Source organism: Campylobacter sp. BCW_6460, from assembly GCF_001762705.1.
In the GTDB taxonomy this organism is placed as follows: domain Bacteria; phylum Campylobacterota; class Campylobacteria; order Campylobacterales; family Campylobacteraceae; genus Campylobacter_D; species Campylobacter_D jejuni.
On sequence record NZ_MJXI01000033.1, the window covers coordinates 57672 to 160784 of the forward strand.

Genomic DNA, 103113 nt, shown 5'->3' on the forward strand with positions numbered 1-103113 from the left:
CCTTGTGTTAAAGCCATTGTTTCAGGTCTATCGTGAGGCTCTATATAGCCTAAAATAACATCAACTCCATTATCCCTTAAAGTTCTAGCTTCACTTAACATAGCATAAGTTTTTCCAGAACCTGCAGCATAACCTAAGAAGATTTTTAATTTTGCAAGTTTGTTTTTTTCTTCTTCCTTGGCTTTAACCTCAAGTTTTTTAAGAATTTGTTCAGGACTTTGTCTTTGCATGTTTATTCTTTTTTCATGGCTTTAGCAATAGCTATATTAACGGCTAAAACATTAACTTTTTCTTCCCCAAAAATCCCTAAAAATTTAGACTCGGTATTTTCTTGAATGATTTTTTCTAATTCTTCTTTGGTGATTTTTGAAGATTGACTTATCCTAGGAATTTGCACTAGGGCTGCTTGAAGACTGATATGAGGATCAAGACCTGATCCTGAAGCGCTTAATAAATCCAAAGGAATTTGTTCTTTTGTAATTTGCGGATTTTCATCTAAAAATTTTTGCAAATCTTTTTGCACACGCTCTTTTAAAGCAGGATTTGACATAGCATAATTAAATCCACCTGAACTTACACTGCTTTCATTTGCATCACTTGTATTGTAATTTAATACAGATGCTCTTGAATGTAGAAAATAAGGCTTATTAAAATCTTGACCCAAAAGCTTTGAACCTACCGCTTTACTTATATCCAAAGTTGGACGACCTTCTTTATCCACTAAACTTCCACTTGATTGATAAGGAAAAATAAATTTTGCAACTGTATTTAAAGCAAAAGGATAAATAAGAGTACACAATATTAGCATTACCACAAAAAAACTAAGCAAAGTTCTAAGCATATCACACTCCTAAAATTCTAAGTATCCAAGCTGTAGGAATATCAATTATTTTTATCCCTATAAAAGGTGCGATCATACCGCCTAAACCATAAATACTCAAATTTCTTAAAAGCAAATGCTCGCTTTTCATAGGCTTAAATTTAACTCCACGCATAGCAATAGGTATGAGCAAAGGTATAATAATAGCATTAAAAATAAGTGCTGATAAAATAGCACTTTGCGGGGTAGCCAAATGCATAATATTTAAAATTTGCATTTGAGGTAAAACCACACTAAACATAGCAGGTAAAATAGCAAAATACTTAGCAATATCATTTGCCATGCTAAAAGTTGTAAGACTACCCCTAGTAATAAGCAAACCTTTTCCTATTTCAACTACTTCTAAAATTTTAGTAGGATTAGAATCAAGATCTATCATATTGGCTGCTTCTTTGGCTGCTTGAGTTCCTGAGTTCATAGCTATACCTACATCAGCTTGTGCAAGAGCTGGAGCATCATTGGTTCCATCTCCTGTCATGGCTACTATCTTACCTTGGGCTTGTTCTTTTTTAATGGCTTCTATTTTATCTTCAGGCTTGCATTCTGCTATAAATCCATCAAGCCCTGCTTCTTTAGCTATAGTAGCTGCTGTTAAAGGATTATCTCCAGTACACATTAAAGTTTTTATGCCCATTTTTCTAAGCTCATCAAAACGCTCTTTAAGTCCTGGTTTTACTGTATCCTTTAGATAAATCACTCCTAAAATTTTTTCATTTTTACACACTACCAAAGGAGTGCCACCAAGATTTGAAATTTCCATTACCTTAGTTTCTAAATCGCTAGGAATTTTTCCATTCATTTCGCTTATATAAGCTCTTATAGCATCAAAAGCACCTTTGCGAATTTTTGTATTATCTTGCAAATCCACACCGCTCATTCTATTTTGAGCGCTAAATTCGATAAATTCTTTAATATCATTACCTTCTAATTCATAACCCATTTTTTGAGCCAATGCAACTATACTTTTACCTTCTGGAGTTTCATCTTTTAAAGAGGATAAAACACAAGCTTTAATCATTTCTTCTTTACTTATACCTTGGACTTCATAAAATTCATTTGCCAAACGGTTTCCAAAAGTAATCGTTCCTGTTTTATCCAAAATCATAGTATCAACATCACCACAACTTTCAACAGCCTTGCCTGAAAGTGCGATCACATTAAAACGCGTTACCCTGTCCATACCTGCTATTCCTATAGCTGATAAAAGCCCCCCTATAGTTGTAGGAATAAGACATACAAGCAATGCTACTAACCACGAAATAGGCAAACTCACGCCTAAAAATTGCATAAAAGGATATAAACTTACAACCACTACTAAAAAACTCAAACTAAGAACAATTAAAAGAGTATTAAGAGCAATTTCATTTGGAGTTTTTTGACGCGCAGCACCTTCTACAAGATTGATCATTTTATCTAAAAAACTTTCCCCAGATCCAACTAAAATTTTAATCTTTAAAAAATCAGTTAAAACCGTAGTCCCACCTGTAACAGAAGAAAAATCACCGCCCGCTTCACGCATAACAGGAGCACTTTCACCTGTAATAGCTGATTCATCAACACTTGCAGCACCTTCTATAATTTCTCCATCATTAGGTATAAGTTCACCTGCTTTAACTAAAACTATATCACCTATTTTTAACTCGCTAGAATTAAGCATTTCTTCACTGCCATCACTTTTTATGCGTCTAGCTTTAGAATCCTTTTTACTTTGTCTTAAGGTAGCTGCTTGGGCTTTACCCCTTCCTTCTGCAATACTTTCTGCAAAATTTGCAAAAAGCAAGGTTACAAATAAAATAAAAGTGATTAAGATGTTATAAATTCTTTCATCAGAATTTCCATTAAACAAAGTAGGAAAAATACTTAAAATCAAAGTAAGAATCAATCCAACTTCCACCATAAACATAACAGGATTTTTTATCATAAAGCGTGGATCAAATTTTAAAAATGCTCCTTTTATGGCATTATTTAAAATTTCTTTTGTAATGAGTTTATTTTGTTTTTTAGACATTGACTCTCCTTAATGCCATAAAGATAAATATTCTGCAACGCTTGATAAAGTAAGCACTGGAAAAAAAGTAAGTGCAGCAAAAATATATATAATACAAACAAGCACAAACATAAAAGTTAAATTATCCGTTTTTAAAGAATTTGCAGTATTTTCTTGTGTATTTTTAGCCAAAAGCGATCCAGCTATAGCAAGCTGAGCTATTAAAACCAAATAACGCCCACAAAACATAGCAAAAGCTGTACTTAAATTCCAAAATAAATTATCATCTTTTAAACCTTCAAGTCCTGAACCATTATTTGCTGCCGAAGAACTAAATTCATACAAAATTTGAGCCAAGCCATGAAAGCTAGGATTGCTTATACTATCTTTTGCAAAAACAACAGCTAATGCACTTAAAACAAGGATTAATAAAGGATGGATAAGAATTACCAAAGCTATAAGCTTCATTTGTGCGCTTTCTATTTTTTTACCCAAGAATTCTGGAGTTCTGCCTATCATTAATGCACAAATAAACACGGTTAAAAGCACATAAATAATCATATTCATAAGCCCTACTCCTTCGCCACCAAAAGCTACATTTAACATCATATTTAACAAAGTAGCACTGATGCTTAAAGGATTTAAACTATCGTGCATATTATTGACGCTTCCTGTAGTAAAAGCAGTAGTTACAGCACTAAATAAACTCGAACCATCTGTGCCAAATCTTATTTCTTTACCTTCTAAATTTCCCAAATTTGCATTTAAACCCAAAGAATCCAAATTTGGATTTGACATTTTTTCGCTAAAATAAATTAAAAGCAAAGAAATGATAAAAATAATCCCCATTGCACCAAAAATAACTCCCCCTTCTTTTCCCATAAGAGCAAAACCTTGTCTTTCTTTTCTATGATAAACCATCAATCCAAAAGCTACAACACAGGCGCTAGGAATAAGCATCATGGATAAAATTTGTAAAAAATTTGTAAGTGAAGTAGGATTTTCAAAAGGCATACTTGAATTAGCACCAAAAAAACCACCCCCATTTGTCCCTAAATGTTTTATAGACTCAAGAGCTGCAACAGGACCTGTGGCAATACTTTGAAATTTATTTTCTAAAGTAAGCACGCTAAAATTTGCGTGATAGTTTTGCACCACGCCTTCAGAGATAAAAATTACAGCCAAAATAAAACTTAAAGGCAACATCAAACGCGTAATAATACGCGTAAAATCTTCATAAAAATTTCCCATTTGCATACCACATAAAGCACGACAAAAAGCCATACAAGCAGAATATCCACTTGCACTTGAAACAAACATAGCAAGTAAAATGCCTGTATTTTGGGAAAGCAAACTTAAAGCACTCTCTCCACTATAATGCTGAAGGTTTGTATTTGTAATAAAACTAATTACAGTATTTAAATTCAAATCCCCTTTCATAGAATTTATCGAATTGGGATTTAAAAAAAGTTTATCTTGTAAATAAAAAATCACGAAAGAAAAAATAGCCACTAAGGCATTAAAAGCAATTAAATGCAAAGAATATTTTTGCCAAGTCATATTTTTTCTATCAATCGCACAAATTTTATAAATTAAGTTATCAATTGGATTAAAAATAAAATCAAAAATAGTTTTTTTACAGCTTGCAATTTTATAAAGATAATTTCCAAAAATTAAAGCCAATATAAAAGCTATAATCAGTGTTATTAAAATTTCTAGCATATTTTTCCTTTAAAATTTTTCAGGATATAATAGAGCATAAAATAAATAAAGAGCAAGTATTAAGCTTAAAACTAGTAAAAATATCATCCGCGTGTCCTAGTTTGAATTTCACAAAAACGGATAAAAAACCATAAACTACCAAAAGCTAAAAGCAGAAGCAAAGCAAAGATAACATCCATAGGATAGCCCTTTCTCATTGATTCAAAATAGGATTTATTCTATCCTTGTTAAGCTTATATTTTGATTAATACTAATTTTATGATTTATTTATAATTTTTATCTATATTAAATAAAAAGACAAATGAAAAATTTAGCAGGAAAAATCCTGCTAAAAATTGTTAAAGATAACCCGCTGCCATAGCAATAAAATATCCTGCTATACAAGAAGTGATTACACCTATAAGACCTGGTAAAATAAAACTATGATTGATAACAAATTTACCGATGTGAGTAGTACCTGATCTGTCAAATTGTATAGTAGCTAAATCGCTTGGATAAGTTGGTAAAATATAATATCCATAACAAGCAGCCGCAAAGGCAACAATTACACCAGGTTCAACACCAATTCCTAAAGCCAAAGGAACAAAAGCCGAAATAGCTGCTGCTTGAGAGTTTACAAATTTTGAAATTAAAAGAAGCATTACAGCATAAGTCCAAGGATGCTCTTTTACTATATCTCCAAGCGCTGCTTTCATCATAGGAGTGTGAACTGCAAACATAGTATCAGCCATCCAAGAAATTCCAAAAACCGCAACAAGCGCTATCATGCCTGATTTAAAAATTTCATTAGAGCCGATTTTCTTTGCATCTGTTTTAGTAAAGATGATAATCAAAGAACCTGCTAAAAGCATAAACATCTGAATAACTGAAACCATGGATAAAACATCCATTTTAGGGTTACCTAAAGCATCTACTTGAGGAATGCCATTTTTTACAACTTGTCCCCAGTTTGGACGCAAAAAATCAAATACACCCAATAAAGCTACTAAAGCAATAGCTCCTAAGAAAATCCACATTGCAACCCAATTGCTTTTTGGAAGTTTAACACCTAAAAGTGTTTTAGAATCCCCATAAACATATTTTTTAAATTCAGGATCTTTAAGTTTTTCTTGAAATACTTCATCTTTACCCAAATCTTTTCCTCTAAGCCAAGAAAAAATTCCTATACACAATACACCAAATAATGTACTAGGTATAGTAATTTGAAGAAGATTGATATAACCATCAAAACCTGCTAATTTATGATTAGCATTTAAAAGCAAAGCAGTCAAACTCACAACAGCCACAGATACAGGAGATGCAATAATACCCATTTGTGATGATATAGAAGCTGCTGCCATTGGACGCTCAGGGCGAATACCATTTTTAATCGCTATATCATAAATAATAGGCATAATAGTATAAACCACATGTCCTGTTCCACAAAGTATAGTCAAAAAGCAGGTTACAAAAGGTGCTAGTATTGTTAAAAACTTAGGATTGCGTCTTAAAATTCTTTCTGCTATTTGAAGCATAACATCTAAACCACCACTCGCTTGCAAAGTTGCACTCGCAACCACCACCGCTAAAATTGTAAGCATAACATCTATGGCTGGTTTTCCAGGCTTTATATGAAAAGCAAATACAAGCATTAAAATACCTATACCACCAAGTAAACCAAGCGCTATACCGCCTTTTTTTGCACCATAAAAAAGACAAATTAAAACGATAATGATTTGGATTGCAAATTGCCCTCCCTCACTAAGGCTTGTTAAAAAGTCCATTTTAACTCCTTTGAAAATTGATATTTAAAAACAGTTATTATTGTATCACATTTTTAAATTAAAGAATAATATTTATAAAAATAAAAATAACAATTTTTTAAATTATTTAAATTAAATTTAAATATAAAACACAAGCGTAATGGGTTTGATAGATTGATAGAATTTTATCCTTCAAGTTCATATATTTTTTTTCTATCTGTAGAGCTTGCTATATTAAGATGTTTGCGATATTTTGTAATAGTTCTTCGTCCGATATCGACCTTAAATTCTTCTTTGATTAATTCTAAAATTTTACTATCGCTTAAAGGTTTATTGCGATCTTCATTCTTTACTAAATTTGCCACAAATTCTTTAACACCTACATTTGAAGTCTCTCCCTCTTCATCAAGAGCAAAAGCAAAAAAATCACGCAAGGGAATAAGTCCTCTTTCACAACTTAAATATTTATTTGCCACAGCTCTTGATATAGTCGAAGCATTACGTTCTAAATCAAGTGCTAAATCCTTAAAAGTCATAGGTTTTATCTCTTTTCCCATGAAAAAATCATATTGATATTCTACTATCATAAGCCCTATTTTATAAAGAGTAGCTTTTCTCATCGCTAAAGCATCAACTAAATTTTTTGCTTCTTTAATGTAATGATTTAAAAAATCATGCTCTAAACCATCAGTTTGGATTGAAATTTCAGGATAATAATCATCATTGATTTTTACTTTAATTTCACCATTTTCTTTATAAACAAAAATATCAGGAACAATTATACGAGAATCTTCAAAATATTCCAAAAAAGGAGGAGTGCTAAAGCGCTTAAGTACAGCCAATGCTTCTTTATATAAAGGCTCTTTGGTATAGTTTTGTATATTTTCAAAATCCATAATCAACATTCTACAAAACTCATCAATATCTTCATCTAACTCCATATTTTCAAGAGCAAATAAAAATGCTTCTTTATAATCTTTAGCTCCTACTCCTACAGGATCTAAAAATTTAAATCTTGCTCTTACTCGCTCAATTTCTTCTAAGGAATACTCTTTTAAAAATTCTTCATCGTATTCAAAATATCCTTCCTCATTTAAGCATTCTATAATTTTTTTTGCAAGCTCTTGAGATTTGTTTGTAGGAAACAAAGGAGGAAGAATCTGTTCATTTAAAAGCTCATAAACACTTTTTTTGGCAAGTCCTTTACTATCCACAAAAGCCGAATTTACATTATGTTTATAAAATGAATCAAAATAATTCTTACCCTTATCATGAGTTTGTATCGAATCTTGAACATTTAAGAAAGGATTATCCTCAGCAAATTTATCTAAATTTTCTTTTAAATCCTCTATGTTTGCTTGTAAAATCGGCAACCAAGAGCGTAAAGTTTGAGAAATTTTAGTCTTGGGTGCTTGGGTGATTTTTTGCTTTAACATCAATCAAGGAGTTTAAACTCCGCTCCTAAATAATACTTTTTCACGTCTTTATTGGTTGCAATTTCATCAGCATTCCCACTAGCAAGCAAAGAGCCCGATCTTATAACATAAGCTCTATCACAAATAGCCAAAGTCTCACGCACATTATGATCGGTAATTAAAACCCCAATCCCTAATCTTTTAAGCTCTTTAATTAAAGTTTGAATTTCAGCCACTGCTATAGGATCAACACCTGCAAAAGGCTCATCAAGAAGCAAAAACTTAGGTTCGCACATCAAGCTTCTAGCGATCTCACAACGCCTTCTTTCACCTCCACTTAAACTTAAACCTTTCCTTAAACGAATAGGTTCTATACTTAAAAGTTCAAGCATTTGCTCAACTTTATCATGTAAAATTTTTTTATCTTTATAAAAAATCTGAGCCGCTAAAAGCAGGTTATCTTCTACACTTAAATCCTTAAAAATACTACTTTCTTGAGGTAGATAACCTATCCCTGATCTAGCTCTTTTGTTTAAAGGATCTTTTGTTACATCCAAACCGTCTAAAAGAACTTTTCCACTACTTGGAGAAATAAGTCCACATATCATATAAAAAGTTGTTGTTTTTCCTGCGCCATTTGGCCCTAAAAGTCCTACAACTTCTCCGCTATTAACCTCTAAAGAAATTCCATGTATAATCTTAGTTTTTTTAATAATTTTTTCCAAATTTACAATTTCTAATTTACTCATAAATTTCATACTTTCTTTTGTCATCTTTAATGCTAATTTTAATCTGAATAGTAGAAATTCCAAATTTCATTAAAGTTTTTTTCAAATTTTCACCGCCCCATTCAACCAAATGTAAACCTTTTTCAAAAAAATTTTCAAATAAACCATTCGCTAAAAGTCCTTCTAAACCTTCTTGATAAATATCATAATGATAAATGCAAATATCATGATTTTCATATTTTTGCATAGTGGAAAAAGTTGGAGAATCTACCCTTGCATCAAGACCAAGAAATTTAACCCAAGCTTGCACCAAGCTTGTTTTTCCGCTAGCCAAATCTCCTTGAAGCAAAACAACACCTTCTTTAGGCATTATTTGAAGCATCGTTTTGATCTCATCTTTTGCTAAAATAAATTCTTTCATAATTTTACCACATATTCATTTTGTGCGTTTTTAGGAATACTTTTCGTACTAGGTAGAGCTAGCACTTTATATTTTTGAGTGTATTCAGTAAAATGTAAAGTGATGATATCACCCACCTTAACCTCTTTACTCGCTTTAACAATAACACCATTAATCCCTACTACACCACTTTTACACATATCTTCAGAAATAGCTCTTCTTTTCGTGATATTAACTACATTTAAAAATTTATCTACTCTCATAAAAGCAATTTTAGCAAAAAAAATCAATTTTTGGAACAAAATTTGCTTGCGCCTTTGCTTTATTTTTTAAGAAAATAGCAAGTAAAAACTTTTCTTTAATGAAATTTGGATACAATTTTATAATTTTCAAATCTATTTTAACAAAGGATATCTTATGAAAAATGAAGTAAAAAAAGTAGTTTTAGCGTATTCTGGAGGGCTTGATACGAGCATTATTTTAAAATGGCTTCAAGATGAGTATAATTGCGAAGTTGTAACTTTTACAGCAGATATTGGTCAAGGCGAAGAACTTGAACCTGCAAGAAAAAAAGCCCTTTCTTTAGGCATAAAAGAAGAAAATATTTTCATTAAAGATTTAAGAGATGAATTTGTTAAAGATTATGCATTTCCTATGTTTAGAGCCAATGCGATTTATGAAGGAGAATATCTTTTAGGAACAAGTATAGCAAGACCACTTATAGCAAAAACTCAAGCACAAATTGCCCTGCAAACAGGTGCTGATGCGGTAAGTCATGGTGCCACAGGCAAAGGAAATGATCAAGTGCGTTTTGAACTTGGTTATCTTGCTTTTAATCCCGATTTAAAAATCATCGCTCCATGGCGTGAGTGGGATTTAAACAGTCGTGAAAAACTCCTTGCTTATGCACAAAAACACGGTATTGATATTTCTAAGAAAAAAGGAAAATCTCCTTATTCTATGGACGCAAATTTACTTCATATTTCTTATGAAGGACTTGTTTTAGAAGATCCTGCACACGCACCCCAAGAAGATATGTGGAGATGGAGTAAAAGCCCAAAAGACGCTCCAAATGAAAGTGAAATTATAGAACTTGATTTCCAAAAGGGAGATTTAGTAGCGATAAATGGAGAAAAACTAAGTCCTGCAGGACTTTTAACCAAACTTAACGAACTAGGCTGCAAACACGGTATAGGACGCCTTGATATAGTAGAAAATCGCTATGTAGGAATGAAAAGTCGTGGTTGTTACGAAACTCCAGGCGGTACTATACTTTTAAAAGCACACAGAGCGCTTGAAAGCATCACTCTTGATAGAGAAGCAGCACACTTAAAAGATGAACTCATGCCAAAATACGCAAGTTTAATTTATAATGGCTATTGGTTCTCGCCTGAAAGAATGATGCTTCAAGCCTTAATCGATGAGTCTCAAATTCACGCCAATGGCAGAGTAAAACTCGAGCTTTATAAAGGCAATGTGATGGTTATAGGACGTGAAAGTGCGAACGATAGCTTGTTTAACGCAGCTTATTGTACTTTTGAAGAAGATGAAGTGTATAATCAAAAAGACGCAGCAGGCTTTATCAAGCTTAATGCTTTGCGTTTTATCATTGCAGGAAAAAATGGAAGAAAATTTTAATAAAGGAATAAAATGAAAGTATTATTAATCAAAGATGTAAAAGCACTTGGAAAAGCAGGAGAAATAAAAGAAGTAAAAGACGGCTACGGACAAAATTTCTTAATCGCTAAAGGCTTTGCTAAAGCAGCTACTAATGAAGTTTTAAGAAAATACGAAAGCGATAAGAAAAAAGAGGCTGAAAATTTACGCTTTGAAATCGCAAATTTAGAAAAACTCAAAGAAGAACTTAGCAAAATCACTCTTGAAATTTCAAAACCCGTAGGTGCAAATGGAAGTTTGTTTGGTGGTGTAACCAAAGATGAAATCGCTCATGCCCTAAAAGAACAAAGCCATATAGAAATCGATAAAAAAAGTTTAGAATGCGACACCTTAAAAAGCTTAGGAATTCACGAGGTAAGCGTAAAACTTGGACACGCAATCCATGCTAAATTTAACATAAACATAAAGGCAGAATAATGTTTCACGCAACAACGATTTTAGCTTACAAAGGTAAAAATAAATCCGTAATCGGCGGAGATGGACAAGTAAGCTTTGGAAACACGGTACTAAAAGGCAATGCTGTAAAGATTAGAAAACTTAATAATGGAAAAGTTTTAGCAGGTTTTGCAGGATCGACAGCTGATGCTTTTAATCTTTTTGATATGTTTGAAAATCTCCTTCAAAGTTCTAAAGGCGATCTTTTAAAAGCAGCGATTGACTTTTCTAAAGAATGGAGAAAAGACAAATACCTAAGAAAACTTGAAGCCATGATGCTTGTACTTGATAGAAATCACATTTTTCTACTTTCTGGTACAGGCGATGTGGTCGAACCTGAAGATGGGCAAATCGCAGCCATAGGAAGTGGTGGAAACTATGCACTTTCAGCTGCTAGAGCCTTAGCAAAACATGCAAATTTAGATGAAGAAGAACTTGTAAAATCAAGCCTTCAAATCGCAGGTGAAATTTGCATTTACACCAATACCAATATCAAAACTTATGTAATCGAGGATGAGAAATGAATCTAACTCCAAAAGAAATTGTTAAATTTTTAGATGATTATGTTATAGGACAAAAAAAAGCTAAAAAAATCATAGCTATAGCTTTAAGAAATCGCTACCGCAGAATGCAACTTAGCCCTGAATTACAAGATGATATCGTACCTAAAAATATCTTGATGATAGGTTCTACAGGTGTAGGAAAAACAGAAATCGCTAGGCGTTTAGCTAAAATGATGGGCTTTCCTTTCATCAAAATCGAAGCGAGCAAATATACTGAAGTGGGTTTTGTAGGTCGTGATGTGGAAAGCATGGTAAGAGATCTTGCCAATGCAGCTTTAAATTTGGTAAAAAATGAACAAAGAGAAAAAAACAAAGATAAAATTGATGAATTTATAGAAAATAAAATTTTAGAAAAACTTTTACCACCTTTACCAAAGGGTATCAGTGATGAAAAACAAGAAGAATATAAAAACAGTCTTGAAAAAATGAGAACTAAACTAAGAAATGGCGATCTTGATGAAAGCACCATAGAGATAGAAATTTCACAAAATATGTTCGATACCAATCCTAACCTACCTCCTGAAATGGGTGCAATGCAAGATATAGTTAAGGTTATAGGCGTTGGCAGTAAAAAAGTCAAAAAAGAAATGAAAATCAAAGACGCTAAAAATGCTTTAAAAAACGAAGCAGGAGAAAAAATCCTAGATCAAGAAAGTATCAAAAGCGAAGCCTTAAAAAGAGCGGAAAATGAAGGGATTATTTTTATTGATGAAATCGATAAAATCGCTGTTTCAAGCGGAAATTCAAACCGCCAAGATCCAAGTAAAGAAGGGGTGCAAAGAGACTTACTTCCTATAGTAGAGGGATCAAATGTACAAACAAAAATAGGTACTTTAAAAACCGATCATATTCTTTTTATCGCCGCAGGGGCTTTTCATCTTAGCAAACCAAGCGATCTTATCCCTGAACTTCAAGGACGCTTTCCTTTAAGAGTGGAATTAGATAGTCTTGATGATAAAGCTCTTTATGAAATTTTAACACGTCCTAAAAATTCACTTTTAAAACAATACTCTCAGCTTTTAAAAACTGAAAAATTAGAACTTGAATTTAATGATGAAGCCATTAAAGAAATAGCAAAAATAGCTTCAAGAGCTAATGAAGAAATGCAAGATATAGGTGCTAGACGCTTGCATACTGTGATAGAAAAATTACTTGAAGATTTAAGCTTTGAAGCTGATGAGTATGCAGGTAAAAAATTCGTAGTGGATAAAAAAATGGTAGAAGAAAAACTCGGAGATATCATAGAAAATAAAGATCTTGCAAGGTATATTTTGTGAAAAGTGGCTTTGTTAGCATCATAGGGCGTACTAATGCAGGAAAAAGTACTTTAATCAATTCCTTATTAGAAGAAAAAATCGCCCTAGTTTCTCACAAACAAAATGCCACAAGGCGTAAAATCAAAGCCATAGTGATGCATGAAAAAAATCAAATCATTTTCATCGATACCCCAGGACTTCACGAAAGCGGTGCTAGGCTTAATCAACTGCTTGTCCAAAGTGCTATTAAATCCATGAGGGATTGTGATGTGATTTTATTTGTGGCAAGTGTTTTTGATAACACAAAAGACTATGAAAATTTTCTTAGTCTAAGCCCACAAGTACCACATATCATCGCTTTAAATAAAGTAGATTTAACCGATAATGCTACGCTTTTAAAAAAACTTAGTGAATATGCAAAATTTAGCCAACATTTTAAGGCTATCATTCCTTATTCCTCCAAGAAAAAAAACTATAAAAAAGATTTATTAGATGAGATAGTAAAATACCTTGATGAACATGAGTATTTTTATGATCCTGAATTTTTAAGTGCGAGTAGCGAAAAAGAACTTTATAGAGATTTTATACTTGAAAGTATTTATGAAAATTTAAGCGATGAGCTTCCTTATAGTAGCGAAGTGCTTATCCATCGCACCAAAGATACTCCCGATCTTTTAATCCTAGAAGCCAATATCATCACCGATACAAACTCTCACAAGGGTATGCTTATAGGAAAAGAAGGAGCAACTTTAAAAAGAATAGGCAAAGATGCACGCTTTAAAATTTCAAAACTTGCACAAAAAAAGGCACTTTTAAAGCTTTTCGTAACAGTGAAAAAAAACTGGCAAAAAGATGAAGAATTTTTAAAAAAACTTTTAAATGATGAAAATTAATTCATTAAATAAAATAAATTTTATAAAATCTACAGATTTGCTTTATACTCAAAGAACGGGAATATCCAAAGAAGACGAACTTTTTAACAATTTAACCGCAGATTTTAAGCTAAGTAAACCCTTTGACTACCAAATAGCTTTTTTTAAACATAATGAAATTTATCATTGTTTTTTAGCACCTGTTTACAAATTGAAAAAAAGTCGTTTTTGCTTTCCCGAACCTTTAATTTTTCAAGCTTTGTTTGATGAAAGATTTATTAAGGAAAGTGATTATTGTGTTTTAAATTTATATGATCAAACTTTATATTTATATTTTTACCAAGAAGGAAAATTTATCAATCTTAAAAAAATCGAAAATTTCAACCCAAGTAATATGGATTTATTTTTTAAACAAAATCGATTTATAGAACTTTTAAAACACTATGAAAGCAAACTGCTACTTTATCAGGATTTGGATACAATCAAACATTACTTCTCATCTCAAATAAAATGTTTAAATCTAAATGATATTCTTGATAAAAATAGTTTATTGAAATTAAGTTCATATAGCATAAAAAATCTAGATCAAAATTGTAATTTTATCAAGCATAATAAAATAAAAATATCTATTTCTTTTAAAATTATATTAATATTTATTTTTAGCTTTAGTCTTAGTATGATAATTTTATTATTTAAAGATTTTATAGAGTACAAACAAAATAAGGAAATTCAAAATAAAAATTTTATCATACAAGAAGAAATTTCTAAACTAAAACAAGATAAGCAAAAATTATTAACAAACATACAAGATTTAAACTTTACTCTTTCTAATAAAATATCATCTACACAACAACAATTTCATATTTTATCCACCATAACAAAAGAAATCAATTTAGATAAAAATAAGGCAATCATTCTAAATCAAATCATATCATGGCTTAACTCCAATGAACTTAAAATCACAAATCTTGAATTTGAACAAACAAAAATCATTCTTTCTTTTATCGATGAAAACCACTTTAAAAGAGCATTAGAAAATCTAAATTCTGCTTTTAAAATTCTTGATAAAAATAAAGAAACATTTAATATCATATTAGAAGTCATACATGAATAAAATAGAAGTATTTTTGCAAAATTTAAATCCTAGGGAAAAATTTCTTTTTATTTCTTTTATCTGCCTTTGTGCTTTGTTTTTAGCTTTTAAAATTCACGATCACTTTTTGGAAGATATTTTTCAAAAAACATTAGTAGAACATAATTACCTTGCATTAAATGAAGCAAAAATAGAAAATTCACATCTTAAAGAAATAGAGACAAAGCTAACAAAACAGATAAAAACAGAGGAAGAAAAATTAAAATACTATAAAGAAAAATTACATTTATTTTCTTATGATAAAGATTTTTTCAATAAAAAAATCAATAATTTATCCAAAAATTTAATCATTAATGAAATAAAATTTTCCCAAGAAAACAAAAATTTTATTCACTATAATTATGTTTCTCTAAGTTTAAATGGCAACTTTAAAGACTTGCTCAATTTTATACAAAATTTAGAAAATCTTCCTATAGCTTTAAAAATTGATAAAATAAAACTATACAATACACAGGGTTTAAAATTAAAGCTTGATTTAATGTTTAAATTTATTAATTTATAATAATATTAAAATGTTATATTTTTAAATATTATTATAAAAAAATATTTAAAAATATTGTAATTTAATTATTTTTCTATTACTATTAGTTAAAATATTTTAAGCATAAAAAAGAAAGGTGTTGAGAAGTGACTAAGCAAGAAATACAAAAACTCGATACAAATTTCCTAGGTCATCCCAAGCCTTTATTCTCTCTATCAATGGTAGAACTTTGGGAAAGATTTGCTTTTTATGGCATACGATCTTTACTTGTGCTTTTCATGGCAACAACCATAAGCAAAGGTGGACTTGGAATAAGTACTGAATACGCCTCGGCAATTTATGGCATTTTTGCAGGATGCTTGTATTTAACAGCACTTCCTGGAGGCTGGATTACTGATAATTATTTAGGGCAAAAAAGGCTTTATTTTTAGGTTCTTTTATTATAGCTTTAGGACATATTAGCATAGCCTTATCTATTTTAAGCACACCTATGTTTTTCTTAGGGCTTACTTTTATCGTTATTGGTACTGGATTTTTTAAAACTAGCGCTTCTGTAACAGTTGGAATGTTATACAAACAAAATGATACAAGATGCGATACTGGCTATACGATTTTTTATATAGGAATTAACATTGGAGCATTCATTGCTCCTCTTATATGTGGTTTTGTTCAAGCAAAATGGAATTATCATTTAGGATTTGGCATAGGAGGTTTAGGTAATCTCTTTGCTTATTTTATATTTTAAAGCTATCCCTGAGCTTGAAGAATTTCATAAAAATTACACTTTAAAGCGAAACTGGGAACAACCATTTAAAAAAAGTAAAAATTTAACTCTTATACTAAGTATAAGCTTGTTAAGTATTATTGGATTTTTTCTAATTTTCATTAATCTTGCAGATATTAATCCCATAATACTATCAAAAAAACTTCTAATTGTAATTTTACTATGTTTGGACTCTCTATAATGGCTGAGATTGCCCCTGATTTAATCAAAAATCAAATCATGGGACTTTTGGTTTGTAGCAAGTGCGCTTGGAAATTTTGTTGCAGGATTTATAGGAGGAAATGTCAATATTAAAAACATCGATCAACTTTCCAGTATTTTTAGGCAATGTATGTGGATGCTTTTTGTTGTAGCGCTTTTACTTTTTATTGCCAAAAAATCAATTTATAAAATTCTTAACGAAAAAAATAAGCAATTATCTAATTAAACCTAAAATACAAAATACACCAAAGTTGAAAATTGATCTTAATATTTCTTTTTTTATATTTGTAAAAAAGTAACATTATGATATAAATCATTTAAAAATATTACAAAGTTATACATATTTTTTAATTTCTTGTCTATAATTTATAAATAAAAATACATAAAGGATATAAATTGAGTAAAAATGTAAAAAATTTAGATACTTCATTTTTTGGACATCCAAAACCACTTTTATCTCTTTCACTTACTGAGCTTTGGGAAAGATTTTCTTTTTACGGAATTCGTCCCTTGCTTTACCTTTTTATGATAGCAAGTTTTGAAAAAAGTGGAATGAACTTAAAACCTGAAGAAGCAAGTGCAATTATGGGAATTTTTGCAAGTTGTTTATATCTTGCTGCTTTGCCAGGTGGGTGGCTTGCGGATAATTACTTAGGACAAAAAAGAGCAATTTTACTAGGTGCTTTAACTATAGCATTTGGACATTTGTGCATAGCCTTTTCTTATTTTAACAATAAAATGATTTTTGTTGGTATGGTTTTTTTGGTTATAGGTACAGGACTTTTTAAAACTTGCGCTTCTGTAATGGTTGGAATGCTTTATAAAAAAAATGATACAAGGCGTGATTCTGGTTTTACTCTTTTTTATATGTGTTTTAATTTTGGTGCTTTTGTAGCTCCTTTAATTTGCGGCTTTTTACAAAAAGAATACGGATGGCACTTTGGTTTTGGTGCAGGTGGGATTGGTATGCTTTTAGCGGTAATTATTTTCTACCTAAAAACTATGCCTGATTTAAAAGAATTTGATGAAAAAGTTGGCATAGACTCTACTTGGGATAGACCAAGCAAAAAAAGCAAAAACGTATTTTACATCATCATTGCATCAGGTATTGTTTTACTTGGAGCAATATTTTTAATCCTTAGTGGTTTTATAAAATTAGATGCACAAGTTATTAATAAAAATATTATTTTAACTATCTTAGCTTGTGCTGGAATTTATTTTTTATATCTTTTCGCTTTTACTTCTTTAAAAATAGAAGAAAAAAGAAATTTAATTATTTTTATTGTTTTATTTTTAGCGGCTGCGTTATTTTGGTCAGTATATGAGCAACAATACACTTCTTTTAATTTTTTTGCAGAAAAATTAACAGATAAAACCATATTAAATTATGAAATTCCTACAATATGGTTTCAATCTCTTGGAGGTTTATTTGTTATACTTTTTGCACCTTTTAGTGCTTTTATATGGACTATATGTGCCAAAAATAATAAAGAAATTTCATCTATTATCAAATTTGCATTAGGACTTTTGGGTGCAGCTTTAGCATTTTTAATAATGGCTTTAGCTTCAAATCATGCAATTAATTTAAATGGCGATGCTAATACATTAAGAGAAAATTTAGAAAATTCATCGCAAATTATTTTAGTTTCACCTTGGTGGCTTGTCAGTAGCTTTTTGCTTATGGTTTTAGGAGAGCTTTGCCTTTCCCCTGTGGGACTTTCTATAATGACAAAAATTGCACCTAATTTAATTAAATCTCAAGTCATGGGACTTTGGTTTGTAGCAAGTGCATTAGGCAATGCTTTAGCTGGATTCATAGGTGGTAAAGCAAGTGAAGAAAATATAGCTTATTTGCCAAATTTATTTTACCAATGTATGTGGATATTACTTGGTGCTGTTATAATTTTACTTATACTCAAAAAACCTATCAATAAAATACTAAAAAATTAATATTAAGGAGAAAATATGAGTATTTACAAACAAAGAGTATTAGAACTTAGAAGATTAATGAAAGAAAATAATATTGACGCCTATCTCATCTTAAGTGCAGATCCACATTTGAGCGAATATTTACCAGAATATTACAAAAACAGAATCTTTATCAGTGGCTTTAAGGGTTCTGTTGGAACAGTTCTTATCACACAAGAAGAGGGCTTTTTGTGGGTAGATGGAAGATATTGGCTTCAAGCACAAAAGGAATTAGAAGGTAGCGGTATACTTTTACAAAAACAAGATGCTAAAAATACTTTTACCAAATGGTTGGAAAAAAATTTAAGCGAAGATCAAATTTTAGGCATCGATTTTGCACTTTTACCTTTATCTTTACAAAAAGATTTACAGATTAATTGCAAGGCAAATTTAAAACATATAGATTTGATAAGTCCACTTTGGAAAGATCGTCCCACTTTACCACAAGAAAAAATTTATGAACACGAACTAGAATACTGCTCTTACTCAAGAAAAGAAAAATTAGCATTAGTGCGTCAAAAAATGAAAAATTTAAATGCTACTTCTCATTTAATCTCCAGCCTTGATGATATAGCTTGGCTTACAAATTTAAGAGGGAATGATGTAAATTACAATCCTGTATTTTTAAGTCATTTGCTAATCTTGGAAGACAAAGCTTTGCTTTTTGTTGATCAGAAAAAAGTAAATTCAGAACTTGAAAAAAAATTAAATTTAGATGGGTTTTGGCTTAAAAATTATGATGAAATCATCATGGAGCTTGAAAAACTTGCAAATACAAATTTGCTTATTGAACCTTCAAAAATGACCGCTTTACTCATAAATTCTTTAGATAAAAGCGTAAAAATCATTCAAGAAATTAATCCAAGCACTCACTTAAAAGCAGCTAAAAATACAAAAGAAATAGCGCATATACAAGATGCTATGATAGAAGATGGAGTGGCTTTATGTAAATTTTTTGCCTGGCTTGAAGAAGCGATAGAAAATAAAGAATTAATAAGCGAATTGGACATAGATGCTAAAGCAAGCGAATTTAGAGCACAAAGCAAGTACTACATAAGTGATAGTTTTGCCACTATAGCAGGCTTTAACGAAAACGCAGCATATCCACATTATAAAGCCACAAAAGAGAGTTTTGCTTATCTTAAAAAAGATGGGCTTTTACTTATTGATTCTGGTGGACAATATAAAAACGGTACAACAGATATTACACGCGTTGTACCAATAGGAAAGGCTAATGCAGAACAAATTCATGACTATACCTTGGTTTTAAAAGCACATATTGCCATTTCTAGTGCAATTTTTCCAAAAGATATAGCTATGCCCTTACTTGATGCAATCACACGCGCACCTTTATGGAAAGAACAAATTGACTATATACACGGCACAGGACATGGCGTGGGATATTTTTTAAATGTCCATGAAGGTCCACAAGTTTTATCTTATCTATCCCCTGTGCTTGAAAAAACAAAAGCCAAAGAAGGTATGCTAACCTCCATAGAGCCAGGTATTTATAAAGTAGGTAAATGGGGTATAAGACTTGAAAATTTAGTTATTCATACCAAAGTAGAAAATCCTAAAAATAAAGATTTTGGAGAGTTTTTATACTTTAAACCTGTTACCCTTTGTCCTTTTGAAATATCTTGTATTGATACAAAAATGTTAGATGAAAAAGAAAAAGAATGGTTAAACAATTATCACAAAGAAGTATTTGAAAAACTTTCTCCTAAGCTAGGTGATTATCCAAAAGCTCTAGTTTGGCTTGAAAAAAAAACAAAAGCCATCTTTTAAGATACTTTTTTGTTAACATAGATAAATTTTCCTTGTATTAAACTTATAATTTGTTTAATACAAGGTTTTTAAACCAATTGCTAAAAAAGTTTTTTTGAAAAACTCAATTTACAACTAAAAATTATTTAAAATATCCAAGTTCAATCATTTTTTGATAAATTTTAGCTACAGTTACCCCTGAAGTAATATTTCTCCCACCATGTTCCAAAAGAACGGTAACTACATATTTTGGCTTAGAATAAGGAGCATAAGAAGTAAGCCACGCATGAGATCTAGTATAATACTCAAATTGTTTTTCATCGACCCTATTTTTATCTGTCTGTGAAAATCCCACAACCTGAGCAGTTCCTGTTTTTGCTGCAACTTTCACATCAAGATTATGCAAATAACGATAAGAGGTTCCTCCTTGCTCATTAGCAACAGCATACATTGCATCTCTTATATAAGGCAATTGACTCTTTTCAAATAAAGTAAAAATTTCTTTTTTATTTTCATCCATTTGATTTTCTATAGTTGTATTATTATTTTCTATACTTTTTAAAAAATGAGGTATAACCTCTCCACCTTTTGCGATTTGAGCTGTATATCTAGCAATTTGCATAGGTGTTGCAAGAAAATTACCTTGACCTATAGCTGTATTTAAAGTATCACCTTGAAACCAAGATTGTCTATATCTTTGCATCTTCCATTCTTTGCTTGGTAAAGTCCCTACAAATTCACTAGGTAAATCTACCCCTGTTTTCGCTCCAAAGCCAATGCGAGATAAAGTTTCACTTATTTGATCGATTCCAACTTGCAAACTGCCATTATAAAAATAAACATCACAACTATATTTTATCGCATGTTTTAAATCCACAGGTCCATGGCCTGATCGATTCCAACATCTAAAAAACCTACCTCCAAGCTCAATGCTTCCATTGCAAACATATTGAGTCGACGGGCTAATATTTTTAGAATTTAAAAAAGAAAGCCCTACTCCCATTTTTACAACAGAACCTGGAGGATAATATCCATTTATAAGTTTATTTGTAAAAGGATGATCAAGACTATTTGAAAGCTCGTCCCAATCCTTAAAAGAGATCCCTGTTACAAAAGGATTAAGATCATATTCAGGGAAACTCCCTGCAGCTAAAATAGATCCATCATTTACATTCATAATTATAGCAGCTCCAGCATTCCCTTCAAACAATGAAGTTAAATAAGACTGAAGCTCTATATCTATCGTAAGTTCTATATCATTAGACATAGCAGGAGTGTAAGAAAGCTGTTCTACTTCTTGATTTAAGGCATTAACCTTATAAACCCTAGTTCCTTTTTCTCCTTGTAAAATATCATTATAATAGCGTTCTATACCGCTTTTTCCCGTATAGTTAGAAAGTTTTGCTATTTCATTTTCTTGAACATCTTGCAAATTTGCCTTACCTACATACCCAATAATATGCGAAGCCAATTTTCCAAAAGGATATTTTCTTTTTACAACAGGATCTATTTTTATTGTTTTATTAAGATTTAACTCTGAATAATGCGGAATAATCTCATCGTAAGGTATAAAATCTACAACTTTAATAAAATCTTGATTATAGTAAGAATCATTTCTCTTATAAATTTCTGCTAATTTACTAGCATTTAAATCAGGAAATAAATTTGCAAGTTCAGATAGTTCTTTATCTAGAATTCCTTTATTTGACTTTTTAATACTTAAATAAGGTTTAATAGAAATACTAAAACCCAAATCATTAATAGCCAATAAAGTTCCATTTCTATCTGTAATTTGACCCCTAACAGGTGCTAAAAATTCAGTTTTTATGGCATTTTGTTTAGCAAGTTCTTCATAATATACATTTGATTTTATACTCAAATAATACACACGACTTAATAAAAATATAAAAAACAATAGTATAAATCCAACAACTAAACGCATTCTCATTTAAATTTTACCTTTAAAAAACACATAAGCTAAACAACATTCTATAAAAACTGAAACAATATACGCCCATCCTAAAATTTTAATTTTTTCATCTCCAATATAAGACAATATCATATCCAAAAACAAAATAATGCCGTAAGCACAAAGCACAAAAACAACAGGGATAAATTTACCAATTTTTAAATTTGTCTTAATCCAATCTGCACAAAGATAATAAAAAATAAAAAATGCCAACCAAGATGAAAAAATAAAAAAATTATAAGTTATATCAGTAAAAAATAAAAAAAATAAAGAAAAATACCATCTAAAATCAAGCTTTGAAAAAGTTCTTTCTCTCTCTTCTAGTAAGCAAAACATATAACAGAAAAAAATCCCATAAAGTAACGGAGCATATATAAAAGTCGAACCAAGAATCTGATAGATTAGAAAAAAAAATCCTAAAAAGACATAAGCTCCATTAAATTTTGCTTTATAAGCACTTAAATTTCTTCTCATTTATCAAGACCTAAAGTTTGATTGATAATAATATCTTCTAAAGAATCAAGGCCAAATTTATTCAAATTTGAAACTAAAATAGAGTCTTTAAATTCATTTTTTAACTTAGCTTTTTCACTTTGATTTAATTTATCGCATTTGGTAAAAACTTTTAAAATTTTTTGATCAGGTCGTAAAAATCTTTTCAAATAGTCATTTAAATTTACATCGATCTCTAAATGAGTATGTCTTGAGTCGATTAAATGTATAAATAACTTTATCGAGGTTCTTAATTTTAAAAATTCATCTAAGTTTTGATTCCATATTTCTTTTAAATTTTTAGAAACCTTTGCATAACCAAACCCTGGCAAATCGATAAAATTGATATTAAATTTTTCTTCATTTCTTTTGCAAGTTACTTCGAAAAAATTTATAAGCTGAGTTTTTCCAGGAGTTGCCGAACTTTTGGCTAAATTTTTTTGTTTGCACAAAGAATTGATTAAAGAACTTTTTCCGACATTGGAACGCCCTAAAAATGCTACTTCACTAAAATTTGAGCTCAATTTCTCATCAAATTTCACTAAAGAAGTGATAAATTTAGCACTAATTATCATTTGTCTTTAAGATCAAACACAAAACGAGCAGGTTTTTGATCCTTACTCTCCACTCGATAAATATTAGCTTTTCTATCGACTATTATTTTATCACCAAAAAGTTTTTGATTACTTCCAAGCTCATTTATATAAGCATGACCATTAATCTCGTAAGTATCTTTAATAACATTATAAATAAATTTATCTCCACTACCTTTATAAGTTTTACCCTTTAAAACAATCTTAAACCTAGCGTTTTGCATTGCTTCATAACGAATAGGTTTGCGATTTTTATCCGTATAAATAATCAATTTTTCAGAATTTAAAATATCATCACCCCTAATTACTTCTACATTTCCACTAAGAATACTTTCACCCTTATTTTCATCTGAGTAAAAATTTAAAGCTTTTACTTCAATTTGAGTTGCCCAAGTTACACTTACACAAGCTAACAATAAAATTATTTGTCTTGCAACCACGCATTTACTCCTTGGATATTTAAAATTTTGTTTTTTGTATCATAGTTTAAAGTATTTCCATTAATAATACTTCCATTGATCAGAGCTTTAAAATTAGTATTTGTGTGTAAAATTTTATCCTTAGGTTGGTATTCTACCTCTTGAGAAATAATTTTGACATTATTAGTACCTATATAAGTAACATTTCCTTCAAACAAAACCTTGCTCATATCTTTATTGAAAAACTCTAAACGATTCGCACTAAGATTAAAATCTAAATTTAAAGTAATAAAATCATTAAATTCATCTCTATCTGCATATCTCACCCAAGAATTTGCCTTATAATATGCCTTAATTGTACTAGCATTACTCTCATAAGCTTTCAAATTTTTAGCCTCAATATTTTTAAAATTTAAAGCATTAGTTTGCAAATTCAAAGAATACGGATCTTGCAAACTTAAAATCGTAAAAGTAATTGTAAAAAGAGCAATTAAAATTCCAAAAATTTTTATAGCCAAAGCTTATTCCATTCTTCTTCTAGATGATTTTTTTCTACTAAAATTTCTATCATCTGTGCTACAGCAGCCTTACCACCTTTTTTGCTAAGCACTATGTCTACATTTAAATTTTTATGACCATCTTTTGGCTTAAAACTAAGTCCTACACTTTCAAGCAAAGCCTTATCGTTAAAATAATCTCCAATAGCCGCACACTGAGAAAAATCTAAATTAAGTTTTTGTAAAATTTCTTTTGCACAAGCTAACTTATCCTTGATGCCTTGATATAAAATTTCTATTTTTAAATCTTTAGCTCTTTTTTCAACACAAGGACAATTTCTACCTGTAATAATAGCAATTTTTTTACCAAGCTTTAGCCAAGCCTCGATAGCCGCTCCATCTTTTACATCAAATTCTTTAATAAATTCTCCATTAGAAGTATAAATAATCTTCCCATCAGTTAAACAGCCATCTACATCCAAAAAAATCAATTCTGTCATAATTTCTACTCTCTTACAACAAATGCACCTGCAAATGCACCACTTGCAGCAAAATCCCTTGCTTCATCTTCACTTCTAAAGCCTGTTAAGAAAACGCGATTTAATCCATCCACTGAGCTTGTGCGTATAGTAGAGCTATAAGTTCTATAAGTTTTATATCTTGCTGCTATCGTTTGTGCTCCAGCTGGGTTTTTAAAGGCTCCAATTTGAACCATGAAATTTCCACCTTCATAAATTTGTCCATTATTTGCAATCTCTCCACTATTTCCATAGTTTACATTAGAATGTACAATATTATTACCCGAATTACTTGATCCAAACCCTATAACCTCAAGCCTTACTGGAGCTGTTCCTGAAGCAATCATATCAATTTGACTGGCAGCTCCTTTTGATAAATCTATAATACGATTATTCACAAAAGGACCTCTATCATTTACACGAACGGTAACTTGACGATTGTTATTTAGATTGGTTACTTTTAAGATGGTATTCATAGGTAAAGTTTTATGAGCTGCGGTTAAAGCATTTTGATTATAGGTTTCACCATTAGAAGTTTTCTTGCCGTGAAAGCCTGGCCCATACCAACTCGCAATACCATCAGCAGTTTCGCCTACTGCTACAACAGTAGGATAATAAGTTTTGCCGTTGATAGTATAAGGCTTCATCGTTCCTTTAGTCCCTGAAGAACTAGGACTACTTTTAAAATCATTTGAAGGATAATACACTTGAGCATTATCCAAGCTAGAAAAAAAACTAGTGCCTAAACAACCACTAAAAAATAAAGCCCCCAAACTAACGGCTGACAACTTTAGTGTAATTGTTTTTATTCGCATTTTTATTCTCCTTGATTGGTATAATTAATTTTTGATTAATGCTAAGATGATTTTTTGCTATTTTATTGAATTCTCGAATTTCATCAACACTTATATTATAATTTTTTGCTATTTTATATAAAGAGTCACCAGACTTAACAATATAAGTTCTTGTCATAGGTATAGTTGTATCAACCTTCGCAAGTTTTTCTGCTTTAAAATTTTTATCAAAAAATGCTACTTTATTAAGTGGTATATACATATAATACCCTTTACCAGGAGGCGTAAAATTATGTTTAAATTGTGGATTATATTTCTTAAAAGTTGCAAGATCCATATTTAAATTTTTAGCTATTTCTTTTAAAGATGCAGAAGAAGGCACATCAACTTTTGCGAATTCGTTGCTTAAAGCATAATTCATTAAAGACGCATCTTTATCTAGTAAAAAATCCCTATCATTGGCTAAAAAAGCAAGCGTTAAAATTTTTCTTATAAAATTTCTAGTTTCTAAAGAAAGATATTTCTTATCAGGGTTCAATAAAACACTTAAATCATCACTTCCTGCTTGTTTGATAGCTTGTCTTAGTTTACCATTTCCGCAATTATAAGCTAAAAGCGCTAAATACCATTTGCCAAATTCTTCTTTTAACTCTTTTAAATAATTTGTAGCGGCATAAGTTGACTTGACCGGATCACGCCTTTCATCAACATAAGCATCAATTCTTAAACCCAAATTTCTAGCTGTTGGTTGCATAAATTGCCAAACCCCTACAGCCTTGGCATTAGAAACACTATGAGTTTTCAAGCCTGATTCAACCATAGCTAGATACAAAATCTCATCAGGAACTTCCTGCTGGGCTAAAATTTTTCTTATCATAGGAGTAACTTTTGAAAAATTTTGCATACTATCTATTAAAGTTTGAGCGTGTTTTGATTTTATATCTTGTTGAGTTTGCACAAAAATCAAATCACTAATAAAACTTGGATTAATATCCAAATTTCTTAAAACATTCATTTGTCTTTCATAAAATTCAGGAGTATTAATTTGTGCAAAAAGAAAATTAAAACATATTAAAAAACACAATAAAATTTTTTTCATCAATAACCTTTAAAAAATAATTTTTCAGAATTGTTAAAACAAATTTCTAAAAGCTCTTTTCTTGATAATTTCAATACTTCACACATTTTGTTTGCTACAAATTGAGTTAACAAAGGTTCATTTCTTTTACCGCGATAAGGCTCTGGAGTAAGATATGGAGCATCAGTTTCAAGTAGCAGTCTATCTTTTGGAATTTTAGGTAAAATTTCAACTAATTTCTTAGCATTTTTAAAAGTTAAAACTCCTCCAATACCAAAATAAAATCCCTCTTCAAAAAGAGTTAGCAAATGCTCGCTTGCATTAAAGCAGTGTAAAACTCCTCCTACAAGATCCTTAGAATACCCATGTAAAATCTCATAAGTATCATGATTTGCTTCTCTTGAGTGGATGATAACAGGTTTTTTAAATTCAATAGCAAGTTCAAGCTGTGCGATAAAAATCTTTTTTTGATTTTCTTTTTCTTTTTGAATTTCTTCAGCAAGATCACTTTTAAAACGAAAATAATCAAGCCCACATTCACCTACAGCTACACACTTTTCATCGCATAAATATTGCCTTAAAATTTTCTCATCATAATTATCAATTTCATAAGGATGCACCCCTGCTGCAAAAAAAATATTTTTATATTTATGAGCAATTGTAGCCGCATAGGGCAAATCTTTTATATCAGCACCAGGTATGATGATTTTCTCTATACCATTTTTAAAAGCACGATTTAAAGTTTCATCTAAATCATCTTTAAATGCTTCACTGTCTAGATGGCAATGCGTATCAACAATCCTTAAACCATCTTGAAAATCAAGATTTAAGAACATACTTCAACTCTATCCTTGCCATTATCTTTTGCTTGAGACAATATTTTACTCGCTTTATTAACCAAAGAATCAATCTTATCTCCACTTTTTCCAAAAACCACGCCTATAGAAGCTGTAAAAAAGACTTCATCTAAATTAACCAAAACACCAGCCTTTTTTATATTTACTCGTATACGAGAAAAGATTTTAATCGCTCTTTCTTGGGATATATTTTTAAGTAAAATACAAATTTTTTCTGCACTATATCTACCTACAAGATCTCTTCCTTTAGTTTCATTAACTATTTCATTAGCACAGATTTTAATTACTTCATCACCAACTTCACGGCCGTATTCATCGTTAATCATTTGAAGATTATCTATATCTAAGAAAGCAAAAGCAAATTCCTCGTCTTTTGTCGCTATTTCATTAAAATAATCATCTATTCCATCGATTAAGGCATTATAATTTTTAACCCCAGATACAGGATCTAAAACATTATAAGTGCTTAAAAATTTTTTATCATCCATATAAGATAAACAACGATCTAAGCGACAATTAAAGCTTTCTTTGCTTAAAGGCTTGAATAAATACTCATTAACTCCATTTTTAAAAGAATTTGCTTCAAATGAATCATTATGATCCCCCAAAAGAATCACACCTAATTCATCATCGCTAAAACGCTCTCTTACTTGAGTTAAAAGCTCAAAACCACTAATTACTGGCATATTGACATCTGCTATAATAAGCTTAACATCATTATTATCATTTAAATAACTCATTGCTTCTTCACCATGAGCTGCAGCTAAAACATTAAATTGTCTTTGAGTAAGTATTTTTTTAATTTCATTACGTTCAGGTAGCTTGCTCATAGCTAAAATCACTTTAGTTTTTGCATATTGATTAAGTTTTATAATAGAACTAATAATCTCATCAATGCAAGTTTCACTTTCTTTAAAAATATAATCTAATATATCTTTATCCATAAATTTTTCTTTAGTAGCCTTATCACCACTAGCCGTAAGAACAATAGCAGGAATTTTCTTTTCTATAACATAATCCACAACTTCACCATTTGGGGCATCTGGCAAACATAAATCCACAAAAGCTAAAAAATAATTATTATTCATTAACTCCTTAGCTTCAGCAAAACCAAAAGCAATATCTACCTCATAATTTAAAGTCATTTGAATTTTTTTAGCCAAAAGTTTGCCGAGCATTTTATTATCATCAATAATTAAAATTTTCTTATTCATAGTGTGTAAAATACCTTTATATCTAAAAATTTTTTAATATATTTATTTCAAAAGAAAGGAAATCTTATAGTTATATATTCTAACATAGCAAAATAAAAAATCCGCTTAATTCTTAAACAAGGTCTTAGCAAATTCGATTGCTTCATCACTAACAAGCTCTCCACTTACCATCCTAGCAAGCTCTTTAATTCTTTCTTCTTGATCGAGCTTTTTTACCTTACTTTCTTCGCCATTTTTTTCAACTAAAAAATGATTATGTGCCTTAGAGGAAAGTTGAGGCAAATGAGAAATAGCAAAAATTTGATAAAACTTAGAAAGCTCCTCTAAAACCTTGGCTATACTCATAGCCTCTTTTCCGCTTAAATTTGCATCGATTTCATCTAAAAATAATATCCCTTTACCTGCATTTAAAATTTTACATTCTGTGGCTATAAAAGCAAGTCTTAAGCGATTTAATTCACCTGAACTTAAATTTTTTAAATGAGCTAAATTAATATCTAGCATTATCTCATCTTTGCCTAAAATTGAAATTTTTCCACTTTCTTTAAGCGTCAAACTTGCATCTTTCATATAAAGTTCTTTAAGATAATTATTTAAACATTTTTCTAATTTTTTAAGGTTTTTCTTTCTTGTTTGAGTTAAAATTTGTGCTTTTTCTTCTAATTTTTGTTTTAATTCTTGAATTTTTTTTTCAAGTTCTTTTTTTTCAAAACTTAAATTTTCATAATGTTCTAGTTCATGTTTTTTTTGTTTTAAAACTTCTAAAGCATTTTCTATGCTTTCATAACGCTTGATGAGATAGGATAAATTTTCAATGCGATCTAAAAGTGTCTCCACATCAAAATCCAAATCTTCCATTTTTTGATTTTCACAAATCACACGCAATTCATTTAAACATTCACTAAAAAAACTCGCATCAACTTCGCTTAAATTTAAAGCTTCAATAACAACTTTTTCAAGCTCAAAAATACGCTCTGCCTTACTCCAAGCTTCTTCTAATTTATCTTTTTTAGAAAGCTTCTTTTTAAGTATTAAAAGCTCTTCATACTCGCCTATTTTAGGATTAATGCTTGAAATTTTTTCAATTTGTACTCTAGCTAATTCTTTTAATTCTTCTACTTTTTTTTCTTCTTCTAAAATTGCATTAAGCTCATTAGAAATTTGACTATAAGCATTAAAATCTTTTTTAAAATCTTCCAAAAAGGAAACAAAATTTGTATTTTCTTGCATTTCCAAGGCATCTAAGAGATTTAAAAATTTTTCATTTCCAAATTCGTTATTTTCCTTTGCGCTTAAATACTTAATAAAAGTTTTACTTAAATTTTGCAAACTTTTTTTCGCTATGCTTTGATTGTTAATAAAATATTTTGTGTTTTTTTCTTTTAAAAGCTTAAAAACATTCTCCTCTTCACTTTCTATGCCAAAACTTTCTAAATCTAACTTATCATCTAGTTCTATTTCGACAATTTTAGCCTCACTTTCACTCAAAGAAAATGCGGATAAAATTCCTTTAAACAAGACCGATTTTCCAGCTCCACTTAACCCTGTAAAAACGGTAAGTCCTTTAGAAATTTCAAGCTCAGCCTTTTTAAAACCAAGATTTTCTTTCATAAAAATTCTATTTATCATCAATTTCCCCAGTGTAATTTTTCTTTTAAAATTTGAAAATAATCTCTATTTTTTGGGTGAATTAAAGCCACATTTTTATCACTTAAACCCACTTTTATACTTTTAAAATTATTTACTTTATAATTTTCTTGCCCATCAATGCAAAGTATGCAATCCTTTGCCATAATCTCTATTTCAAAACCTTTTGGCAAGACAATAGGGCGTTGTGTTAAAGAATGAGAACAAACAGGAGTTAAGATAAAAGCTTGAGCTAAAGTGTAAACTATGGGCCCATTTGCACTTAAATTATAAGCTGTTGAACCCGCAGGAGTTGCAACAATAAGCCCATCTCCAAAATATTCATTAAATTTCTTTTCTTTTCTAAAAACTTCTATATGAGCCATAGAAGCTTGATTATTTTTACTGATAACCACATCATTAAAAGCCAATTTTTCTAAAATTTTTCCTTGCTTATCTTCTAAAAAAACACTTAACAAATAAGGCTTTTCTATTCTAAATTCTCCTTGAAAAAAAGCTTGAAAAAAATTTTCAGCTTCATCAACTTTAAAATCTGTTAAAAAACCTAAATGTCCAGCATGAATTCCTAAAACTGCTTTATCGTATTCACAAGCTTTACGGCATAAAGAAATCAAAGTCCCATCTCCACCTAAAGAAATAACAAAATCAGATATTTTAAACAAATCATCCAATCCATACTTTGGCAAATCTAAAATTTCAGAACTTTCTTTAAACAATACAAGTTCAACTTTATATATAGATAAAATCGATTGAAGTTTTAAAATTTCCTTATCTAAACTCACATTGGGTCGTGTAACAAGTCCAATTTTTTTAATATTTTTATGATCTATTTTATTTTGCATAAAAAATTATATCAAATCTTAGCAAAGCAAAAGAATAAAAATACTATAATTTTGCTCATTATCTTAAAAAATCTTTTTCAAGGAATAAATTTGCGAAGTCATTATAATACAGACTTGGGAATTTCCCATGTTGGTCAAAGCGTTAAACTTTGCGGTTGGGTAAATAGCTACCGCGATCATGGTGGAGTTATTTTTATAGATTTAAGAGATAGAAGTGGTATTATCCAACTTGTTTGCGATCCAAATGATAGTAAAGAAGCTCATGAAATCGCTTCCAATGCAAGAAATGAATTTGTACTTATTACAGAAGGTACTATTCGTCCACGTGGTGAAGGACTTGTAAATCCTAAATTAAAAACAGGAGAAATCGAAGTAGTTGTTTCTAAACTTACCATAGAAAATGAAAGTGCCGTGCCTCCTTTTGCTATCGCTGATGAAAGTGTAAATGAAGAATTACGTTTAAAATATCGCTTTTTAGATTTAAGAAATCCTAAACTTTATGAAAATTTTGCCCTGCGTTCTAAAGCTTGTATAGCAGCTAGAAATTCTTTGGCAAATATGGGATTTTTAGAAGTTGAAACCCCTATTCTTACCAAAGCTACCCCTGAAGGCGCAAGAGATTATCTCGTACCTTCTCGTGTGCATCAGGGTGAATTTTACGCTCTTCCACAAAGCCCTCAGCTTTTCAAACAACTTTTAATGTGTAGCGGTTTTGATCGTTATTTTCAAATCGCAAAATGTTTTAGAGATGAAGATTTAAGAGCTGATCGCCAACCTGAATTCACACAAATTGATATTGAAATGAGTTTTTGTGAACAAAAAGATGTGATCAATGTAGCCGAAACTTTTTTAAAAGATATTTTCAAAGCTTGCGGCAAAGAAATTCAAACCCCTTTTAGACAAATGCAATACAAAGACGCTATGGAGAATTATGGCTCTGATAAGCCGGATTTAAGATTTGATCTTAAATTTATTGATGTTATTGATATTTTCGCTAAGTCAAATAATGAAATTTTTGCAAATATCGCCAAAGATACAAAGAAAAATCGCATCAAAGCCATACGCGTTCCAAAAGGCGATACTATTTTTTCAAAAAGACAAATGCAAAGATTTGAAGAATTTGTGCGTAAATTTGGCGCTCAGGGCTTAGCTTTCATACAAGTTAAAGAAGATGGACTTAAAGGTCCACTTTGCAAATTCTTTAGCGAAGAAGATTTAAATGAACTCAGCAAACGCTGTGAGCTTGGAATAGGAGATGTGGTATTTTTCGGTGCAGGAGCTAAAAAAACCGTGCTTGATTATATGGGAAGATTTAGAATTTTCTTAGCCAACGAGTTAAATCTTATAGATCCAAATGCCTTAGAATTCTTATGGGTTGTTGATTTTCCTATGTTTGAGCAAAATGATGACGGAAGTTATTCTGCGATGCACCATCCTTTTACTATGCCAAAAAATATCAATGAGACTGATTTAGAAGAAATTTCATCTATCGCTTATGATGTAGTACTAAACGGCGTTGAGCTAGGTGGAGGTAGTATAAGAATCCATAAAAACGATATTCAGCAAAAAGTATTTAAACTTTTAAATATCAATGAAGAACAACAAAAAGAAAAATTTGGCTTCTTGCTTGATGCTTTAAGTTTTGGCGCTCCACCACATGGAGGTATCGCTATAGGACTTGATAGACTCATCATGCTAGTTACAGGAGCAAACAGCATAAGAGAGGTTATAGCCTTTCCAAAAACCCAAAGAGCGCAATGCTTAATGACAGATGCACCATCACCTGCTAACAATGAAGCAATGAGAGAATTAGGAATCAAATTAAGGGAGAATATAAAATGAAAGAATTGTTTTTAATCATAGGTGCACCAGGTAGTGGAAAAACTACCGATGCTAGTTTAATCGCACAAGCAGATGCGACAAATATCACACACTATTCAACAGGTGATCTTTTAAGAGCTGAAGTAGCAAGTGGGAGTGAGCTTGGAAAAACTATAGATAGTTTTATATCCAAAGGCAATCTTGTTCCTTTAGATGTTGTTGTAAATACTATAGTTTGCGCACTAAAAGCTGCTCCAACTAAAACTATCATCATCGATGGCTATCCAAGAAGCGTAGAACAAATGATGGAATTTGACAAGGTTTTAAGTGAGCAAAATGAAATTTGTCTTAAAGGCGTCATAGAAGTAAGAGTAAGCGAAGAAGTTGCCAAAGAAAGAGTTCTAGGCAGAAATCGTGGTGCAGATGATAATGAAGAAGTGTTTTACAATAGAATGAAAGTTTATACAGAACCTTTAAATGAAATTTTAGATTTTTATCAAAAGAAAAAACTTCATTTTATTATCGATGGAGAGCGCACTATCGAACCTATCGTTGCAGATATGAAAGAACTGATTAAAAAAATTCAAAGTATATAAGGAGAAAAAATGGATTTAAGCAAAATCAAAATCGGAGATATTCCAAATAAAATCAATGCCGTAATCGAAATTCCATACGGCTCAAACATAAAATATGAAATCGATAAAGATAGTGGTGCTATCATGGTAGATCGCGTTATGGCTAGCGCGATGTTTTACCCAGCAAACTATGGTTTTATTGCCAATACTTTGGCTGATGATGGTGATCCTGTGGATATTTTAGTACTTAATGAATATCCTATCCAAGCTGGAGCTGTGATTCCTTGCCGCTTAATCGGTGTTTTAATCATGGAAGATGAAAGCGGAATGGATGAAAAACTTCTTGCGGTTCCAAATTCAAAAATAGATGCAAGATATGATAATATAAAAACTTACACAGATTTACCACAAGCAACTTTAAATAAAATCAAAAATTTCTTTGAAACTTATAAAATTTTAGAGCCAAACAAATGGGTTAAAGTACAAGATTTCAAAGATGAAAAAGCTGCAATTGAAATTTTAGAAAAAGCAATCAAAAACTACAAATAGTCCTAGCCCTTCAAAGGGCTAAACTCAAGGAAAACTCACAATGAAAAATATCGTTTTAGGTGGTGGTTGTTTTTGGTGTGTTGAAGCTGTATTTGAACGCCTAAAAGGTGTAATTGATACTGAAGTTGGATATAGCGGAGGAAATCCAAATCCTAGCTATGAAAGCGTGTGTAATGGTGATGGTAACATAGAAGTTGTCAAAATAAATTACGATGAAAAACAAATCTCTCTTCTTGAAATCTTAACGCTCTTTTTTAAAATTCATGATCCAACAAGTATAGATAAACAAGGTGGAGATATTGGTATGCAATATCGCTCAATAATCTTTTACGAAAATGAAGAAGATAAAATTTTAGCTCAAAATTTTATCGAAGAACAGCAAAAAATATTTAGCAAAAAAATAGTTACTAAAATTTCAAGATTGCAAACTTACTACAAAGCTGAAAACTATCATCAACATTATTTTATAAATAATCCCAATCAAGGATATTGTCAAGCTGTAATAGCTCCAAAACTGCAAAAAATACAATCAGACTAATTTCATCTTTTTAAGGTTAAAAAAATTTCAACTTTATTCACAGCCTTTTCACGCTGTGATTTTCTTTTCAAAGTGCTTAAAAATAGAACTTTAAGCTTTAAAATAAAGAAAAAATTATTTATTGTTTTTTAAGTTTTTTTATGAATTTGTATTTAAATGTGAATAATTTTATTAATTAACATAATTTCCTAAGTTTAGCTATAAAAAATCCATCATAGTTTAAGCTTGGTAAAATCCGTCTGCATTTTGAAATTTCAGCAAATTCTTCACTTTGCCCTGCTTTAGCCTCAACATTTTCCAAATCAATATCTAAAAGCTCTAATTTAAACTCGCTTTTTAAAGCATTCTCTATCACTTCTTCATTTTCTTCCTTGGTAAAGGTGCAAGTACTATATACAAGCTCTCCGCCTATTTTTAATGCCTTTAAAGCAGAATGTAGAAGTTTTTTTTGAGTTTTTGCAATATTTTTGATTTCTTTATAACTTTTTTCCAAATCAAAACCTATTTTAGCAAAAGTTGAACAAGGCGCATCAAGTAAGATTTTATCAAATTTTAAAGGACATAAATTGCCTATATTTTTACCATCTTTCATAAAAACTTTAGCATTCACGCCGTAATTTTTAAGATTTTTTTGCAAAATAAAAAATCTATCCCTACTCATCTCATTGCAAGCTAAATAACCTGTATTTTGCATAAAATTTGCAAGATTGATACTTTTGCCACCCGGAGCTGCACACATATCAAGAACACTTTGCCCTGCTTTGACCTCTAAATTTAAAGCACACAAATAAGAAGAATAATTTTGTATATAAAAGTACCCCTCATTAAAAACTTTCATAGAACTTAAGATAGCTTTATCTTTAGCGTCAAACAAATAACAATAAGCATTAATCTTTTTAAATTTTAAATTTTGTTTTAAAAATTCTTTTTCTAATTCTTCAATGCTAATTTTTAAAGTATTTGCAAATACACAAACATTTTTTTCTTGAGTAAAAGAAGATAAAATATTTTGCATTTCATCTTTGGTATAAAGTTTTTCTATTCTAGAGAGCAAAATAATCCTTTATCATGATAAAAGCAGCCAAAGAGTCTAATTTACCATCTTTTTTGCGTGTATTGGCTACACCGTATCCTAAAGCTTCTTTACTTGTTCCACTTTCATCCACAAAGCAAATTTCTTTATCAAATTCAAGCAAAGAAACAAAATGCTTAATGCGTCTTGTCATTTCTTCTTCACTTGACCCACCCTTAGGAATACCTACAATGAGTAAAGAAATTTCATGTATTTTAAGTAAATTTTTGATTTCATTAGCGGCTTGATTGCGATTTTTTCTTAAAACTGCGTCTAAAGGCAAAGCGATCTTTTTATCTACGCAAAGCGCTACACCTATGCGTTTTAAACCTACATCTAAAGCCAAAGCTCTCATACTAAAACCCTTATAAAAAGCCCTTCTATGGAAATTTTTCCCTCAAGTTCGTATTCATAAACTTTTTGTCCATAAATTTTTAAAGCCTCATCAACACTCACACCTTTTTTACAAAACTCTAAAAACTCATCTTGATTTGTATCTATACTTGCAAACTCGCTTACAAATTCTTTAAAATCACAGATTAACTTTGCTTTATTTTCCTTTAAAAGCAAATTAGTCCCTGTGCTTTCTCCTAGTCTTTGCGGTAAAACATATAAAGGTTTATTAAGCTCTAAAGCAAGCCTTGCACTTTGCATAGAACCACTTTTTATATCTGCTTGTGCAACCACAACAGCCTTACTTAAAGCAATAACCAAACGATTTCTTAGTAAAAAATCATAATTTTTTGGCAAATAATCATTTTCGTATTCACTTAAAGCTAAAGCATTTTCATAAATTTGTTTAATGATTTTTTCATTAGTTCTTGGGTAAATTTGTTCCAAACCATTGGCAAAAATACCTATAGTATTTGGCATAGCCGCCATACTTGCGGTGATATCCACACCCAAAGCACCGCCACTTACCACGCAAAGATGAGCATTTTTAAGCATACTCGCTAAGGAAAAAACACAATTTTTCGTATAAACACTCATACGCCTTGAACCTATAATAGCGATTTTATCTTGTTTTAATAAAGATAAATTTCCTTTATAGTGTAATTTTTTAGGAGGCTTTTTTAAATCTTGAAAAAGCTCTAAAAATTCATCAGGCAAAATTTCACTTGCCATAAATTTCACTCAAATACACAAGATCAACGCCTTTTAACAAATCCTTACTTTGCTCTAAGGCTTTAAAAGTATTTTTCCTAGGATGTCCTATGGCTATAACAAAACCTTTTTTTTGTGCAAGTTTTACTGCGCTTTGAAGTTGTTTTTTAACATAATTAACATCATCTTCATTATCCAAAAACACATCTCTTTGTATATAAGGCATACTGAGTTCTTTAGCGATTTTATTTGCCTTAGAATTTCCTATAGTTTTAGAATCTACAAAAAATATATTTTGATTTTTTAAAGCCTCGTAAAGCTTTCTCATAGCTTCTTCATTGCTTGTAAATAAACTTCCTGTGTGATTATTGATATATCTTAAATCCTTAAAATCTTTTTTAATTTGCTTGATTTTTTTAAAAATTCTTTCTTTGCTATCATTTGGATTTAAAGTATCAAGCTCGGGTTTATTGTAATTAATCGCTGCTAAAGGTAAATGCACCATATAAAAATCAAATTTTAAAGCAAGTTTTGGCGTTTCGCTATGGTTTTTATCTGGCGGAAAAAAAGAAGGATTTAACTTTAAATTTAAAGCTTTTAAACCTCTAACCTGACTTGCATTTGCCATATCATCGATAATAATAGCAAGTTTTGGTTTTTTAGAAATTTTATTTAAATGAATATCTTCATCAAAAGTTAAATTTTGATCTTGGGTTAAATTTGTATCTTTTGGAATAAAATTTTGTTCTAAACTCTGATTTTGCTCTAAACTTAAATTCTGCTCCACGCTGCTTAAATTTTGCTCATTTAAACTTGTATTTAAATCATCAATTTCTTGAATTTTTTGCTCTAAAATACTTACAGATTTATTATTATCAAACTCATTCTCTTGAAAAATACCAATTTCATAATGATCTTTGTTTAATGAAATTAAATCTTCTTGTTTATCAACAAAATAATCCAGCTTAACAGAAGAAACATCTTGGGAATTTTGATATTTTACTAAAATTCCCAAAGCTAAAGCTATACAAAGTAAAAAAAGTATAGCTATGATTAAATAACGCTGAATTTGAACTAATTTTTTCTTTGACAATGTTTAGTTCTTATCTTTATCTACTAATTTTTTAGCACTGATCCAAGGCATCATAGCACGCAAATTGCGTCCTGTTTTTTCTATCAAAGAATCATTCATATTTTTGCGTTCTGCATGCATTCTAGCAAAACCTGCACGGCGTTCTAAGATAAAATCTTTTGCAAAAACACCATTTTGTATATCTTTTAAAACACCTTTCATCGCTTTTTTAGTCTCTTCAGTAATAATCTTTGGCCCTGTAATGTAATCGCCGTATTCTGCAGTATTTGAGATAGAATAACGCATATCTGCAATACCACCTTGATAAATCAAATCCACAATGAGTTTCATTTCATGCAAACACTCAAAATAAGCCATTTCAGGTTCATAACCTGCTTCAACCAAAGTCTCAAAACCTGCTTGAATCAAAGCGCTAAGTCCACCACAAAGCACGGCTTGTTCACCAAAAAGATCTGTTTCTGTTTCGGCTTTAAAGGTTGTTTCTATAATACCTGTGCGTCCGCCCCCAATCGCACTCGCATAACTTAAGGCTAAATTTTTAGCATTTTTACTTTCATCTTGATGAATAGCTATCAAGCAAGGAGTTCCACCTCCTAAAGTAAATTCATTTCTTACTGTATGTCCTGGTGCTTTAGGTGCTATCATAATAACATCTACACCTTTTGGAACAACAATTTGACCATAGTGGATATTAAAACCGTGCGCAAAAGCTATAGCCTTACCTTCACTTAAATTTGGTTTTATTTCGACATTAAAAATATCTGCTTGAATTTCATCAGGAGCTAAAATCATAATCACATCTGCTGTCTTAGAAGCCTCACTTACACTCATTACTTCAAAACCAGCATTTTTTGCTTTAACAACACTTACACTACCTTCGCGAAGTCCGATAATTACATTTACGCCATTATCTCTTAAATTCATCGCATGAGCGTGTCCTTGAGAGCCAAAGCCTATAATTGCTACTTTTTTTGATTTGATTAAATTTAAATCACAATCTTTATCATAATATACCGTAATAGCCATATTCACTCCTTAAAAATTCAAAAATTAAAGGTATTATTATAGCAATTAAAGTATAAATTTCATATTTTTTTTATAAACTTTATGTAAGAATTTTACAAAAAATCATAAAGTATTAAAAGTGAAAGAATTTTTAAACAGTCTTAGTTATGGCATTAGCTCTCACGAAGTAAGCAATGAATTTAAACAAATTTTAAGAGAGCTTTTAGCCAATCACATCATCAAAGAACACAAAAACAAATACTATCTTAACAATGGTTTTGCCTTTGGAGTACTTGATATTTCGAGTAAAGGCACAGGTTTTTTACAATGCTTTGATGAAAGTTTCAAAAAAGATCTTTTGATAGAAAACAAAAACCTAAAAGGCGCAAACTATAAAGATATAGTCGCAGTAAAACTTCTACCTTTAAAGAAAAAACGCCCCAGTGCAAAGGTGATTTTGGTTCTAAAAAGAGCCAATGAAACCTCTTTAGTGATCACCAAAAGGTACGGCGAAGCCGTGCTTGGAATGAATATCAAAACAGGATTAAGCACTGCCTTAAAAGCTTCTCAAAAATCCTTAAAAGCACTACCTTTAGGGACAATTTTAAAAATAGAAAATGAAAATAACAATATCATAGAAGTTTTAGGACATATCGATGATGAAAGCGTAGATGAAAAAATCTCCTTAGCTCTTTTTAATAAAAATAACGAATTTAGCGACGCTTGTATCAAAGAAGCTCTAGCAAACGGTGATAGCGTTGATGCGAGTATGTATGAAAATCGCATGGATTTAAGAGCCTTGCCTTTTTGCACCATAGATCCTATACATGCAAAAGATTTTGATGATGCGATTTATTTTGACACTCAAAAACGAGAAATTTATGTAGCTATTGCTGATGTTAGCGAATATGTTTATGCTTATAGCGCTATAGATAAAGAAGCAAGAAATCGTGGATTTTCTATTTATTTTCCACATATTGCTATACCTATGTTACCGCATCCTTTAAGTGAAAATATCTGTTCTTTAAAACCTCATTTAGATCGCTTAGCGTATTGTTTTAAAATCACGCTCAATCATGAAAATAAAGTCATAAAAGAAGAACTTTTTGAAGGTATTATCAACTCAAAACGCCGTTTTAATTACGATGAAGTTGATGAAATTTTGGTACAAAAACCTGATTTAAAAGAACTTTCATGGCTTTATGAGCTTTTTGAAATCACAAAAAATTTACGCAAAATGCGTCTTAAAAATGCCTTTGAATTTCGCACCGAAGAATTAAGAATGAATTTAGATGAAAATTTAAGTCTAAAAAGCACAGTTTTTGAAAAAGACACGCCTTCGCATAATTTGATCGAAGATTGTATGCTTTTGGCCAATAAAGCGGCAGCAAAACTCATAGATATAGGTATTTTTAGAAATCACTTAAGTGCTGATACAAGAAAAATCGATAAACTTTTAAATGAATTACGCGAACTCGGAATCGATGTAAATTTTAAGCCCAATCTTCCTGAACTCATACGAGACATACAAGCTTTAGCCGATGAGTTAAATTTAAGAGCAGAAGTAGATAAACTCATCATCAAAGCACAAAAAAAAGCGGAATACTCTAGCGTAAATGCGGGACATTTTGGCTTAGGTTTTGATAAATACTCACATTTTACAAGCCCTATAAGAAGGTATTCTGATCTTATTTTGCACAGACTTTTAAAAGCCAAACAAAAAAACGATGAAAAACTTTTTAATTATCTGCTTTTAAACATAGAAAGCACTTGCGAGAGTCTTAGTACGCTTGAAAGAGAGGCGGATAAGGTTGCTTTTGATTTTATGGATAGAAAATTTGCTAGATGGGCAGCTAAAAATATAGGCAAAAAATTTAAAGCTTTAGTTGTGCAAAATGATGGAGTTTGCATAGCCAAACTAGATGATGAAATCAAAGGAGCGGATATAATCCTTTATGATACGCGTGTAAATTTACTAGAAAGTGTTGAAGTGCAAATCATGGAAGCGGATATAGTTATGGCAAAAATTTATGCTAAAATCACCCAAAGACTTATAAAGGAAGAAAATGTATAGAAAAGAGCTCCAAACCCTACTTTCTAAAGACTCAATGCCTAATTTTTTCTTTCTTTATGGAGCAGATAATTTTCAAAGTGAACTTTATGCTGAATTTATAAAAGAAAAATATAAGCCCGATGAAACTTTAAAACTTTTTTTTGAAGAATACAACTTCACTCATGCAAGTGATTTTTTAAGCACAGGATCGCTTTTTAGCGAAAAAAAATTACTAGAAATCAAAACTTCTAAAAAAATTCCAATAAAAGATCTTAAAATTTTAGTCGAACTTTGCAAAAACAATGCGAACAATTTCTTTCTTTTAGAACTTTATGATGAAAGTTCAAAGCAAAGCGACATAGAAAAAATTTTCTCTCCTCATTTTGTAAGATTTTTTAAAGCTAACGGAGCTAAAGAAGGCGTGGAGCTTTTAAGCATAAAAGCAAAACAACTAAGGGTTGAAATCACTCAAAATGCTTTGTTTACCCTTTTTACAAGTTTTGATGAAAACTTGTATCTTGCTGCGAGTGAGCTTAATAAATTTAGTAGTTTAAGAGTAGATGAAAAAACCATAGAACAATACTGCTATAGTTTAAATACAGGAAGTTTTGAAAGCTTTTTTGAGAAAATTTTAAAAAAACAAGACTTTAAAAGCGAACTTGAAAAAATTTTAGATAATTTTAATGAAATTGCTTTAATCAACTCTTTATATAATTCTTTTTATCGTTTATTTAAAATCGCACTTTATGCTAAAATCAATGGCAAAATTGATTTTAAAGAGCTTTTAGGCTACACTCCACCCCCTCAAGTGGGACAAAATTTAAGCTCTCAAGCCTTTAGTTTAAAAATCGAACAATATAAAGAAATTTTCACTCTTTTGCTTAAATGCGAATACGAGCTTAAAACCAATTCTAAACTCATAAAAAAAGAATTTTTAATTTCAAATTTGCTTAAACTTGCAAGGATTTTGAAAAGCTAGATTTATACTTGGTAAAAATAAATATTACTTATCTTTCATCTTGAAAACTTACAAATTCATCAAAACTACTAAGGAATTTATCATTTATATTAAAGTTCTTGTTTATAAAAAATGGTAAAGATTGAAGAGTTATTTTTTTATCATCCTTAGTGGTTATTATTTTTCCTTTTAAAGTCTCTAAGAATTCTTCCTTCCAAGCATCTTTTGCTATTGCTAAATGCTCCCCTTTTGTTTCTATAAAACATTGTATACTTAAAAAATTATCATCATCTTTATTTTTCTTACCAAAGAAAATAAAATCAGGTTCAAATCCCATAGCATAAGTTGCTTCATCTTTTCTATTATCGTAAATTTTAAATTCTTCAAAGCCTTCATTTCTTATAACAAACCATTTAGAAAACACTTTATTGATTTCATCTTTTTTCACTTCTATAAAATTTAAAAATTCTTTTTCTAAATTACTATCAAAACAAAAAGTTTTGTGATAAAGCCACTCAAAATTCATTTCCTTAAAATTCTCTTTATTTTTAAATACTACCTTATTACCTATATTAAATTCATGAGTTATAAACTCACTTACTTCGTATTCTTGTTTTATGTTTTGCTTGAGCGATTTAAAATTTTCTAAAATATATTTGGCTATTTCAAGATTATTTATTTGATTAAATTCTTGTCGTTTTGAAAAACAAACAACTATGTTTTTTAAACAATTTTCTATAAAATCTTTTTTACTTTTAAAAGTAAAATTTTCATTGATTTTATTAAAATCAAGTCCTAATATATTCATAGCTTTTAAAAAATATATATTATCTATATGATTAAGAGCAGATGGTTTTTGAAGATCATATTCTTCTTTGATTTCTTCAAATTTCTCCTCACTTTCTTTTATAGAATTTGAAAAATAAGGAATTTGCAAACCTTTTATTTTTTGCTCCATCTCAATTCTTGTAATGTAAAAATTTTTCAAATCACGCTTTTTGATTCTTTTATTATTGGCATAATAAATTTTATTATTTTCAACGATCTCTTTTATTTTTTCATTGACTATTAAATCTATGCGTGTTTTTTCCTCTTCAAATAACAATCCTTCTTTATTCATGCTTTCATTGAGTTGCTTGATAAACTCAACATCGTTTCTAGTATGATAAGTTAATCTTTCTAAAGTATTTAACTCATTTTCAAGATCGCTATCATACTTTCTTTTAAATTTAAGCTCATCATCAAAATCAAATAAATTGCCTTTAAAAGGATAATATCTAGCACCTCTTCCTATAAGTTGTGCTTCCTTTGTGGTTATTGTTTTGCTTGCCTTTTTATTTCCAAGCCTAACTATATCAAAAAGATTTAAAACATCCCAACCTTCATTAAGTTTATCAACACAAAAAATAACTCTTATTTGATTATCTTTTTCTTCTAAGCTATTAAGTAAAATTTGATTTTTTTCTAGCTCTTTATCATCATTTGTGTTTAACATATAAAGCGTTTTAAAATTATTTTTCAAAAAATTTACAATAGTTTTTGCATAAGTATTTTGATATTCTTTTTTAAAAAACTCTAAGCTTTTATTTAAAAGATCGCTTTCTTTGTTTATATTTTTATAAAAATCTTCTATATGCAAGCTTTCTAAATTATCTATAAAATCTATAAATTTTTCTTGATTTTGCATAGATTCTTTTATAGATTCACTCTTAAATAAAACAACAGGCTTTAATACGATATTATATTTTTGAGCCAACAACTCTCTATAAAGACTACAAAGTACTGCTCCTAAAAATCTATGTTCTAAACTATCATTATCATACTTAACTAAAAATATACGCTTAGAATATCCCTCTTTGCAAAATTCCCTTAAGGTGTATTCGTAAATAATTTTATCTTGATATTTCTCCAAAACATTAAATTCTTGCGGAATAGTAGCACTAAATTCAAACAATAAATTTTCATTATTGCTTTCATAAGCTCTTTTTATAATAGCTTCCCAACCTTCTTTAAGCTCATTTTCGTTTTTGCTTTTAGTATCACTATTTAAATGATGAGCTTCATCAGCTAAAAATACAAGCTTTTTATCTTTTAAATCTTCAAAGCTTAAAGAATTTTCCCTTTCATTTTTAAAAAGAGAAAATAAAGCTTGTATAGTTGTAAAATATATATTAATGCATTCATTTTTGCTTTCAAAAAAATTATTTATAATATTAATTTCTATATTTTTAGAGTCTATATTTATATTTTCTTTAAAAAGATATTTGCTAGAATATTTATTTGCAAAATTTGCTTTAGTTTTTTCTAAAATAGAAGTAGAATTTACAAAAAATATAAAATTTCTATATCCTTTGTTATAACAATCTAGTATTAAAGCCGTCATTATAAGTGTTTTTCCACTTCCTGTTGCCATATTAAACATTAAATGTCTTTGTTTTATGCTATCAGAATTTGCATAATAATACTTTAGAGCTTTTTCTTGATAAATTCTTAATTCTTTTGATAAATTCTCTTTTACGTAAAAAGGAATTTCTATTTGCTCTATACCTCTTTTTCCAAATTCTTCTTGTAAAAGCTCGTGTAGTTTTTTATTAAACATTTTCATCACCATAAAATATTTTATTAAGCTTTATTATTTCTTTAGACAAGGCATAATCTTCATCTTTTATATTACCATATAAAACATAATCCATATTAGAATCTAAAACAAGTTTTAAAATTTCTTTTTTGCTTTCTAAGTCTAAATTTTCAAATTCTTTATCTTTTAAAATTTCATTTATATCTACTCTATAATCTAAAAAAGCTTTAGTTTTTAACTCTTGATAAATATTATCTAGTTCTTTTTCATCATTTAAATTTTGTATTTTTTCTTTATAAATTGCATTAAGTGGCATAAGCTCAGCATAAACAAAATTTCCACCACCTTGCCAATTTATTGCTTTGCTGATACCACCTTGCTCACCTTCTATGACTTTTTTGAGTCTTTCTTTTGTGATAGTTTCTATATAATCCATTTGTTCTATGCCTATCCATTTGCGTTTCATTTTATGAGCAACGGCTAGAGTAGTGCCACTTCCCGCAAAAAAATCCATTACTATGTCGTTTTCATTTGTAGAAATTTCTATAATTCTTTGAAGTAAAGCTTCGGGTTTTTTTGCATTGCTAAATTGAGTATCCCCTTCTTTTGTTAAATTTGTCATTGCGAAAGCAAAATCCCATAAAGTTCCAGCTAATTCTTTTTTAAAAATTTGCTTATCTTTAATTTCTACAACATCTTTTAGCCATGCGAATAAATTTAATTTTTCTCCATTATAAAATTGCTCGTATACAACACCTTTATTTCTTCCACTTTTTGGGGTATATTCTATAGATATAAGATAAGGACTTAAATTTAATTCTTTTAATTTTTCAAGAACTCTCACTCTAATTGAACTTTGTGGCATCGTGGTTCTAAAAATTTTATTTACATAATGATAAAAAATTTCTTTCTCATTCATTTTAAAATCTTTTATCATTTGTCCTATGGATTTTATATCATAATTAATTCTTTCAAAAATTTTAATTTCATTGCCATCACCATCAAGTGTTGTAGCTATTAACTTTTTTTCACCGCCATTGAGTAGAGCCGAAGTATATTTCCAACTAATATTATTTTCTTTACAAAAACTTATATGAGAATACAATTCTCTAGAATCATATACAGATTTAAATTGTTCTAATTTTTCATAACTTTTACCATAAATTAAAATATACTCTATATTTTTCTTAAATCTTTTATCTTCTCCTCCTCCACTTGCTCCTGCAATATTTTTTAATTTAACAGCTATACTATTTACAAAATTATCTCTTCCAAAAATCTCATCCATAAGTACTTTTAAATATGCTTGTTCATTATCATCACATTGCACAAAAATCACACCATCATCTCTTAAAAATTCCCTAGCAATTTCAAGGCGATTTTTCATAAAAGTAAGCCAAGTAGAGTGTTTAAATTTGTCATTATAACCAAAACTATCATTACCTGTATTATAAGGTGGATCAATGTAGATTAATTTTATTTTATTTGCATAAAGCTTTTTTAAAGAATGTAGCACTAGTAAATTATTGCCTTTTATGAGCAAATTTGGATTATTTTTTAAATATTCTTGTAAATTTTTTATTTCACCTATTAGTTCAAAATTCTGCAAAGCTTTTTTATCAAATAACACATCTATTTCATCATGAGCTAGTATTTCATTGAAAAATATCTCTTGTGTTTTTTACTCATCTTTACTTTGTCCGCCTTTTATAACACCATCTTTAAAAGCAAAATTTAATACTACTTCGTTATTTATTTTTAAAAGAGATTTTGTTTTATTTGCAAGTCCTATTTTGTTAGCATAGCTTGTAAAGCTACCACTTAAATTTTTAAGATCTAAAAATGTTAAAAATTCATTTATTTTAAAAATCAAAACTTTTTTATTAAAAATAAAAAATCTATTTTTAAATTCTTCTTTATATTTACTTTCTTCTAAAAGATAATTAAACAATCTTTCATCATAATTTTGTGCTAAATTTCTAACTTGTCCTAAGTTTCAAAGTGTTCTTGTAAATCTTGCAATAATTTATCTTTTAACATATTTTAATCCTTGTAAAATTAAAAATTTTATTTTATTATAATACTAAAAATTATATAAAATCAAACAAAAAACAATGTTTCTAAATTTATCATCTCACTCCATCACAAGTCGCATAAGGTGTAAGTCCTCACCTTGTGTGATTTTACATTCTATACTTTGACATTTAGGACACTTAAAAACATTTTCTTCTAAAATACTTGTTTGATCGCATTTTAAGCATAAAATTTCAAGCGGAGCAAGTTCTATAAAAAGTTTAGCATTTTTACAAATATTTGAATTTTCTTTAAAAATTTCAAAACAACGCTTAAAAAGATCCACTTCTATACCGCTTAAACGCCCGATTTTTACATAAATTTCTTGCACATTGTAAGCCTTATTGTTTAAGGCATTTTCTTCACAAAGTTCGATTAAAGATTCTACTATACTTAATTCGTGCATTAGCAAATTCTTGGTAAAAGTTCGCCTTTAGGACTTTCTAAAAAGCGTTTTGCCCCATAAGCGTTTTGTAAAATCACGCGTGCTTTTTTCTCTTCTAAAACTTCTCCTATAATACTCGCATTTACATTGTATTTTTTTAGAATTTCTAAAGCTTTTAACTCATCTTCTTTTTCCACGCAAAGTATGAAAGTACCTTCATTTGCAAGCTCATAAGCTTCATAACCAAAAAGCTCACAAAGTCCTAAAACCTCATCTTGAACGATGATTTTTTCTTCAAAGATCAAAAGATCATTTCCACTTTGCTTTGCCCACTCATTTAAAACCGCACTAAGCCCCCCACGAGTAGCATCTCTCATAGCTACAACCTTTATATCTTTTTCTAAAAGCTCTAAAACCTCTTTATCTAAAGCCTTACAATCACTTTTAATATCAGCTTCTAACTCATTTCTTTTGATTAAAACACTAGCTCCATGCCTTCCTATATCACCTGAAAGAAGTATGCTAAGCCCTGCTTTGATATTTTTACTTTCTTTTTTAGAAATAATTTCACCTAAGGCTGTAGTGTTGATATAAATTTCATCTGCCTTACCCTTAGGAACAACTTTAGTATCGCCACAAACTAACATAACTCCACATTTTTCACATTCTTCTTTAATGCTTTTTAAAATACGCTCTAGTTTTTCTAGCTCAAAACCTTCTTCTAAGATAAGTCCTAAGCTTAGATATTTTGGCTTAGCACCCACCATCAAAACATCGTTAATAGAACCACAAACACAAAGTTTGCCTATATTAACCTCTTCATCTAAAAAAATCGGACTTAAAACAAAAGAATCCGTACTTAAAGCCAAATTTCCTAAAATCGCCGCATCATTATTTGCGTTTAAAATTTCATTATCAAAGATCTTAAAAAGCTTAGTTAAAAGCTCGTTCATCTCTTCTCCACCACCTCCGTGGGCTAAGGAAATATTTTTCATACATTCACCTTTGAGTATTTATAATACGCCGCACAAGCACCCTCGCCAGAAACCATACAACTTCCTATAGGACTTCTTGGCGTACAAGCCTTACCAAAAACCTTACAATCATAAGGCTTGGCTAAACCTCTTAAAATTTGCCCACAAATACAAGCTTTGCTTTCATTTTTACTTTGCACCGTACAATCAAATTTTTTACTCGCATCATAGGTGCTAAATTCTTCTTTTAGTTCCAAACCTCCATCTTTAATAAGTCCTAAGCCACGAAATTCAAAATCACACACTCTAAAGTATTTTTTTACTAAATTTTGCGCTTTAACATTACCTTCTTTGCTTACGGCTCTTTTGTATTGATTGTACACTTTAAAAGTGCCTTCATTGCTTTGTTTTATGATATTTAATACACTTTCTAAAATATCAACTGGCTCAAAACCACTCACCGCTATAGGGGTTTTAAACTTTGCTGCCAAAGGCTCATAAATACCATAACCTGTTATCACACTCACATGAGAAGGGCCTAAAAAAGCATTGATTTTTACATTTTTATCATTCATGATCGCTTCTACAGGTGCTGGAACTGTGATATGATTGATATGAAAAAAGACATTATTTATTTTTTCTTCTATAACCTTTTGAAGAAGTAAAGCACTCATAGGCGTAGTAGTTTCAAAACCTATAGCAAAAAAGATGATATTTTTGTTTAAATTTTGCTTAGCAATTTCCAAAACTTCAAGTGGAGAATAAAGTGCTCTAACATCAGCCCCTTTAGCTCTTAAATCAAGCAGAGAAATTTCACTTCCAGGCACTCTTAAAAGATCTCCTAAAGTACAAAAAATCGTATCTTTCATAGAGGCTAACTTGATAGCTGTATCAATGCGAACTCTTGGCATAACACAAACAGGACATCCTGGTCCATGGATGAAGTTAATTTCTTTTGGCAAAATAGAAGGTAGGGCATATTTCATAATACTATGTGTATGCCCACCGCAAATTTCCATGATATTGATAGGATTTTTAAGTTCTTGTTCTATGAGTTTTTTTAAAGCTAAAATGCTTTCTTTATCTCTAAATTCATCGATGAAATTCATTTAAACCCAAATCTCCCTCATCGCTTTTTATCTCTCCGCTATTCATTTTTTCTACTATTTCTTGATAGGTTTTAATGCTTTCTAGTGCAGCTTCTTTGTCGATTTTTTCCATAGCAACGCCTACATGGATTAAGACATAATCGCCTTGTTTTAAAGGCTCATCAATCAAATCCAAATTAACTTTTCTTTTCACACCTAAAGTTTGCACTAAAGCATTGTTTAACTCATCGATTTCTAAAATTTCAGAAGGTATAGATAAACACATTAAAAAAGCTCCTTTTTAAGTTTAAGCACCTTATACCAAAGCTCCATATTAGTACCATTTTTTGCATCAAGAGTGATAATATCTGCTCTAGGATTTAATTCTTTAATCAACCTGGTCGCCTCTTTAACATCAAAATCAAAATGATGAGCCAAATCTGCCTTTGTGATTAAAACTATATCAGCCTTTTTAAACATCACAGGATATTTTTGCGGTTTATCACTTCCTTCAGTTACCGAAAGCAAAACCACATTTAAATGCTCTCCTAAATCATAACTTGCAGGACAAACTAAATTTCCAACATTTTCTATAAAAAGCAAATCCACATCATCAATGGCTAAATGATGCAAAGCCTCATGCACCATAAAAGCATCCAAATGACAGCTTTGCCCTGTAGTGATTTGATACGCTAAAGCTCCGGCATTTTTTACTCTTAGAGCGTCATTATTGGTTTCTAAATCCCCTTCAATCACAGCGATTTTAAGCTCATTTTTCAAAGCCTTAATCGTGCTTTCTAAAAGCGTGGTTTTTCCACTACCTGGAGAACTCATTAAATTAATACAAAGCGTGTTAGCTTCATTAAAATGCACTCTATTGTGCTTAGCTTCTTCATCATTTTTGCTTAAAATTTTAGAAATCACTTCTATGGTTTTACTTTCTTTTAAACTTGGATTTTTATGGTGGTGATCATGATGATGATCGTGCGTATGGCTTGAATTTATAGAACAGCCGCAATCTTTACACATTTTCTTTCCTTATATATTTTTTGTTTCATTTTAACCTTAAAAGCATTAAAAAATTATGAGTTTTTAGAATATTTGCTTTATTTTTCTAAATTTAAAAAATGCACCATTTGTCCTAAGGCTATGGAGCTATCATTGCAAGGATATTTTAAAGGTACAAAAAAATCAAAATTTTTAGCTTTTAAAATTTCAAGTAAGGTTTTGTTTTGAAAAACTCCTCCACTTAAAAGCACTTTTAAATCATAATCTTTGCTAAAATCTATGATAAAATTTGCTAAGGCATTAAACATACCTGTAATTGCCTTAGTTTTTTCATCTTGTAAAGCCCCTAGGATTAAATTTTTAAAATTAACCTGCCCTTTTTCTACAAAAAGCTTGTAAGAAAAATCAAGATTTTTATCATAAAAAGCTTCACACATTAAGCCAACTTGGGCTTCATAAGAACTTTTTTCTAAGTTAAAAACAATACTTCCAAAAGCATCGATAATGCGTCCTAAAGAGCTTGTTTGTAAGTTAGAATGTGAATAAATTTTTTTAAGATTTTCAAGTTTAATTTTTGGAATTTTTGCTAAAAACTCCTTAGCCTTATCTTCTAAACCATAATGAAAAATAAGACTTAGAGCCAAATTTTGTATATTTTTAATATCACTATTTATAAGAGTGAAATTTTCAAAATGTGCAATTCTTTCATATTCTTTTAAATTTCCTACAAAAACTTCTCCACCCCAAATTTTGCCATCTTCACCATAACCTGTTCCATCACAAATAAAAGCTAAAGCCTTTTCATCTTTTGCAAAATTTTCTTCGTATTCAAAATAAGCCGCACAAAAATGCGCATAATGATGAGAAATTTTAGTCCTTTCTTCAAATTCTTTTGCATAGCTAAAATGCGGGTGTTTATCGCACAAAATCGCATCAAATTTCAAATCATAATTTTGTTTAAAAAATTCTAAAAGTTTAAAAAATCTCTCATGTACATCAAGACTTTTCAAATCCCCTATATAAGGAGAAATTAAAAGTTTATTTTCATAAAAAATCACAAATTCATTTTTAAGCTCCGCACCCAAAGCTAAAAAAGTGCCTTTTTTATTAAAATTTCTTTCCAAATAAAAAGGATTTAAACCCCTTGAAGTACGCAAAAACATAGTTTTGCCATTTACCACTTGAGCTATGCTATCATCACTTGCGTTGATAATTTCTCTATCATAATCCAAATAAAAATCAAAAACTTTATCAAGTTTTTGACACAAATTAAACTCATCTTTAATGATACTTTCTCCGCTTAAATTCGCACTTGTTGCCACAAGACTTCCTTTAAAATACTCAAAAAGCAAAAGATGTAAAGGCGTATAAGCTAGCATAATACCGATTTTATCAACATCAGGTGCGATTAAAGAAAAGGCTTTTTTTGCCTTTAAAATCACAATAGGAGCTAAAGCCCCACCAAGCAAGGCTTCTTCATTTTTATCTATAAAGGCAAGTTCTTTAGCACTTTGTAAATCTTTACACATCAAAGCAAAGGGTTTTTTAGGGCGATTTTTTCTAAGTCTTAGAGTTTTTAAAGCTTCTTCATTAAAAGCATCGCACATGAGATGAAAACCGCCCATGCCTTTAATGGCTAAAATTTTACCTTCCTTTAAAAACTTCGCACTTTTCATAAAAGCTTCTTGATCTTTGGCTAAAATTTCACCCTTTGAATTTTTAAGAAAAACATTGATTTTACACTTAGGACAACTAATAGGCTGGGCATGAAAACGCCTATTTTTAGGATCTTCGTATTCGCTTTTGCAAAACTCACACATCAATAATTCTTGCATGGAAGTATTAATCCTATCATAAGGAAGACTTTTTATAATACTAAAGCGTGGCCCACAATGCGTGCAAGTGATAAAAGGATATAAAAAGCGTGGATTTTTTTCATCAAAAAATTCTTTTTTACACTCCTTACAAAGCGCAAAATCACTTAACATAGGCGTGCTTTTTATGTTCTTTAAAGAAGGAGTGATACTAAAATTCTCATAGTTTGAAATAGAAATTTGCGTCATTATAAGCTTATCTATTCTTGCTAAAGGTGGGAGATGATTTTTTAAATTTTCTATGAAATTTTCACATTCTTTTTGAGCGCAAGCAAGGATGATTTCTACCCCAAAACCATCATTTCTTACCTCTCCAAAAAGCTTTGATTTCAAAGCTAGTTCATAAACTAAAGGGCGAAAACCCACCCCTTGCACCAAGCCTGAAATTTTGATCTTATACCCTAAGTGGCACATCGCTTAACTGACAATTTTTAAGATGTTTTAAAGTATTTTTAAGCAAAGATTTATGTTCAAACAAAGAGCCACTTATAAGCGCTAAGTCGCTTTGCTTTTTCTCTCTTAATTCATCATAAATATCACGTAAGAAATAAGCCAAACTCTCAACCGCTCCATAAGCGATATTAGCACTATCCACACCTGCTAACATAAAACTCATAGTAGATCTTAAAGTTCTTGTATAATCAAAACTTTTATCTTCTTTCAAGCGATAATCAATCTTTACTCCACGAGGCATTTTTGATTCATCAGCAATTTTTAAAAGCTCACTAGCACTCTCTTGTAAATTTTTACCCAAATTTAGCACTCTGCCTACCAAGCCAAGCAAGGAATAAAAATTGTTTTGAAGCTCAAAATTTTCATCTAAAAGAGGAAATTCCTTGCTAAAATTTTCTAAAAGCCTTGCACCAATTTCATCTTTTTTAATCTCTTCATAAAGTTCTTTGCTGTGTTTTGGTAAGCAAAGTTTAAGCAAATTAAGCTCTTTGTTAATAAGCAAAATATCTTCATAATCTTTGCTAAGCTCTAAAATAAAAGCTTTTTCTTTATAACGGCTTACAAGATAAGAAATTCTTGCCATATTTTTATCTTCTTTAGAAAAAATAAGCTCTCTTGCCTTAGCATTGATAAATTCAAAGCCTTCCAAAACCACCACTTGCTCATCTAAAACACTGATATAAAAATCTTTTTGATATTCTTCTATTTTTTTTACGCTTAAAAATTTATATTCATTTTCAAAAAGTTTTAAACCTAAAGCAAAGCAAAACAAATCTCTAGCAAGTCTGATTTTAAAATCATTAAAATCAAGATTGTGATTTTTTCTAAACATGGCATTAAGTCTTAGCTTCATCAAAGGTTTTTCTAAACTTGCAAGAAGTTTTAAATTTTCATTTGAACAAACAAAAACTGAATTTATAGCCTTAATATCACAAGGAAGTAAAAAATCTCCTATAAATTCGTTCTTAAACAAAGAAAATTCATAAATGCCATTTTTATCTTTTAAATAAATCTTTTTTTCTTGACTTAACAAATCAAAGGCAAGATTTAAAAAAGTATTGAAATTTTCTTCATTGATTTTTTCAAATTCTGATAAATTGCTTGAAAATTCACACTCACAAAACACGCCCCACTCGTTTTTGTTTAAAAGTTTTTTTTCTTGATAGGCATTAGAATTTAAATGAGTAATATAAGAAAATCTTGAAAATTCTTTATCCTCTGGCATACAAGGGTTAAAATCCTGCCCCGCTTTTACATCAAATTTTTTCAAAAAAACACTATGACTCATGAAATTTAAAGAATCACAAAAAGTCTTTAAATTTTCTTCATCTGCATCAATAGAAAAATGATAAATATTTTCTTCTTTGCTAAGGGTGTAGTTATAATTTTTCGCATAAAAACGCAATAAATATTCAAAAATATTATTATCTGCATTATAAATAAAATCAAAATTCAAAGTCATATTATGCCTTTTTTGAAAAATAAACTATAAATATAACATTTTTAACTTAAAAATTCTTTCTCTCTTTGTCTAAAATCGCTCATAAAATGCTCCATAAAAGCGTAAAATTCTTTGCTGTGATTGGGGAATTTTAAGTGGCTTATTTCATGCAAAATCACATATTCAATAGCCCTTAAACTCTTTTGAATGAGTTTTAAATTTAAGTTAATATAAGCTTTATTGTGATTACATGAACCCCAACGCGTTTTCATATTTTTAATGCTTAAATGCGTGTAAAATAAACCTGTTTTTTGGCTCCATTTTTTAAGATAAAAAGTAAAAATCTTTTTGGCATTTTGTCTTAAAAATAAATCTAATTTTGCTTTATTTTGACAAAGAATTTTATCTTTATCAAAATAAGTTTTTTTAGCATTTTCATCAAATATAATTTTATATTTTTTAGCTAAAAAGATTAATTCATCATCTTTTAAAACTTTTTTTTCAAATCTTTTTTTTGCCTCATTTATCCAAGAACTTGATTTATCTAAAAACTCATAAACACTTTTAAAAGTGCAAAAATAAGGAATGCTAAGAACAAATTCACCCCTTTCATTTAGCCTTAATCTTAAAGTTTTTATACGTTTTTTAGAATAAAAATAACACTCATCTTTATAAGTAAATGATTTTAAACTAGAGCTTTGCCTTGCCATTTTTTGCTTTTCCATCTGTATGAATTTACCATTCCACGCAAAAACTCATCTGCACAAAATCCTATCCAAACCCCTAAAATTCCAAGATTAAAATGAAAACAAAGCACATAACCCACAGGCAAAGATACTCCCATCATAAAAACAAGTCCGCTAAAAAATGGAAACTTAGCATCACCACTTGCACGTAAGGAATTAACCATGACTATATTGAAAGTTCGTGAAATTTCAAGAAAGATTGAAAGGGCAAATAAAGGTATCATTAAATTTTTTAACTCTTCTTTAAGTCCTAAAATTTGCATAGTAAAATCTTGACAAAGATAATTTAAAAGTGCCACTAAAGCACTTGCCACCACACTAAAATACAAAGCACGCCAAGCATGTTTATAAGCGATATTTTCATATCTAGCACCGACTAATTTACCTACTATGATTTCATTAGCTATGCTTGTAGCTTGTCCTATAAGCATGATAAGCATTGAAATTTGAAAATAAATCGTTTGCACACTCAAACTTGCTTCACCTAAGCTTGCTACAAAAGCAAAAGCTATAGTGTATTGGACTATCCACAAAAGATTTTCCCCTGCTGAAAATCCGCCTATATTTAAAACCTTTTTTAATACCTCTTTTTCAAGTTTTATCATTTCTTTGATTTTAAGATGAATTTTAAGTTTATAAAAAAGTATCACAAGTAAAGCCACTATAGCAACAATACGGGCAAAAATATTGCTAAGTCCTACTCCAAAAAGTTCTGATTTTGTATAATGCAAAACATAATAATTTCCACAAATCACCACTATATCCATCAAAAAACCTATAAACATGACCCAATAAGCCATATTATAAACCCTTACAATAGCCGCTAAAACAATTCCTATGGCATCAAAAAACAAACAAATTGCAAGCATATGCAAGTAGATTTCGCTATCTTTGAGCAGTTCTTGTGGGATTTTTAAAAGATAAAGCAAATACTCCCCATGCCATAAAATAAGCATACCGCATACAAAGCCTAAAAGTGCATTTAAAAACAAACTTTGATGAATCACTTTTCTTGCTAAAACATGATCTTTTGCACCAATAGCCTGAGCTATCACCACACTACAACCCACACTTAAAAATGAAAAAATAGTGATAAAAAGATCTAAAATTTGATTTCCAGCCCCCATAGCACCGACAAGAAAATTAGAATAATGCGACACCATAGCGGTATTGATAATTACGGTTAAATACTTAGAAAGCAAATCCCAAAATATAGGAAAACTGAGTCTTGTTAAAGAGAGTTGTTTTTTTGCCATGATTATTCTTTTAAAAAGCCGTATTCATAAATTTTTGGCTCTAGCTTTTTGGCTAAAGTATTTAAGGCTGTGTTTAAATCACTCAGCAAAATTTTATAATGCTCGTCTTTTGCTTGGCTAGGAAGCTTCATCCTACCTTTTTCATCTCTGCCTTGAAAAAATTCTTTGATATCATAAAACGAAGCATTGACAAGATAGCCTTTATCCTCGCTATGTGTGTGATAATACTTAAAAAGTTCTTTTCCAGCTTTTAAGAGCTCTTGAGCTTCAAGACTAAATTCTATCTTTGCTAACTCATCACCAAAAAGCGAGTTTTCATCTTTTATATTACCCTTTATAAATTTATACATAAAATCACTTTCAAAAGCTTCTTTTGTGATATCTAGTTCTTTTTCACTAAAAGGTATGAAATGATTTATCCCTTCTTTAGAGCTTATTTTATTTTGTCCATGAAAAAGCATAAAAGCTAAACAATCACTTTTAAACTCATTATCATTTTTATACAAATCATTAGGATACAAAAACTGATCTCTATCATTAATCCAAGTAGCTACTATAGCGTGACGCACTGAAAAAAATACGGCACTAACAATTAAATTATTATAAGTTAGAATTATAGAATGTCCAGCATCTCTTGTATCGTGCATAATATAAACAAGATTTTGATGCTGAAAATCCATTCTACCAGTATTCATCATTCCTAAATTCAATGATATATTTTTATTTTTAAATTTAGATATCCACTTTCCTACATGCAAACTATGATTACTATAAAAATTTTTCTTACCTAAAAAATTTCCATTTTCATTAAATACATCAAGTTTTATTTTTTTAATTTCTTCTTTTTTACTTGTATCCCATATCAAAAATCCTATGGGAAAATTTCCTTTTACATTATCAAAAGTATAAGCAGGCACTATAAAACCTTTTAAAAATTTAGCCTTAAAAGCTTGTCTAAATTTTATAAAATTTGTAGAATTTACATATTTTAAAGTAGAAAAACTAGCTAGTATAGCTCCTTCGATCTCGCAATAAATTCTTATAAAAAATTGTGTAAAAAGTTCATTATTTGCTTTTCCTAAAATATCTTTGTATTTTTCATAAACATAATTATCAAGACTAACGCCAGTTTTATGTTTTCCAGTTCCAGATATAGTAGCAGTAGTTCCAGCTTCCGCATAAGGTGGATTTATAAAGATTATTAATTTTTTGCGTTTATTTTCATCCTTTAAAATTTCTTGCAAATTTAAAGGTAATTTTGATTTTTGGATGATTTTACCCTTATCATCCACTTTATCAAAGAATTCATCATTTAAAAAATCAAATTGAAAAACATGATTTTCAAACAAATTTGCACCATTTTTTATACGCTCATGTATCACATCTATATCGGCTTTATCAAGAGTAGAACAAAAGATATTTTTTTTATTTGTAAAATTTGCTAGCAAATTTCCTGTTCCACCCGCTAAATCCCATATATAATACCCCTCTTCATAATCTTCACCAAAAGTTTTTGACAAATACTCACAAGCCTTATCCACCCAAATTCTTGGGGTAAAAAATGCTCCCTTTCGCTCTCTTATATCTTGATCTACGAGCAAATCTCTACGCTTTATAATATAATCCCAAAATTCTTCTCTTGGAGGACGCTCATAAATAGCCCAAAATTCTTTATGTGCTTTTTGATTGTCATTAAAACCTGTTTTTTCAGCAGCGATAGAACCTAAATCTGTCTTTTTTGCATTAAATTCATAAAAATCACTTTTTAAAACAGCAAATAGTTTTTCAACTATGGTAACATCATCTTTTGATAACAAATCAGCCAAATAAAAATCAGCATCTATAATCCCACTTTTTTTAGCCAAATTCCAATCAATACTGATAGTATCTTTAACCATTTTATTCCATTTGTGATAAATGCTTACAAAATTGTTTTTATCGATTCTAATTTTGCTTATATTTTCGCTTGTAAGATTTTCTTTTATGAAAGTTTTTAATTCTTTGTCATTTTTTTCATAATAAAAAATTTGCGCTGTATTTAAAATACTATCTAATTCTTTTAGAAGTTTTAAAAACTGCTCACTTGTATGGTTGCTAGGTGTTACACTAAAGTCTATATCGCTTTGATAAAAAATTTCTTGCAAACAAGCAAAGGGTAAAAAAGCTATCTTTTCTCCATCAAAAGCACAAAGTAAATTTGGAGTTTGCTCTGTATAAAATTTATATTTTCCTATGGTAAGCACAAGCTGTACAAAAGACTTTTTAAGTTCACTTTTTCCTTGTTTGGCTTCAGCCCAAAGCAAGTTAATTTCACCTAAAAGTCCTAAATTTTGAGTGATACAAAAATCAATCTTAGCACCTATATAATTAAATTTAGAAAAATACAAACCCTTAATCTTGCTTTTTAAAGGTTCTTCGCTGAGTTTTAAAAGTGTTTCAAACAAAACTATATCCTTATAAAATTTTTTTAAGGATATAATTTTAATACAAAGATACTTGTTTTTGTATAAATCTCACCCAAAAGCACCGCTTAGATAAGCCTTGGTTTTTTCTTGTTTTGGATTTTCAAAAAATTCTTTACTTTCACCAAATTCTATAAGCTCTCCAAGGTGAAAAAATGCAGTATAATCAGCCACGCGTTTGCCTTGTTGCATGTTATGCGTTACCATAATCATAGAAAGATTATGACTTAATTCTTTTAAAAGCTCTTCTATAACACCTGAGCTAATAGGATCAAGTGCGGAAGTTGGCTCATCTAAAAGCAAGAGCTTAGGTTTTATTGCTAAAGCTCTTGCGATACAAAGGCGTTGTTGTTGTCCGCCTGAAAGAGCTAGAGCATTTTGCTTTAATTTATCTTTAACCTCTTCAAAAAGTCCTACTTTTTGCAAACAATCCACCACCAAAGCTTCTTCTTCATCTTTATTTTTAATCATACCATGAAGTTTTGGTGCATAAGAGATATTTTCATAAATGCTTTTTACAAAAACATTAGGTTGTTGAAAAACCATGCCTACATTTTTACGCAAAGCTACTACATCTTGATTTTTAACATCTTTTCCTTCAATTTCTACCAAACCATCGATTTTTGCGATTTTATCATTCATTCTGTTAAAACAACGCAAAAAAGTGGATTTACCGCATCCTGAAGCACCGATGAGTGCGGTAATTTTGTTTTGTTCTATTTGCATATTGATATCAAATAAAGCTTGTTTTTTTCCATAAAATAAATTTAAATTTGTTGTTTTTGCTATCACTTTAATTTTCCTTGAAAATATTTTCTTAATAATATCGCACTAAGATTTAACACGACTAAAAGTCCTAAAAGCACAATAATACCCGCTGCTGTTCTTTCTAAAAATGCACGCTCTGGCATAGCTGACCATGAGTAAATTTGAGCAGGCAAAACGCTAGTTGGATCAAAAATCGAACTAGCTACATCAGGGATAAATGCTATCATACCGATAATCATCAAAGGTGCAGTCTCGCCTATAGCCCCAGCTAAAGTCAAAATAGAACCTGTTAAAATCATAGGCATAGCCAAAGGCAACATAATACCTTTTACCATTTGAACCTTTGTCATACCTAAGGCATAAGCAGCATTTTTCATGTTAATGTCCACACTTTTTAAAGCCGCTTTGGTTGAAACAATGATAATAGGTAAACTCATGATCGCCAAAGTAAGCCCACCCACTAAAGCACTTGATCGAGGCATTCCAAAAAGATTGATAAACACTCCAAGTCCTAAAAGTCCAAACAAGATACTTGGAATACTTACAAGGTTGTTAATACACACTTCTATAAAATGTGTAAATAAATTTTGCGGTGCAAATTCTTCTAAATAAATTGCTGCTGCAACGCCTATAGGAACACTCACAACCATGCAAACAAGCATAACAAGCAAAGTCCCTACAACTGAAGATAAAATTCCTGAATTTTCAGGAGATTTTGAGTCCCCATTTAAAAAGAAATTGCTATTAAATTTAAGCTCTATATCGCCTTTTTGCACAAGATCATCGACTAAAGTTCTTTGTTTTTCACTAAGGCGATTATATTTTTGCTTCATATATTGATCCACTTCTGAATTTGCCAAAAGCCAAGTTTTTTCAGTGATTTGCCCTGTTCTTATTTTTCTTTGCTCAGCACGAGATAAAAGATCATAAACAGGAGAATTTCTATTAGCCTCTACAAAAATATAAGTTTGCTTAAAAGCTCCAATTCCAAGATAACCCACACTTCCTAAAAAGATACAAAGAAAAATTAAATTAATATAAAGCCCCATTTTACAAAGTCTTTTAAAAGACTTTGAAGCTTTTTGTCTTTTTTTAAAAAGTTTTTTCATAAATTTTTCCTTTTGTGAAAGCGATTGATGAGATAAACGCTAAACATATTGATGATTAAAGTGATGATAAAAAGCACCAAACCTAAAGAAAAAGCACTCAAAGCTAAAGAACTATCAAAAGCTTGATCTCCGCTTAAAGCTTCTACGATTTTTACCGTTACTGTTGTCATATCTTCTAAAAAATTCATCGTTAAATTTGGACGCAAAGAAGCTGCCATTACCACTATCATAGTTTCGCCTAAGGCTCTTGAAAGTCCTAAAAGACAAGCTGCAACTATACCAGGAATAGCCTCAGGTAAAATCACAGCAAAAACCACTTCTTTTTTTGTCATACCTAAAGCATAAGCGCCATTAATCCTTTTCTCGCTTACTGCTTCAATGCAATCTTGAGATAACGAAGCCACTATAGGCACTATCATGATCCCCATGATAAAACCTGCGCCTAAAGCACTTTGAAAACTTGCTTGTATGCCAAATAAAGAAAAAAACCACACTATAAAAGGCGCTACGACTATAGCTGCAAAAAATCCAAAAACAACAGTAGGAATCCCTGCAATGATTTCTAAAATAGGTTTTAAGTAATTTTTAGATTTTTTGCCAGCAAAAACACCTAAATATATAGCACACATAACCCCTAAAGGTAAAGCCGTTAGCATAGCAATCAATGAAATATAAAAAGTTCCCCAAAAAAGCGATAGCGCTCCAAAAACACCTTGTTTGCTCGTGCCATCTGCATTCATAAAAGCTGCATCAGCTGCCCACTGACTTGAGAATAAAAAGGTAGCAACACTTTCTTTTTGAAAGAATTTTAAAGCTTCAATTAAAATTGTAAGCATGATAGCAAAGCTTACTATCACGCTTACAAAAGCACATAAAAAAAGTGCAAATTTGATTATTTTTTCTTTTAGCAAAGTTTTTCCTTAAAAAACTTTTCCAGCTTTTACAAGCTCATCATTTAAAATTTTTCTATCTTCTATATGTTTTTGAGAAGCTTTTAATTTATCATCGCTTAAAGGAACAAGTCCTATTTTTTCAAGTTCTCCGCCACTTTTTGCCAAATCATCACTCATGTAAATTTTTGCAAAATCAAAGGCTTCTTTTGGATTTTTCTTAGCATTGATATAAATAAACAAGCTTCTTGCAAGTTCGTATTTTTCATCTGCAATATTTTCTTCACTTGGTGTAACACCATCGATAGTAGCGACATTGATTTTATCTGAGTTGCTCACTAAAAAGCTATAACCAAAAATTCCAAAAGCATCTTTATCAATAGTAAGTTTTGAAACGATTAGATTATCATTTTCACCGCTTGGGATATAAGCACCATCTTGACGCAAAGTTTTATACTCGCCTTTATACTCAGGAATTTTTTTAGACACATCACTCATAACAAGCTCTTCTATAGTATCTCTTGTTCCTGAACTTGATGGTGGACCATAAACACTAATTTTACGATTTGGTAAATTTTTATTGATTTGATTCCAGTTTGTATAAGGATTTGGTATAAGTTTTCCATTTTGTGGAATTTCTTTTGCCAATGCTAAGAAAAGTTCTTTTTTTGTGATATTTAATGGAGCATTGGTTTTATTTTGAGCTAAAACTATACCATCATAACCTATCATAATCCCTACTATATCAGTTACTCCTGCTTTTTTGCAAGTTTCAAATTCACTTAATTTCATAGGTCTTGAAGCATTAGAAATATCAGTAGTTCCTTCGCAAAATACCTTAAATCCACCCCCTGTTCCCAAGCTCTCTACTATAGGAGTTTTTGTATTTTTAATCGAAGCGTATTCTTCAGCTACAAAAGAAGTAAAAGGATACACAGTCGATGAACCTGCGATTTTTAAATCTGCTGCATTTAAAGCACCACAAAGCGCAAAACTTGCCACACTTAAAGATAGAATTTTTTTCATTTTTTCTCCTTAACTTTAAAAAAAGTAATGGAAGTTTAAAAAAACTTGGAAACATTTTGGAAACATTTTTTATTTTGCATTTTTCTTAAATATAATTTTTAACTATCAAAAAATTTAGCTTGTTTTTAAAAAAATAATATATCATTATAAAACATTTTAAATTTTAATAAGGAGATAAGAATGCTTTCTAAAGAAGTTGTAAAATTACTCAATGAACAAATAAACAAAGAAATGTATGCAGCGAACTTATATCTTAGTATGAGCTCTTGGTGCTATGAAAACAGTCTTGATGGAGCTGGAGCCTTCTTGTTTGCACATGCAAGCGAAGAAAGTGATCATGCCAAAAAGCTTATCACTTATCTTAATGAAACAGATTCTCATGTAGAGCTTCAAGAAGTAAAACAGCCTGAACAAAATTTCAAATCCTTGCTTGATGTTTTTGAAAAAACCTATGAACATGAGCAATTTATCACAAAATCAATCAATACTTTAGTTGAACACATGCTAACACATAAAGACTATTCTACTTTTAATTTCTTACAATGGTATGTAAGCGAACAACACGAAGAAGAAGCACTTTTCCGTGGTATAGTTGACAAGATTAAATTAATCGGAGAACACGGAAATGGACTTTATTTAGCTGATCAATATATCAAAAATATTGCATTAAGCAGAAAAAAATAATCTTTGCCCTATTATGGGCAAATCTCGCTTTGGATTGAAGGTATGACTTATTTTTCTTTAGAATTTAGTATCTTAATGATAGCTTTTTTTGCTATTTATTGGACTTTTAAAAATGATTACAAAATACAAAATATTTTAATTTTAATTTTCTCTTATATTATTTATATTTTAATCAATCCTTATTTCGCCTTGGTTTTATTTATATACACCTTTTTTATACACTATTTTGCCTTGCTTATTTTTGTGCGTCGCAAGCGTTATATTTTCGCTACTTGTATGGCTTTTATTGTTTTAAATTTATGTTTTTTTAAATACTTTCCTAGCATCAAAGGAAGTATTGATGAGATATTAGATTTTTTCGGTTTAGAATTTTTAAATATTGATTTAGTATTTCCAATAGGAATTAGTTTTTATACCTTTACTTCTATCACTTATCTTGTAGAAGTTTACCAAAAACGCCGTTTAGAAAGTTTTTTAAATTTAGCAACCTTCTTATCATTTTTTCCAACACTACTTTCAGGGCCTATTATGCGAAGTTCTTTTTTCTTTGAACAAGCCTATCAAAAACGCGAATTTAAACATGCAAATTTAATCATCATCTTGCTTGTTTTTGGTATAGTTAAAAAAGTTTTAATAGCCAATTACCTTGGAATTTATGCTAAAAGTATTTTAGACTTTCCACAATCTTATAATTTCATACAACTTTTAAGCGCAATTTACGCCTATGCGATTCAAATATACTGCGATTTTAGCGGATATGTTGATTTAGTTTGTGCTTTTGCTTTAATGTTAGGTTTTACCCTTCCACCTAACTTTAACATGCCTTATCTTGCAAAAAATCTAAAAGATTTTTGGGCTAGATGGCATATCAGTCTTTCAACCTTTATAAGAGATTATATCTATATACCTTTAGGGGGCAATAGAAAAGGAATGCCACGCACTATAGTTAATATACTCATCGCTTTTATACTTTCAGGTATATGGCATGGCAATACACTTGCTTTTATTGTTTGGGGTTTATTGCATGGCATTGGCATAGTTTTTATACATTTGCTAGCTTTAAGCAAATTTAGTTTACAAAAAATTCCAGCTTTAGGAAGATTTTTAACCTTTCAATTTGTATGTTTTACTTGGATTTTCTTTTATTATAGCAAAAATCTAGAAGATGCAATAGAATATTTTAAAGCTTGTTATTATAATTTCTTCCAAATTCCATCCTATAATGATATTTACATGTTGGTTGCTTTTGGGGTTCTTTTTATGATCTATCCTTTATTTATTAATTTTAAAGAATATTGCATTAAGATTTTAAACCTTACTCCATTTTTACTAAAACCTTTTATCATAGCTTTTATTTTACTTTTGGTTTTTGCTTTTATGCCAGATGGAATTCCTGATTTTATTTATTCGAGTTTTTAGATGAGTGCAGTTAGATTTTTCTTCATTTTGATTATAGTACTTGGCTTGGTTGTTGTAGTTATGAATCAGAGCATTAGCTCTTATATAGAACAAAAATATCATTTTGCATTCTATCCTCATAATGATCTTTTAAAAGAAGCCAATGGCTTCAAAATTAAATTAGAACAAATTCGTGCAATTTTAAGCAACGAACCCTTGCCTCAAACCAATGAAGAAGATACAAATCAAGAAAGTAAATCAACAGATGAAAACTTAAGTAAAATAGATAAAGTTTTAAACACTTTAGAAAATGATGAAAACACTTCTCATAAAGAAACAAATCTAACCTTAATCCAAGATGCAAATATTAGTTTTATCGACAATACCAAATTAGAGCTACAAAATGGAGATGAGTTTTTATTTATCGGAGATTCTTTAATGCAAGGTGTTGCAATAGCCTTAAATAGAGATTTAAGAAATTTAAATCTTAAGGTAACCGATCTTAGTAAACAAAATACAGGCCTTTCTTATAAATCCTATTTTAACTGGTCAAAAGCAACCAATGAAGCTTTTGTTAAAAACTCAAATATTAAATATCTTGTTGTTCTTCTTGGTGCTAATGATCCTTGGGATATTAAAAAAGGAGGAAATTACCATCGTTTTGGCTCCCCTTCTTGGATAGATATTTATACAAATCGTGTAGATGAAATCATTAAAATCGCTAAAAAACATAAAGCCAAAGTTTTTTGGTTTGAAATCCCTCCTGTAAAAAAAGAAGATTTGAACAAAAAAATACAAGTGCTCAATAAAATTTACAGCGATGAAATTCTTAAAAATAAAGAAATTTTTATCAACACTAAACTATTTTTTAGTGTCAATGATGAATACTCAGCTTATATAAAAGATGAAAACAATAGAAGTATAAAAGTAAGAACAGATGATGGGATTCACTTTACCCCAAGTGGTGCAAGAGAAATGTCTAAACTTTTATTAGAACACATAAAACTTAAGGAAGAAAATGCTAGTAAATAAATTTAAAATTATCTTATTGTTTTTTATTATTTTTACTAGCTCTTATGCACAAAATTTAAATACAAATGACACAATAGATTCCATACTCAATCAAAACAAAAATCACCCTGCTTTAGCAAATTATGTATCAAAAAAAGATCTTAAAAATCTAGAAAAAAAATTAGAAAAAAATCAAAACATAGGAATTAGAATTTATGGAGATTCTCATATGGCGGCTGATTTCTTTCCGCGTGTCATAAGAGGATATTTAATCCGCTCTAACTCTATAGGTTTTGCCTATCCTTTACAGCCCAAATATCAACAAAATCTTAATCTTGTTTATTCTTATAAAAACTTTGAAATTTTAAACTCAAGAAATCCTACTAATGCTGGACATAATTTTCCACTAGGTGGGATAATAGCCAAAGCAAAAATCAAAGGTGCAAAAATCAACCTTGATACAACCTTAGATAAAAAAAAATTCAAGATAGGATTTTTATTTAAAACCAAGCAAAATACCAATGCTTTTAGCATCAAAGATGCAAAAAACCAAAGCTATGAGTTAAGAACCACGCAAATTAATAAATGGTCTTATAAAGAACTAGAACTTGATCTTCCTTTACAAATTTCAGCCTTACAAAAGGATGCTGAGCTAGGAGGATATTTCATCACAAATAAAGATAATAATGTTTTCTTAGATACCATTGCAATCAATGGTTCTAAAAGTGATTTATGGCTCTCTTGGAATCAAGCAGTTGTAAAAAAAGAACTAGAACTTTTACACAATGATTTAATTATTCTTGCTTATGGTTCTAATGATGCACTCTTTAAAGGGTTTGAAAAAGAAAAATTCAAAAATAATTTAAAAAAATGGATTGGCATTTTAAAAACTTACAATAAAAACGCTGTTATCATGCTAATCTCTCCACCAACCGTAGTTCAAAAACAAGGTAAAAACTACAAGCTTGCTCCTGATTTTTTTACCATACGCAAAGCATTATATGAAGTTGCTAAAGAAGAAAAAACTCTTATCTTTGATATGCATCAGTTTATGCAAGATAGCGGAGGAAAAAACAAATGGATAGAACAAAAGCTTTCGCTCAATGATGTACATCTTACTATAAAAGGCTATGAGCTGATGGCTAAAAAGTTACTCGAGGATTTAAAAAATATCATCGATTATTAAATTTAATACTTAGGAAATTCTAAGTTTTCATCATTAAAACTTAAAGCTGTGATTTGATAGTAAGAATTAATGGTTTTTAAAAGATTAAATCTAGCTCTTAAAAATTCTTGCTGGGTAGAATTTAAAGTGTTATTTGCATCCAAATAATCTTTTAATTCACTTTTTCCTAAAATATATTTTTCATAATACGCCTTAGCGATAAGCTCTTGTTTAATGTTAATATTTTGCAAATTTTGCAAAAGCAAGGTGTCGCTTTGATAGTCTTTATAATTCAATGCAAATTCATTCATCGCACTTTGTAAAGCTTGCTCATAAGAAATTAAAAGTTGTTCATAAGCAAATTGTGAAATTTTGATATTTTGCTTTACCCTACCATAATCTAAGAAAGGCAAAGAAATCTTAACATTGCCACTTAAAATTTCAAATTTAAAACTATCATCAATTTTTTTATCACTTCCGCTTAATGCTCCACCTAAAGAAATGCTAGGCAAAATAGATTTTTGTATGGAAGAATAATCCTTAAAAGCTGATTTTAAGCTATTGAGTTTAGATCTCACATCTGTACGGTACGCTAAGGCTTTTAAAGGTATATTAAAATCAGGACTTAAGGTTTTAAAATCATTTAAAGATAAAGTTTTAAAATACTCTATATAAGCAAAACCTTCTTGCTTTGCCAATAAATCTTGTAAATTTTTTATGAGTAAATTACGATTTTTATCATTGCTTAATAAATTTTGTTTAGCTCTTAATAAGCTTTGTTCTATGTTTAAAAGATCTAATTCTTCTATTTTTCCAAGCTTGTATTTATAACTATAAAGCTCTTTCATTTGTTCTAAATTTGAAAGATAAGCTCGAAGCAATTTATCTACATCGTTAAAATAAGCCAGCTCAAACACATCATTTAAAGCTGTATTGATCATACTTATTTTTAAATTTTCAAGATCATAAGCACTTGCTTTTGCACTAAATTCACTCGCACTTGCGCTATCTCTTAATTTGCCATAAATATCAAGCTCATAGCTTAAATTTAAAGAATTATTGAAATTTTTACTTTGTTTGCCTGAATTTAAATCTTTATCCACACCAAAACCCAAATTTCCACTTAAAGTCGGATATAAATCATAATCAATCAAATCAGCTCTAGCCAAAGCTGAAAGCAAAGTTTTTCTAGCAATATTAATATCACTATTATTCAATAAAACAAAATTTAGAAATTCATTTAATTTTGCATTATCATAAGATCTATACCAATCATAAGTGAGATTTAAATCTTTCATTTGTTCTTGAGTTAAATCAACTTCTTTAGGCAAGCTAAGTTTTGCACCACAAGCACTCAAGAAAAATGCTAAAAAAATGCTAAGTATTATTTTCACTTTATTCCTTTGATAATGCACCAATAGGATTTAAATTTGCTGCATTTCTTGCAGGGAAAAAACCAAAAATCACACCGATAAACATAGAACTTAAAAGTCCTAAAAGCACAGAATAGACATTTAAAATCATAGGAAAATCCGTGCTTAAAGTATTAAAAGCAAAAATAACAAAAATCGATAAAATCACACCTAAAATCGCTCCTATAGTACAAATCATAACCGCTTCGATTAAAAACTGCATCATAATATCTTCTCTTCTAGCCCCTATAGCCATTCGTATGCCAATTTCTCTCGTTCTTTCGCTTACAGAAACAAGCATGATATTCATCACTCCTATACCCCCAACAATCAAAGCAATCACAGCCACACAAGCAGTAAGTATGGTTGTAGTGCGTTTATTTGCTGTAATAGCTTGCTTAAAAGTGTCAGAATTAAAAGTAAAAAAATCCTTTTGTCCGCGTTTAATTTCTAAAATTCTTATGATAGCATTTTCAGCCAAAGTTGAACTCACATCATCTTTAACCTTAACTATGATTTCACGCAAATTTCTATCTCCTGTAAGCTTATTCATCAGTGTTGTATAGGGTATATAAAGACGCACTACATTATCTTCTATAGGCTTGTCTGCATCTTTTCGCAAAACTCCTATAATCTTAAAAGGTTGAGAATTAAAAAGCACCACACGACCTAAAATATTTTCACTTTTTTCATCAGGAAAAAGATTTTTTTTAGCATTGAAATCCAATACAGCAACATTGGTACTATTTTTTACATCATCATTATTTAAAATTCTTCCCGCATCTATCCTTAAACCTTCTATAGCAAAATTATTTACCCCCACTCCTTCAGCTCTTGCGCTTAAAGAAATATTGGTATAAGTTACCACTCCTGAAGTATTTGAATGAGCATCAACTGCTTCTAAGTATTCTAGGGATCTTAGCGTTTCTAAATCGCTAAAATTAAGCCTTGTTTTACCCGAACGCAAATCTCCAAAACCCCTTCCAGGACGAATTTCAATAGTATTTGTTCCAAGTCTTGCAATAGACTCAAGCACCTTAGCTTGAGAGCCCAACCCCAAAGCTACAACACAAACTACAGAAGCAATACCTATGATGATTCCAAGCATAGTTAAAATAGAACGAAGTTTGTGTGCAAGTATGGAAGAATAAGCTATCTTAAAACATTCAAAGGCTTGATTTTTAAGCAAAGTAAGTGTTTTTTTCTCTTTAGGTATTGTTTTTAAAATAAGTTTTTCTTGAGCTTTTTCCTTTTTAGTATCGCTTAAAATTTCTCCATCTTTAATTTCTATAACCCTTTTAGCTTGTGCTGCAATTTTCGGATCGTGAGTTACTAAGACTATAGTATGACCTTGCGCGTTAAGTTTTTGTAAAATTTCAAGCACCATAATACCGCTTTTACTATCCAAAGCTCCCGTTGGCTCATCAGCCAAAATAAGCTCTCCACCATTGATTAAAGCTCTTGCTATAGAAACGCGTTGTTGCTGCCCTCCGCTTAATTCATTCGGTTTAGAATCTAACTTGTGAGCTAATTCTAAATCATTTAAAAGTTTTTTAGCGTTTTGACTTCTTTCTTGTAAATTTTTTCCCGCATAAACTGCAGGTAAAGAAACATTTTCTTTAGCGCTAAGCAAGCTTAAAAGATTATATCTTTGAAATATAAAGCCTATTTTTTCACGCCTTAATCTTGCTTTTTCATCGTTATTAAGTTTAGTGACTTCATACTCATCAAAAACATAAGTTCCACTACTTGGCGTATCTAATGTTCCTATGATATTTAAAAGTGAAGTTTTACCACTTCCACTTTGTCCTATAATAGCAACAAATTCACCTTTTTCTATACTTAAACTTACATTTTTTAAAATGGCATTTTCGCCTATATTTTTGCAAATATTTTTAAGAAAAATCATTAAAATCTCAACTTCATTTTAGGAGCTAAGCCATCAGCACTTGAGCTTACTATCAATTCTTCATTTTCATTTACACCTTCTAAAATTTGAGTATTGATAGAATCTTTAATGCCAAGTTTGACATATTTTTTAACAGCTTTTTGATTTTCTAAAATTTCAACATAATAGCCTTTTGGATCACTTTTAATTGCATAAGTTGGCACTGCTAAAACAGCCTTTGCACTTGCTACAACAATTTCATTTTGTATACTCATACCAATACGCAAAAAATCATCTTTATTGGCTACATAAAATTTTGCGTAATAATAAATAGCATTTGATGAGCTTGAGCTTGAAGAACTCGAACTTGATGAGCTTGAGCTTGTACTAGAATCACTCACTTCAGTATCAGCTGGATCTATACTTGCAATCTTAGCATGATAAGTTTTTTGAGGATCATTAAGCAAAGAAAAATCAAGCTCTGTTCCTACTTTTATCTTACTCACATCAGCCTCTGCTATTTCCATCCTTACTTCCATTTCATCTAAATTAGCTATACGGACTATAGTAGGAGTGTTTTGATTAGCATTAACTGTTTGTCCTTCATCTACAGCTACATTAATCACAACACCATCCATAGGAGCAGTAATGGTTGTATAACCTAAATCTTTTTGTGCATTTTTAAGAGTGATTTCAAGCTGAACTACTTGAGCATTAAGCTCTGCAACATTGGCTTTTAAAGTATAATAATTATTTTTTTGAGTTTCTAAATTTTCAAGAGAACTTGCTTTAGCTGCATAAAGTTTTTGCTCTCTTTGATATTGCTTACTTGCAATCTCAAGGGCAACTTTTTTACTCTCTAAATTAGCCTTAGCGCTTTCAAGCTGAGCTTTTGTAATATCTAAATCATTTTGTTGTTTATCTTTGTCAATTTGAGCGATCAAATCACCTTGCTTTACATGAGTTCCCACATCCACATAAAGTTTTATAATTTGTCCGCTAACTTGAGCACCCACATCGACTTGATCTTTGGCATATACCTTTCCTACTGCCTCTATGGTTTGAGATATATCTTTTTTTTGTATTTTTTGAGTTAAATAGCTGATTTTTTCATCATTATTAAAAAAAATAAAATAAGCCCCAACACTTCCAAGTATTGCAATTAAAATGATTAAAACAATCTTCTTTTTCATAATAATAAATCCTAAAGAAAAATCAAGATTAAATTTTACTCATTTTTTGTGAATTTTTTGTGAATTTTTAATTCTACTTTATAAATTTAAAAATTCTAAAGCCATCATCACATCACCCTGCATTAAGACTTTTAAATTTTCATCATCCCAACAAAAAGTAGAACTATGATGTAAAGCTGGATGATTTAAATCCTTTGAAATTCCAACAAATACATAAGCCCCTATTCTTTCTCGTGTTAAAAAAGCAAAATCTTCAGCCCCCATGTCAGGTTTAGAAGAAACAATGATATTTTCTTCTCCTAAGACCTTTGCAAAAGCTTTTCTTGCTATTAAAGCAGCTTTTTCATCATTAATCAATGGAGGAAATTCTTTAGTATATTTAAGCTTATAATCTCCACCATTAGATTTTGCTGTAGCAGCAGCTACTTCTTCTAGAGAACTTTTTAAAATATCTTGTGTTTTATCATTTAAAAAGCGCACAGTTCCTTTTAAATAAGCATTTGCAGGAATAACATTATAAGTAGTTCCTGCACAAATTTGACCTACGGTAATCACCCCTGCTTCATAAGGGGCTAAACGCCTAGAAACAACACTTTGTATATTATTTACAAATTGCGTTGCCATAATTATAGGATCTATACAAGTGTGCGGATGAGCTCCATGCCCTCCTCTGCCAATAAATTCCAAATCAAAAATATCCGTTCCAGCCATCATTTCACCACTTACAATTTGAGCAGTATTTTCAAGCAAAGGCCCCCATAAATGACAACCAAAAACCGCATCAACATAAGGATTTTCCAATACACCTGATTCTATCATAGGTTTAGCTCCACCGCTTCCCTCTTCTGCAGGCTGAAACATAAACTTAATCGTGCCACAAAATTCATCTTTAAGCTCATTTAATATCAAAGCAGCTCCCAAAAGTCCTGCTGTATGTCCATCATGTCCACATGCGTGCATCTTACCATCAATTTTTGAAGCATAGCTTAGATTAGTTTTTTCTTGCACAGGCAAAGCATCCATATCCGCTCTTAAAAGAACACATTTTGGTTTTTTCTGACTCTTCTTTTTTCCTTCTATAATAGCTAAAATTCCTGTTTTTGCAATATTTTTTTGATATTTAATGCCAAACTCATCTAAAATTTTACACACTAAATGAGCTGTATTTTCTTCTTCAAATTCAAGCTCAGGATGCATATGAATTTGATGTCTTAAATCAACTACTTTATCATAGTACTTTAGTGCTAAATTTTCAACCAGCTTTTGCATTCTTTTCCTTAATCTAAATCTTTTATTTTCTCATCTGCTTTTTTACTGTCAAGTTTTTCCAAATTCGCCTCCATTTTTCGTATTTCTTCTTCTCCACTACGCACTAATTTTGCATCAATTTTGGAAAAATCTCCAGTTTTTTTATTTGGATATTCTACCTTAGAAAGTATAAAACGCAATAAATTTAATCTTGCTTTTTTCTTATCATCTGAAGAAATAATAGTCCAAGGACAAGTTGGAGTATTAGATGCTAAAAGCATAGAGTATTTAGCTAAAGTATATTTATCCCATAATTCTTGTGATTTTTGATCTACAGGAGATAATTTATATTGTTTAAGTGGATCACTTCGGCGTTTTTCAAAACGTTTTTTTTGCTCATCTTTTGATACCGAAAAATAAAATTTAAAAAAAGTAATATCACTATTTGAAATCATATTTTCAAACAAAGGCACTTCTCTTAAAAAATCTTTATGTTGTTGCGGTGTGCAAAAACCCATAACCGGTTCTACTCCTGCACGATTATACCAAGATCTATCAAAAATCACAATCTCACCGGCTGAGGGCAAATGTGCTATATAACGCTGAAAATACCACTGTGTTTTTTCCACATCACTAGGTTTTTCAAGAGCCACAACGCGGCAACCACGCGGGTTTAAATGCTCAATCAAACGTTTAATCGCCCCACCTTTTCCAGCTGCATCGCGTCCTTCTATAAGTATAAGAACCTTTAAACCCTTGGCTTTAACATGATTTTGAAATTTCAAAAGCTCAATTTGCAAATTCTTTAAATCTTTTTCATATTCTATTGTACTTTTCTTTCTTTTAACAGAAATATAAATTTCATTCTTTTTAACAGCCCCTTGTGTTTTTGGAGAATTATTTTCTTGCATTTTCAAACCTTTATAAAGTATTTAAAGCAAATTTACCATAATAAATTATAATTGAAGCTAAAGATAAAGGAAAAATAAGTTTTTAGGAAATTTATGCGTATTTTTGGTATTATTTTATTAAGTTTTTGTTTATGTTTTGCTTCTATATTGTCTTTAAATGAAGCTTTTAATGTAAAATCAAACTCTTATAATAACTCTATCTCAATTGATATTGAACTTGGAAAAGATATTTATCTTTATTCTAATAAACTTAAATTATATATAAATGAAAAAGATATAAGTTCTTTGATTAATTTACCTCAAAGCTCTACAAGAGGCAATGAAAATGTTTATTATCAAAAATTAAATTTAGCTTTGCCAAATTTACTACTAGAGCGCTTTGCAAAAAATACTACAAATTTAATCAAACTCGAATTTCAAGGTTGTTCTGAACAAGGCTTGTGTTATAATCCTCAAACTTGGTACTTTGATCTCATTTCTAAAAAAGATGCTTTTGAAATTTCAAAACCTTACAAAACTCAAAAAACAGATAAAAAAACTAAAATTGAATCTGAAGAAAGCTCTATAGCAAATTTTTTAGCAACAGATAACTTTTTTTGGATTTTGCTAAGTTTTTTTGGCTATGGACTTTTACTCTCCTTAACACCTTGTATTTTACCTATGATTCCGATTTTATCTTCTCTTATCGTAGCAAAAAGTAATGCTAAATTTTCAAAAAAACATAGTTTTTTTCTCTCTTTTATCTATGTTTTTTTCATGTCTTTAGCCTATGCTATTGCTGGAGTTATAGCAAGTTTTCTAGGAGCAAGTATTCAAGGAATTTTACAAAAACCTATTATTTTAATTCTTTTTGCTCTAATTTTCATAGCTTTTGCTTTTGCTATGTTTGGAGCTTTTCGTTTTGAATTGCCATTAAGATTTCAAACCTTTATACATAAAAAAAGCGAAAAAGGAAAGGGAGTTGTAGGTATAGCTATTATGGGATTTTTATCTGCTTTAATAGTAGGTCCTTGCGTAGCAGCCCCTTTAGCAGGTGCTTTAATTTATATAGCCAATACAGGCAATGCTTTATTAGGTGGTAGTGCGCTTTTTATCATGAGTTTTGGCATGGGTATACCTTTGCTTTTCATAGGCTTAGGATTAGGTTTTATTAAACCTGGTTTTTGGATGGAAAAAGTAAAAATTTTCTTTGGTTTTGTTATGTTGGCTATGGCTATTTGGATACTTTCTAGAATTATTGAAGAAAATTACATTTTAATTGCCTATGGAATTTTAGGTGTATTTTTTAGTGTTTTTATGGGAATTTTTGAAAAAAGTTTTACAATAATTTCTAAAATTAAAAAAAGTATTTTAATTCTTATTTTAGCTTATTCTCTAAGTATTTTCCTAGGGGGACTTTTTGGGGCTAAAAATTTCTTAAATCCTTTAAATTTCAATACTATATCTGCCTCAAAACCTACTTTAAGCTATGATTATATCAACAATTTTGAACAATTAAAGCAAGAAATACAAACAAATACAAAGCCCATAATGCTTGATTTTACTGCATCTTGGTGTGAAAATTGCAAACTTTTAGATGAATTAACCTTTAGCGATGAAAGAATCATACAAAAAATGCAAAATTACAAACTTATCAAAGTTGATGTAAGCGAAAATAATAATGAACAAATTAAAACCATGAAAGAATTTAATGTTTTTGGCCCACCTGTTTTAATTTTCTTTGAAAATGGAAAAGAAAAATTAAAAATCACGGGTTTTATCAGTGCTGATGATTTATTAAAAAAACTAGAACCATAAAAATTCAAAGTTTGCAAATAGGGAAAATTAAAAACTATAAAAATTTCCAAAACGCATTTATTAAAGATATTTACCTAAAAAACACAAATTGATTTTCTAGGTATTTTAGATGATCAAATAGCTAATAAAATTCATCATGGAGGCTACCATAAGGTATTTTTACCAACTCTTGTCAAAACTATCCTATATGAGAAAGATTTCTTAATAAAAAGCTAAATTTTGGCTCAATGGGTGAAAATTTGAGCATCGATGGACTTTATGAACAAAATGTTTGCATAGATGATATACATCGAATTTCAAATGCAATACTGCAAGTAAGCGAACCTAGAAAACCTTGTGTAAAAATTTCTAGAATTCACAATAATTCAAAATTTTACACATGAAATTTTTAAAATGGGCTTGAGTGGATAGTATTATAAAGTTTTACAAGTTTGACAAATACAAAAGCATGAAAACATTAAAATTTTAGAAAAAATTCTACTTCACTTAGTATATTTGAACTCAATCAACTTTTTTACTCCCCACATCAAGCTCTTAGACAAAATCCGATTTTATTAGATAAATTAGAAAAATTAAACTCTCTCATATCTCAAAATTGGCACGAAACGATATACAAATGCTTAAAAAATGCTTACGATATAAGTTATATGGATAGTTTATAAGTTTTTAAAGTTATCTTTAGATAAAATAATTCTTTTTTTGAAAGGATAATCATGCAAAGACAAACATGGAGTAGCACACTAACTTATATTCTAACAGTTGCTGGAGCAACCATAGGGTTTGGAGCAACTTGGCGTTTTCCCTATCTTGCAGGAGAAAATGGTGGCGGTGCTTATGTATTAGTTTTTTGTATAGCCATGATTATCATAGGCATTCCTGTTATTTTAGTTGAAAATGTCATAGGCAGAAAAGCGATGACAAATAGCGTAGATGCTTTTAAACAAAAATGGCAAAGTATTGGATATATGGGACTTTTAGGAAGCTTTGGTATAATGGCTTACTACATGGTGCTTGGAGGATGGGTTTTAGTTTATATTTGGGAATTAACCCTAGGGAATTTTAGCCTTGCCAATGTAGTAAGCAAAGAATTTACTCATCAGTTTTTTAACGACAAAATAGCCTTCAATCCTTTGGGGATCGGTATTTTTGCCACTGTTTTTGTAATTATTAATTATATTATTTTAAAAAGAGGCATTATAGATGGTATAGAAAAATCCGTCAAATTTTTAATGCCCTTATTATTTATCTGTCTTATTATTGTTGTGGGACGCAATTTAACCCTTGATGGAGCTATGGCTGGAGTTAAATTTTATCTTGAACCTGATTTTAGTAAAATTTTATCACCAAAACTTTTAATCGATGTTTTAGGGCAAGTCTTTTTTGCTTTATCCCTAGGTTTTGGGGTGATGATAACACTTTCATCTCATCTTAATAAAAATGAAAATATGGCAAAAACCGCTATTTATACAGGGGTTTTAAATACTATCATAGCTGTTTTGGCTGGTTTTATGATTTTTCCAGCACTTTTCTCAGCAGGACTTGCTCCAGATAGCGGACCTTCTTTGGTTTTTGAAACTTTACCTATAGCATTTTCTCATATCCATTTTGGCACCATTGTGTGTATTTTATTTTTTGTCTTACTCTTGATTGCAGCTTTAACCACAAGCTTGCCAATTTATCAAGTTATTATTAGCGTATTAGAAGAAAAATTTAAATATTCTAAAAATCTTTCTATTAACCTAACTCTAGGGTTTATCTTCATACTTGGTAATCTTCCTTGTATTCTAACTTATGGGCCTTGGCGTGATATTGTTATCATCAAAGGAAAAAACATTTTTGATAGTTTTGATTTCATTAGTGGAAATATTTTGTTTGTTTTAACTGCATTTTTTTGCTGCATTTATGTAGGTTGGATTTTAGGCAAACAAGAAAGTTTAAAAGAACTTAGCAATAACGATACACTTAAAAGTCCATGGTTTGGAGTTTGGTTTTATTATGTAAAATATATAGTACCTTTGATTATTTTAATCATTTTTATCTATGGAATTTTAAACTAATTTTTTAAATTTATATCTTTCTAACATAGCGGAATTTCCTAAAATTCCACCTTGATGTATATAAAGCAATGGTTTTTTCCACTCTTGTTTTAATGCTATACTTAATCCTAAAATATCATACAACAAATCAAATTCTATATTGCACTTTAACTTTAAATCCATATAAAGCTCATAAAATTCTTTATACGGCTTAGCAAAGTGATATTTTTTATCACTTGTTAAAATTTCTAAATTTGAAAAATCATAGCTTGGATCTAATGTTAAAATTTGTTTTTTAAGATATTTAATATCACCTACACAAGCGCAAGTAAATACTTTAAATTTAGAATACTTTGCCAAAAAGGCTGCCGAAGTGCCTGTACCCGAAGGTAAAAAAATATCAAAATCAAGCTTTAAACTTTGACTTTGCATTTGAATTTCTTGAGCAAGCTCCATATAGCCATATTGAGCTTCTAAATTAGCTATACCTTGTTCTATAAAAATATCATCTTTTTTACACAAAGACAAGGCAAATTGCTTTAAGGATAAAGAATGGATATTTTCTACAAAATTAACACCATTTTCTAAAGCTAAAGCATAGTTTCCACAAGGATTATTCTTAAGAAAAGTAGAAATTTTTTCACAAGCAAAAACAAGCTTATATGATCTTTGTTTAGCAAAAATACTTAATGCCGCCAAAGCATTACTTTGGCTTCCTCCATAACTTATAAAAGATTGATTTTTCGGATATCTTTGATGGATATAAAAAGCAAGTTTCCTAGCTTTATTTCCATTAATTTCTCCTAATAAATCATCTCTTTTAATATAAAATTCAAATCCGTTAAAATTGATTTTTTGTATAGGACTAATTGTTTTAATGAAATTCAAAGAATTTTTCTACATCTTTTAAAGCATTATCATTTTTAATGCTAAATTTTATCTCTATGCGACGACTCTTATCCTTATCTTCAACTCCGTTAATAAACACAGGATCTGAAAAAGAACGTCCACTTGCCATTAAAAGCTTTTGAAGCTTATCACTCTTATAAAAAGTATAGATAAAATTCATCACCTCATAAGCTCTTTTTTGCGACAAATCTAAATTATAAATATAAGATCCATCACTATCAGTATGTCCTTCAATAATGATATTTTCAATGTTAGAAGAAATTTTTGGATCTTCAAGAATAGCATCAAAATATTCGCTTAAGATTTTTCTCAAACTTGCCTTTGCCTCATTTTTTAACACATAAGAATCTTTATCAAAAAGTACTTCAGCAGGCAAAGCAATAGATCCTGTCTTTTCATCTATAGTGATATTATCATCAAGTTTGCTTTGTAATTCCTTGCTTAAATTTTCACGAATCAAACCAAGATTTTGCACCTTTTCTTTAGCTTTTTGAAAATCTTCTTGTAAATTTTTAAGCTCTTCATCTTTTTTCTCTAGTTGACCTAGTAAAATCAAAATTTGCTTATCTTTATTATCTAAAGTTGAGTTTAAATCTTTGCTTAATTGCTTGTAATTTGTAATATTAGCCTCTAATTCTGCTTTTTGAGAATTAGCAAGATTTAAAGCACTAGAAGCATTGTTTAAATCAGAACTTAGTTTAAACACTATAGCTTCTTTATTTCTAAGCTCTTCTTTGCTCTCCTCTAAACGTGCCTCTTGTTTATTGAGATTGTCTTTAATTTCTTTTAAATCACTTTGAGTTAAAACATATTTTACAACAATAGTACCTATTAGCAAAATAAAAACAAACAGCAATCCCGCCATTAAATCAGCATAAGCTATCCAAAAATTGCTATCTTCTTTTGACTCATTTTTCATTTATTTTCTTTATCTTCATTTTTTAGCTCATCATTGCTTTCTTGCTTAGATATTTCTGCTTGAATTTTATCTTGATTTTCTTCAGTCTTAGACTCTGAAAAATCTTCTATTTGTTTGGTTTCATTTTCTTTATTCTGATTTTCGTCCCCAGAAAGCTTGCTCATCATTTGACTTGTTTCTTCATCAAGTGCTTTCATTTCTTTTTTAAGCTCATCCATCATTTTAATTTTAGCATCGATACTTTTTTCTTCTTCATATACTTCCTTAAATTTATGCATACCTTCAAACAAGCTTGCTTTAAATCCCTCAAAAACCTTTTCTTGACTTTCCAACATTGCTTTTTCATAAAGTTCAAAATTTTTACCAAAACGCTCTACTTTTTCATCGAATGCACTTAACGTCTTATCAAGATGATGAATTTTATCACTACTGATATCGAGCAAGCGATTATATTGTTCTGACATTCTTGTATTGATTTCTTTCAAATTTTGATTGAGCAAACCTATGCCATTTAACATTTCACTATAAAGCTTTCCAAGATCGCGTTGATCTCTTTGTGCTTTACTAAGCTCACCCATGGTTTGTTTGATGTGTTCACTACTTAATCTAATAGCCTTTTCTTCTACATTTAGCATATCTTGAAAAATGCCAAATTTTCTATCAATAGCATGATCAAGCTCTGCAAAAAAATCATCATTACTAACTTGTTTAAAAATTGCTCCAATTTTTTCAAAATGTTGCAAACTCTCGGTTAAATATCTTTGATCAAGCTCTTCTTTTGTCCAAAAAAATCCGCTTGTGGCGTTTTTTTGACGATTTAGCAAACGATCTATTTTACTTTTACCATATTTTTCAAAAAACATCCACCATAATGCAAGAAAAATTCCATAAATTGAAACATAAAAAGCAGTTCCTACTCCACTTAACAAATCTGCAATTTCTTGTTCTAAAGCAGCTGTATTACTAGAGCTAAAATTTGGCATTGAAAAAGCTATACTGATAAAAGTCCCTAAAATTCCCATCATTGGAAAAATTGCCGAACCTATACTGGCAAAGTTCTCATTTCTTGCACCTTTAATATATGCATAAGCAAAGTCATCAAAATTGGCATTTGATTTCGTGTCTTTCCCTATGGCAAGAAAATGCCTCATAATATGTCTTTTTAAAGCCTGTTTAAATTCATCTTTTTGTTGTTCAAAAATACTATACGCATACTCAGCACTATGTCTAGCAAAAATCAATGCTGTAAAAAAAATCACACCTGTCATAATAACCGTATGTAATTCAACCTTAAAGTCAATTACATTAAAATAACCCAATAAAATCAAAATATAAAGAAAAGCTGGAATAAAAATAATTTTAAAATAAACCAAAGAACCTCTCGCATCTTTGCCTTCAGGCAAAACAAGTTCTGAAATTTCATCTGATTTAATCTCCATGAAACCAATACCTCAATAAAAATTTTATTTTAAAGATTGCTACTTAATTTGATAAAAATTTTTAAAACAAAATAAAACTAAGCCTTTAAAATGCTTAGTTTTTGTTTATACAGTTTAAATCTTCAAAAGCGACTTCAAGACGCTTTATCATGCTTTCTTCACCACTCCTTAACCAAACACGCGGATCATAGTATTTTTTATTTGGCTTGTCATCACCTTCTGGATTTCCAATTTGTCCTTGCAAATAAGCCCTATTTTTAAGTTCATATTCACGTACCCCATCCCAAAAAGCCCACTGGGTATCTGTGTCAATATTCATCTTAATTACGCCATAACTTACTGCATTTTTAATATCTTTTAGCTCGCTACCGCTACCACCATGAAATACAAAATTTATAGGCTTATCATTTTTTAAAGCAAATTTATCTTTGACAAATTTTTGCGAATTTTTTAAAATTTCAGGTTGTAAGCTAACATTTCCTGGTTTGTAAACTCCATGTACATTTCCAAAGCTTGCTGCAATTGAAAATTTATCACTAATTTTTCCAAGTCTTTCATATGCAAGTGCTACATCTTCTGGTTGGGTATAAAGCTTAGAATTATCAATACCTGTATTATCCACTCCATCTTCTTCGCCACCTGTACAACCTAGTTCTATTTCAAGTGCGACACCTAAAGCATCAAGTTTTTGAAGATAGACTTCACAAGTGTTAAGATTTTCTTCTAAACTTTCTTCGCTAAGATCAAGCATATGGGAACTAAATAAAGCTTGTCCATGGGTTTTTTTATATTGTGCATTTGCCTCAATAAGCCCATCAATCCAAGGTAAAAGTTTTCTTGCGGCATGATCAGTGTGTAAAATCACAGGTACACCATAAGCTTTAGCAAGTAAATGTACATGTTTAGCCCCACTAATTGCACCTAAAACTTCTCCATTAGGACAATTTTTCCCTGCATAAAATTTTGCCCCACCATTTGAAAACTGGATAATAACTGGAGAGTTAACTTTTTTTGCAGATTCTAAAACTGCATTAATAGAATCAGTTCCTACAACATTAACAGCAGGGATAGCAAAACCCTCTGCTTTAGCATAGTCATAAACTTTATTAAGCTCATCTCCGCTAATCACCCCTGCTTTTACAATGTCTAAAACACCCATTATTTATATTCCACTTTAGCACTATTTAAAAGATCTTGGCCTTTTTGATTGATAACTTTTTTAAATTCTTCAAATTTAAGTCCGTTTTCAATACCTTGTTTTACTTCATCAAATTTGATTTGACCTTTAGCCTGCGAATTTTCTTTTAAGATTACATGATAGCCAAAATTCGTTTTTATTGGAGTTGTAGTAATAGTACCATTTTTAAGTGCAAAAGCAGCATCTGTAAAAGGCTTTACCATAGTTGATTGATCAAACCAACCAAGCTCACCACCTTGGTTTTTTGAACCTGGATCAATTGATTTTTCTTTAGCAAGCTCACTAAATTTAGCATCTAGCTCTTTACCTTTTAAACCTTTAAGCTCATTAATGATATCCTTAGCTTCTTTTTCTGTCGCTACTAAGATATGTTTTGCTTGCACTCTTGCAGGTTTTACATATTTGTCTTTATTTTGATCATAAAATGCTTTTACTTTAGCTGCATCAATTTTAATAGTATTTAAAATTTTATCTTGATAAACATTAACAAGTATTGCATCTTTTGCACGATCAAGTTCTTTTGTGTATAAAGGATCTTTTTCTAAATTTTGTTTTTTGGCATCTTGTAAAATTAAATCTTGCATAATATACTGCTGAATAAGAGCTTTTTTTTGATTATCTGGTAAAGTTTTAAAATCTTGTCCTCTAAGCATAGGAGCAAAAAATTCACTTACTTCTGTATCACTAATGCTCTTACCATTAACAGTGGCTACTGTAGCTGCATTTACATTTAAAGCTACACCTGCAATCAAAGCTGCTGCGACTAAAGAAAATTTTTTCATTGAGTTTCCTTTTTAATAAAATGTATATAAAATCGATTATATCTAAACTTGGTTTAAAGCTAATTAACTAAAATTAAAAAATGAAAAGAAATTTAGAAATCAAAGAACTTTTTTTAAAACATTTTGAAAAACCTGCAACAGAGCTTAAATTTTCAAATCTATATGAGCTTTTAGTCTGCGTGATGCTTTCAGCCCAATGCACTGATAAAAGAGTTAATCTCATCACTCCTGATCTTTTTAAAGCCTATCCTGATATCAAATCCCTTGCAAATGCAAATTTATCAAGCCTTAAAACCTATATACAAACTTGTTCATTTTTTAATAATAAAGCACAAAATCTTATAAAAATGGCAAAAGCAGTTTGTGAAAATTTTGATGGAGAAATTCCTCTTGATGAACAAAATTTAAAATCCTTAGCAGGCGTAGGACAAAAAACCGCTCATGTAGTTTTAATAGAATGGTGCGGAGCAAATTTCATGGCTGTAGATACTCATGTTTTTAGAGTTTCTCACCGCTTAGGACTTAGCAAAGCAAAAACTCCAGAAGCTACAGAAGAAGATTTAACACGCATATTTAAAGACAATCTTAACTATCTTCATCAAGCCATGGTTCTTTTTGGACGCTACACCTGTAAAGCTAAAAAACCTTTATGTAAAGAATGTTTTTTAAATCATCTTTGCAAAAGTAAAGATAAGGAACTTAAATGAAAATTTTCATCTTTTTACTCGTTATATCTCTTAATATTTTCGCCTTAGAACCTTACAAGCCTAGTGCTGATTTTTCTTCTTATTTTAACAATATAAATTGCTCGCAAATCTTAGATAAGTTTTTTTATCTAAATTGCTATGATTACAAACTCAAAGGTACAAAAGCTGTTGCTTATAAAGTAGAAGCTTTAAATTTAAAAGATAAGCAAATTAAAAAACGTCCACGCTTTGAAGATGATACAAATATTCCTAAAAAATACCGCACTACTTGGAGTGATTATAAAAACAGTGGTTATACACGAGGACACACTGCACCCAATGCTTCTTTTAGCTTTAGCAAGGCTGCTCAAAATTCAGTATTTTTAATGAGTAATATAACCCCACAAATTGCTCAAATAAATAATAAAATTTGGAATGAAATCGAGCAAAGAGAAAGAACTTTAGCTTTAAAATTTCAAAGTATCGAGGTTTTAAATTTGGTACTTTACGATAAAGAACCACGATACATTAAAAACCGTATTGCTATACCAAGTTTTTATATAAAAATTATTAAAACTTCAAAATTTAAAGAATGCTATCAAGTACCAAACCACGAAGTAAATGATGAAAATATTAAACAGTATCAAATAAATTGTGATAAATTTTAAGGTATAAATTATGGAGATAAATGCTCTTACGATAACCACTCTTTATATCATAGGTATTTCCGCAGAAGGAATGACAGGGGCTTTAGCTGCAGGACGCCATAAAATGGACCTTTTTGGAGTTATTTTTATTGCACTCGTAACAGCAATTGGAGGCGGAAGCATACGAGATGTGCTTTTAGGGCATTATCCTTTAACTTGGGTTAAACATCCTGAATATATTATTTTAATCTGTTTTTGCGCCCTTGTAGCAACAAAAATTCCACGTGTAGTAACCAAGCTTGAAACTTTATTTCTAACTCTTGATGCTATAGGACTTGTTGTTTTTAGCATACTTGGAGCTCAAATAGCCATAGATCAAAATCATGGCTTTATCATAGCCGTTGCCGCTGCTGTAATCACTGGTGTCTTTGGTGGAATTTTAAGAGATATTTTATGTATGAGAATTCCCTTAGTGTTTCAAAAAGAAATTTATGCAGGAATTGCCATAATTGCAGGAGCAATCTACTATTCACTTATAGTTTGGTTCGAACTTAATGCCCTAGTTTGTACGCTTTTAACTCTTTTTGTAGGAGTTATTGCAAGGCTTTTGGCTATCAAATATCAATGGTCTTTGCCTATTTTTTCCTACAACGAGGAAAAATAATTTATCGTTGCTTTATACAAGTTTGCTAAGATATTAAAAATTTTAGGAGATTGATAAATGCAAAGACTAAGTATTTTACTTACGATTTTAATAGTTATTAATATAACAGCTTGCGATAGCAAAACAGAAAATTACTACAAAAATCATCCTAGTGAAGCAAAAGAAAAAGCAAAAGAATGCAAAGAAAGCGAAACTCTTAGCGAAGATTGTATTAATGCATTAAAAGTTGGTGTTAAACCAACAAATGAAGAGAGTAAATACAGTCCAAACACACCAAAAAAATCTGATAATCAGATATTAGAAGCTTTAAAACAAAATGATTTAACCACAAAAGATATTAACCAAAGTTCAGAAAATAATGAAAGTATTATAATACCACCTATAGCAGAAACACCTTCTGAAATTTATCCTTCTAAAACAAAGGATGACAATCAAAGTTCTATCTTTAGTGATGATATTAACATAACACAGGAAAAGTTACCATGAAAACAACTATTTTTTTAAGCCTTATTGGTATATTTTTTGCAGCATGCGAACAAACCAAAAGTGTAGAATATTATCAAAATCACCCTGAAGAAGCAAAAAAAAGAAGTTTAGAATGCAGACACAAAGCTATCATCAGTCAAGATTGTGTTAATGCATATAAGGTAGGTTTTCCAAAAGATGAATGGGAAGATGAAAATATCTCTAATCCTTAAAAGCTATGAAAGTTTCAAAATTTGCCCATTTAAAAATACTTTCTATTTTTTTAAAACCTGCCTTTTCTAGCATATTTAAATTTTCTTTTTGACTATAAGGAATTAAAACATTTTCTAAAGCCTCTCTTTTAGCTGCGATTTCAAATTTAGAATAACCTTGTTTTTCTTTATAGTCTGCATAAAGCTCTATGATATTTTTAGACAAAAAAGCATCTTCATAAAGGATTTTTTCACTCATAATCAAAATGCCTTTAGAGTTTAAATTTTTATAAATTTTATCAAGCAATTCTTGTCTTTTAGGAGGACGAATAAACTGCATGGTATAATTTGCCACAAAAACATCGCAAGTAAAAAAATCAAATTCGCATAAATTAGCTTCAAAAAAACTTATATCAAGTCCATAAGCTTTAGTTTTTGACTTTGCAACTTCAAGCATAGAAGCAGAATTATCCACGCCAAAAAGTTTAAAATCCTTTCTTAGATTTGCTAAAAAAATCAAAAAATTAGCACTTGAGCAGCCTAAATCACAAATATTTGCGTTTGTAGATAAAATTTTAGCCAATAAATTAGCACAAAGTTCTAAATTTTCTCTATAAAATGGCACAGAACGATTGATCATATCATCAAAAACACTAGCCACGCTTTTATCAAATTCAAATTGTTTTTTAGGGCTTTGTTTAAAAAGTTCATCTTTCATCATTTTTCCTTAATAATTCTCTAGCTTGCTCTATGTCTTTGGCAATTTGATTTTTAAGTTTTTTTAAATCTTGAAATTTTTGATTCTCTCTTAGAAAAGATATAAACTCAAGTTCGAAAAACTCCCCTTGTGTGAAATTTTCACCCAATTCTTCTAAAATGTGACTTTCTATGGCAAAATTTTCATCGCTTGATCTTACACCTAAAAAACTCACACTTTTATAAATTTTTCTTTGACTTTTTAATAAAGTAGCATAAACACCATTTTGAGGCAAAAAATAGTCTTTACAATCTAAATTTATAGTTGCAAAAAGTTCTTTAGAACCCAAACCTTGTCCTTTAATCAACTTTCCTTTAATACTATAATCTCTTCCTAAAAATTCTTTTGCTTTTTGTAAATTTGCTTTTGATAAAAAATCCTTAATTAAACTTGCATGAACACCTACTCCGCCTATGCTAAATTCATCAACTATTATAGTTTTTATCCCACTTAAAGACTCAATATCTTTAGCACTATAAGCCCTATTTTTCCCGAAAGAAAAATCATATCCCACTACTATAAATTTCAAATTGATAAATTCTTTTTTCAAAAAGCTTAAAAAATCTTTACCATCTAAAGATTTTATACTTTCAAAATCCACTTCTATAACTTTTTTTCCTGAAATTTCTTCTTTTTGACGATTTGAACAAAGAAATTGACCCTTAAATTTATTAATAACTAACAAAGCCCCATTCTCGTCTAAACATTTTACAAGTTTTAGATGCCCTAAATGCATACCATCAAAACAACCTATAGCTAAAGAAGTAATATTAATTTTTGATATAGTAGTAAAAATATTCAACATTACCTTCCTTTCCTTTAATGCTTGATTTTTGCGTATTTTTTAAAAGCCAACCTAACTTAGCACATGCTTTTTCAAAATCCATTCTTGCCTTTAAGATTGCCTTATTATCTTTTAAAACACCTTTTTTATCTCTTTTGATATTTTTTCCCACTTCAAACTGAGGTTTAAAAAGTAAAATAATTTCCTTTAAGGCTAAATTATCGACATAATAAAGTAAATTAATAAGAGAAATAAAACTCACATCACAAGTAACAAGTTCAAATTTTTCTTCACTTTTAAAGGCTCTAAGATCTGTATTTTCATGCAAGATAATTTTTTCATTTGCTCTTAAACTTGGATGGAGTTGATTACTACCCACATCAAGAGCAGTGATTTTTAAAGCCTGATTTTCAAGTAAAATTTGTACAAAACCACCCGTACTAGATCCTATATCAAGACAATTTTTATGTTTTATTTCAATATCATTTTCTTCTAAGAAATTTTTTAATTTTAAAGCCGCTCTTGAAACATAAATTTCACTTAAAAGATCCAATTTTAACTCATTGGCTAAAAGTATATCTTCAGGATTTAAATCTTGCGTTTTTTTTAAATTTTCTAAAAAATTTTTCACATCAAAAGAAGCTTTAAAACTTTTACCATTAAGCAAAACCTCTTCATTTTCTATAAGCTCTAAAGCTTTATTTCTACTGATATTTAAACGCTTTGAAACAAAAAAATCAAATCTCATTTTAAACTCTCATTTATTCTTTTTTCCAAGTCTTCTTTTTCTTTAGAAAACCACCAAATGCCTATTTCAAAAGCATTTTTTTTAAAAATTTCTCTAAGATCTTTAAGATCTTTTTCAAAAAGATCTTTTTCTTTTTGAATTAAACTTAAATTATAATCTTTTAAAAAATTAAAATTATTCATCCATAAAAGTATTTGTTCTTGTTCAGATTTTAAGGCATTATTTCTTTGCTCTTTTAAAAAATAACTTCCTAAAACCATGATAAAACATAAAAATAAAACAATTATTTTTATCTTTATTTTCAAAACAAAATTAAAAACAAAAGCCAAAAGAGAGCAAAACATAAAAAAATTAAAAAAATCAAAAATAAAATTTAAAGCTCTAAAGCTCAAATATCCAAAATGAGAAAAAATAAAAAGTTTTAAATTTGAAACAAAATACAAAAATTCAGATAAAAAATCAAAATAAACAAAAGAAGCACTCTTATAAGCAATGATTTTCCTAGAAAAAAGTTCTAAATTTAAAAACTCATTGTAAGTAAAAAAAAGCCCATAAAATGCATAAAATAAAGCGGTAAAAAAACTAGCGATAACAACTATTCTAAAATCATTATAAGCATTATTTACAAATTGCAAATGCAATTCTTTTTTTAAAAATATCATCAATAAAGGCAAAATTATAAATATAAAAACTAAATCAATTTTTTCAAGATTTAAAAAATTTAAAAATAAAGAAACAAGTCCAAAAATCGCCAAGAAAAAACTAAAAATATAAAGATAAAAATCCCCCATACTAATACGATAAAACAAACTTCCCTTAATCAAAGTAGCTTCTTTTATAATATTTTTTCTAAGCTTTAAAAATAAAAAGAATTCCCAAAAAAGTGTTAAGAAAATAGGAATTAAAAAAAACAGAGAAAAAGCACTCCTTTGCCAAGTTAGCAAAAAGCCAAAAAGGCTTAAAAGCGTTAAAATATAAGAACTATTCTTTAACAAGTTCATTAAAAGCACTTTCATCTATACATTTTACTTCAAGCTCTTTAGCCTTGCTAAGCTTAGAACCTGCCTCTTCTCCAAAAAGCACATAGTCAGTCTTTTTAGAAACCGAACCACTTACCTTACCCCCAAGTTTTTCTATCAAAGCCTTAAACTCATCTCTTGGTCGTGAAAGAGTTCCTGTAATCACAAAAGTTTTACCAAAAATCACACCATCGCTTTTGATTTCAAGTTTTTCTATTTTCAAATTTAAAAGCTTGTAAAACTCATCAATTCTTGTGCGATTAACACGCGTAAATTCGCAAAGACTTAAAGCCATTTGCTCTCCAAAACCTTCTAAATTGGCATAAGCTTCAAAGCTTTGCTTGTGCCACTCTTTACCAAAACTTAAGCTTAATTTTTTAGCCGCAACCTCGCCAATATGCTCTATCCCTAAAGCTGCGATAAAACGAAAAAGCTCACATTCTCTTGCTTGTTCTATAGCATTTAAAAGATTGTTAATTTTCTTTTCCTTAAAGCCTTCCAAGCCTTCAAAATCACTAAATTTTAAATGAAAAATACTCTCAAGCGTAGTGATTTTTTTGTGTTTATATAAAAGTTCTACTATATTTTCTCCAAGCCCGTCGATATTAAGACATTTTTTAGAAACAAAATGAATGATAGAATTTACAAGTCTATCTTCACAGTCTATATTTTGACATTTTATTAAAGTTCCTTCATCTAAAAGCTCACTTTGGCAAGTAGGACAAAGTTTAGGGCGTAAAATTTCCATCTCTAAACCTTCTCTACGCTCTTTAAAAACCTTAGTAATTTTAGGGATAACATCGCCACTTCTTATCACGCTTACAAAATCATTGATTTTAACATCAAGTCTTGCAATCTCATCAAAATTATGAAGTGTGGCTGATTTTACTACAACCCCATCTAAATTTACAGGTTCTAAAACCGCCACAGGAGTGATCACTCCACTTCTTCCCACTTGTAAATTTACGCCTATTAAACGCGTGGTTTTTTCAAGTGCAGGAAATTTAAAAGCTGCCATAAATTTTGGAAATTTTACCGTATAGCCTAATTCTTCACAAAGCGCAAGATCATCAACTCTTACCACCATTCCATCCATCATCATAGGCTTTTTTTCTCTTAAAGCTAAAAGCTCATCATAAGCTTTTAAAACCTCATCTAAATTAGCGCAAAGTCTTACAAAATCATCCTTTAAAAAACCAAGCTCTCTGATAAATTGCATCACCTCGCTGTGTTTAGTAAAATTTAAGGTATTTTCCCCTACTCCCCAAGGATAAAATTTCAAATTTCTTTCTTTAGTGATGCTTGTATCAAGCTGCCTTAAACTCCCGCTTGCAGCATTGCGTGGATTAGCAAATAAACTTTGATTTAAAAGAGCTCTTTTTTCGTTGATTTTCTCAAAATCATCTTTTAAAATCACCACTTCTCCACGAATTTCTATCCTTTCTTTATAGGCTATATTTTTAGGTATATTTTCTATCTCAAAAACATTAAGTGTTATATCCTCGCCCACTTCGCCATCACCTCTAGTGGCACCGCTTACTAATTTACCATTTTCATAAAGTAAATTTAAACTCGCTCCGTCAAATTTAGGCTCTATAAAAAAGTTTTTTTCACATTTTGTGCGTTTTGCCCAAGCCCTAAGCTCACTCTCATCAAACACATCTTCCATCGACCACATACGCTTTAAATGAGCTATTTTTTTAAACTCGCTTTGTATAGTAGGAGCTATTTTTTGCGTTGGAGAGTCTTTTGAAATTTCATCTTTATTTTGTTCTTCAAAAACTCTTAATTCTCTGATTAAAGCATCGTATTCTTCATCGCTAGCCAAGGGTTCATCTTTTTCATAATATGCCCTCATCCACAAATTTGCTAAAGCAACTTTTTCTAAATACTCTTCTTTTTTCATCTAAACTCCTATATTGTCCATTGCCTGTGCTAAAGCAAAAAGTTGTTTGTGCTCGTATAAATCATGCACTCTTATAATACTAGCACCATTTTCAAAAGCCTTTAAATGCAAATACAAAGTTCCTGCTAAACGATCTTTAATCTCGCTTTGAAAATACGCATTAATCACACTTTTGCGACTCGCACCTATAAGTAAAGGTTTATTAAACTGCAAAAAATGTTCTAAGTGTTTGATTAAAATCATATTATGCTCCGCACTCTTTCCAAAACCAATACCTACATCTAAAATACTTTCTTTTACTCCAAAACTTTCTAAAAGTTCAAGTTTTTCTTTAAAAAACAAAGTCATCTCATCGAGTAAATCTTCATAAAAAGGATTATCTTGCATGTTATTTGGATTGTTTTGCATGTGCATTAAGCAATATTTTGCCTCATATTTACTTGCAAGTTTGGCTAGATTAAGATTTCTTAAACTTGTAATATCATTTATAAGTTTAAAACCCTTATTTAAAGCATATTCTAGACAATATTCATCAAAACTATCTAAACTAAAAATCGCTTTTTCGTGATAATTTTTCTCATAAATTAAGTCAAGTACTTTTTTTAGTCTTTTAAATTCCTCTTCCTTGCCACAATACTCACTCCCAGGTCTTGAACTAACCGCACCTATATCGATATACTCAGGCCTTAAAGCAAGAAAGTCATTAAGCCTTTTTTCAAAGTCTTCTTCACTCACACGACTTTTTGCATTAAAACTGTCTTCATTAACATTAATCACTGCCATAAGCTCAGCTTTTTTTGTTTTTAAAAAATCTTTTTGCAAAAAAAGAGCCAAATTTTTAAGTCCAAAATCTTGAAGTTTTTCTTTAGCAATAAGTTTTTGAATTTGTTCTTTACTTGCCATTAAAAGTGCATTTGAATGAGTGATTTTTGCGGTAATTATTTCTTTATGGGTAATGAGCTCAGCTCCTACTCTTAAGGCATCTTGTTTTAAAATATTTGCTGCAGGAGTAGAAATATCTTTGATAAAAATAAAATGAATTTTTGTTTTTTTACTCATAATCTTTTGCCCCATTTTATGAGGGTTTATAAAAGAGCAAAGTAAATTAAAATCGGTATTTGGATTGATTTTAAAAAATTTCATTTTATTTCTTTGTATAGTAATTTAGCAAAAGAGTAGCCAAAAGCACCCCACTTTTAGAATTTAATCTTGCAAGCTCATAGCTTTCATAAAAAAACTCTAATTCTTCAGCGTTAAAATCTTTATATTTCACACATTCTTTAGCAAGTAATGCAATTTGATCCATAAGTTCATTTTTATCCAAATTTTCATTTTTTTGCAAAAAATCAAAAAGCATTCTTAAATCCATTCTTTTAAGATCCAAATCAAGTTTTTTAACTTCCTTTTCAACTTTTCTTTTTTCACAAATAAGACGTGATTTTATAGTAGGCAAAAGTAAATTTTTAGAAGGTACCACGATAAGAAATTTAATATTTTTTGGAGGTTCTTCAAGAAGTTTAAGTAAAAAATTTTGTGCTTCTATCCTATAAGAATCCGCCATTAAAACAATAATTTTTTCTTCAGTTTCTGCGATATAGCTTTCTTTTTCAACTGCTCTTGCATCATCAAGTAAAAATTCATTTTGTGGCATAAAAAATCTTAATTTTTTAATACCAAAATTATTAATCATTTCTTCTTTAATATCTAAAAAATCTTCACTGATAATAATCTTACTAATAAACAAAATATTTATCCTAATTGCACCTTGGAAAATAATATTGCATCCAAACTTACATCAAAAAGTTGATATAAACTAATAAGCTTGATATCCAAGTCTTTATCTTTAGAATTTAAATAAAAACTATCTTGTAACTGCTCATCAAAAAGCCACAATAAACTATCATCTCTTGATTTAGCGATTAAAGATTTATTATCAGAAGCACTTCCTATATAAAAATACACATAACCATTAGGAAAAGAAATGTCAAGCAAGTCATTAAGTAAAGCTATATCTTCTGAACTTTGTACTTTCTTCTTGCATAAAGAATTTAACGACACAAAAGGAAGCATAGGACGAGCGGCTTTTGAATTTATATTTTTTAAAAAATACTCTTCATACCAAGATCTTTGTTCATCGCACATTAAGACAAAAGTGCGTCCTTCTAAAAGATATTTAAGTCTTGCAGCCATCAAAGGAGCCCATTCTAAACGACGCGACTCCAACCATGCCATAAAAGCTCCGCCATTGCGGATATTTTCAAGAGTAAAACTTAAAAAATCACTCATTTATTTATCAAGTCCATAGCACTCATGTAGTGCTCTAACTGCAAGTTCTCCGTATTTTTCATGAACTATCATCGAAATTTTAATTTCACTAGTAGAAATCATACCGATATTAATCCCCTCATCAGCTAAAGCTTTAAAAGCTTTACTTGCCACTCCTGAATGTGATTTCATGCCTACGCCGACTATAGAAACTTTTACTACAGCACTATCACTTTCTATAGTTGTTTTTGAGCTTAAAATTTTTTGCATAGCATTTTTGGCTAATTCAAGTTCATTTTGAGGAACCGTAAAACCCAAATTTGTAGCGCCATCAACTCCAACATTTTGTATAATCATATCTACATTAATATTTTCATTTGCTAAAACAGAAAAAATTTCAGCTGCGATTCCAGGCTTATCTTCTACATTTCTTAAAGTCACTCTTGCTTGATTTTTATCCAAAGCAATACCACTTACTAAAGCTTGTTCCATTCCATCTTCCTTTGTTATCATTGTTCCTTCGTTATTGTTAAAACTACTTCTAGTTACTAAGTTAACATTTAATTTTTTTGCAAGCTCTACAGAGCGATTTTGCAAAACTTTTGCACCCAAACTTGCAAGTTCAAGCATTTCTTCATAAGAAATTTTATCTAATTTCTTTGCCTTTGGTTCAATTCTTGGATCTGTTGTATAAACCCCATCAACATCGGTATAAATTTCACACAAATCCGCATTTAAGGCACCTGCTACTGCCACAGCACTTAAATCGCTTCCGCCACGCCCTAAAGTAGTTACATTACCTTCCTCATCTACACCTTGAAAACCCGCTATAACGACTATTTTACCATTTTGAAGTTCTGATTTTATCGCTTTTGTATCAATATGATGAATTCTTGCCTTTGTAAAAACACTATCTGTAATAATTCCTGCTTTTCTACCAGAAAATGATATAGCAGGATAACCCTTTTCATTTAAAGCAATAGAAAGTAAAGCGCTTGTTACACGCTCTCCGCTACTTAAAAGCATATCCATATCTTTACCATTAGGAGTTTTACTAAAATATTCAGCTTGCTCGATAAGAGTATTTGTCACCCCACTCATTGCAGATACTACAACAACAAGTTGATTACCCTGTTGCGCACTTTGGATAACCCTATTGGCTACTGCTTCAATACGCTCAAGTGTTCCAACGCTTGTTCCACCATATTTTTGAACTATAAGCATTTTAGATATAACCTTTCTCTTCAAAATATTTGATCACTTTAACATAAATATTTTTTTTGAAATGATTAATCATTTCAAAAATTTGTTTAACACTCACAAATTGATAATCATCAAATTCAGGATGCTTGGTATTGATATTGATTGTAGCACCGTGTTTTAAACGCACTAAAAAATATTTTTGAATCTGTCCATCATAAGGATACATTTTTTTAACAATTTTACTCGGAAAATCATAACTCAACCATTCTGGATACTCAGCAATGATTTCAACCTCATCAGTGCCTATTTCTTCTTTTAGTTCTCTAAATAAAGCGTTTTTGACACTTTCACCTTTATCAATACCTCCTTGTGGAAATTGCCAAATATTATCCATATCACTTCTTCTAGCTATGAAAATCTTACACTCAAAAGGATAAGAACTTGATAAAACAATAGCTGCAACATTTGGTCTATAATTTTTCTCGTTTTCCACAATATTTTTCCTTAATTTAAAGGAAATAATTTTAACCTAAATCAAATCAAATTTTTATTAAAATACATTGAAAATTTAATAAAATATTTTAGGGTTTTTATGCATTTTTATATTCATATTCCATTTTGTGAAAGCAAATGTAATTATTGCGCTTTTACAAGTTTGAAAAAAAATGATTATGAAAAAGCCTATTTTCAGGCTTTAAAAGAAGATATTGTTTTTCAATTAAAACAATTTAACATTCAATCAAATCAAATTAAAACCTTATTCATAGGCGGAGGAACACCAAGTTGTGTTGATGCGTATAATTATGAAGATATTTTTAAAATTTTATATCCCTTACTAGATAAAAATGTAGAAATTTCATGCGAAGCTAATCCCAACTCAGCAACATTAAATTGGCTTAAAAATATGAAAAATATAGGAGTTAATCGCATTTCTTTTGGAGCTCAAAGTTTTCATCCTAAAAAACTTCACTTTCTTGGAAGAATTCACAATCAAGAAATGATTATCAAAGCATTAGAAAACGCAAATAAGGTAGGTTTTAAAAATATCAATTTAGATCTTATTTATGATACAAAATTAGACAATAAAAAAATGCTTGAATTTGAACTCTTACACTTAAAACAAATCAAGGCTTTAATCACACACCTTAGTGCTTATAATTTAACCATAGAATCAAACACAGCCTTTGCCAAAAAAGAACATTTCAAAAAAAATGCTCCTAATTTAATGAAATTTTTCATCAAACAACTCCTAGAACTTGACTTTTTTCAATATGAAATCAGTAATTTTTCAAAAACCAAAGCCCAAATTTGCAAACATAATCTTGCTTATTGGCAAGGAAAAAACTACCTAGCTTGTGGATTAAGTGCGGTAGGATTTTATGAAAACAAGCGTTTTTATACAGCAAAAAATTTAAAAAATTACATAGAAAATCCCACTTTTAGATCTATAGAGCAGCTAAGTTCTAAAGACTTGAATTTAGAACACCTATTTTTAGGACTTAGAAGTATAGCAGGGATTGATGAAACAAAACTCAATCAATGGCAAAAAGACAAAATAAATATATTATTAAAAGAAAAAAAACTTTTTTACAAAAATAAAAGATATTTCAATCCTAATTTTCTCATTAGCGATGAACTTGCTTTATATCTCTCATCTTAAATTTAAGTTTTTTAAGTAAAATATTTATTTAAAATATCAAATCAAAGAGTAACGATTAATGAGTTTTGGTGAAATTATAGTTATTTTAGTTGTAGCGATTTTAGTCTTAGGGCCTGATAAACTTCCAGAAGCTATAGTACAAATAGCAAAAATTCTAAAGGCTGTAAAACGCAACATAGATGATGCAAAATCAAGTATAGAAAAAGAAATACGCATCAATGACTTAAAAGAAGAAGCTAAGAAATACAAAGATGAATTTTCAAGCACTAATGAAAACATACGCAAAAAACTCAGTTTTGAAGAATTTGATGACCTTAAAAGAGATATTTTAGATAAAACAAAGGTAGATTTAACCTTTGATAGCAGAGATGATAACACAAAAAATAACCTTAGCGGACAAAATTTAAATACAGAAGAAAAACCAAATCTTAGCAAATTAGAAACACAAGATAAAACGGAAAAATAAATGTTTGAAGAATTAAGACCTCATTTAATAGAACTTAGAAAACGCCTTTTTATAAGCGTTGCTTGCATTGTAGTTATGTTTATTGTATGTTTTGCTCTACGAAGCTATATCTTAGATATTCTAAAAGCTCCACTTATAGCTGTTTTGCCCGAAGTAGCCAAACATGTGAATGTAATTGAAGTACAAGAAGCCTTATTTACTGCAATGAAAGTTAGTTTTTTTGCGGCCTTTATCTTTTCTTTACCTGTAATTTTTTGGCAATTTTGGAAATTTGTAGCTCCGGGACTTTACGATAATGAAAAACGCCTTGTGGTGCCTTTTGTTAGCTTTGCAAGCATTATGTTCGCCTTAGGGGCTTGTTTTTGCTATTTTGTTGTAGTGCCTTTGGCTTTTAAATTTTTGATTAATTTTGGTTTAAATGAAGATTTTAATCCTGTGATTACCATAGGAACTTATGTAGATTTTTTTACAAAAGTTGTTGTGGCTTTTGGTTTAGCTTTTGAAATGCCTGTAATTGCCTTTTTCTTTGCTAAAATCGGGCTTATAGATGATAGTTTTTTAAAACGCCATTTTCGCATAGCTGTTTTAGTTATTTTTGTTTTTTCAGCCTTTATGACTCCACCTGATGTTTTATCTCAATTTTTAATGGCAGGACCACTTTGCGGACTTTATGGACTTTCTATTTTAATTGTTCAAAAGGTAAATCCTGCCCCAAAAGATAAAGAAAGCGATGAATAAAGACTTACTTCTTTCAAGCTATGATTACACTCTAGCTAATGAACTCATAGCTAACTATCCTGCAAATCCAAAAGAAAATGCTAGGCTTTTGGTTTTTGATCGCAAAAACAAAGAAATTTTTCACACTACTTTTAAAAATTTACAAGACTTTTTACCCAACTGCGCGATTTTTTTCAATGATACTAAAGTTATTAAAGCAAGAATTTATGGCAATAAAGCAAGCGGAGGAAAAATAGAGCTTTTCTTGCATCAACCTTTTTTAAATTCTCACAATCCACTTTTTCTAGCTCAAATTAAAGGGCGTGTTAAAAAAGATGAAATCTTATATTTTAGGGAGGATTTAAAAGCACGCGTTGTAGAACTTTTAGATGATGGTCTTCGAAAAGTTCAATTTTTTCAAAATGATAAAACCTTAGACACCTCAAATCTTTACAACCTGCTTGACAAGATAGGACATATACCCTTGCCTCCTTATATTAAAAGGGAGGATGAAAAAAGTGATTTGAAAGATTATCAAAGTATCTTTGCAAAAAATTTAGGCGCGGTAGCTGCTCCAACTGCAAGTTTACATTTTAGTGAGACTATGCTTGAAAATTTAAGAAAAAAACACGAAATTTATCATTTAACCTTACATGTAGGAGCTGGAACCTTTAAAAGCGTGGAATGTGAAAATATACAAAAGCATAAAATGCATAGCGAATTTTTTAATATTCCGCAGCAAGCATGTGAAATTATAGATTCAAAACAAGCTATTTTAGGCGTAGGAACAACGGTAACAAGAACTATAGAATATTACGCAAGAACTAAAACAAAAAATGGTTTTTGTGATCTTTTTTTACACCCGCAAAATCCACCTATAAGACAAAATCATCTTTTGACCAATTTTCATTTACCAAAATCTACTCTTATCATGCTAGTTTCAGCTTTTATCGGTAGAGAACAGTGTTTAAAACTTTATGAACTTGCCATAAAAGAAAAATATCGCTTTTACTCTTATGGCGATGCGATGCTAATCTTGTGATTTTTCTTTAAAATTTATTGCTATTTTAGCTTGAAGTTTTAGCCAATCTTTTTGAAGCATGATAGGAAAACCACCATAAACGCGCCCGCCTTCTAAATTTTTACTCACACCGCCTCTTGCAGCTATAGTACTAAAATCACCTATTTTTAAATGTCCACTCGTTGCACTTTGACCACCCATAATAACATTGCGTCCTAACTCACTTGAACCTGAAATTCCAGTTTGTGCTACAATGATACAATTTTGACCTATATTGCAATTATGTCCGATTTGAACTAGATTATCTACCTTAGTGCCTGCTTTGATAATAGTACTATCAAAAACTGCTCTATCTATAGTTGTACAAGCCCCCACTTCTACAAAATCTTCTAAAATCACATTGCCATTATGATAAATTTTATAATGTTCGCCGTTTTTATTGTGCGCATAACCAAAACCATCGCTTCCTATTACACAATTGGCAAGCAAATGACATTTTTTACCTATTTTAGTGTCATTATAAATCACTACATTAGGATGGATAATACTCTCATCACCAATACTGACATTATCGCCTATATAAGCTCCTGCCATAATGATTACATTATCACCTATATTTACATTATCACCTATATAGACATTAGGCATAATTCTTGCGCTTTTTGCGATATTTTGCACTTTTTCTTTAGCTGTGCTTATCAAAGGCTTAGCAAAAAGCTTGCTTAAAAAAGCAAAATTCAAATGTGGATTTTGAGTAATCAAAGCTTTAGTGTCCTTAGGTACTAAATTTTCATATTCTTTAGATACTAAAATAGCAGCAGCTCCTGTGTGAGGTATATCTTTGGTATTTTTCTCACCATCACAATAAGTAAGCTCTGTAAAATTTGCTTTCAATAAAGAATTTAAAGCACTGATTTCTATATCCTCACCTTTATACTCTAAGCTTAAAAATTCTGCTATTTCACTTAATTTCATTTAATCTCCATCAAAACAGATCCACTGCGAACTATATCACTAGGATTGTATTTTTTAATTGTTTTTAAAAAATTATCAATGCGATTTGCATCATCAGCAACCATTAAAAACAAAAAATTCTCATTACTATTTGCAATAGTACCATTATAAGCTTTCAAAACGGCATCAAGTCCACCTAAATTTTCATTTAAAGGAATTTTCACTAAAGCCATTTCTTTGTCAATAAATTCTTCACTTTCTATCACTTTATAAGTAGGAATAAGCTTATGAAGTTGTTTGACTATCTGCTCAAAAGTTCTTTCATTTCCTGAAGTGACTATATTAATACGCGAAAATTCTTTATTTTCCAAAGGTGCTACTGTAAGCGAGTCAATATTATAACCTCTTCCTGAAAAAAGTCCTACTATACGAGATAAAACCCCATGCTCATTTAAAACAATTACCGATAAAACCCTTCTCATTGTCTATCCTTTGCCTTTGGTAAAATCATATTATAAATCGCACCTCCTGCAGGCACCATAGGTAAAACATCTTCAAAGCGATCAATTTTTACATTTAAAAGAGAGGTTTTATCGCTTTTTAAAGCTTGGCTAAAAGCTTGAATGAATTCTTCTTTGTTTGAAATTTCATAACCTTCACAACCAAAACCTTGAGCAATTTTGATAAAATCAGGCTGAGTGCTTAAATCTGTTTGTGAAAAATGCTCTTTATAAAACATACTTTGCCATTGTCTTACCATACCTAAAAAGGCATTATTTAAAATAATATTTATAGTTTTTATACCATACTCATGAGCAGTCATAAGCTCTTGGATATTCATTAAAACCGATCCATCACCTACGAAATTAATCACCACTTCTTCATCCACAGCAAGCTTTGCACCCAAAGCAGCAGGTAAAGAATATCCCATAGTTCCTTGCCCTCCACTTGTTGCAAGCTGTCTTGGATAATTAAAAGGATAAAACTGTGCTACCCACATTTGATGCTGACCCACATCGGTAATAATCCTTGCATCTGGAGCCATTTTCGCACATTCTTCAATCACCCATTGCGGTTTTAAAATCTCATTGCTATCTTCATAAGAAAGCGGATAAAGTTCATTATAACGCTTTAAAGTTTCGTGCCATTCTTTAAAAGTTGTGTTGAAATTTTCCTTTTTAAGCTCTTCTAAAAGCTCTTTAAGAACTTCTTTAATATCTCCTACTATAGGATAATGCGCATTGATAATCTTTGAAATAGAACTAGGATCAATATCAACATGAACTATAGTCGCATGTTTAGCAAATTCACTTGTTTTTCCTGTAATCCTATCATCAAATCTCGCTCCTACACTCACAAGCAAATCACACTCACTTAAAGCCATATTAGCAGCATAGCTTCCATGCATGCCTGCCATTTTGAGATTAAAAACATCATCACTTCTTAAAGTTCCAAGCGCCATCAAGGTTTCAACTGCTGGAATTTTTGTAAATTTTACAAGCTCTCTGATTTGCTCACTTGCATTAGAACTGATACAACCTCCACCCAAGTAAAATAAAGGTCTTTTTGCTTCTTTTAAAAGCTCTGCAAATTTTTTAATTTGTTTTGAGTTACCCTTATAAACAGGCTTATAAGTTTTCATAGAAATTTCTTTAGGATATTCCCAAAGTCCCAAAGTTGCACTTACATCTTTTGGCACATCTATATGCACAGGCCCAGGTCTACCACTCCTTGCTATATAAAAAGCCTCTTTTAAAATGCGTGGAAATTCTTCTATACAAGTAACTAAATAATTATGCTTCACACAAGGTCTTGAAATACCTACTGCATCAATTTCTTGAAAAGCATCTGTGCCAATAAGAGAATTTGCTACCTGCCCTGAAATCAATATTAAAGGGATAGAATCACTATAAGCCGTAGCTAGGCCTGTAATAGTATTTGTAAAACCTGGTCCGCTTGTGACTATAGCCACGCCCACTTCTCCGCTCATTCTTGCGTAAGCATCAGCAGCATGCAAAGCCGCTTGTTCATGACGCACTAAAATATGTTTAAAATACTTTTGATTGTAAATTTCATCATAAATATTAAGCGCAGCGCCTCCAGGATAGCCAAAAACAATTTTAACATTTTCTTCTTTTAAAGCCTCGCAAATCATTGCTGAACCGCTTAACTCTTTCATAATAACACTCCAAAAAATTATTGTAAAAGCTCTTTAAGTGCTAAATTAAGTCTTTTGCCATCAACACTCGCACCTAATTTTATTTTAGCTTCTTTCATTACCAAACCTTGTTCTTTTAGTGAACTTACACCCAATTCTTCTATAAGTTGTTTTAAGGCTAAAATTAACTCCTCATCACTTAGTTGTTTAGGCAGATAAATTTCAAAAAGACTTATTTCATTTTGTTCTTTTTGCGCTAAATCTTCACGATTTGCCTTAAGATAAAGTTCGATTGCGTCTTTGCGTTTTTTGATTTCACTTGCAATGATTTTATAAATTCTTTCATTATCTAATTCTATTCTTTCATCCACTTCTATTTGCTTAAAAGCTGCATTTAGAGTTCTTAAACTATCTCTTTTAAAATCATCTTTTTGTTTCATTGCCTCTTTGATATCGTTTAAAATTTGTTCTTTTAAAGTCATTTTTTTCCTTTTTAGTTAAAATTACAAGCTTTAAGGTTTAAACCAAAACCTTCTAAGCCTATATAGTCTTTATCACAACTTTGAGATAAAAGTTTAATTTCTTCTATACCAAAATATCTTAAAATCTGCGCTCCTATACCATAGTTTTTGTATTGAGTGGTACTGGATTTTTCTCCTTGCATGAAAACTATAACGCCACCATTTTCACTAAGAAATTTGATTTGCTCTAAAAGTTTTGAAAATTTATCTGAAGTTAAAAGCTCAAAATCACTACCACTGATATGAAATTTAACATTTTCACATTTTTTGATACCTTTAAAGCAAAAAGCTATGTGTTGGGTTTGATTATGATCACTAAAGATAAATTTTTCTGCTTTAAAGCCTGCTAAAACACTTTGACTTTTTTCTTCAAGCTTAATAAGGCTTTCATGTTTTAGGCGATATTCTATAAGATCGCTTACGGCTATCATATTTAAATCATGTTTTTGGCAAAAAATTTCTAGATCTTCTCTTCTTGCCATATCTCCATTATCTTTTACGATTTCACAAATCACACAAGCACCTTTTAATCCTGCTAATTTGCAAAGATCAACCGTGCCTTCTGTATGACCTGTGCGTTCTAAAACCCCGCCTTTTTTTGCGATTAAAGGATTGATATGTCCTGGTCTTACAAAATCACTCGCTTTAGTATTATCATCAGCAAAAATTTGTATAGTCATATTTCTTTCATAAGCACTAACTCCCGTTATAGCATCTTTTGCATCTACGGTTATAGTAAAAGCAGTTTCGTGGTTTGAAGTATTTTTAGGCACCATTAAAGGAAGTTCAAATTTTTTTGCCAAAGTTTCATCTAAAGCTACGCAAACCACACCACGAGCTTCTTTTATCATGAAATTTACTTTTTCTTGGGTGCTAAATTGCGCAGGAAAGATTAAATCACCTTCATTTTCTCTATCTTCTGCATCTACCATAACAAGCATTTTTCCTGCTTGCAAATCCTTAATCGCTTGTTCTATGCTAACAAATTTCATCTTTATTTCCTTAAAATTTTTAAAATTATAACTTAAATTGCTTGACAAATAAATTAAAATTCATTATAATCACATTTTTAAAAAAAATATTTATTGGGGTATCGCCAAGCGGTAAGGCAACAGGTTTTGGTCCTGTCATTCAGGGGTTCGAATCCCTTTACCCCATCCACTTCTTTTTTATATTTCAAATATCTTATGTGTCGCGAAGTAGAGCAGTGGTTAGCTCGTCGGGCTCATAACCCGAAGGTCGGGAGTTCAAATCTCCCCTTCGCAACCAAATGTATTAATCTTCAATCCTCTTCACTTCTTTTTAATCGTATTAAAATAATTTAAAATGATTGTATTGTTATAATCTTTGTTGAGTTTTTAAAATACTTTAAAAGAATGATTGCAATCCAAAAAGAGTTTAACAACCTTAAAAACATCCATCCTAATAATTTTAAAATTATCAGGATGAAATTTTAACAAGTAGGAGAGTAAACTAATTAAACTAAGGTATGATCTTTTATAAGATTACCAAAGATAATTAAACTGAGCAAATCCTGTATGGGTATTGCCATCTTTATCAAACATTCCATTATAGTTTAAACTAAAATAGAAAGCTTCATTAACAGGAACGATAAAAGAAGTGCTTACAAATTTTTGTACTCTTGGTAAATCAAACTCATCACTTACTTTTATATTACCAAATCTAGCCTCAGCTTCTACTTTAGGATTGATATTAAACTTAGCTCCAAGTTCTACTGAAGTTTTTAAATTAGGCAACCAATCTCTAAACCAAGTAAAGCTTGTTTTAGTAGAGAAAAGATTTAAATAGTTTGCATAGGTTCTTTCTCCACCTTTAACTGTTGCTTGTCCTATAGTGTCTTTCATAGAAAAAGCTTCAGTATAGCCTCCTTCATAAGCAAGACCTATTTCAGGAGAGAATATATCTTTATTAGAAATAAAATTCATACCTAAGGCTGTATTGACTCCATAAGCATAAGAATTAGGTTCAGCTTTAGCTTCATTATTTCCTATTTTTTTAGTTAAATCATTTTTAATCAAAGCAGCTTTACCTTGAGCTTTGATATAAACTTCTTGACCTTTTTCTGTAGTAAATAAGGTATTAAAGTATTTTAAACCTGCATAATAGGTTCTATTATTAATATCAAAATAAGTTGAACCCATTCTTGTATCTTCATAACCTGCATACACGCCATATATTCCACTGTCTTTTAAAGTAGAATAACCTATAATGGTTCCTTTAGTGTGTCCTTTGCTTTCTTCATTTAAAGAAAGTTCAACATTCTGTGAAGAAGCATAAGGAAGGATGAATAAAGAATGTTCTTTATTAGAACCATAGCTTCCATTATTTAAATCACTCTTTATATAATCACTTGCATCTGCATATAAATTACCCTTTTCAGACATAGCAATGCTTTGAGA

The 103113-nt window shown here is 30.1% G+C and carries 98 protein-coding genes, 2 tRNA genes and 4 pseudogenes (1 of these 104 cut by a window edge); 34 read left to right on the forward strand and 70 right to left on the reverse strand.

From position 1 onward, the window contains the following. From AJ881_RS05985 to AJ881_RS06025, 10 genes and pseudogenes are all read right to left on the reverse strand, one after another. Positions 1-230, reverse strand: partial view of a sensor histidine kinase gene (locus AJ881_RS05985; protein WP_070282744.1) — the 5' end (the start) only. It extends 1702 nt beyond the left edge of the window; the window shows 230 of its 1932 coding nt (coding positions 1-230); its start codon is at positions 228-230; the stop codon falls past the left edge of the window. 2 nt (positions 231-232) lie between these two features. Then, the gene (kdpC, locus tag AJ881_RS05990) at positions 233-841 is read right to left on the reverse strand and encodes a potassium-transporting ATPase subunit KdpC (protein ID WP_002871323.1); all 609 of its coding nucleotides are present in this window, start codon (positions 839-841) and stop codon (positions 233-235) included. 1 nt (position 842) lies between these two features. After that, complete coding sequence (gene kdpB / locus AJ881_RS05995) at positions 843-2888, reverse strand: potassium-transporting ATPase subunit KdpB (protein WP_070282742.1); 2046 nt, start codon at positions 2886-2888, stop codon at positions 843-845. 9 nt (positions 2889-2897) lie between these two features. Then, positions 2898-4589, reverse strand: a complete 1692-nt coding sequence (gene kdpA / locus AJ881_RS06000; protein ID WP_002861365.1) for a potassium-transporting ATPase subunit KdpA — start codon at positions 4587-4589, stop codon at positions 2898-2900. A gap of 9 nt (positions 4590-4598) precedes the next feature. After that, positions 4599-4786 (reverse strand): annotated as a pseudogene (kdpF, locus tag AJ881_RS09225) (K(+)-transporting ATPase subunit F). A gap of 141 nt (positions 4787-4927) precedes the next feature. After that, the gene (locus AJ881_RS06005) at positions 4928-6352 is read right to left on the reverse strand and encodes an anaerobic C4-dicarboxylate transporter (RefSeq protein ID WP_070282740.1); all 1425 of its coding nucleotides are present in this window, start codon (positions 6350-6352) and stop codon (positions 4928-4930) included. A 164-nt stretch (positions 6353-6516) separates the two neighbouring features. Continuing rightward, positions 6517-7767 (reverse strand): RNA polymerase factor sigma-54, encoded by a 1251-nt coding sequence (locus tag AJ881_RS06010; protein WP_052949653.1) that lies wholly within the window; start codon positions 7765-7767, stop codon positions 6517-6519. Further along, positions 7767-8495: an LPS export ABC transporter ATP-binding protein gene (gene lptB / locus AJ881_RS06015; protein WP_002855252.1), complete on the reverse strand. Its 729-nt coding sequence runs from the start codon at positions 8493-8495 to the stop codon at positions 7767-7769. Before lptB ends, AJ881_RS06010 begins: the two co-directional genes overlap by 1 nt. Next, positions 8488-8895, reverse strand: a complete 408-nt coding sequence (gene tsaE / locus AJ881_RS06020; protein ID WP_002854905.1) for a tRNA (adenosine(37)-N6)-threonylcarbamoyltransferase complex ATPase subunit type 1 TsaE — start codon at positions 8893-8895, stop codon at positions 8488-8490. Before tsaE ends, lptB begins: the two co-directional genes overlap by 8 nt. Further along, complete coding sequence (locus AJ881_RS06025; protein ID WP_002864726.1) at positions 8892-9137, reverse strand: RNA-binding S4 domain-containing protein; 246 nt, start codon at positions 9135-9137, stop codon at positions 8892-8894. Before AJ881_RS06025 ends, tsaE begins: the two co-directional genes overlap by 4 nt. 154 nt (positions 9138-9291) lie before the next feature. Here AJ881_RS06025 and AJ881_RS06030 point away from each other — a divergent pair, with 154 nt between their 5' ends. From AJ881_RS06030 to AJ881_RS06085, 10 genes and pseudogenes are all read left to right on the forward strand, one after another. Next, a complete protein-coding gene (locus AJ881_RS06030; protein WP_070282738.1) occupies positions 9292-10512 on the forward strand; it encodes an argininosuccinate synthase in 1221 nt (406 codons plus the stop codon). Positions 10513-10524: 12 nt separating this feature from the next. Further along, entirely contained in the window at positions 10525-10968 is a 444-nt protein-coding gene (gene rplI, locus AJ881_RS06035) for a 50S ribosomal protein L9 (protein WP_002781628.1), read from the forward strand. Further along, positions 10968-11510 carry an ATP-dependent protease subunit HslV gene (hslV, locus tag AJ881_RS06040; RefSeq protein ID WP_002776411.1) on the forward strand — a complete coding sequence of 181 codons (543 nt, stop codon included), beginning with the start codon at positions 10968-10970 and terminating at the stop codon, positions 11508-11510. Before rplI ends, hslV begins: the two co-directional genes overlap by 1 nt. Next, on the forward strand, positions 11507-12826 hold the full coding sequence (gene hslU / locus AJ881_RS06045) for an ATP-dependent protease ATPase subunit HslU (protein WP_004305504.1): 1320 nt from the start codon (positions 11507-11509) through the stop codon (positions 12824-12826). The genes hslV and hslU overlap by 4 nt, the downstream gene beginning before the upstream one ends. Continuing rightward, positions 12823-13698 (forward strand): GTPase Era, encoded by an 876-nt coding sequence (gene era / locus AJ881_RS06050; protein ID WP_070282736.1) that lies wholly within the window; start codon positions 12823-12825, stop codon positions 13696-13698. The genes hslU and era overlap by 4 nt, the downstream gene beginning before the upstream one ends. Further along, a complete protein-coding gene (locus AJ881_RS06055) occupies positions 13685-14791 on the forward strand; it encodes a hypothetical protein (RefSeq protein WP_079862187.1) in 1107 nt (368 codons plus the stop codon). The genes era and AJ881_RS06055 overlap by 14 nt, the downstream gene beginning before the upstream one ends. Next, positions 14784-15332 carry a hypothetical protein gene (locus tag AJ881_RS06060; protein ID WP_004305497.1) on the forward strand — a complete coding sequence of 183 codons (549 nt, stop codon included), beginning with the start codon at positions 14784-14786 and terminating at the stop codon, positions 15330-15332. Before AJ881_RS06055 ends, AJ881_RS06060 begins: the two co-directional genes overlap by 8 nt. A 125-nt stretch (positions 15333-15457) precedes the next feature. After that, a pseudogene (locus tag AJ881_RS09580) lies at positions 15458-16522 on the forward strand (oligopeptide:H+ symporter). A gap of 170 nt (positions 16523-16692) precedes the next feature. Then, on the forward strand, positions 16693-18246 hold the full coding sequence (locus tag AJ881_RS06080) for a peptide MFS transporter (protein ID WP_070280608.1): 1554 nt from the start codon (positions 16693-16695) through the stop codon (positions 18244-18246). A 15-nt stretch (positions 18247-18261) separates the two neighbouring features. Further along, positions 18262-20052: an aminopeptidase P family protein gene (locus AJ881_RS06085; RefSeq protein ID WP_070282728.1), complete on the forward strand. Its 1791-nt coding sequence runs from the start codon at positions 18262-18264 to the stop codon at positions 20050-20052. A 121-nt stretch (positions 20053-20173) separates the two neighbouring features. Here the strand turns inward: AJ881_RS06085 and mrdA are convergent, their stop codons facing one another. The 12 genes from mrdA to AJ881_RS06145 all read right to left on the reverse strand — a co-directional run bounded on the left by mrdA (position 20174) and on the right by AJ881_RS06145 (position 30951). Continuing rightward, positions 20174-21979: a penicillin-binding protein 2 gene (gene mrdA / locus AJ881_RS06090; protein WP_052949642.1), complete on the reverse strand. Its 1806-nt coding sequence runs from the start codon at positions 21977-21979 to the stop codon at positions 20174-20176. Then, a complete protein-coding gene (locus AJ881_RS06095; RefSeq protein WP_002855248.1) occupies positions 21980-22474 on the reverse strand; it encodes a membrane protein in 495 nt (164 codons plus the stop codon). Then, positions 22471-23067, reverse strand: coding sequence for a ribosome biogenesis GTP-binding protein YihA/YsxC (gene yihA / locus AJ881_RS06100; RefSeq protein ID WP_052858983.1), 597 nt, complete (start codon positions 23065-23067; stop codon positions 22471-22473). The genes AJ881_RS06095 and yihA overlap by 4 nt, the downstream gene beginning before the upstream one ends. After that, the gene (locus AJ881_RS06105) at positions 23064-23525 is read right to left on the reverse strand and encodes an LptA/OstA family protein (protein ID WP_002859586.1); all 462 of its coding nucleotides are present in this window, start codon (positions 23523-23525) and stop codon (positions 23064-23066) included. The genes yihA and AJ881_RS06105 overlap by 4 nt, the downstream gene beginning before the upstream one ends. Then, a complete protein-coding gene (locus AJ881_RS06110; protein WP_044778962.1) occupies positions 23507-24022 on the reverse strand; it encodes a hypothetical protein in 516 nt (171 codons plus the stop codon). Before AJ881_RS06110 ends, AJ881_RS06105 begins: the two co-directional genes overlap by 19 nt. Then, the gene (locus tag AJ881_RS06115; protein WP_044778964.1) at positions 24013-24501 is read right to left on the reverse strand and encodes an HAD-IIIA family hydrolase; all 489 of its coding nucleotides are present in this window, start codon (positions 24499-24501) and stop codon (positions 24013-24015) included. The genes AJ881_RS06110 and AJ881_RS06115 overlap by 10 nt, the downstream gene beginning before the upstream one ends. 5 nt (positions 24502-24506) lie before the next feature. Next, complete coding sequence (locus AJ881_RS06120) at positions 24507-25334, reverse strand: septal ring lytic transglycosylase RlpA family protein (RefSeq protein WP_053872258.1); 828 nt, start codon at positions 25332-25334, stop codon at positions 24507-24509. Further along, positions 25294-26412: a lytic transglycosylase domain-containing protein gene (locus AJ881_RS06125; protein ID WP_052858977.1), complete on the reverse strand. Its 1119-nt coding sequence runs from the start codon at positions 26410-26412 to the stop codon at positions 25294-25296. Before AJ881_RS06125 ends, AJ881_RS06120 begins: the two co-directional genes overlap by 41 nt. Continuing rightward, entirely contained in the window at positions 26412-27227 is an 816-nt protein-coding gene (locus AJ881_RS06130) for a TatD family hydrolase (protein ID WP_002871344.1), read from the reverse strand. The genes AJ881_RS06125 and AJ881_RS06130 overlap by 1 nt, the downstream gene beginning before the upstream one ends. Further along, positions 27218-28462, reverse strand: coding sequence for a bile resistance response regulator CbrR (gene cbrR / locus AJ881_RS06135; RefSeq protein ID WP_070252541.1), 1245 nt, complete (start codon positions 28460-28462; stop codon positions 27218-27220). Before cbrR ends, AJ881_RS06130 begins: the two co-directional genes overlap by 10 nt. 105 nt (positions 28463-28567) lie before the next feature. Continuing rightward, a complete protein-coding gene (locus tag AJ881_RS06140) occupies positions 28568-30091 on the reverse strand; it encodes an AAA family ATPase (RefSeq protein WP_070285350.1) in 1524 nt (507 codons plus the stop codon). After that, on the reverse strand, positions 30091-30951 hold the full coding sequence (locus tag AJ881_RS06145) for an NAD(+) kinase (RefSeq protein WP_002871347.1): 861 nt from the start codon (positions 30949-30951) through the stop codon (positions 30091-30093). Before AJ881_RS06145 ends, AJ881_RS06140 begins: the two co-directional genes overlap by 1 nt. Positions 30952-31041: 90 nt before the next feature. On the opposite strand from AJ881_RS06145, the gene aspS reads away from it, so the two are divergent. Genes aspS through msrA form a run of 4 tightly spaced genes read left to right on the forward strand, consistent with a single transcriptional unit; the run spans position 31042 to position 34434 of the window. Beyond that, positions 31042-32793, forward strand: a complete 1752-nt coding sequence (gene aspS, locus AJ881_RS06150) for an aspartate--tRNA ligase (protein WP_070282776.1) — start codon at positions 31042-31044, stop codon at positions 32791-32793. Continuing rightward, positions 32790-33368: an adenylate kinase gene (locus AJ881_RS06155; RefSeq protein WP_002855137.1), complete on the forward strand. Its 579-nt coding sequence runs from the start codon at positions 32790-32792 to the stop codon at positions 33366-33368. Before aspS ends, AJ881_RS06155 begins: the two co-directional genes overlap by 4 nt. Before the next feature lie 9 nt (positions 33369-33377). Then, positions 33378-33896 carry an inorganic diphosphatase gene (gene ppa, locus AJ881_RS06160; protein WP_002871349.1) on the forward strand — a complete coding sequence of 173 codons (519 nt, stop codon included), beginning with the start codon at positions 33378-33380 and terminating at the stop codon, positions 33894-33896. A 40-nt stretch (positions 33897-33936) separates the two neighbouring features. After that, positions 33937-34434 carry a peptide-methionine (S)-S-oxide reductase MsrA gene (msrA, locus tag AJ881_RS06165; RefSeq protein ID WP_002871350.1) on the forward strand — a complete coding sequence of 166 codons (498 nt, stop codon included), beginning with the start codon at positions 33937-33939 and terminating at the stop codon, positions 34432-34434. Between the two features lie 175 nt (positions 34435-34609). Here msrA and AJ881_RS06170 read toward each other — a convergent pair whose 3' ends face one another. Genes AJ881_RS06170 through ilvC form a run of 5 tightly spaced genes read right to left on the reverse strand, consistent with a single transcriptional unit; the run spans position 34610 to position 38729 of the window. Beyond that, positions 34610-35449, reverse strand: a complete 840-nt coding sequence (locus tag AJ881_RS06170; protein ID WP_079676197.1) for an RsmB/NOP family class I SAM-dependent RNA methyltransferase — start codon at positions 35447-35449, stop codon at positions 34610-34612. Positions 35450-35477: 28 nt separating this feature from the next. Beyond that, entirely contained in the window at positions 35478-35861 is a 384-nt protein-coding gene (gene ruvX, locus AJ881_RS06175; RefSeq protein ID WP_002861336.1) for a Holliday junction resolvase RuvX, read from the reverse strand. Continuing rightward, on the reverse strand, positions 35858-36631 hold the full coding sequence (locus tag AJ881_RS06180; protein ID WP_070282774.1) for a DNA-processing protein DprA: 774 nt from the start codon (positions 36629-36631) through the stop codon (positions 35858-35860). The genes ruvX and AJ881_RS06180 overlap by 4 nt, the downstream gene beginning before the upstream one ends. Continuing rightward, positions 36621-37703 carry a divergent polysaccharide deacetylase family protein gene (locus tag AJ881_RS06185; protein ID WP_070282724.1) on the reverse strand — a complete coding sequence of 361 codons (1083 nt, stop codon included), beginning with the start codon at positions 37701-37703 and terminating at the stop codon, positions 36621-36623. The genes AJ881_RS06180 and AJ881_RS06185 overlap by 11 nt, the downstream gene beginning before the upstream one ends. Before the next feature lie 3 nt (positions 37704-37706). Beyond that, positions 37707-38729, reverse strand: coding sequence for a ketol-acid reductoisomerase (gene ilvC / locus AJ881_RS06190; protein WP_070282722.1), 1023 nt, complete (start codon positions 38727-38729; stop codon positions 37707-37709). A gap of 118 nt (positions 38730-38847) precedes the next feature. On the opposite strand from ilvC, the gene AJ881_RS06195 reads away from it, so the two are divergent. Both AJ881_RS06195 and holA read left to right on the forward strand, forming a co-directional pair. Continuing rightward, positions 38848-40782: an RNB domain-containing ribonuclease gene (locus tag AJ881_RS06195; protein ID WP_070282720.1), complete on the forward strand. Its 1935-nt coding sequence runs from the start codon at positions 38848-38850 to the stop codon at positions 40780-40782. Continuing rightward, on the forward strand, positions 40775-41740 hold the full coding sequence (holA, locus tag AJ881_RS06200) for a DNA polymerase III subunit delta (protein ID WP_070282717.1): 966 nt from the start codon (positions 40775-40777) through the stop codon (positions 41738-41740). Before AJ881_RS06195 ends, holA begins: the two co-directional genes overlap by 8 nt. A gap of 28 nt (positions 41741-41768) precedes the next feature. Here the strand turns inward: holA and AJ881_RS06205 are convergent, their stop codons facing one another. The 17 genes from AJ881_RS06205 to AJ881_RS06285 all read right to left on the reverse strand — a co-directional run bounded on the left by AJ881_RS06205 (position 41769) and on the right by AJ881_RS06285 (position 61850). Further along, positions 41769-44318 (reverse strand): DEAD/DEAH box helicase family protein, encoded by a 2550-nt coding sequence (locus tag AJ881_RS06205; protein WP_070282715.1) that lies wholly within the window; start codon positions 44316-44318, stop codon positions 41769-41771. Then, a complete protein-coding gene (locus AJ881_RS09585; RefSeq protein WP_070282713.1) occupies positions 44311-45927 on the reverse strand; it encodes a site-specific DNA-methyltransferase in 1617 nt (538 codons plus the stop codon). The genes AJ881_RS06205 and AJ881_RS09585 overlap by 8 nt, the downstream gene beginning before the upstream one ends. Before the next feature lie 51 nt (positions 45928-45978). Beyond that, positions 45979-46248 carry a site-specific DNA-methyltransferase gene (locus AJ881_RS09720; protein WP_070282711.1) on the reverse strand — a complete coding sequence of 90 codons (270 nt, stop codon included), beginning with the start codon at positions 46246-46248 and terminating at the stop codon, positions 45979-45981. Positions 46249-46431: 183 nt separating this feature from the next. Then, positions 46432-46776 carry a hydrogenase maturation nickel metallochaperone HypA gene (gene hypA / locus AJ881_RS06220; protein ID WP_070282709.1) on the reverse strand — a complete coding sequence of 115 codons (345 nt, stop codon included), beginning with the start codon at positions 46774-46776 and terminating at the stop codon, positions 46432-46434. Next, positions 46776-47750, reverse strand: coding sequence for a hydrogenase expression/formation protein HypE (gene hypE, locus AJ881_RS06225; RefSeq protein WP_002872365.1), 975 nt, complete (start codon positions 47748-47750; stop codon positions 46776-46778). The genes hypA and hypE overlap by 1 nt, the downstream gene beginning before the upstream one ends. Then, the gene (gene hypD / locus AJ881_RS06230) at positions 47747-48838 is read right to left on the reverse strand and encodes a hydrogenase formation protein HypD (RefSeq protein WP_070282707.1); all 1092 of its coding nucleotides are present in this window, start codon (positions 48836-48838) and stop codon (positions 47747-47749) included. Before hypD ends, hypE begins: the two co-directional genes overlap by 4 nt. Beyond that, positions 48822-49103 carry a HypC/HybG/HupF family hydrogenase formation chaperone gene (locus tag AJ881_RS06235; RefSeq protein WP_002776342.1) on the reverse strand — a complete coding sequence of 94 codons (282 nt, stop codon included), beginning with the start codon at positions 49101-49103 and terminating at the stop codon, positions 48822-48824. Before AJ881_RS06235 ends, hypD begins: the two co-directional genes overlap by 17 nt. Continuing rightward, the gene (hypB, locus tag AJ881_RS06240) at positions 49103-49846 is read right to left on the reverse strand and encodes a hydrogenase nickel incorporation protein HypB (RefSeq protein ID WP_070282705.1); all 744 of its coding nucleotides are present in this window, start codon (positions 49844-49846) and stop codon (positions 49103-49105) included. Before hypB ends, AJ881_RS06235 begins: the two co-directional genes overlap by 1 nt. Positions 49847-49923: 77 nt before the next feature. After that, entirely contained in the window at positions 49924-52113 is a 2190-nt protein-coding gene (gene hypF, locus AJ881_RS06245; RefSeq protein WP_070282703.1) for a carbamoyltransferase HypF, read from the reverse strand. Continuing rightward, positions 52094-53614: a hypothetical protein gene (locus tag AJ881_RS06250; protein WP_070282701.1), complete on the reverse strand. Its 1521-nt coding sequence runs from the start codon at positions 53612-53614 to the stop codon at positions 52094-52096. The genes hypF and AJ881_RS06250 overlap by 20 nt, the downstream gene beginning before the upstream one ends. Before the next feature lie 41 nt (positions 53615-53655). Beyond that, positions 53656-54303: a M48 family metallopeptidase gene (locus AJ881_RS06255; protein ID WP_070274121.1), complete on the reverse strand. Its 648-nt coding sequence runs from the start codon at positions 54301-54303 to the stop codon at positions 53656-53658. Then, positions 54279-55595 (reverse strand): MATE family efflux transporter, encoded by a 1317-nt coding sequence (locus tag AJ881_RS06260; protein ID WP_070282699.1) that lies wholly within the window; start codon positions 55593-55595, stop codon positions 54279-54281. The genes AJ881_RS06255 and AJ881_RS06260 overlap by 25 nt, the downstream gene beginning before the upstream one ends. A gap of 2 nt (positions 55596-55597) precedes the next feature. Further along, positions 55598-58039, reverse strand: a complete 2442-nt coding sequence (locus AJ881_RS06265; protein ID WP_070282697.1) for a hypothetical protein — start codon at positions 58037-58039, stop codon at positions 55598-55600. A gap of 69 nt (positions 58040-58108) precedes the next feature. Further along, complete coding sequence (gene pstB / locus AJ881_RS06270) at positions 58109-58849, reverse strand: phosphate ABC transporter ATP-binding protein PstB (protein WP_002776307.1); 741 nt, start codon at positions 58847-58849, stop codon at positions 58109-58111. Next, the gene (pstA, locus tag AJ881_RS06275; protein ID WP_070282695.1) at positions 58846-59934 is read right to left on the reverse strand and encodes a phosphate ABC transporter permease PstA; all 1089 of its coding nucleotides are present in this window, start codon (positions 59932-59934) and stop codon (positions 58846-58848) included. The genes pstB and pstA overlap by 4 nt, the downstream gene beginning before the upstream one ends. Continuing rightward, positions 59931-60845 (reverse strand): phosphate ABC transporter permease subunit PstC, encoded by a 915-nt coding sequence (pstC, locus tag AJ881_RS06280; RefSeq protein WP_053872560.1) that lies wholly within the window; start codon positions 60843-60845, stop codon positions 59931-59933. The genes pstA and pstC overlap by 4 nt, the downstream gene beginning before the upstream one ends. Before the next feature lie 9 nt (positions 60846-60854). Continuing rightward, a complete protein-coding gene (locus AJ881_RS06285) occupies positions 60855-61850 on the reverse strand; it encodes a substrate-binding domain-containing protein (protein WP_070274095.1) in 996 nt (331 codons plus the stop codon). A gap of 180 nt (positions 61851-62030) precedes the next feature. On the opposite strand from AJ881_RS06285, the gene ctf reads away from it, so the two are divergent. The 4 genes from ctf to AJ881_RS06305 are packed head-to-tail and all read left to right on the forward strand — an operon-like array spanning position 62031 to position 66129. Beyond that, on the forward strand, positions 62031-62534 hold the full coding sequence (gene ctf, locus AJ881_RS06290) for a non-heme ferritin (RefSeq protein WP_002852256.1): 504 nt from the start codon (positions 62031-62033) through the stop codon (positions 62532-62534). A 42-nt stretch (positions 62535-62576) separates the two neighbouring features. Further along, positions 62577-63953 carry an MBOAT family O-acyltransferase gene (locus AJ881_RS06295; RefSeq protein ID WP_044780018.1) on the forward strand — a complete coding sequence of 459 codons (1377 nt, stop codon included), beginning with the start codon at positions 62577-62579 and terminating at the stop codon, positions 63951-63953. Then, positions 63954-64964 carry a DUF459 domain-containing protein gene (locus AJ881_RS06300; RefSeq protein ID WP_070282693.1) on the forward strand — a complete coding sequence of 337 codons (1011 nt, stop codon included), beginning with the start codon at positions 63954-63956 and terminating at the stop codon, positions 64962-64964. Beyond that, entirely contained in the window at positions 64951-66129 is a 1179-nt protein-coding gene (locus tag AJ881_RS06305) for an SGNH/GDSL hydrolase family protein (protein WP_070277239.1), read from the forward strand. The genes AJ881_RS06300 and AJ881_RS06305 overlap by 14 nt, the downstream gene beginning before the upstream one ends. Before the next feature lie 2 nt (positions 66130-66131). On the opposite strand, the gene AJ881_RS06310 is transcribed toward AJ881_RS06305, so the two are convergent. From AJ881_RS06310 to ppk2, 5 genes are all read right to left on the reverse strand, one after another. Further along, positions 66132-67502 (reverse strand): TolC family protein, encoded by a 1371-nt coding sequence (locus tag AJ881_RS06310; RefSeq protein ID WP_070282692.1) that lies wholly within the window; start codon positions 67500-67502, stop codon positions 66132-66134. 1 nt (position 67503) lies between these two features. Beyond that, positions 67504-69429, reverse strand: a complete 1926-nt coding sequence (locus AJ881_RS06315) for an ABC transporter permease (RefSeq protein WP_070282690.1) — start codon at positions 69427-69429, stop codon at positions 67504-67506. Continuing rightward, positions 69429-70601: an efflux RND transporter periplasmic adaptor subunit gene (locus AJ881_RS06320; RefSeq protein ID WP_002871376.1), complete on the reverse strand. Its 1173-nt coding sequence runs from the start codon at positions 70599-70601 to the stop codon at positions 69429-69431. Before AJ881_RS06320 ends, AJ881_RS06315 begins: the two co-directional genes overlap by 1 nt. A gap of 78 nt (positions 70602-70679) precedes the next feature. After that, positions 70680-71870 (reverse strand): M20 family metallopeptidase, encoded by a 1191-nt coding sequence (locus tag AJ881_RS06325; RefSeq protein ID WP_070282688.1) that lies wholly within the window; start codon positions 71868-71870, stop codon positions 70680-70682. A gap of 8 nt (positions 71871-71878) precedes the next feature. Further along, positions 71879-72760 carry a polyphosphate kinase 2 gene (gene ppk2, locus AJ881_RS06330; protein ID WP_070282686.1) on the reverse strand — a complete coding sequence of 294 codons (882 nt, stop codon included), beginning with the start codon at positions 72758-72760 and terminating at the stop codon, positions 71879-71881. 93 nt (positions 72761-72853) lie between these two features. Here ppk2 and dsbD point away from each other — a divergent pair, with 93 nt between their 5' ends. The 3 genes and pseudogenes from dsbD (at position 72854) to AJ881_RS06345 (ending at position 76614) form a co-directional block, all read left to right on the forward strand. After that, positions 72854-74557 carry a protein-disulfide reductase DsbD gene (gene dsbD, locus AJ881_RS06335; protein ID WP_070282684.1) on the forward strand — a complete coding sequence of 568 codons (1704 nt, stop codon included), beginning with the start codon at positions 72854-72856 and terminating at the stop codon, positions 74555-74557. Further along, positions 74554-75219 (forward strand): annotated as a pseudogene (locus AJ881_RS06340) (MOSC domain-containing protein). The gene dsbD and the pseudogene AJ881_RS06340 overlap by 4 nt, the downstream one beginning before the upstream one ends. 51 nt (positions 75220-75270) lie before the next feature. Then, on the forward strand, positions 75271-76614 hold the full coding sequence (locus AJ881_RS06345; RefSeq protein WP_070282682.1) for a sodium-dependent transporter: 1344 nt from the start codon (positions 75271-75273) through the stop codon (positions 76612-76614). Here the strand turns inward: AJ881_RS06345 and AJ881_RS06350 are convergent. From AJ881_RS06350 to peb4, 5 genes are all read right to left on the reverse strand, one after another. Beyond that, positions 76606-77481 carry a 1-aminocyclopropane-1-carboxylate deaminase/D-cysteine desulfhydrase gene (locus tag AJ881_RS06350; protein WP_070282680.1) on the reverse strand — a complete coding sequence of 292 codons (876 nt, stop codon included), beginning with the start codon at positions 77479-77481 and terminating at the stop codon, positions 76606-76608. The genes AJ881_RS06345 and AJ881_RS06350 overlap by 9 nt on opposite strands. Further along, a complete protein-coding gene (locus AJ881_RS06355) occupies positions 77468-78421 on the reverse strand; it encodes an OmpA family protein (RefSeq protein WP_070282678.1) in 954 nt (317 codons plus the stop codon). The genes AJ881_RS06350 and AJ881_RS06355 overlap by 14 nt, the downstream gene beginning before the upstream one ends. Next, entirely contained in the window at positions 78418-79860 is a 1443-nt protein-coding gene (locus tag AJ881_RS06360) for a MotA/TolQ/ExbB proton channel family protein (protein WP_002871383.1), read from the reverse strand. The genes AJ881_RS06355 and AJ881_RS06360 overlap by 4 nt, the downstream gene beginning before the upstream one ends. A 94-nt stretch (positions 79861-79954) precedes the next feature. Continuing rightward, positions 79955-81019, reverse strand: coding sequence for a class II fructose-bisphosphate aldolase (gene fbaA, locus AJ881_RS06365; RefSeq protein ID WP_002931943.1), 1065 nt, complete (start codon positions 81017-81019; stop codon positions 79955-79957). Beyond that, positions 81019-81840 (reverse strand): peptidylprolyl isomerase PEB4, encoded by an 822-nt coding sequence (gene peb4 / locus AJ881_RS06370; RefSeq protein ID WP_002861301.1) that lies wholly within the window; start codon positions 81838-81840, stop codon positions 81019-81021. The genes fbaA and peb4 overlap by 1 nt, the downstream gene beginning before the upstream one ends. A gap of 80 nt (positions 81841-81920) precedes the next feature. Between peb4 and nth the strand changes: the two genes are divergently transcribed. From nth to AJ881_RS06395, 5 genes are read left to right on the forward strand one after another with little or no spacing between them, the layout of a single operon-like run. Further along, the gene (gene nth, locus AJ881_RS06375; RefSeq protein WP_070282676.1) at positions 81921-82547 is read left to right on the forward strand and encodes an endonuclease III; all 627 of its coding nucleotides are present in this window, start codon (positions 81921-81923) and stop codon (positions 82545-82547) included. Continuing rightward, the gene (locus AJ881_RS06380) at positions 82544-83194 is read left to right on the forward strand and encodes a DNA/RNA non-specific endonuclease (RefSeq protein ID WP_070252512.1); all 651 of its coding nucleotides are present in this window, start codon (positions 82544-82546) and stop codon (positions 83192-83194) included. Before nth ends, AJ881_RS06380 begins: the two co-directional genes overlap by 4 nt. 10 nt (positions 83195-83204) lie before the next feature. After that, entirely contained in the window at positions 83205-83837 is a 633-nt protein-coding gene (locus tag AJ881_RS06385) for a trimeric intracellular cation channel family protein (RefSeq protein ID WP_044261250.1), read from the forward strand. 57 nt (positions 83838-83894) lie between these two features. Beyond that, the gene (locus tag AJ881_RS06390; protein ID WP_002871389.1) at positions 83895-84323 is read left to right on the forward strand and encodes an EexN family lipoprotein; all 429 of its coding nucleotides are present in this window, start codon (positions 83895-83897) and stop codon (positions 84321-84323) included. Beyond that, a complete protein-coding gene (locus AJ881_RS06395) occupies positions 84320-84535 on the forward strand; it encodes an EexN family lipoprotein (protein ID WP_002871390.1) in 216 nt (71 codons plus the stop codon). Before AJ881_RS06390 ends, AJ881_RS06395 begins: the two co-directional genes overlap by 4 nt. On the opposite strand, the gene cmoA is transcribed toward AJ881_RS06395, so the two are convergent. Genes cmoA through AJ881_RS06445 form a run of 10 tightly spaced genes read right to left on the reverse strand, consistent with a single transcriptional unit; the run spans position 84525 to position 93689 of the window. Continuing rightward, positions 84525-85235, reverse strand: a complete 711-nt coding sequence (gene cmoA, locus AJ881_RS06400) for a carboxy-S-adenosyl-L-methionine synthase CmoA (RefSeq protein ID WP_083259454.1) — start codon at positions 85233-85235, stop codon at positions 84525-84527. The genes AJ881_RS06395 and cmoA overlap by 11 nt on opposite strands. Beyond that, positions 85222-86076, reverse strand: coding sequence for a bifunctional riboflavin kinase/FAD synthetase (locus AJ881_RS06405; RefSeq protein WP_070282672.1), 855 nt, complete (start codon positions 86074-86076; stop codon positions 85222-85224). The genes cmoA and AJ881_RS06405 overlap by 14 nt, the downstream gene beginning before the upstream one ends. Continuing rightward, complete coding sequence (locus tag AJ881_RS06410) at positions 86042-86803, reverse strand: TlyA family RNA methyltransferase (protein ID WP_070261647.1); 762 nt, start codon at positions 86801-86803, stop codon at positions 86042-86044. Before AJ881_RS06410 ends, AJ881_RS06405 begins: the two co-directional genes overlap by 35 nt. Next, complete coding sequence (locus AJ881_RS06415; protein ID WP_083267012.1) at positions 86800-87804, reverse strand: hypothetical protein; 1005 nt, start codon at positions 87802-87804, stop codon at positions 86800-86802. Before AJ881_RS06415 ends, AJ881_RS06410 begins: the two co-directional genes overlap by 4 nt. Next, positions 87785-89728, reverse strand: coding sequence for an NAD-dependent DNA ligase LigA (gene ligA, locus AJ881_RS06420; RefSeq protein ID WP_070282669.1), 1944 nt, complete (start codon positions 89726-89728; stop codon positions 87785-87787). The genes AJ881_RS06415 and ligA overlap by 20 nt, the downstream gene beginning before the upstream one ends. Further along, the gene (gene folP, locus AJ881_RS06425; protein WP_070243473.1) at positions 89729-90871 is read right to left on the reverse strand and encodes a dihydropteroate synthase; all 1143 of its coding nucleotides are present in this window, start codon (positions 90869-90871) and stop codon (positions 89729-89731) included. A gap of 1 nt (position 90872) precedes the next feature. Then, complete coding sequence (locus tag AJ881_RS06430) at positions 90873-91472, reverse strand: DNA polymerase III subunit delta' (RefSeq protein WP_070282667.1); 600 nt, start codon at positions 91470-91472, stop codon at positions 90873-90875. 5 nt (positions 91473-91477) lie between these two features. Then, on the reverse strand, positions 91478-92014 hold the full coding sequence (locus AJ881_RS06435) for a HobA family DNA replication regulator (RefSeq protein WP_002861289.1): 537 nt from the start codon (positions 92012-92014) through the stop codon (positions 91478-91480). After that, on the reverse strand, positions 92015-93217 hold the full coding sequence (locus AJ881_RS06440) for an aspartate kinase (protein WP_002854935.1): 1203 nt from the start codon (positions 93215-93217) through the stop codon (positions 92015-92017). Position 93218: 1 nt separating this feature from the next. Beyond that, entirely contained in the window at positions 93219-93689 is a 471-nt protein-coding gene (locus tag AJ881_RS06445) for an RNA pyrophosphohydrolase (protein WP_052817268.1), read from the reverse strand. Positions 93690-93788: 99 nt separating this feature from the next. Between AJ881_RS06445 and hemW the strand changes: the two genes are divergently transcribed. The 4 genes and pseudogenes from hemW (at position 93789) to queA (ending at position 97081) form a co-directional block, all read left to right on the forward strand. Further along, positions 93789-94856 carry a radical SAM family heme chaperone HemW gene (hemW, locus tag AJ881_RS06450; protein ID WP_070282661.1) on the forward strand — a complete coding sequence of 356 codons (1068 nt, stop codon included), beginning with the start codon at positions 93789-93791 and terminating at the stop codon, positions 94854-94856. Positions 94857-94914: 58 nt separating this feature from the next. Next, a pseudogene (gene tatB / locus AJ881_RS06455) lies at positions 94915-95330 on the forward strand (Sec-independent protein translocase protein TatB). Continuing rightward, positions 95323-96060: a twin-arginine translocase subunit TatC gene (gene tatC / locus AJ881_RS06460; RefSeq protein WP_002856930.1), complete on the forward strand. Its 738-nt coding sequence runs from the start codon at positions 95323-95325 to the stop codon at positions 96058-96060. The pseudogene tatB and the gene tatC overlap by 8 nt, the downstream one beginning before the upstream one ends. Beyond that, on the forward strand, positions 96053-97081 hold the full coding sequence (queA, locus tag AJ881_RS06465; RefSeq protein WP_044794066.1) for a tRNA preQ1(34) S-adenosylmethionine ribosyltransferase-isomerase QueA: 1029 nt from the start codon (positions 96053-96055) through the stop codon (positions 97079-97081). The genes tatC and queA overlap by 8 nt, the downstream gene beginning before the upstream one ends. Here queA and lpxD read toward each other — a convergent pair. From lpxD to AJ881_RS06490, 5 genes are read right to left on the reverse strand one after another with little or no spacing between them, the layout of a single operon-like run. Further along, a complete protein-coding gene (gene lpxD / locus AJ881_RS06470; protein WP_002861284.1) occupies positions 97070-98035 on the reverse strand; it encodes a UDP-3-O-(3-hydroxymyristoyl)glucosamine N-acyltransferase in 966 nt (321 codons plus the stop codon). The genes queA and lpxD overlap by 12 nt on opposite strands. Continuing rightward, positions 98032-98496 (reverse strand): acetolactate synthase small subunit, encoded by a 465-nt coding sequence (gene ilvN, locus AJ881_RS06475; RefSeq protein WP_002852211.1) that lies wholly within the window; start codon positions 98494-98496, stop codon positions 98032-98034. The genes lpxD and ilvN overlap by 4 nt, the downstream gene beginning before the upstream one ends. Beyond that, on the reverse strand, positions 98493-100193 hold the full coding sequence (locus AJ881_RS06480; RefSeq protein WP_070248254.1) for an acetolactate synthase large subunit: 1701 nt from the start codon (positions 100191-100193) through the stop codon (positions 98493-98495). The genes ilvN and AJ881_RS06480 overlap by 4 nt, the downstream gene beginning before the upstream one ends. A 17-nt stretch (positions 100194-100210) precedes the next feature. After that, a complete protein-coding gene (locus AJ881_RS06485) occupies positions 100211-100654 on the reverse strand; it encodes a GatB/YqeY domain-containing protein (protein WP_070209841.1) in 444 nt (147 codons plus the stop codon). An 11-nt stretch (positions 100655-100665) separates the two neighbouring features. After that, on the reverse strand, positions 100666-101685 hold the full coding sequence (locus AJ881_RS06490) for a bifunctional 3,4-dihydroxy-2-butanone 4-phosphate synthase/GTP cyclohydrolase II (protein WP_070282658.1): 1020 nt from the start codon (positions 101683-101685) through the stop codon (positions 100666-100668). 94 nt (positions 101686-101779) lie between these two features. Here AJ881_RS06490 and AJ881_RS06495 point away from each other — a divergent pair. Continuing rightward, positions 101780-101854 (forward strand) — tRNA-Gln (locus tag AJ881_RS06495). 32 nt (positions 101855-101886) lie between these two features. After that, positions 101887-101962 (forward strand) — tRNA-Met (locus AJ881_RS06500). 236 nt (positions 101963-102198) lie between these two features. On the opposite strand, the gene AJ881_RS06505 is transcribed toward AJ881_RS06500, so the two are convergent. Beyond that, positions 102199-103113: autotransporter outer membrane beta-barrel domain-containing protein (locus AJ881_RS06505; protein WP_148126058.1), on the reverse strand; the 915-nt coding region annotated here is incomplete at its 5' end.

Bases quoted from the DNA above. Each gene is read 5' to 3' on its own strand.
- AJ881_RS06145 (WP_002871347.1), bottom strand. From the start codon at position 30,951: ATGCAAAATAAAATAGATCATAAAAATATTAAAAAAATTGGACTTGTT.
- ilvC (WP_070282722.1), bottom strand. From the start codon at position 38,729: ATGGCTATTACGGTATATTATGATAAAGATTGTGATTTAAATTTAATC.
- AJ881_RS06300 (WP_070282693.1), top strand. From the start codon at position 63,954: ATGAGTGCAGTTAGATTTTTCTTCATTTTGATTATAGTACTTGGCTTG.
- cmoA (WP_083259454.1), bottom strand. From the start codon at position 85,235: ATGATGAAAGATGAACTTTTTAAACAAAGCCCTAAAAAACAATTTGAA.
- AJ881_RS06005 (WP_070282740.1), bottom strand. From the start codon at position 6,352: ATGGACTTTTTAACAAGCCTTAGTGAGGGAGGGCAATTTGCAATCCAA.
- AJ881_RS06140 (WP_070285350.1), bottom strand. From the start codon at position 30,091: ATGATAAATAGAATTTTTATGAAAGAAAATCTTGGTTTTAAAAAGGCT.
- AJ881_RS06010 (WP_052949653.1), bottom strand. From the start codon at position 7,767: ATGTTAAAGCAAAAAATCACCCAAGCACCCAAGACTAAAATTTCTCAA.
- hslU (WP_004305504.1), top strand. From the start codon at position 11,507: ATGAATCTAACTCCAAAAGAAATTGTTAAATTTTTAGATGATTATGTT.
- hemW (WP_070282661.1), top strand. From the start codon at position 93,789: ATGCATTTTTATATTCATATTCCATTTTGTGAAAGCAAATGTAATTAT.
- AJ881_RS06285 (WP_070274095.1), bottom strand. From the start codon at position 61,850: ATGAAAAAAATTCTATCTTTAAGTGTGGCAAGTTTTGCGCTTTGTGGT.
- lptB (WP_002855252.1), bottom strand. From the start codon at position 8,495: ATGAGTAAATTAGAAATTGTAAATTTGGAAAAAATTATTAAAAAAACT.
- nth (WP_070282676.1), top strand. From the start codon at position 81,921: ATGAAAAGAAATTTAGAAATCAAAGAACTTTTTTTAAAACATTTTGAA.
- AJ881_RS06060 (WP_004305497.1), top strand. From the start codon at position 14,784: ATGAATAAAATAGAAGTATTTTTGCAAAATTTAAATCCTAGGGAAAAA.
- mrdA (WP_052949642.1), bottom strand. From the start codon at position 21,979: ATGAGAATGCGTTTAGTTGTTGGATTTATACTATTGTTTTTTATATTT.
- pstA (WP_070282695.1), bottom strand. From the start codon at position 59,934: ATGAAAAAACTTTTTAAAAAAAGACAAAAAGCTTCAAAGTCTTTTAAA.
- AJ881_RS06395 (WP_002871390.1), top strand. From the start codon at position 84,320: ATGAAAACAACTATTTTTTTAAGCCTTATTGGTATATTTTTTGCAGCA.
- AJ881_RS06480 (WP_070248254.1), bottom strand. From the start codon at position 100,193: ATGAAAGAGTTAAGCGGTTCAGCAATGATTTGCGAGGCTTTAAAAGAA.
- AJ881_RS06435 (WP_002861289.1), bottom strand. From the start codon at position 92,014: ATGAGTGATTTTTTAAGTTTTACTCTTGAAAATATCCGCAATGGCGGA.
- yihA (WP_052858983.1), bottom strand. From the start codon at position 23,067: ATGATAATTAGTGCTAAATTTATCACTTCTTTAGTGAAATTTGATGAG.
- AJ881_RS06130 (WP_002871344.1), bottom strand. From the start codon at position 27,227: ATGTTCTTAAATCTTGATTTTCAAGATGGTTTAAGGATTGTTGATACG.
- kdpA (WP_002861365.1), bottom strand. From the start codon at position 4,589: ATGCTAGAAATTTTAATAACACTGATTATAGCTTTTATATTGGCTTTA.
- AJ881_RS06360 (WP_002871383.1), bottom strand. From the start codon at position 79,860: ATGGAGATTAAATCAGATGAAATTTCAGAACTTGTTTTGCCTGAAGGC.
- AJ881_RS06485 (WP_070209841.1), bottom strand. From the start codon at position 100,654: ATGACTTTAAAAGAACAAATTTTAAACGATATCAAAGAGGCAATGAAA.
- hypF (WP_070282703.1), bottom strand. From the start codon at position 52,113: ATGTGCCACTTAGGGTATAAGATCAAAATTTCAGGCTTGGTGCAAGGG.
- AJ881_RS06410 (WP_070261647.1), bottom strand. From the start codon at position 86,803: ATGAGATTTGATTTTTTTGTTTCAAAGCGTTTAAATATCAGTAGAAAT.
- AJ881_RS06380 (WP_070252512.1), top strand. From the start codon at position 82,544: ATGAAAATTTTCATCTTTTTACTCGTTATATCTCTTAATATTTTCGCC.
- queA (WP_044794066.1), top strand. From the start codon at position 96,053: ATGAATAAAGACTTACTTCTTTCAAGCTATGATTACACTCTAGCTAAT.
- AJ881_RS06095 (WP_002855248.1), bottom strand. From the start codon at position 22,474: ATGAGAAGAAATTTAAGTGCTTATAAAGCAAAATTTAATGGAGCTTAT.
- AJ881_RS06155 (WP_002855137.1), top strand. From the start codon at position 32,790: ATGAAAGAATTGTTTTTAATCATAGGTGCACCAGGTAGTGGAAAAACT.
- ruvX (WP_002861336.1), bottom strand. From the start codon at position 35,861: ATGAGAGCTTTGGCTTTAGATGTAGGTTTAAAACGCATAGGTGTAGCG.
- AJ881_RS06440 (WP_002854935.1), bottom strand. From the start codon at position 93,217: ATGCTTATAGTTCAAAAATATGGTGGAACAAGCGTTGGAACACTTGAG.
- hypE (WP_002872365.1), bottom strand. From the start codon at position 47,750: ATGAAAAATATTTCCTTAGCCCACGGAGGTGGTGGAGAAGAGATGAAC.
- AJ881_RS06030 (WP_070282738.1), top strand. From the start codon at position 9,292: ATGAAAAATGAAGTAAAAAAAGTAGTTTTAGCGTATTCTGGAGGGCTT.
- AJ881_RS06255 (WP_070274121.1), bottom strand. From the start codon at position 54,303: ATGGCAAGGCAAAGCTCTAGTTTAAAATCATTTACTTATAAAGATGAG.
- AJ881_RS06125 (WP_052858977.1), bottom strand. From the start codon at position 26,412: ATGAAAAAAATTTTATTGTGTTTTTTAATATGTTTTAATTTTCTTTTT.
- fbaA (WP_002931943.1), bottom strand. From the start codon at position 81,019: ATGGGTGTTTTAGACATTGTAAAAGCAGGGGTGATTAGCGGAGATGAG.
- dsbD (WP_070282684.1), top strand. From the start codon at position 72,854: ATGCGTATTTTTGGTATTATTTTATTAAGTTTTTGTTTATGTTTTGCT.
- AJ881_RS06320 (WP_002871376.1), bottom strand. From the start codon at position 70,601: ATGAAAAAGAAGATTGTTTTAATCATTTTAATTGCAATACTTGGAAGT.
- AJ881_RS06115 (WP_044778964.1), bottom strand. From the start codon at position 24,501: ATGACAGAATTGATTTTTTTGGATGTAGATGGCTGTTTAACTGATGGG.
- AJ881_RS06305 (WP_070277239.1), top strand. From the start codon at position 64,951: ATGCTAGTAAATAAATTTAAAATTATCTTATTGTTTTTTATTATTTTT.
- hypD (WP_070282707.1), bottom strand. From the start codon at position 48,838: ATGAATTTCATCGATGAATTTAGAGATAAAGAAAGCATTTTAGCTTTA.
- tsaE (WP_002854905.1), bottom strand. From the start codon at position 8,895: ATGAAAGAATTTATTTTAGCAAAAGATGAGATCAAAACGATGCTTCAA.
- AJ881_RS06235 (WP_002776342.1), bottom strand. From the start codon at position 49,103: ATGTGTTTATCTATACCTTCTGAAATTTTAGAAATCGATGAGTTAAAC.
- AJ881_RS06295 (WP_044780018.1), top strand. From the start codon at position 62,577: ATGACTTATTTTTCTTTAGAATTTAGTATCTTAATGATAGCTTTTTTT.
- AJ881_RS06325 (WP_070282688.1), bottom strand. From the start codon at position 71,870: ATGCAAAAGCTGGTTGAAAATTTAGCACTAAAGTACTATGATAAAGTA.
- rplI (WP_002781628.1), top strand. From the start codon at position 10,525: ATGAAAGTATTATTAATCAAAGATGTAAAAGCACTTGGAAAAGCAGGA.
- AJ881_RS06055 (WP_079862187.1), top strand. From the start codon at position 13,685: ATGATGAAAATTAATTCATTAAATAAAATAAATTTTATAAAATCTACA.
- AJ881_RS06120 (WP_053872258.1), bottom strand. From the start codon at position 25,334: ATGCGAATAAAAACAATTACACTAAAGTTGTCAGCCGTTAGTTTGGGG.
- AJ881_RS06170 (WP_079676197.1), bottom strand. From the start codon at position 35,449: ATGCAAAATATTTTATCTTCTTTTACTCAAGAAAAAAATGTTTGTGTA.
- AJ881_RS06405 (WP_070282672.1), bottom strand. From the start codon at position 86,076: ATGTTGAATATTTTTACTACTATATCAAAAATTAATATTACTTCTTTA.
- peb4 (WP_002861301.1), bottom strand. From the start codon at position 81,840: ATGAAAAAATTTTCTTTAGTCGCAGCAGCTTTGATTGCAGGTGTAGCT.
- AJ881_RS06180 (WP_070282774.1), bottom strand. From the start codon at position 36,631: ATGGCAAGTGAAATTTTGCCTGATGAATTTTTAGAGCTTTTTCAAGAT.
- AJ881_RS06205 (WP_070282715.1), bottom strand. From the start codon at position 44,318: ATGTTTAATAAAAAACTACACGAGCTTTTACAAGAAGAATTTGGAAAA.
- holA (WP_070282717.1), top strand. From the start codon at position 40,775: ATGTATAGAAAAGAGCTCCAAACCCTACTTTCTAAAGACTCAATGCCT.
- AJ881_RS06085 (WP_070282728.1), top strand. From the start codon at position 18,262: ATGAGTATTTACAAACAAAGAGTATTAGAACTTAGAAGATTAATGAAA.
- AJ881_RS06315 (WP_070282690.1), bottom strand. From the start codon at position 69,429: ATGATTTTTCTTAAAAATATTTGCAAAAATATAGGCGAAAATGCCATT.
- ppa (WP_002871349.1), top strand. From the start codon at position 33,378: ATGGATTTAAGCAAAATCAAAATCGGAGATATTCCAAATAAAATCAAT.
- ilvN (WP_002852211.1), bottom strand. From the start codon at position 98,496: ATGAGAAGGGTTTTATCGGTAATTGTTTTAAATGAGCATGGGGTTTTA.
- ctf (WP_002852256.1), top strand. From the start codon at position 62,031: ATGCTTTCTAAAGAAGTTGTAAAATTACTCAATGAACAAATAAACAAA.
- AJ881_RS06260 (WP_070282699.1), bottom strand. From the start codon at position 55,595: ATGGCAAAAAAACAACTCTCTTTAACAAGACTCAGTTTTCCTATATTT.
- msrA (WP_002871350.1), top strand. From the start codon at position 33,937: ATGAAAAATATCGTTTTAGGTGGTGGTTGTTTTTGGTGTGTTGAAGCT.
- AJ881_RS06385 (WP_044261250.1), top strand. From the start codon at position 83,205: ATGGAGATAAATGCTCTTACGATAACCACTCTTTATATCATAGGTATT.
- hslV (WP_002776411.1), top strand. From the start codon at position 10,968: ATGTTTCACGCAACAACGATTTTAGCTTACAAAGGTAAAAATAAATCC.
- AJ881_RS06025 (WP_002864726.1), bottom strand. From the start codon at position 9,137: ATGAGAGTAGATAAATTTTTAAATGTAGTTAATATCACGAAAAGAAGA.
- lpxD (WP_002861284.1), bottom strand. From the start codon at position 98,035: ATGAAATTAAGTGAAATAGCAGAATTTTTAAGCTTAGAGTATAAAGGT.
- AJ881_RS06390 (WP_002871389.1), top strand. From the start codon at position 83,895: ATGCAAAGACTAAGTATTTTACTTACGATTTTAATAGTTATTAATATA.
- kdpC (WP_002871323.1), bottom strand. From the start codon at position 841: ATGCTTAGAACTTTGCTTAGTTTTTTTGTGGTAATGCTAATATTGTGT.
- AJ881_RS06345 (WP_070282682.1), top strand. From the start codon at position 75,271: ATGCAAAGACAAACATGGAGTAGCACACTAACTTATATTCTAACAGTT.
- hypB (WP_070282705.1), bottom strand. From the start codon at position 49,846: ATGTGTAAAGATTGCGGCTGTTCTATAAATTCAAGCCATACGCACGAT.
- ppk2 (WP_070282686.1), bottom strand. From the start codon at position 72,760: ATGCAAGAAAATAATTCTCCAAAAACACAAGGGGCTGTTAAAAAGAAT.
- folP (WP_070243473.1), bottom strand. From the start codon at position 90,871: ATGAAATTTTTTAAAATCAATCCAAATACCGATTTTAATTTACTTTGC.
- AJ881_RS06415 (WP_083267012.1), bottom strand. From the start codon at position 87,804: ATGAACTTGTTAAAGAATAGTTCTTATATTTTAACGCTTTTAAGCCTT.
- tatC (WP_002856930.1), top strand. From the start codon at position 95,323: ATGTTTGAAGAATTAAGACCTCATTTAATAGAACTTAGAAAACGCCTT.
- cbrR (WP_070252541.1), bottom strand. From the start codon at position 28,462: ATGAATAAGAAAATTTTAATTATTGATGATAATAAAATGCTCGGCAAA.
- AJ881_RS06250 (WP_070282701.1), bottom strand. From the start codon at position 53,614: ATGACTTTGAATTTTGATTTTATTTATAATGCAGATAATAATATTTTT.
- ligA (WP_070282669.1), bottom strand. From the start codon at position 89,728: ATGAAAAAAGAAGAGTATTTAGAAAAAGTTGCTTTAGCAAATTTGTGG.
- hypA (WP_070282709.1), bottom strand. From the start codon at position 46,776: ATGCACGAATTAAGTATAGTAGAATCTTTAATCGAACTTTGTGAAGAA.
- AJ881_RS06490 (WP_070282658.1), bottom strand. From the start codon at position 101,685: ATGAAATTTGTTAGCATAGAACAAGCGATTAAGGATTTGCAAGCAGGA.
- kdpB (WP_070282742.1), bottom strand. From the start codon at position 2,888: ATGTCTAAAAAACAAAATAAACTCATTACAAAAGAAATTTTAAATAAT.
- AJ881_RS06355 (WP_070282678.1), bottom strand. From the start codon at position 78,421: ATGAAAAATGAGTCAAAAGAAGATAGCAATTTTTGGATAGCTTATGCT.